This is a genomic window from Ruegeria sp. AP11 (genome assembly GCF_056535865.1).
Map to the genome: position 1 here is coordinate 287804 of NZ_JBQFJB010000002.1, position 114291 is coordinate 402094.

General features: G+C 59.0%; 106 protein-coding genes (2 of these 106 only partly in view). 43 read left to right on the forward strand and 63 right to left on the reverse strand.

All coding sequences use genetic code 11. The annotated features are described in order from the left end of the window. Nucleotides 1-1498, forward strand: the 3' portion of a protein-coding gene (locus ACR3E4_RS19255; RefSeq protein WP_480530715.1) for a thiamine/thiamine pyrophosphate ABC transporter permease ThiP. The gene continues 50 nt to the left of window position 1, outside the view; the window shows 1498 of its 1548 coding nt (coding positions 51-1548); its start codon lies off the left edge, out of view; its stop codon occupies nucleotides 1496-1498. Beyond that, nucleotides 1485-2189 (forward strand): thiamine ABC transporter ATP-binding protein, encoded by a 705-nt coding sequence (locus tag ACR3E4_RS19260; RefSeq protein ID WP_480530717.1) that lies wholly within the window; start codon nucleotides 1485-1487, stop codon nucleotides 2187-2189. The genes ACR3E4_RS19255 and ACR3E4_RS19260 overlap by 14 nt, the downstream gene beginning before the upstream one ends. Nucleotides 2190-2262: 73 nt before the next feature. Here the strand turns inward: ACR3E4_RS19260 and ACR3E4_RS19265 are convergent, their stop codons facing one another. Beyond that, a complete protein-coding gene (locus ACR3E4_RS19265; protein WP_480530719.1) occupies nucleotides 2263-2976 on the reverse strand; it encodes a GntR family transcriptional regulator in 714 nt (237 codons plus the stop codon). Between the two features lie 227 nt (nucleotides 2977-3203). Here ACR3E4_RS19265 and ACR3E4_RS19270 point away from each other — a divergent pair, with 227 nt between their 5' ends. From ACR3E4_RS19270 to ACR3E4_RS19295, 6 genes are all read left to right on the forward strand, one after another. Next, entirely contained in the window at nucleotides 3204-4391 is a 1188-nt protein-coding gene (locus ACR3E4_RS19270; RefSeq protein ID WP_480530721.1) for an ABC transporter substrate-binding protein, read from the forward strand. Between the two features lie 95 nt (nucleotides 4392-4486). Next, nucleotides 4487-5356 carry a branched-chain amino acid ABC transporter permease gene (locus tag ACR3E4_RS19275; protein WP_480530723.1) on the forward strand — a complete coding sequence of 290 codons (870 nt, stop codon included), beginning with the start codon at nucleotides 4487-4489 and terminating at the stop codon, nucleotides 5354-5356. A 19-nt stretch (nucleotides 5357-5375) separates the two neighbouring features. Beyond that, nucleotides 5376-6347: a branched-chain amino acid ABC transporter permease gene (locus ACR3E4_RS19280; protein ID WP_480531409.1), complete on the forward strand. Its 972-nt coding sequence runs from the start codon at nucleotides 5376-5378 to the stop codon at nucleotides 6345-6347. After that, nucleotides 6344-7126 carry an ABC transporter ATP-binding protein gene (locus ACR3E4_RS19285; protein ID WP_480530725.1) on the forward strand — a complete coding sequence of 261 codons (783 nt, stop codon included), beginning with the start codon at nucleotides 6344-6346 and terminating at the stop codon, nucleotides 7124-7126. Before ACR3E4_RS19280 ends, ACR3E4_RS19285 begins: the two co-directional genes overlap by 4 nt. 3 nt (nucleotides 7127-7129) lie before the next feature. After that, nucleotides 7130-7852 carry an ABC transporter ATP-binding protein gene (locus ACR3E4_RS19290; RefSeq protein ID WP_480530727.1) on the forward strand — a complete coding sequence of 241 codons (723 nt, stop codon included), beginning with the start codon at nucleotides 7130-7132 and terminating at the stop codon, nucleotides 7850-7852. 7 nt (nucleotides 7853-7859) lie between these two features. Next, entirely contained in the window at nucleotides 7860-8537 is a 678-nt protein-coding gene (locus ACR3E4_RS19295) for an aspartate/glutamate racemase family protein (RefSeq protein ID WP_480530729.1), read from the forward strand. 319 nt (nucleotides 8538-8856) lie between these two features. Here ACR3E4_RS19295 and ACR3E4_RS19300 read toward each other — a convergent pair whose 3' ends face one another. From ACR3E4_RS19300 to ACR3E4_RS19325, 6 genes are read right to left on the reverse strand one after another with little or no spacing between them, the layout of a single operon-like run. Next, nucleotides 8857-10359 carry an aldehyde dehydrogenase (NADP(+)) gene (locus ACR3E4_RS19300; protein WP_480530731.1) on the reverse strand — a complete coding sequence of 501 codons (1503 nt, stop codon included), beginning with the start codon at nucleotides 10357-10359 and terminating at the stop codon, nucleotides 8857-8859. Between the two features lie 13 nt (nucleotides 10360-10372). Continuing rightward, entirely contained in the window at nucleotides 10373-11485 is a 1113-nt protein-coding gene (locus ACR3E4_RS19305; RefSeq protein WP_480530733.1) for a fumarylacetoacetate hydrolase family protein, read from the reverse strand. Nucleotide 11486: 1 nt separating this feature from the next. Further along, a complete protein-coding gene (locus tag ACR3E4_RS19310) occupies nucleotides 11487-12317 on the reverse strand; it encodes an amidohydrolase family protein (RefSeq protein WP_480530735.1) in 831 nt (276 codons plus the stop codon). Beyond that, a complete protein-coding gene (locus tag ACR3E4_RS19315) occupies nucleotides 12314-12742 on the reverse strand; it encodes an RbsD/FucU family protein (protein ID WP_480530737.1) in 429 nt (142 codons plus the stop codon). Before ACR3E4_RS19315 ends, ACR3E4_RS19310 begins: the two co-directional genes overlap by 4 nt. After that, nucleotides 12732-13784, reverse strand: coding sequence for an aldo/keto reductase (locus ACR3E4_RS19320; RefSeq protein WP_480530739.1), 1053 nt, complete (start codon nucleotides 13782-13784; stop codon nucleotides 12732-12734). Before ACR3E4_RS19320 ends, ACR3E4_RS19315 begins: the two co-directional genes overlap by 11 nt. Further along, on the reverse strand, nucleotides 13781-14518 hold the full coding sequence (locus ACR3E4_RS19325) for a GntR family transcriptional regulator (protein ID WP_480530741.1): 738 nt from the start codon (nucleotides 14516-14518) through the stop codon (nucleotides 13781-13783). Before ACR3E4_RS19325 ends, ACR3E4_RS19320 begins: the two co-directional genes overlap by 4 nt. A gap of 83 nt (nucleotides 14519-14601) precedes the next feature. Here ACR3E4_RS19325 and ACR3E4_RS19330 point away from each other — a divergent pair, with 83 nt between their 5' ends. The 9 genes from ACR3E4_RS19330 to ACR3E4_RS19370 all read left to right on the forward strand — a co-directional run bounded on the left by ACR3E4_RS19330 (nucleotide 14602) and on the right by ACR3E4_RS19370 (nucleotide 25464). Further along, complete coding sequence (locus tag ACR3E4_RS19330; protein ID WP_480531411.1) at nucleotides 14602-16155, forward strand: UxaA family hydrolase; 1554 nt, start codon at nucleotides 14602-14604, stop codon at nucleotides 16153-16155. A 230-nt stretch (nucleotides 16156-16385) separates the two neighbouring features. Further along, nucleotides 16386-17648 carry an ABC transporter substrate-binding protein gene (locus ACR3E4_RS19335; protein WP_480530743.1) on the forward strand — a complete coding sequence of 421 codons (1263 nt, stop codon included), beginning with the start codon at nucleotides 16386-16388 and terminating at the stop codon, nucleotides 17646-17648. After that, the gene (locus tag ACR3E4_RS19340; RefSeq protein ID WP_480530745.1) at nucleotides 17648-18598 is read left to right on the forward strand and encodes a carbohydrate ABC transporter permease; all 951 of its coding nucleotides are present in this window, start codon (nucleotides 17648-17650) and stop codon (nucleotides 18596-18598) included. Before ACR3E4_RS19335 ends, ACR3E4_RS19340 begins: the two co-directional genes overlap by 1 nt. Further along, nucleotides 18595-19416, forward strand: a complete 822-nt coding sequence (locus ACR3E4_RS19345; RefSeq protein WP_480530747.1) for a carbohydrate ABC transporter permease — start codon at nucleotides 18595-18597, stop codon at nucleotides 19414-19416. The genes ACR3E4_RS19340 and ACR3E4_RS19345 overlap by 4 nt, the downstream gene beginning before the upstream one ends. A 23-nt stretch (nucleotides 19417-19439) precedes the next feature. Then, nucleotides 19440-20465 (forward strand): LacI family DNA-binding transcriptional regulator, encoded by a 1026-nt coding sequence (locus tag ACR3E4_RS19350; protein WP_480530749.1) that lies wholly within the window; start codon nucleotides 19440-19442, stop codon nucleotides 20463-20465. Next, the gene (locus tag ACR3E4_RS19355; protein WP_480530751.1) at nucleotides 20462-21352 is read left to right on the forward strand and encodes an endonuclease/exonuclease/phosphatase family protein; all 891 of its coding nucleotides are present in this window, start codon (nucleotides 20462-20464) and stop codon (nucleotides 21350-21352) included. The genes ACR3E4_RS19350 and ACR3E4_RS19355 overlap by 4 nt, the downstream gene beginning before the upstream one ends. Then, nucleotides 21345-22442 (forward strand): ABC transporter ATP-binding protein, encoded by a 1098-nt coding sequence (locus ACR3E4_RS19360; protein WP_480530753.1) that lies wholly within the window; start codon nucleotides 21345-21347, stop codon nucleotides 22440-22442. Before ACR3E4_RS19355 ends, ACR3E4_RS19360 begins: the two co-directional genes overlap by 8 nt. 89 nt (nucleotides 22443-22531) lie before the next feature. Then, nucleotides 22532-24595, forward strand: coding sequence for an alpha-amylase family protein (locus tag ACR3E4_RS19365; RefSeq protein WP_480530755.1), 2064 nt, complete (start codon nucleotides 22532-22534; stop codon nucleotides 24593-24595). 2 nt (nucleotides 24596-24597) lie between these two features. Beyond that, nucleotides 24598-25464, forward strand: a complete 867-nt coding sequence (locus tag ACR3E4_RS19370; RefSeq protein ID WP_480530757.1) for a glycerophosphodiester phosphodiesterase — start codon at nucleotides 24598-24600, stop codon at nucleotides 25462-25464. Nucleotides 25465-25523: 59 nt separating this feature from the next. Here the strand turns inward: ACR3E4_RS19370 and ACR3E4_RS19375 are convergent, their stop codons facing one another. From ACR3E4_RS19375 to ACR3E4_RS19435, 13 genes are all read right to left on the reverse strand, one after another. Further along, on the reverse strand, nucleotides 25524-27077 hold the full coding sequence (locus ACR3E4_RS19375; RefSeq protein WP_480530759.1) for a trimethylamine methyltransferase family protein: 1554 nt from the start codon (nucleotides 27075-27077) through the stop codon (nucleotides 25524-25526). A 178-nt stretch (nucleotides 27078-27255) separates the two neighbouring features. After that, complete coding sequence (locus ACR3E4_RS19380) at nucleotides 27256-28206, reverse strand: GlxA family transcriptional regulator (protein ID WP_480530761.1); 951 nt, start codon at nucleotides 28204-28206, stop codon at nucleotides 27256-27258. Between the two features lie 220 nt (nucleotides 28207-28426). Continuing rightward, nucleotides 28427-29161, reverse strand: a complete 735-nt coding sequence (locus ACR3E4_RS19385; RefSeq protein ID WP_480530763.1) for an SDR family NAD(P)-dependent oxidoreductase — start codon at nucleotides 29159-29161, stop codon at nucleotides 28427-28429. Next, nucleotides 29158-29889, reverse strand: a complete 732-nt coding sequence (locus ACR3E4_RS19390; RefSeq protein WP_480530765.1) for an SDR family NAD(P)-dependent oxidoreductase — start codon at nucleotides 29887-29889, stop codon at nucleotides 29158-29160. The genes ACR3E4_RS19385 and ACR3E4_RS19390 overlap by 4 nt, the downstream gene beginning before the upstream one ends. Before the next feature lie 4 nt (nucleotides 29890-29893). Beyond that, the gene (locus tag ACR3E4_RS19395) at nucleotides 29894-31018 is read right to left on the reverse strand and encodes a mandelate racemase/muconate lactonizing enzyme family protein (RefSeq protein ID WP_480530767.1); all 1125 of its coding nucleotides are present in this window, start codon (nucleotides 31016-31018) and stop codon (nucleotides 29894-29896) included. Continuing rightward, a complete protein-coding gene (locus tag ACR3E4_RS19400) occupies nucleotides 31018-32109 on the reverse strand; it encodes an alcohol dehydrogenase family protein (RefSeq protein ID WP_480530769.1) in 1092 nt (363 codons plus the stop codon). Before ACR3E4_RS19400 ends, ACR3E4_RS19395 begins: the two co-directional genes overlap by 1 nt. Before the next feature lies 1 nt (nucleotide 32110). Next, complete coding sequence (locus tag ACR3E4_RS19405; RefSeq protein ID WP_480530771.1) at nucleotides 32111-33220, reverse strand: mandelate racemase/muconate lactonizing enzyme family protein; 1110 nt, start codon at nucleotides 33218-33220, stop codon at nucleotides 32111-32113. 37 nt (nucleotides 33221-33257) lie between these two features. Beyond that, nucleotides 33258-33809 carry a TetR/AcrR family transcriptional regulator gene (locus ACR3E4_RS19410; protein WP_480530773.1) on the reverse strand — a complete coding sequence of 184 codons (552 nt, stop codon included), beginning with the start codon at nucleotides 33807-33809 and terminating at the stop codon, nucleotides 33258-33260. Between the two features lie 168 nt (nucleotides 33810-33977). After that, a complete protein-coding gene (locus ACR3E4_RS19415) occupies nucleotides 33978-35804 on the reverse strand; it encodes a BCCT family transporter (protein WP_480530775.1) in 1827 nt (608 codons plus the stop codon). A 68-nt stretch (nucleotides 35805-35872) separates the two neighbouring features. Further along, nucleotides 35873-37213, reverse strand: a complete 1341-nt coding sequence (locus ACR3E4_RS19420) for an NAD(P)/FAD-dependent oxidoreductase (RefSeq protein WP_480530777.1) — start codon at nucleotides 37211-37213, stop codon at nucleotides 35873-35875. Continuing rightward, nucleotides 37210-38706 carry an aldehyde dehydrogenase gene (locus ACR3E4_RS19425; protein ID WP_480530779.1) on the reverse strand — a complete coding sequence of 499 codons (1497 nt, stop codon included), beginning with the start codon at nucleotides 38704-38706 and terminating at the stop codon, nucleotides 37210-37212. The genes ACR3E4_RS19420 and ACR3E4_RS19425 overlap by 4 nt, the downstream gene beginning before the upstream one ends. 5 nt (nucleotides 38707-38711) lie before the next feature. Beyond that, nucleotides 38712-39629 (reverse strand): dihydrodipicolinate synthase family protein, encoded by a 918-nt coding sequence (locus tag ACR3E4_RS19430; protein WP_480530781.1) that lies wholly within the window; start codon nucleotides 39627-39629, stop codon nucleotides 38712-38714. Between the two features lie 8 nt (nucleotides 39630-39637). Continuing rightward, nucleotides 39638-40348, reverse strand: coding sequence for a GntR family transcriptional regulator (locus tag ACR3E4_RS19435; protein ID WP_480530782.1), 711 nt, complete (start codon nucleotides 40346-40348; stop codon nucleotides 39638-39640). 152 nt (nucleotides 40349-40500) lie between these two features. On the opposite strand from ACR3E4_RS19435, the gene ACR3E4_RS19440 reads away from it, so the two are divergent. The 3 genes from ACR3E4_RS19440 to proX are packed head-to-tail and all read left to right on the forward strand — an operon-like array spanning nucleotide 40501 to nucleotide 43579. Further along, on the forward strand, nucleotides 40501-41583 hold the full coding sequence (locus ACR3E4_RS19440) for a quaternary amine ABC transporter ATP-binding protein (protein ID WP_480530784.1): 1083 nt from the start codon (nucleotides 40501-40503) through the stop codon (nucleotides 41581-41583). A 9-nt stretch (nucleotides 41584-41592) separates the two neighbouring features. Next, nucleotides 41593-42564, forward strand: a complete 972-nt coding sequence (locus tag ACR3E4_RS19445) for an ABC transporter permease (protein ID WP_480530786.1) — start codon at nucleotides 41593-41595, stop codon at nucleotides 42562-42564. Nucleotides 42565-42586: 22 nt separating this feature from the next. Next, nucleotides 42587-43579, forward strand: a complete 993-nt coding sequence (proX, locus tag ACR3E4_RS19450; RefSeq protein WP_480530788.1) for a glycine betaine/L-proline ABC transporter substrate-binding protein ProX — start codon at nucleotides 42587-42589, stop codon at nucleotides 43577-43579. Between the two features lie 109 nt (nucleotides 43580-43688). On the opposite strand, the gene ACR3E4_RS19455 is transcribed toward proX, so the two are convergent. The 11 genes from ACR3E4_RS19455 to ACR3E4_RS19505 form a co-directional block, all read right to left on the reverse strand. Beyond that, entirely contained in the window at nucleotides 43689-44711 is a 1023-nt protein-coding gene (locus ACR3E4_RS19455) for a sterol desaturase family protein (protein WP_480530790.1), read from the reverse strand. 260 nt (nucleotides 44712-44971) lie between these two features. After that, nucleotides 44972-45598, reverse strand: coding sequence for a LysR substrate-binding domain-containing protein (locus tag ACR3E4_RS19460; RefSeq protein ID WP_480530792.1), 627 nt, complete (start codon nucleotides 45596-45598; stop codon nucleotides 44972-44974). A gap of 93 nt (nucleotides 45599-45691) precedes the next feature. Beyond that, complete coding sequence (locus tag ACR3E4_RS19465) at nucleotides 45692-45898, reverse strand: LysR family transcriptional regulator (protein ID WP_480530794.1); 207 nt, start codon at nucleotides 45896-45898, stop codon at nucleotides 45692-45694. Between the two features lie 318 nt (nucleotides 45899-46216). Continuing rightward, nucleotides 46217-48007, reverse strand: coding sequence for an aminopeptidase P family protein (locus ACR3E4_RS19470; RefSeq protein ID WP_480530796.1), 1791 nt, complete (start codon nucleotides 48005-48007; stop codon nucleotides 46217-46219). After that, nucleotides 48000-48995 carry an ABC transporter ATP-binding protein gene (locus tag ACR3E4_RS19475; protein ID WP_480530798.1) on the reverse strand — a complete coding sequence of 332 codons (996 nt, stop codon included), beginning with the start codon at nucleotides 48993-48995 and terminating at the stop codon, nucleotides 48000-48002. Before ACR3E4_RS19475 ends, ACR3E4_RS19470 begins: the two co-directional genes overlap by 8 nt. Further along, nucleotides 48992-49984 (reverse strand): ABC transporter ATP-binding protein, encoded by a 993-nt coding sequence (locus ACR3E4_RS19480; RefSeq protein ID WP_480530800.1) that lies wholly within the window; start codon nucleotides 49982-49984, stop codon nucleotides 48992-48994. Before ACR3E4_RS19480 ends, ACR3E4_RS19475 begins: the two co-directional genes overlap by 4 nt. Nucleotides 49985-49987: 3 nt before the next feature. After that, entirely contained in the window at nucleotides 49988-50839 is an 852-nt protein-coding gene (locus tag ACR3E4_RS19485) for an ABC transporter permease (protein WP_480530802.1), read from the reverse strand. Continuing rightward, complete coding sequence (locus ACR3E4_RS19490) at nucleotides 50836-51777, reverse strand: ABC transporter permease (RefSeq protein ID WP_480530805.1); 942 nt, start codon at nucleotides 51775-51777, stop codon at nucleotides 50836-50838. The genes ACR3E4_RS19485 and ACR3E4_RS19490 overlap by 4 nt, the downstream gene beginning before the upstream one ends. Nucleotides 51778-51832: 55 nt before the next feature. Beyond that, complete coding sequence (locus ACR3E4_RS19495; RefSeq protein WP_480530807.1) at nucleotides 51833-53416, reverse strand: ABC transporter substrate-binding protein; 1584 nt, start codon at nucleotides 53414-53416, stop codon at nucleotides 51833-51835. A 109-nt stretch (nucleotides 53417-53525) separates the two neighbouring features. Next, nucleotides 53526-54122, reverse strand: a complete 597-nt coding sequence (locus tag ACR3E4_RS19500) for a helix-turn-helix domain-containing protein (protein WP_480530809.1) — start codon at nucleotides 54120-54122, stop codon at nucleotides 53526-53528. 163 nt (nucleotides 54123-54285) lie between these two features. Further along, complete coding sequence (locus tag ACR3E4_RS19505) at nucleotides 54286-55311, reverse strand: trans-3-hydroxy-L-proline dehydratase (RefSeq protein WP_480530811.1); 1026 nt, start codon at nucleotides 55309-55311, stop codon at nucleotides 54286-54288. A gap of 502 nt (nucleotides 55312-55813) precedes the next feature. Here ACR3E4_RS19505 and ACR3E4_RS19510 point away from each other — a divergent pair. Then, a complete protein-coding gene (locus ACR3E4_RS19510; RefSeq protein ID WP_480530813.1) occupies nucleotides 55814-57232 on the forward strand; it encodes an aldehyde dehydrogenase family protein in 1419 nt (472 codons plus the stop codon). Between the two features lie 67 nt (nucleotides 57233-57299). Here the strand turns inward: ACR3E4_RS19510 and ACR3E4_RS19515 are convergent, their stop codons facing one another. From ACR3E4_RS19515 to ACR3E4_RS19555, 9 genes are all read right to left on the reverse strand, one after another. Continuing rightward, nucleotides 57300-58946 carry a choline dehydrogenase gene (locus ACR3E4_RS19515; RefSeq protein WP_480530815.1) on the reverse strand — a complete coding sequence of 549 codons (1647 nt, stop codon included), beginning with the start codon at nucleotides 58944-58946 and terminating at the stop codon, nucleotides 57300-57302. A 38-nt stretch (nucleotides 58947-58984) separates the two neighbouring features. Continuing rightward, complete coding sequence (locus ACR3E4_RS19520) at nucleotides 58985-59674, reverse strand: GntR family transcriptional regulator (RefSeq protein WP_480530817.1); 690 nt, start codon at nucleotides 59672-59674, stop codon at nucleotides 58985-58987. 34 nt (nucleotides 59675-59708) lie between these two features. Continuing rightward, nucleotides 59709-60485 carry an ectoine/hydroxyectoine ABC transporter ATP-binding protein EhuA gene (gene ehuA, locus ACR3E4_RS19525; RefSeq protein WP_480530819.1) on the reverse strand — a complete coding sequence of 259 codons (777 nt, stop codon included), beginning with the start codon at nucleotides 60483-60485 and terminating at the stop codon, nucleotides 59709-59711. After that, nucleotides 60482-61147: an ectoine/hydroxyectoine ABC transporter permease subunit EhuD gene (ehuD, locus tag ACR3E4_RS19530; protein ID WP_480530821.1), complete on the reverse strand. Its 666-nt coding sequence runs from the start codon at nucleotides 61145-61147 to the stop codon at nucleotides 60482-60484. Before ehuD ends, ehuA begins: the two co-directional genes overlap by 4 nt. Before the next feature lie 3 nt (nucleotides 61148-61150). After that, nucleotides 61151-61870 (reverse strand): ectoine/hydroxyectoine ABC transporter permease subunit EhuC, encoded by a 720-nt coding sequence (gene ehuC / locus ACR3E4_RS19535; RefSeq protein WP_480530823.1) that lies wholly within the window; start codon nucleotides 61868-61870, stop codon nucleotides 61151-61153. A 63-nt stretch (nucleotides 61871-61933) separates the two neighbouring features. Further along, the gene (ehuB, locus tag ACR3E4_RS19540; RefSeq protein ID WP_480530826.1) at nucleotides 61934-62782 is read right to left on the reverse strand and encodes an ectoine/hydroxyectoine ABC transporter substrate-binding protein EhuB; all 849 of its coding nucleotides are present in this window, start codon (nucleotides 62780-62782) and stop codon (nucleotides 61934-61936) included. Continuing rightward, nucleotides 62779-63552, reverse strand: coding sequence for a maleate cis-trans isomerase family protein (locus tag ACR3E4_RS19545; RefSeq protein WP_480530828.1), 774 nt, complete (start codon nucleotides 63550-63552; stop codon nucleotides 62779-62781). Before ACR3E4_RS19545 ends, ehuB (ACR3E4_RS19540) begins: the two co-directional genes overlap by 4 nt. Before the next feature lie 80 nt (nucleotides 63553-63632). Continuing rightward, entirely contained in the window at nucleotides 63633-64490 is an 858-nt protein-coding gene (ehuB, locus tag ACR3E4_RS19550) for an ectoine/hydroxyectoine ABC transporter substrate-binding protein EhuB (protein ID WP_480530830.1), read from the reverse strand. Nucleotides 64491-64548: 58 nt separating this feature from the next. Then, nucleotides 64549-65712: a M24 family metallopeptidase gene (locus ACR3E4_RS19555; protein WP_480530832.1), complete on the reverse strand. Its 1164-nt coding sequence runs from the start codon at nucleotides 65710-65712 to the stop codon at nucleotides 64549-64551. A gap of 317 nt (nucleotides 65713-66029) precedes the next feature. Here ACR3E4_RS19555 and ACR3E4_RS19560 point away from each other — a divergent pair, with 317 nt between their 5' ends. From ACR3E4_RS19560 to ACR3E4_RS19575, 4 genes are read left to right on the forward strand one after another with little or no spacing between them, the layout of a single operon-like run. Further along, nucleotides 66030-67214 (forward strand): aminotransferase-like domain-containing protein, encoded by a 1185-nt coding sequence (locus tag ACR3E4_RS19560; protein WP_480530834.1) that lies wholly within the window; start codon nucleotides 66030-66032, stop codon nucleotides 67212-67214. Nucleotides 67215-67230: 16 nt separating this feature from the next. Beyond that, entirely contained in the window at nucleotides 67231-68256 is a 1026-nt protein-coding gene (locus ACR3E4_RS19565) for a succinylglutamate desuccinylase/aspartoacylase family protein (RefSeq protein WP_480530836.1), read from the forward strand. Further along, a complete protein-coding gene (locus ACR3E4_RS19570; RefSeq protein ID WP_480530838.1) occupies nucleotides 68246-69307 on the forward strand; it encodes a GlxA family transcriptional regulator in 1062 nt (353 codons plus the stop codon). Before ACR3E4_RS19565 ends, ACR3E4_RS19570 begins: the two co-directional genes overlap by 11 nt. Continuing rightward, on the forward strand, nucleotides 69307-69846 hold the full coding sequence (locus ACR3E4_RS19575) for a GNAT family N-acetyltransferase (RefSeq protein WP_480530840.1): 540 nt from the start codon (nucleotides 69307-69309) through the stop codon (nucleotides 69844-69846). The genes ACR3E4_RS19570 and ACR3E4_RS19575 overlap by 1 nt, the downstream gene beginning before the upstream one ends. Before the next feature lie 72 nt (nucleotides 69847-69918). Here ACR3E4_RS19575 and ACR3E4_RS19580 read toward each other — a convergent pair whose 3' ends face one another. Then, complete coding sequence (locus tag ACR3E4_RS19580; protein WP_480530842.1) at nucleotides 69919-70800, reverse strand: LysR family transcriptional regulator; 882 nt, start codon at nucleotides 70798-70800, stop codon at nucleotides 69919-69921. A gap of 113 nt (nucleotides 70801-70913) precedes the next feature. Between ACR3E4_RS19580 and acdA the strand changes: the two genes are divergently transcribed. Continuing rightward, nucleotides 70914-72134: a 3-sulfinopropanoyl-CoA desulfinase gene (gene acdA, locus ACR3E4_RS19585; protein ID WP_480530844.1), complete on the forward strand. Its 1221-nt coding sequence runs from the start codon at nucleotides 70914-70916 to the stop codon at nucleotides 72132-72134. 46 nt (nucleotides 72135-72180) lie between these two features. On the opposite strand, the gene ACR3E4_RS19590 is transcribed toward acdA, so the two are convergent. The 6 genes from ACR3E4_RS19590 to ACR3E4_RS19615 form a co-directional block, all read right to left on the reverse strand. Then, nucleotides 72181-73146 (reverse strand): D-cysteine desulfhydrase family protein, encoded by a 966-nt coding sequence (locus ACR3E4_RS19590; RefSeq protein ID WP_480530846.1) that lies wholly within the window; start codon nucleotides 73144-73146, stop codon nucleotides 72181-72183. A 61-nt stretch (nucleotides 73147-73207) separates the two neighbouring features. Beyond that, nucleotides 73208-73930 (reverse strand): TSUP family transporter, encoded by a 723-nt coding sequence (locus tag ACR3E4_RS19595; protein WP_480530848.1) that lies wholly within the window; start codon nucleotides 73928-73930, stop codon nucleotides 73208-73210. Between the two features lie 106 nt (nucleotides 73931-74036). Further along, nucleotides 74037-74777, reverse strand: a complete 741-nt coding sequence (locus ACR3E4_RS19600; protein WP_480530850.1) for an aspartate/glutamate racemase family protein — start codon at nucleotides 74775-74777, stop codon at nucleotides 74037-74039. A gap of 44 nt (nucleotides 74778-74821) precedes the next feature. Next, nucleotides 74822-76060 (reverse strand): NAD(P)/FAD-dependent oxidoreductase, encoded by a 1239-nt coding sequence (locus ACR3E4_RS19605; protein WP_480530852.1) that lies wholly within the window; start codon nucleotides 76058-76060, stop codon nucleotides 74822-74824. Between the two features lie 4 nt (nucleotides 76061-76064). Continuing rightward, nucleotides 76065-78278 (reverse strand): TRAP transporter permease, encoded by a 2214-nt coding sequence (locus ACR3E4_RS19610; protein WP_480530854.1) that lies wholly within the window; start codon nucleotides 78276-78278, stop codon nucleotides 76065-76067. 80 nt (nucleotides 78279-78358) lie between these two features. After that, a complete protein-coding gene (locus tag ACR3E4_RS19615) occupies nucleotides 78359-79366 on the reverse strand; it encodes a TAXI family TRAP transporter solute-binding subunit (protein ID WP_480530856.1) in 1008 nt (335 codons plus the stop codon). Between the two features lie 128 nt (nucleotides 79367-79494). Here ACR3E4_RS19615 and ACR3E4_RS19620 point away from each other — a divergent pair, with 128 nt between their 5' ends. Beyond that, a complete protein-coding gene (locus tag ACR3E4_RS19620; RefSeq protein ID WP_480530858.1) occupies nucleotides 79495-80466 on the forward strand; it encodes a LysR family transcriptional regulator in 972 nt (323 codons plus the stop codon). A 32-nt stretch (nucleotides 80467-80498) separates the two neighbouring features. Here the strand turns inward: ACR3E4_RS19620 and ACR3E4_RS19625 are convergent, their stop codons facing one another. Next, a complete protein-coding gene (locus ACR3E4_RS19625; protein ID WP_480530860.1) occupies nucleotides 80499-81371 on the reverse strand; it encodes a LysR family transcriptional regulator in 873 nt (290 codons plus the stop codon). Nucleotides 81372-81467: 96 nt separating this feature from the next. Between ACR3E4_RS19625 and ACR3E4_RS19630 the strand changes: the two genes are divergently transcribed. The 3 genes from ACR3E4_RS19630 (at nucleotide 81468) to ACR3E4_RS19640 (ending at nucleotide 83555) form a co-directional block, all read left to right on the forward strand. After that, nucleotides 81468-81767, forward strand: a complete 300-nt coding sequence (locus tag ACR3E4_RS19630) for a DUF2218 domain-containing protein (protein ID WP_480530862.1) — start codon at nucleotides 81468-81470, stop codon at nucleotides 81765-81767. A 13-nt stretch (nucleotides 81768-81780) separates the two neighbouring features. After that, nucleotides 81781-82839 carry a DUF3500 domain-containing protein gene (locus ACR3E4_RS19635; RefSeq protein WP_480530864.1) on the forward strand — a complete coding sequence of 353 codons (1059 nt, stop codon included), beginning with the start codon at nucleotides 81781-81783 and terminating at the stop codon, nucleotides 82837-82839. A 173-nt stretch (nucleotides 82840-83012) separates the two neighbouring features. Beyond that, complete coding sequence (locus tag ACR3E4_RS19640) at nucleotides 83013-83555, forward strand: cytochrome b (RefSeq protein WP_480530866.1); 543 nt, start codon at nucleotides 83013-83015, stop codon at nucleotides 83553-83555. Nucleotides 83556-83623: 68 nt separating this feature from the next. Here the strand turns inward: ACR3E4_RS19640 and ACR3E4_RS19645 are convergent, their stop codons facing one another. Continuing rightward, nucleotides 83624-84562 (reverse strand): LysR family transcriptional regulator, encoded by a 939-nt coding sequence (locus ACR3E4_RS19645; RefSeq protein ID WP_480530868.1) that lies wholly within the window; start codon nucleotides 84560-84562, stop codon nucleotides 83624-83626. 65 nt (nucleotides 84563-84627) lie between these two features. Between ACR3E4_RS19645 and ACR3E4_RS19650 the strand changes: the two genes are divergently transcribed. From ACR3E4_RS19650 to ACR3E4_RS19660, 3 genes are read left to right on the forward strand one after another with little or no spacing between them, the layout of a single operon-like run. Then, on the forward strand, nucleotides 84628-84918 hold the full coding sequence (locus ACR3E4_RS19650; protein WP_480530870.1) for a putative quinol monooxygenase: 291 nt from the start codon (nucleotides 84628-84630) through the stop codon (nucleotides 84916-84918). A 34-nt stretch (nucleotides 84919-84952) separates the two neighbouring features. Then, nucleotides 84953-85501 (forward strand): thioredoxin family protein, encoded by a 549-nt coding sequence (locus ACR3E4_RS19655; protein WP_480530872.1) that lies wholly within the window; start codon nucleotides 84953-84955, stop codon nucleotides 85499-85501. Between the two features lie 3 nt (nucleotides 85502-85504). Further along, a complete protein-coding gene (locus tag ACR3E4_RS19660; protein WP_480530874.1) occupies nucleotides 85505-85882 on the forward strand; it encodes a VOC family protein in 378 nt (125 codons plus the stop codon). A 65-nt stretch (nucleotides 85883-85947) separates the two neighbouring features. Here the strand turns inward: ACR3E4_RS19660 and ACR3E4_RS19665 are convergent, their stop codons facing one another. Next, entirely contained in the window at nucleotides 85948-86883 is a 936-nt protein-coding gene (locus ACR3E4_RS19665; protein WP_480530876.1) for a GlxA family transcriptional regulator, read from the reverse strand. A 100-nt stretch (nucleotides 86884-86983) separates the two neighbouring features. Between ACR3E4_RS19665 and ACR3E4_RS19670 the strand changes: the two genes are divergently transcribed. From ACR3E4_RS19670 to ACR3E4_RS19695, 6 genes are all read left to right on the forward strand, one after another. Further along, complete coding sequence (locus ACR3E4_RS19670; protein ID WP_480530878.1) at nucleotides 86984-87535, forward strand: cysteine hydrolase family protein; 552 nt, start codon at nucleotides 86984-86986, stop codon at nucleotides 87533-87535. A gap of 24 nt (nucleotides 87536-87559) precedes the next feature. After that, a complete protein-coding gene (locus tag ACR3E4_RS19675; protein WP_480530880.1) occupies nucleotides 87560-88204 on the forward strand; it encodes a glutathione S-transferase family protein in 645 nt (214 codons plus the stop codon). A gap of 270 nt (nucleotides 88205-88474) precedes the next feature. Further along, nucleotides 88475-90568: a hydantoinase/oxoprolinase family protein gene (locus ACR3E4_RS19680; protein WP_480530882.1), complete on the forward strand. Its 2094-nt coding sequence runs from the start codon at nucleotides 88475-88477 to the stop codon at nucleotides 90566-90568. Beyond that, nucleotides 90568-92220: a hydantoinase B/oxoprolinase family protein gene (locus ACR3E4_RS19685; protein ID WP_480530884.1), complete on the forward strand. Its 1653-nt coding sequence runs from the start codon at nucleotides 90568-90570 to the stop codon at nucleotides 92218-92220. Before ACR3E4_RS19680 ends, ACR3E4_RS19685 begins: the two co-directional genes overlap by 1 nt. Then, nucleotides 92217-93284, forward strand: coding sequence for a pyridoxal phosphate-dependent aminotransferase (locus ACR3E4_RS19690; protein WP_480530886.1), 1068 nt, complete (start codon nucleotides 92217-92219; stop codon nucleotides 93282-93284). Before ACR3E4_RS19685 ends, ACR3E4_RS19690 begins: the two co-directional genes overlap by 4 nt. Beyond that, a complete protein-coding gene (locus tag ACR3E4_RS19695; RefSeq protein ID WP_480530888.1) occupies nucleotides 93281-94021 on the forward strand; it encodes a maleate cis-trans isomerase family protein in 741 nt (246 codons plus the stop codon). The genes ACR3E4_RS19690 and ACR3E4_RS19695 overlap by 4 nt, the downstream gene beginning before the upstream one ends. A 39-nt stretch (nucleotides 94022-94060) precedes the next feature. On the opposite strand, the gene ACR3E4_RS19700 is transcribed toward ACR3E4_RS19695, so the two are convergent. From ACR3E4_RS19700 to ACR3E4_RS19730, 7 genes are read right to left on the reverse strand one after another with little or no spacing between them, the layout of a single operon-like run. Further along, nucleotides 94061-95596 carry a trimethylamine methyltransferase family protein gene (locus ACR3E4_RS19700; protein ID WP_480530890.1) on the reverse strand — a complete coding sequence of 512 codons (1536 nt, stop codon included), beginning with the start codon at nucleotides 95594-95596 and terminating at the stop codon, nucleotides 94061-94063. Nucleotide 95597: 1 nt separating this feature from the next. Continuing rightward, entirely contained in the window at nucleotides 95598-96563 is a 966-nt protein-coding gene (locus ACR3E4_RS19705; RefSeq protein WP_480530892.1) for a D-2-hydroxyacid dehydrogenase, read from the reverse strand. Next, nucleotides 96560-97114: a hypothetical protein gene (locus ACR3E4_RS19710; RefSeq protein WP_480530894.1), complete on the reverse strand. Its 555-nt coding sequence runs from the start codon at nucleotides 97112-97114 to the stop codon at nucleotides 96560-96562. Before ACR3E4_RS19710 ends, ACR3E4_RS19705 begins: the two co-directional genes overlap by 4 nt. Next, nucleotides 97114-99954 carry a 2Fe-2S iron-sulfur cluster-binding protein gene (locus ACR3E4_RS19715; protein ID WP_480530896.1) on the reverse strand — a complete coding sequence of 947 codons (2841 nt, stop codon included), beginning with the start codon at nucleotides 99952-99954 and terminating at the stop codon, nucleotides 97114-97116. The genes ACR3E4_RS19710 and ACR3E4_RS19715 overlap by 1 nt, the downstream gene beginning before the upstream one ends. Next, entirely contained in the window at nucleotides 99951-100211 is a 261-nt protein-coding gene (locus tag ACR3E4_RS19720; RefSeq protein ID WP_480530898.1) for a sarcosine oxidase subunit delta, read from the reverse strand. The genes ACR3E4_RS19715 and ACR3E4_RS19720 overlap by 4 nt, the downstream gene beginning before the upstream one ends. Nucleotide 100212: 1 nt before the next feature. Further along, nucleotides 100213-101454, reverse strand: coding sequence for an FAD-dependent oxidoreductase (locus ACR3E4_RS19725; RefSeq protein WP_480530900.1), 1242 nt, complete (start codon nucleotides 101452-101454; stop codon nucleotides 100213-100215). Nucleotides 101455-101468: 14 nt separating this feature from the next. After that, nucleotides 101469-102824, reverse strand: a complete 1356-nt coding sequence (locus tag ACR3E4_RS19730) for an MmgE/PrpD family protein (protein ID WP_480530902.1) — start codon at nucleotides 102822-102824, stop codon at nucleotides 101469-101471. 225 nt (nucleotides 102825-103049) lie between these two features. Here ACR3E4_RS19730 and ACR3E4_RS19735 point away from each other — a divergent pair, with 225 nt between their 5' ends. The 3 genes from ACR3E4_RS19735 to ACR3E4_RS19745 all read left to right on the forward strand — a co-directional run bounded on the left by ACR3E4_RS19735 (nucleotide 103050) and on the right by ACR3E4_RS19745 (nucleotide 107899). Continuing rightward, entirely contained in the window at nucleotides 103050-103946 is an 897-nt protein-coding gene (locus ACR3E4_RS19735) for a LysR substrate-binding domain-containing protein (RefSeq protein ID WP_480530904.1), read from the forward strand. 237 nt (nucleotides 103947-104183) lie between these two features. Beyond that, complete coding sequence (locus ACR3E4_RS19740; RefSeq protein ID WP_480530906.1) at nucleotides 104184-105434, forward strand: aminotransferase class V-fold PLP-dependent enzyme; 1251 nt, start codon at nucleotides 104184-104186, stop codon at nucleotides 105432-105434. Nucleotides 105435-105454: 20 nt separating this feature from the next. Next, nucleotides 105455-107899 carry a GcvT family protein gene (locus ACR3E4_RS19745; protein WP_480530908.1) on the forward strand — a complete coding sequence of 815 codons (2445 nt, stop codon included), beginning with the start codon at nucleotides 105455-105457 and terminating at the stop codon, nucleotides 107897-107899. A 63-nt stretch (nucleotides 107900-107962) separates the two neighbouring features. On the opposite strand, the gene ACR3E4_RS19750 is transcribed toward ACR3E4_RS19745, so the two are convergent. From ACR3E4_RS19750 to ugpB, 6 genes are all read right to left on the reverse strand, one after another. Continuing rightward, nucleotides 107963-108847 carry an HAD-IIA family hydrolase gene (locus ACR3E4_RS19750; protein WP_480530910.1) on the reverse strand — a complete coding sequence of 295 codons (885 nt, stop codon included), beginning with the start codon at nucleotides 108845-108847 and terminating at the stop codon, nucleotides 107963-107965. A gap of 1 nt (nucleotide 108848) precedes the next feature. Beyond that, complete coding sequence (locus tag ACR3E4_RS19755; protein ID WP_480530912.1) at nucleotides 108849-109799, reverse strand: glycerophosphodiester phosphodiesterase family protein; 951 nt, start codon at nucleotides 109797-109799, stop codon at nucleotides 108849-108851. After that, entirely contained in the window at nucleotides 109799-110854 is a 1056-nt protein-coding gene (locus ACR3E4_RS19760) for a sn-glycerol-3-phosphate import ATP-binding protein UgpC (RefSeq protein WP_480530914.1), read from the reverse strand. The genes ACR3E4_RS19755 and ACR3E4_RS19760 overlap by 1 nt, the downstream gene beginning before the upstream one ends. A gap of 11 nt (nucleotides 110855-110865) precedes the next feature. Then, nucleotides 110866-111717: a sn-glycerol-3-phosphate ABC transporter permease UgpE gene (ugpE, locus tag ACR3E4_RS19765; protein ID WP_480530916.1), complete on the reverse strand. Its 852-nt coding sequence runs from the start codon at nucleotides 111715-111717 to the stop codon at nucleotides 110866-110868. Further along, nucleotides 111717-112598: a sn-glycerol-3-phosphate ABC transporter permease UgpA gene (ugpA, locus tag ACR3E4_RS19770; protein WP_480530918.1), complete on the reverse strand. Its 882-nt coding sequence runs from the start codon at nucleotides 112596-112598 to the stop codon at nucleotides 111717-111719. The genes ugpE and ugpA overlap by 1 nt, the downstream gene beginning before the upstream one ends. 72 nt (nucleotides 112599-112670) lie before the next feature. Beyond that, nucleotides 112671-113975 carry a sn-glycerol-3-phosphate ABC transporter substrate-binding protein UgpB gene (ugpB, locus tag ACR3E4_RS19775; protein WP_480530920.1) on the reverse strand — a complete coding sequence of 435 codons (1305 nt, stop codon included), beginning with the start codon at nucleotides 113973-113975 and terminating at the stop codon, nucleotides 112671-112673. Nucleotides 113976-114114: 139 nt separating this feature from the next. On the opposite strand from ugpB, the gene ACR3E4_RS19780 reads away from it, so the two are divergent. Beyond that, nucleotides 114115-114291, forward strand: the 5' portion of a protein-coding gene (locus ACR3E4_RS19780) for a LysR family transcriptional regulator (protein WP_480530922.1). Its footprint extends 741 nt past the window's final position; 177 of the gene's 918 nt are visible here — the first part of the coding sequence; the start codon lies at nucleotides 114115-114117; its stop codon lies beyond the right edge, outside the window.

Genomic DNA, 114291 nt, shown 5'->3' on the forward strand with positions numbered 1-114291 from the left:
GACTCTGGTCGCTGCACTGATCCTTGGGACTCTGGCCGCTGTTGCGCTGCGGGCTGATGCGGCCGGTGGGTTCGGCCCGGCGGATTGGGCGGCTTTGCGTTTCACGCTTGTGCAGGCGGTATTGTCTGCCCTGTTCAGCGCAGCATTGGCGATACCAGTGGCACGCGCGCTGGCCCGGCGGCGATTTCCGGGGCGACGTGCCCTGATCGCGCTGTTGGGTGCACCGTTTATTCTGCCAGTCATCGTGGCGATCTTTGGGTTGTTGCAGGTCTTTGGCCGCGCGGGGTGGATTTCGGATGTCCTGGGCCTCTTTGGTCTGCCGCCGATACGGATCTACGGGTTGCATGGCGTTGTGTTGGCGCATGTGTTCTTCAATCTGCCGCTGGCCACGCGTCTGGTCTTGCAGGCGTGGCAGGAAATCCCTGCTGAGAGGTTCCGCCTGGCCGCGCAACTGGGCTGTGACGGCAGAACGATGTTCCGCCTGATCGAATTGCCGATGCTCAAGCGGATTCTGCCCGGCGTGCTGGCGGTGATCTTTGCGATTTGCCTGACCAGCTTTGCCGTTGCCCTGACCTTGGGCGGGGGACCGCGCGCGACAACCATCGAACTGGCGATCTATCAGTCCTTTACCTATGATTTCGACTTGGGCCGGGCGGCGCTGTTGTCTGCGCTGCAACTGGCCCTGACAGCCGCTGCTGCCCTTGCCGCGCTGAGGTTTTCGCGCGGCGACGGCTTCGGAAGTGGGCTGGATCGGGCCATTCGCCGCTGGGACGGTGGCGCGCCCCTGTTCGATGGGTTCTGGATCATCGCTGCGACGGCCTTTCTGCTTTTGCCACTGGCGGCTGTAGTGATTTCCGGAGCTTCGGGCATTTTCGAGATGCCAGTTTTGGTTTTCCGTGCGGCACTGATTTCGATCCTTGTCGCCATCGCCAGCACGATGGTCTTGCTGATGCTGGCATTGCCCATGGCCATGGCCGTTGCGGCCGGTCGGTATGGAATTGTCGAAATCAGCGGCATTCTGGGCCTGGCCGCTTCGCCTTTGGTGATCGGCACGGGCCTGTTCATCCTGATCCGTCCGGTGGCCAACCCCACGGCGTTCGCGCTGCCAGTGACGGCGCTGGTGAATGCCGTCATGGCCTTGCCATTTGCTCTGCGCGTTCTGGTGCCCGCAGCGCGCGATGTGGTCTTGCGGCACGGGCGGCTGGCACTGTCGTTGGGCATGAACAGAAGAACCTTTTTCACGCGCATTCTGCTGCCGCGTATGCGTCCGCAAATTGGCTTTGCCGCAGGTCTTGCCGCTGCTTTGTCGATGGGGGATCTGGGCGTAATCGCCCTGTTTGCCGATCCGCAGATTGCAACTTTGCCGTTGCAGATTTACCGCCTGATGGGCGCTTATCAGATGCAGGCCGCAGCGGGTGCAGCACTGTTGCTTTTGGTGCTGTCGATGGGCGCATTCTGGCTTTTGGATCGTGGAGGGCGGGCGCATGCTGAAACTTGACGGTTGCGTCATCAACAATGGCGGTTTTTCGATACAGGCTGATTTTGAGGTCGAGGCCGGTGCCAGCGTTGCCATCATCGGCCCGTCCGGGGCGGGCAAGTCGACGCTGCTTGAGGCGATCGCCGGGTTTCGTGACCTCAGTCAAGGGCAGATCCTGTGGCGGGGTAAACCGATCTCCGATCTTGCGCCGGGCAAGCGTCCGGTGGCGATGCTGTTTCAGGACGGCAACCTGTTCCCGCATCTGACTGTCTCGCAAAATGTTGCGTTGGGTCTGCGTCCGAACGGACGCCTGTCGGAGGAGGAGCAATCGTTGGTCCAAACCGCGCTGGCGCGCGTTGCGCTGTCCGGATTTGGAGCGCGAAAACCGGCCGAGTTGTCGGGTGGGCAGCAAAGCCGCGTGGCATTGGCGCGGGTTCTGGTGCAGCGACGGCAGCTATTGCTGCTGGACGAACCCTTTGCCGCCTTGGGCCCCGCCCTGAAGGCCGAGATGCTTGATCTTGTCGCGGATCTGTTGGCGGAGACGGGAACGACCTTTATGATGGTCAGCCACGACCCGCAGGACGCGCAGCGGATCGCCAGCCAGACTGTTCTGGTCGCGAGTGGCCGTGCGCACCCACCCTCAGAGACATCGCAGCTGTTTAAGAATCCGCCACCAGAACTGCGCGATTATTTGGGCTCATCGGCAGGCTGAACCACTCGCTGGTCCTGATAGGTCAATGTGAGTTTGAAGCGCGCTGTCGGGGCGTTTACGGGTTCGAAGCCAATTACATGCGCCCAGTAAGAATCCTGGCCAGATCAGGTTCGACCTTCTGGGTTTGCTCAAGATCGAGACAGTTTTTGACATGGAGAAGGTGGTGCTGGATGCTGTTTTCCGCAGATTGTGGGTCGCCGCTTACAATAGCCTCAATGATCGACGCGTGCTCATCATCGGGGCAGGACGAGTCTTTATTGGTTCCGAACAGGGCCACGATCAAAGACGAACGGGTCACCAGTTCCCGAACGACGCGGGTAAGCACAGAATTCTTGTGGCATTTGGCCAACTCAACATGAAACTCGCCAGAAAGTTTGATGATTTCAGTCTGGTCATTCCTTGCCCGAGCCTCATCTTCTTTTTTGATATGATCCCGCAACGCATTGACGCCAGCGCTGCTGATCTCTCGGGTCAACTCGCGCACGATGCTGGTTTCGATCATCAGGCGGGCTTCAAAAACCTCGCGGGCCTCGTTGGGACTTGGGCAGGCGACAAAAGCACCGCGATTTGAGCGCAGTTCCACGATTCCCTGACTGCTCAACAGTAACAAGGCCCGGCGAACGCGCATCCGGCCCACGCCAAAGGTCTCACATAAGGTTTGTTCGCTCAGCTTGGTTCTGGGTGCCAGCTTCTGTTCCATGACGGCGGAATAGATCCGATCCACAATCATTTGTTCGTCTGGATCAGTGTGCAAAGTGTCGAGCTTCTGGTCGGTTGCGTTCGTCATCTCGTTCCGCATCGGTGGAAATGGGTTGAAGATTGTTAATAGCCGCAGGGTCTTCTTCTGACAATATATTGCCCGCATGTTAACAATATCAATAGCAACGCAAACGATAAATGTTGACAAAGATTGTTAACAATGCAGAACTGAATGGCATCACCGGGATTCGACCTGTGAATTTTGATTGTTCAAACGCCCGGAAGAGGCGTCGAAACCTCAATAGGGAGGAAAGAATGAAACGCAGAAATCTGATGAAGACATCGGCTGCTCTGGCTTTGGCTATGTCCGTGATGGGATCGGCCGCCTGGGCGGAAAACCCGGTTCTCAAGATCGGCTTTGTCGGTGTGACCTCGGGCCCGGCGGCAGCCTGGGGGATATCCAACCAACGCTCCATGGAGGCGCGCGCTGATTGGATCAACGAAGCCGGTGGCTATCAGATCGGCGACACGACCTATGACATCGAAATCGTGTCGTTTGACGATCAGAAAGACCCCAAACGTGCAATCGCCGGTATGGAAAAGATGGCGCAGGAAGGCATCCATTATGTGGTCGGGCCCAACGTGGATGATGGTGCCGCCGCGGTACGCCCGGTCGCCGAAGCGCAAGGGATCATGTACTTCCCGTATGCTTTCCCGAAAGAGCTTTATACAGCTCCGGCTTCGAACGCTGTTTTGGGTATGGTCGCCAACTATCAGTCCGGGCCCGCGATCTATAAGCACCTGCGGGATGAAAAGGGTGTAAAGACCGTGGCGTTTGTTGCCGCAAACGAATCCGACCCGCTGAGCCAACGGGACGGTGGTGTTGAGGCCGCCAAATCTTTGGGGCTTGAGGTCGTGTCGGACAACGTAACCTATCAGGTGGACACAACGGACTTCACCCCGGTTCTGACGCCTGTCATGCGCACGCAACCTGATCTGCTGGTTCTGTCCGGGGTCTCTCCGGCCAACGCGCCTCAGTTGATCCGATCCGCGCGCGAGCTTGGCTTTCAGGGCATCATCTCGACCGAAACCGCGCAGGATGCGACGGTTCTGCGCGAAGGGGCAGGGGACCTGGCCAATGGCTTCATTTCCGTTGGCGGTGCTTCGACACCCGAGATCGCATCGGATGACATGAAAGAGTTCGTCAAGCGCTATACTGACATGTTCGGTGAATACAACGACGAGTCGAACACCAAAGTCTATGCGCTGGAATACATTCTGGCGACTTTGAACGCCAACCCAGCGGGCCTTGACGACGTGAACGCATTCCAAACCACAATGGATACGTTCGAAGCACCGAACCCCTTCATGAAGGGGGACGCCAAGATGCGCTATGTCGGCACAACATCGTTCGGACAAAAGCGTCAGATCGCAGTCCCGCTGGTGGTGAATGTCTATCAGGATGGGGCGTTTGAAACGCTCTTTGTGGCAGAAGTCGACTGAAGCGACCCCTCCTGGCAAGGTATAAACCTAACGAGCAATCCACTCTCCCGGGCTGATGATCAGCCCGGGAAACCCGAACCTTATGCGGGACTCTCATGGAACAGATACTAGCAAATGGCATCTATCTGGGGGCGCAATATGCGATGATCGCCCTGGGTCTGACGCTGATCTTTGCCCTGATGAACGTACTGAATTTTGCACATGGGCAAATGTATGTTCTCGGCGGTTTTGTCACCTACACCTTCTACGGACAACTCGGCTGGCCATTCGTCATTGCGCTGCTGGCGTCCTGTATCACCCTGGCCGTGCTTGGCGCGTTGATCGAGCGGTTTCTGTTCGCGCCGGTCATCCGACGATCATCCCGCGAAGAAAGCACAATGCTGCTGGCGGCGGGGCTGGCCTTTCTGTTTGACGCGGTCATCCTGCTGGTCTTTGGCGAAAAACAGCGCGGAGTTCCCAAGATCGTCAACGGCGTCTTCAACTGGGATTTCAAGCTGATCATGCCCTATGACCGCATTCTGATCTGCGTTCTGGCCATTCTGTCTATCGTCAGTTTCATCCTGTTCATGCAGTATTCCAAAACCGGTCGCGCCCTGCGCGCGCTGGCACAGGACAGAACGGCCGCGCAACTGATGGGCGTGAATGTTGAGCGGTACTCCATGATCGGGTTTGCGCTGGGGGCAATGCTGGCCGGGTTGGTTGGCGGATTGCTGGTGACGATTACCGGTGTGAACCTTGGCATGGGTGGCCCCACTTCGATCAAAGCCTTCATGATGGTTATGATCGGTGGCGCGGGTGTAATTTCCGGTGCAATTGCAGGCGGGATCATTCTGGGCTTCATGGAAGCCATCGGTCTGGCAGTGCTCTCGCAATATGGCGATATCACCTATCTGCTGATCTTCGTTTCACTGATGATTTTCCTGGCCATCCGCCCGCAGGGCCTGATGGGTAAACCGTGGGGATAGTACAGTGCCGAAGCTCACAATGATCCAATGGGCCGGTTTGATGGTCTTCCTGCTGGCCATCTTCATCGCGGTCCCCGGCTTTATCGCAGCGTCCGGGAGATCTGACCTCTACTACACGTTGACCTCAGTGGCGCTGCTGTCGATTGCAAGCGCTGGCGTCTGGCTGACCTTCTATATCGGGCGCATCAATATCGGCCAAGGTGCCTTTGCCCTGATCGGCGCCTATGTCTCGGCTATTCTGGTGACCAAAGCGGGCATGTCTTTTTGGCTGTCCCTGCCGCTGGCCGGCCTGTTTGCGGCAGGAGTCGCCGTGCTGATCGGCCTGCCGATCCTGCGGCTGCGTGGCGTTTATTTTGCGATGATCTCACTGGTCTTGACGCAGGTCGTCACCCTGACTGCGCTTGCTTTGCCCATCACCAATGGTGCCAAGGGGATCACCTCGATCCCGTTGCCAGGAGGGGTATCGATGCTGGGCATCCGATTGATCCCGGATTTCGCCACGCTCGAGAACCCAAGACTGGCCTTCTACTATACGGCCTGCGTGCTGATGGTGCTGACCTTCGCCGCCATGTATCGGCTGGTAAATTCCCGTCTTGGTCATCTGTGCCGGTCAATGCAGCAGAATGAAGAACTGGCCAGTTCAATCGGCGTGAATATCTCATACATCCGGATCGTCATATTTGCCATCTCGTCCTTTCTGGGCGGTATCGGCGGTGCGATGTTCGGGTCGATCGCGCAATCGGTCTATCCCTCCAGTTTTCAGGTCGCCGACAGCGTGAATTTCATGCTTAACTGCTTCCTGGGTGGCCTGGGTTACGTGTTCGGCCCGATGCTGGGCACGCTGGTTCTGTACTTTGGCTGGGACCTGTTGTTTGAACTCGGCCGCTTCCAACTGCTCGCCTATTCCAGCTTGCTGATCATCCTGATGCTGTTCCTGCCCAACGGGCTGCTCAGCCTGCGGTTGCCGGGCAAGAAAGGAGCGGACAAATGAGCCATCTTTTGGAAGTCCGCCACGTTACCAAGAAATTCGGCGGCTTAACGGCAAACAGCGATATCTCGTTCAACGTAAATGAGAACGAGATCCTTTCGGTGATCGGACCAAACGGGGCGGGCAAGAGCACGCTGTTCAAGATGATCTCGTCCTTCCTGCCAACCACAACGGGTGAGGTTCTGTTCAAAGGAGAGAGGATTTCAAACCTGAAACCGCATGTGGTGGCCCGCAAGGGTGTTGTCCGCACGTTTCAGGAGACGACGATCTTCAAATCTATGACTGTGCGCGAAAGCACTATTGTTGCCCAGCATCTGCGGGCCCGCGCTTCGCTGGCCGGATATTTCTGGGGCACCAGAACGGCCCATGAAGACGTTGAGAGCTTTGGGCAATATGCCGACGATCTGATCGACTTCCTCGGCATGACCGATATCGCCAACGAACAGGCCTCGAACCTTCCGCAGGGCAACCTGCGCGCGCTGGGCATTGCCATTGGTCTGGCCACTGACCCCAAGGTGTTGTTGCTGGACGAACCCTTTGCCGGGATGAACCACGATGAGACCATGAAAATGGTCAATCTGGTACGCAAGGTACGCGATGATCGGGGCGTTACCGTGCTGTTGGTGGAACATGACATGCCCGCGGTGATGAACATCTCGGACCGGATTGTCGTGCTGAATTTTGGTGAGATGATCGCCGAAGGTACCCCCGCAGAAATCCAGAACAACGAAAAGGTCATCGAGGCCTATCTGGGCAGCGCTGATGACGAGATCGGGATCTGAGCCATGACAAAGATGTTGGATTTCAAGGATGTCGAACTCTACTACGATCACGTCTATGCTCTGAAGGGCGTGTCGATTGATCTTGAGCAAGGCGAAACCGTCGCCCTGATCGGCGCCAACGGTGCGGGCAAAAGTTCGATCCTGCGGGCAATTACGGGGCTGGCGAAAATCAAATCCGGCTCGGTCGCGTTTGAGGGCGAAGACATTGCCGGAACAAACCCGGCCGAGATCGTTTCCAAGGGCATCGCCATGGTGCCGGAAGGGCGGCGCGTCTTTCCTTATATGTCGGTAAAAGACAATCTGCTGATGGGGGCGTTTACCCGTTCGGACAAAGCAGATGTTCAGCGCACCCTGGAGTCGGTTCTGGAACGGTTTCCACGTCTGAAAGAGCGCTATGGCCAGTCGGCAGGAACCCTGTCGGGCGGTGAGCAGCAGATGATGGTGATCGGGCGAGCGCTGATGGCAAAGCCGCGCCTGTTGCTGTTGGATGAACCTTCGCTGGGGATCGCACCCAAGCTGGTGCAGGACATTGCCCGCTCGATCGTGGCGATCAATCGCGATGAGGGTGTTTCGGTGCTGTTGGTCGAACAGAACTCCCGCATGGCGCTTTCGATTTCGCACCGGGCTTATGCGCTGACCACTGGAAACGTGGTGATCTCGGGCAATTCAAAAGAGCTTTTGACCGACCCGAGGATCAAGGCCGCCTATTTGGGCGGGGAAGTGTGAGGATGTGATGAAACTGCTTGTCGTAAATCCCAACACCACCATTTCCATGACCCGAAAGATAGCGGCCGCCGCCCGCGCTGTCGCAAGCCCCGATACCGAGATCATAGAGACCAGCTCACAAGACGGCCCCCCAAGTATTCAGGGCTATCTGGACGTTTCAACATGCGTTCCCGGCTTGCTGGACGTCGTCAGGCAGTATCCGGATGTCGATGGCATTGTAGTGGCCTGTTTCGATGACACCGGTGTTGACGCGGTGCGATGTATCACCTCGGCCCCCGTCATCGGTGTAGGAGAAGCCGCCTATCATGCGGCGTCTATGATCAGTCCCAAATTCAGCGTCATCACCACGTTGTCACGCTCATTGGCCGGATTGGAAGCCAACCTGCTGCGTTATGGGTTGGATCGCCGCTGTGTTCGGGTACGTGCCTCAGACGTACCGGTGCTAAAACTGGAAGAGAACGATCCCAATACAATCGACATTATCCGGGGTGAAATTCGCGCGGCCATTGACGAGGACAGAGCTGAGGCCATCGTCTTGGGTTGTGCAGGTATGACCGACCTGATGTCTCAACTGTCCAAGGAATTCGGCCTGCCTGTAGTGGATGGGGTGGCCTGCGCCGTCACGTTTGCCGAGGCCCTGGTGAAAGCAAAGCTGACGACATCCAAGCTCTGCTCCTATGCGTAGTAGGTATATCCGAATTTAGCAGTCCATTCGTTTGTCTGAACGTAAGGACGATCCGAAGGGTGCAATATCGAGATGCATGAAATTCGCTGCGCTCGTCGCAAAACACCGAATGTATTCGCGGGGGCTGATTGTCGTGAGAGGCAACTCGTGCATCTGTCAGCACTGCGATAGCTTCGGATGCCGCTGCTGCGTGATTTGAGGGACGCCGAGTTGCATCAAGTCTTACAAGACCGCATGGACCGATGTCTTTGGCATCGCTCTCTCTAATCAGTTATTTCAACCGTGGCGCGGCCGATACAATGAAGACCGCCGCGCGGCCTTACAATACCTCCGGCAGCAGGTCTGTCGGGATGTCCTGGTAACAAACAGGCCGCAGGAAGCGCCGGATCGAAAGTGTGCCTACGGAGGTCGCGCCGAAGTTGGTCGATGCGGGATAGGGGCCGCCATGTACCATGCTGTCGCAGACCTCGACCCCGGTGGGGAAACTGTTGGCCAGAAGACGCCCCGCCTTACGTTCAAGCAACGGCAGCAAGGCCCGGGCGTCCAAGGTGTCGCTATCATCCAGATGCAGGGTGCAGGTCAACTGACCCTCGATGGCGCGGGCGACTTGCTGCATCTGCCCGATATCTCTTGCTCGGACAACGATGCCGAGCGGGCCGAAAACTTCTTCCTGCAATTTGTGATCAGCCAGCCAATCGTCCCCCGAAACGGTGAACAGGTAAGGGGCGGCATCGCGTGTGTCGCAACTGGTGCCCAGGATCTGAGACACTCCCGTACCAGCGGCGACGCGGGCGACGCCGTCGCGATAGGCATCTGCAATCCCGGGGGTCAGCATGGTTTGGTTGCCGACTGCGGATAGCCCTGCTTCGGCCGCCTCTTGGAACGCATCTGCGTCCGGCCCGTCGATGATCACCGCGATGCCGGGGTTGGTGCAGAACTGACCAACGCCCATGGTCAGCGAACCCGACCAGCCGGTGCCGATCGCGGCGCCGCGCGCCGCTGCAGCGTGCGGCAGAATGAACATCGGGTTGACCGAGCCAAGCTCGCCGAAGAACGGGATCGGTTCGTCGCGTTGGGCGCACAGGTCAAACAACGCGCGCCCGCCAGCCAGACTGCCGGTAAAGCCCACCGCACGGATCAGAGGATGTTGCACCAGACGTGTACCCACATCGCGCTTGCCGCCTTGCACCAGTGAGAACACACCGGGATGCGTGCCTGTTGCCTTGATGGCCGCGTCGATGGCCTGGGCCACGATCTCTCCGGTGCCGGGATGCGCCGAGTGGCCCTTGACGACCACCGGACAACCGGCAGCCAGTGCCGCAGCCGTGTCACCCCCTGCGACCGAGAAGGCCAATGGAAAGTTCGAAGCCCCGAACACCGCGACCGGACCCAGAGGGCGCTGGATCATGCGCAGGTCGGGGCGGGGCAGGGGCGCGCGGTCCGGCATGGCAGGGTCGTGGCGGTGATCCAGATAATCCCCGGCCTCGATATGGTCGGCGAACAGGCGCAACTGGCCAACGGTGCGTCCACGTTCGCCCTGCAGGCGCGCCTCGGGCAGGCCGGTTTCCTGCGTTCCGATTTCCGTAATCGCGTCGCCACGCGCATCAATCTCATCCGCTATTTTACGCAGGAGCGCGGCGCGGTCGGCGCGTGTCGACCAGCCGAATGTGGCGAATGCCTCTTCCGCGGCTTCAACGGCTGCATCCACCAGCGCCGATGTCCCTAAAAAAAAGTCGTGACTTGGGCCATGTGCGGGTTCGGAGGCGAAACTATGCTCCGAGCCAACCCATTCGCCAGCGATCAAGTGTTTTCCGGTCAACATGTTCAGTTCTCTTTCAAATCAGGTCGCGTTGGGCGAGGTTTCGCATCAAATGAGACGCTCCGAAAGTCCATTCCGGACAATCGGTTGACAGGCGCACCGTGTTGGTAAGCGCCCCAAGCTGGTCATTGGCGATGGTGACGATATCACCCAGTTTATGTGTGAAACCACCGCCGGGCGTATCACGATCTTGCGTAGGCGCAAACAACGTTCCAAGAAACAGCATCAATCCGTCGGGATATTGGTGATGGCGACCAATGGTTTGACCTACAAGATCGGCGGGATCGCGGCTGATCCGGGACATAGAGGAGTTGCCGTTCAGGACAAATCCATCCGGCCCCGTTACCGTCAGCGTCAACTCTGCCCGGCGCACATCATCCAATGTGAATTTTTCGTCGAACAGTCGGATCATCGGCCCGATCGCGCATGAGGCGTTGTTGTCCTTGGCCTTGCTCAGCAACAGGGCCGAACGCCCTTCGACATCACGCAGGTTGACGTCATTGCCCAGGGTCGCGCCTTTGGTTTCACCATTGGAGGTCACGGCCAGCACGATTTCGGGTTCAGGATTGTTCCAGGTCGAGATTGGATGGAGGCCGATTTCTGCGCCAAAACCTACTGAGGACAGAACCTGCGCCTTTGAAAACACTTCGGCGTCGGGACCGATGCCGACCTCAAGATACTGGCTCCAGAGGCCTTCGCCGATCAGAGCTTCTTTGACCTGCGCTGCGGCGTCCGATCCCGGTACGATGTTTGACAGGCTGTCGCCGATCCGGTCGCCGATGCGTGACCGGATCGCGTCAGCCTTGGCGGGGTCGCCTGCTGCCTGTTCCTCGATCACGCGTTCCACCATGGACCCGGCGAACGTTACGCCACAAGCCTTGACGGCTTGCAGATCGCAGGGGGCAAGCCATCGATGGTCTGCGTCCAGCGGGCCAACATCCTCGCCTTGGGCTGAACGGACGTAATCCGCCGCATCGTCGCGTTCCAGAACATCCCGAACGGTTGGCGCCGTTTTTGAGGTAATGTCGACGACACGTCCGTTGCGTAGCGTGACAATGCAGGGGCCGATTCCGGCGCGTTCAATACGCCCGAGCCACAGCCCGTTTGGGTCCAATGCAGGTGGTGTCATGTCATTCCCCGAGGTTGTAAGCGCGGGCGGCATTGCCACCCATAATCGCCTGACGTTCCGCGCTGTTCAGCTGTCCAAGCAGTTTGTCGGTGGTTTCAAGCCAGCGCTCGTAGGTGCTGGCCAATGTGCAAACCGGCCAGTCGCTGCCCCAGATCAGGCGCGATGGGCCGAACGTGTTCAGCAAGTGATCGACATAGGGCCGCAGGTCTTCGATCGTCCAATCTGCGTTCGCCTCGGTGACCAAACCAGAGAGCTTGCACCATGCCTTTGTTTCGCTGGCCAGTGCGGCCATATCTCTGGACCATTCTGTTATGAGCGCATCCCGTATCATCGGCTTCGAGCCGTGGTCTATGACAACTCGCATATCGGGGTGACGCTCAAGCAGGCGCCTGAGCGGACCAAGATGCTGGGGCAGGGTCAGGGCGTCGAAGGTCAAAGCGCGCTTTTGCAGTTCTGCAAAGGCTGGCGTCAGGGCATCGCCCAGCATCCAATTCGGATCGGCAATGTCCTGTATCATTGGACGCAGCCCCACCAAAACCGGATGCGCGGCCAGTGCGGCGATCTGTGCGGGCGCATCCGAAGCTTCGAAATCGACCCAGCCAACAACACCTTTGACGAACGCGGACTGATCGGCCAGAGACAGCATGTATTCCGTCTCGGCCACGGTCGGGGCGGCCTGCACCAGAACCGTGCCATCAATCCCGGCGGCCGCGAGCAGGGGGGCCAGATCATCCGGGGTGAAGTCCTGGTAAATCGCGCCCAGATCGGACGTCAACCAGCCATAATCGCCGCGTGCCAGCTTCCAGAAATGCTGATGGGCGTCGATCCTCATCCGATGACGCCTTTTTTCAGAATGATGTTGCCATACAGTCTGCGCTCACCGGTCTGGACGATGGCAAAGGCGTTTGCAGCCCGATCATAGAACGCGAACCGTTCCAGCCCCTGTATTTGGGCCGGATTGTCGGCTGTTGTGTTGATAATGTTCTGAAAGTCCGCAACCGCGTCGGGGATGGCGTCCGGATCGCCAACCACCTGCATGGTCAAGGCCGGGTCGGGCACGAAAGTGTCCAACGGCATGATGGACAGAATGGCCCGCAATACTGCGCTGGCCGAAGAGCCGTCGGCCCGGATACATTCCGGCCCGCTGCTGGAGCCGGGGAAATTCGCATCTGCGATAACGATCTCGTCGCCATGGCCCATGGCACGCAGCGCGTAAAGCAGGTCGGGCGACAGGATCGGGTCGATATTATGTAGCATCGGCAGCCTCGCTTGGCAGGGGCGCGTCAGGTCGGATCAGGCCTTCGGTTCGCAGGTCTGCCCACAATCCCGGCGGAATGTCGCGGTCCAGCAACGCAACGTTGGCCCGCACCTCCGCGGCACTGACCGCGCCCGGAATCACCGTCTTGACGCAAGAGTGGCCCAGAACAAATTGCAATGCGGCGGCGATGAGCGGCGTGTCATGCGCCGCGCAGACAGCCTCGATCTTGCGCACGCGATCTAGGATCTCATCGGGGGCATCGGCGTAGTTGTATTTAGCACCGGGCACCGCTCCGGTGGCCAGAATGCCCGAGTTGTAAGGCCCGCCCAGAATGATCCCCACGTCGCGTTTTTCACAAAGGGGCAGGAAGCTGTCCAGGGCCTCTTGTTCCAGCAATGTGTAACGACCCGCCAGCAGAAACCCGTCGAAATCGCCCAGACCCAAAAGTTTCTCGCAGACTTGCCATTCGTTCACGCCCGCACCAATAGCGGCAATTTCGCCCGCGTCGCGCAATTCAACCAGCGCTTTGTAGCCCCCTTCGTCGAACAATTCGCGCACCTTGGCGTCAGACATTTCCTGACTACCCTGTGAGAACACGCAGACGTCATGCACCAGCAGAATGTCGGCATTTGCCACGCCGATCCGCTGGCGACTGGCCTCGTAGGATCGCATTACCCCGTCATAGGTGTAATCGAATACGATGCGCTTTTGCGGGACGTTGACGAAAGCCTCGGGTGTGACCTCATGCGGCTCGCAATCCAGCAACAGGCGCCCGATCTTGGTCGAAAGCTGGATATTGTCGCGACCAAACCGGGTGATGCCTTCGCCAAAGCGGTACTCGGATCGTCCCAACCCATATTGAGGAGCTGTGTCAAAGAACCGAATGCCCGCGTCAAACGCCGCCTGTAGCGCGGCTTGCGCGTCTTCATCCGTGACATTGCGATACAGGTTTCCAAGCGGCGCGCCGCCAAAGCCCATGCGGGTCAGAGGGACAGGTCGATGCGTTCGATTGTTGAGCAGTTCTGTTTGGGAAACGGTCATTCTGCCTCGCTTGTCGTACTGGGTGTGAGGTTGAACAGGTGGGGCTGCTGGTTTTGCAGCACCTCGATGCGTGGCATCAACTGGCCGAGGTGATGACGCATGGCATCTTGTGCGGTCTGCTCGTCGCGGTCGCAGATCGCTTCGAATATCGCCCGGTGTTCTGCCAGCGTCTCAGAAATGCGACCCGGGGTGGGCAGCAGCAACATCCGGGCGCGACTGACCTGCAGAGATACCGTCTGAGCCACACTTGCGAGGCGGCGATACCCGGTGAACTCCATCAACAAATTGTGGAATTCTTCGTCCGCCTGATAAAACCCGGGAATGTCTTCATCCTCGATCAACAGCTCTTGCAGGCGCATGTTGCGGCTTAATCGCTTGCGCTGATCCTCGGTCAGATCGCGGGCGACCTTGGCGACCGTGGCAAGTTCCAGCGCCCCCCGCAGAAATGTTCCTTCGCGGATTTCCTCCATCGAAAGATAGGAAACGCGGGTTCCTGATTGTGGCACCACATCCACCAGCCCCTCTGCCGCCAGACGCGCAATTGCATCGGCCACTGGTGCGCGCGACACGTTCAGGCGTTCGCAAATAGGGGCTTTGCGCAGGTTGGCCCCTGGTGGAAAATCCAGTGCCAGAATGGCCTGTTTTATCGCGTTGTGAACGCGTTGAGTAAGCGAGCCCTCGGTCGTGGTGATTTCGGGCATAAGCGCGGCATCGATGTCGTGATGTCTGGTCATGGTGCGTTGGTATCATTCTAACATGTTAGTTGACAAGTGCAGATATCAGGCGTAGCAGTTACGGCCAGAAGATTGGGGATATGATGCAAGCTGACAGCGGAACAAGCCAGTGCACCAAAGCGCCGCATGATGTCGTCAGGCTGAATCCTGACGACAATGTCGTAATCGCCCTGCGCGATTTGCAGGCCGGAAAGCAGCCTTCGCTTGTACCGGTTCCTCTGAAGGCGTCGATTTCGCGCGGGCACAAGATTGCTGCATCGTTCATTAAAACCGGCGAAAACGTCATCCGTTATGGTCAGATCATCGGTCAGGCCAAATCAGACATCTCCCCGGGTGAACATGTCCATGTGCACAATTTGGGTATGGGCGCCTATCAACAGGACTATGCCCATGCCAGCGCAAACGCATCCCTGCCCGAACTGAAGGAGCAGCGCAGCTTTCTGGGCTTTCACAGGTCTGACGGCAAGGTGGGTACGCGGAACTACATCGGCATTCTGACAACTGTGAATTGTTCGGGCTCGGTTGCACGGTTCATTGCCGAGGCGGCGGAAAAATCCGGCTTGCTGGATGCTTTCCCAAATGTAGACGGGGTCGTGCCCATCGTGCATGGGACCGGGTGCGGAATGTCGGGCAAGGATGAGGGGTACGACACGCTGTTCCGCACTCTGGCCGGATATGCGCAACATGCAAATTTTGGCGGCATCCTGTTGATCGGACTGGGCTGCGAGGTGATGCAGGTGGCTGATCTGGTAGGCGGGCGACCGATCCGTGCGGATGGTGCTTTGCGGTACATGACCATCCAGACCGAAGGTGGCACCCGACGCACCATCGAGCGTGGGCTCGAAGAGTTACGCGGGATTGCCGAACTGGCCAATCAGGCCGGTCGCGCGCCGGCGCCTGTCAGTGCTCTGACCGTCGGGATGCAATGTGGTGGTTCGGACGGCTATTCCGGGATCACTGCCAATCCGGCGCTGGGATATGCTTCGGACCTTTTGGTGCGGCAGGGCGGGACCACAATCCTGTCTGAAACGTCGGAGATCTATGGGGCCGAGCATCTGCTGACCCGGCGGGCCGAAACCGTGGATATCGGCGAGAAGCTGATCGAGCGCATCCATTGGTGGGAGGAGTATGCCGCCCGTAATGGCGGTGAGATGGACAACAATCCAAGCCCCGGTAACAAGCGCGGCGGACTAACGACCATTCTGGAAAAGTCGCTGGGCGCAGTTGCAAAAGGCGGTACAGCACCTTTGCGGGGCGTCTACAGATTTGCTGAACAGATCGACAAAACCGGCTTTGTTTTTATGGACAGCCCGGGATTTGACCCCTGTTCGGTCACCGGGCAAGTGGCCTCGGGCGCAAATCTGATCGTATTCACGACTGGGCGCGGTTCGGTGTCGGGCTTTCAGCCGACGCCCTGCGTCAAGGTCGCCACAAACTCGGAAATGTATGCCCGCTTGGCCGACGACATGGATCTGAACTGCGGTGATATCATTACTGAAGGTGTCAGCATCGAGGCCAAGGGAGAGGAGCTGTTGGACATGCTGGTCCGCGTCGCATCGGGCGGAAAGACAAAAAGCGAAGAACTGGGGTTCGGAGGCGTGGAATTTGTGCCCTGGCAAATCGGCGCGGTGATGTAATTCACGCCCCAAGCGTCGCGACAAAACGGTATGCACGAGTGCTGCTGCGAGTGTCAAACTGGCCGGTTAGCCCGATTGGCCGGAGTAACTGGTTGCGTTGAGCAAAAATATCGTAACAAGTTGTAATATAAATAAAAAATCAGAGTCCAGGCAGAAAATTATTGACAGGTTCATATTTGTGTCGCACGACTCGATTAAGGAAATGAAACGTTTCATTTTGGGAGGGAACCATGACCTTGAAACTCAAGACCTCAGTACTCGCGATGAGTGCGGCGCTTATCGCAACCAGTGCTTTCGCAGCTGATCGCGAGGTCATCTTGCTGAACTGGCTGGGTGGCACGGAAGCCGAGATGTTCAATGCTCTGGAAGCGGGCTTTGAGGCCGCAAACCCTGATATCGACCTGCGCCAGATCAACCCCGGGGCGGGGGGTGATGATGCCCGCGCCGGTATTCGCACTGCACTGCTGTCGGGTGAGAAATTCGATGTTCTGATCAACACATGGCCATCGCTGGAAAAAGAGATGGTGGACAACGATCTGGTGGTGTCTCTGAATGATGCGTGGGATCAGTATAACTGGTCGGACTCGCTGAGCGACAGCTGGCGCAATCTGTCCACCTATGACGGCGAGACCTATGGAACCTACATCATCGCGGGCAACCGCGCGGGGATGTGGTACCGGGTCGACAATTTGAAAGGTCTGGGACTGGATGCGCCGCAGAACTGGGATGAGTTCCTGGCCTCGTTTGAAACCTTCCGCGCAGCTGACAAGATGCCGGTCTACATGGGTGCGCGCAGCTGGGCCCAGACTGAGTGGTTCGAGAATGCACTGCTCAAGACCGCGGGCACAGATTTTGCCCGCAAACTTGCCAATCATGAGGTGTCGTGGGAGTCGGAAGAGGTAAAGCAGACCCTGCGCAATTTGCGCGCCATGCTCGAGGCCAATTGCTGTGCTGATGCCGACACCATGTTGTCGACCCACTGGTCGGATGGCGCAGATGCGGCACTGAAGGATGGTGATGCCGGATATGTTCTGATTGGCACCTGGCTGAACGCTCGCGCTTCGAACGAATACGGGCTGGAGCCGGGGGTGGACTATAGTTTTGTCAACTTCCCGACCATCGATCCGGCCCATTCGGATGCGCTGAGTGTGGATGGCAAAAATCTTGTCGTCATGAAGAACGGCGACAACCAGGATGACGCAATGCTTTTTCTGGATTATGCCCTGTCGGCGGAAGGCTCGCGCATCATCGCCGAATACAATCAGGCGACCCCCAGCAAGAATGCTGACCCCTCCAACTATGATCCGATCGTCGCCAAGTACGCCGAAGCGCTGCAAAGCTCGGACGTCTTCTTTGTCCTTGACGACCTATTGCCGACAGAATTGTCGGGTGAATTCCGCATCGGGTTGCAGGAATTCCTGCGCGATCCCTCGGATGCCAGCATCGACGCGATCACAGCGCGTTGGGAAGCCAAAGCGGCGGACGTCTACTGATGTCGATGTCGCAGGGGTCCAGTGTTTCCTCCCGGACCTTGTCCGGATCCCGCGTGGGGTCCGGACCGTCCTGGCGTACCCGGTTCAACCGGATTGACTGGGTTGCCTTCGTGCTGTTGGCTCCTGCGCTGGCTTTTTTTGTGGTTGGCGTTCTTTATCCGCTGATTGAAACCTTCCGGATCAGTTTTCTGGACTGGACCGGGCTGAGCAAGCCAACCCCCATTGGAATTCAAAACTATATCGATCTGTTTTCCGATCCGAATTTCCACAACGCGCTGAAGGTCACCTTCACCTGGACCCTTGCCTGTACCAGCATTTCTGTGGCGCTTGGGTTTACCATGGCGCTGCTATGTGGGCTTGCGCCCAAGCAAACCGCGCCGTTCCGGCTGGTGATCTTTGCGGCTTATGGGATTTCCGAGGCAGCGACAGGACTGATCTGGCTGGGTATCCTGCAACCTGATTACGGGCTGTTCAACGGAATTTTGCGCGGCATCGGGCTGGATCATCTGGCCACGCCATGGCTGGGTAATCCCGACACAGCACTATGGGGTGTCACCGCTGCCTATGTCTGGTCGCAGGCCGGGTTGCCGCTGCTGACCTGTTTTGCCGCCGTTCAGGCCATTCCCCGCAGTCAGATCGAAGCGGCTTATGTCGACGGGGCCACCAACTTTCAGATCCTGCGTTATATTCTGGCACCGCTGGCTCTGCCGGGACTGAAGATCGCCGTGTTCATCAATCTGCTGAATTCGCTCAAGGCCTTTGACATGATCCATATCCTGACAACCGGTGGGCCGGTGCGGGCCACGGAAACCGTCGGGTATTTTATGTACAAAGAGGCCGTGGTGTTCTTCAAACAAGGTTACGGCGCGGCCAGTACCATTGTTCTGCTTGTCGCGGTGGTTATCTGCGCCATCCCCCTGATCCTGGACCGGAGCGCCGAGAGCCGATGATACAGAAACCTCCTCGCTGGGCCGTCCTGTCGATGGCCTGCGCCGCACTAGTCTGGCTGGCACCTCTGGCGGGCATCATCCTGATGTCTATCCGCCCCGAGGGTGAGATCACTTCGGGATGGTGGGTGATCACGCCATTCACGTTTACGCTCGAAGCCTGGGTCACGGTCTGGGAAAACTATCCGCTAGGGGCTGCGCTTTACAATTCGTTCTGTGTTGCCGCGCTGGCCACGATCTTCCCGGTGCTCTTTGCGCCCGCTGCGGCCTATGCGTTCCAGTATCTGCATTTTCCGTTCCGGACCGCGTTGCTGCTGATCTTGGTCAATGCCTTCGTGGTCCCGAACCAGATCGTCATCATTCCGCTGTTCCAGCTGTGGCGGGAACTGGGGCTGATCGATACCTATTGGGCAGTGGTGATCCCCTTTACCGGGCTGTCCTTTGCCTGGGCGGTGTTTCTGGTCAAAAGCTTTCTGGCCAACTTTCCCCGCTCGCTGATCGACGCGGCGCAGGTCGACGGGTGCGGCCATCTGCGGACGTATTTCTACATCGTGCTGCCGAACTCTCTGACCTCGATGGCCGCGGTGGCGATCCTGCAATTCATGTGGGTGTGGAACTCGCTGCTGCTGCCCTTGCTGTTCCTGCGCGAAAAACAGACGCTGCCGATGCTGCTGTCGACCATCGCCGGGACCTATGAGCCAAATCTGGATCAGCGGGCGGTGGCCACCATCATCACCTCGATTGTGCCTTTGGTCGTATTCCTTCTGTTCCAGAAGTATTTCTCGGCTGATGGCAAGAACAAGAGCGGGGCCAAGGGCTGAGCCATGAAGAAACGAGGCCGGATATGAGCAGTGACAAGCGACCGACCGTGATCGATGTGGCCCGCGCGGCGGATGTCGCGGTGGGGACAGTGTCGCGCTACCTCAACGGGCAGAACCTGCGCGAAAAGACCCGGGTGCGGCTTGAGGCAGCCATTGACGAACTTGGTTTTCGCGCCGACCCGGTGGCGCGGGCGATGAAATCGTCGCGGACACTGACGCTTGGCTTCGTCACCCCCGCTTTTGACGGTTTCAACGGGGTGATCATGACCGAGATGGTCCGGGCGTTTCGCGATATCGGCTATTCGATGCTGTTTTTCAGCCATGCCTATGAAGACAAGGCGATGCAGGATGCCATTCAATCCGCTGCGGATCGGCGCATTGACGGGCTGGTCTTTTCCGGTAACAGCGCGGCCAAGGATGAGCTGGAACAGTTATCGGCCTCGGGTATCCCGGTGGTCCTTTATAACAACGATGTGCCCGGACTGGTTGCGGACCGGGTGCTGGTCAATGACCGCGCGGCCACCGCCGATGCGGTGACCCGCATGATCGAGCTTGGCCACCGCCGGGTCGGCATCGCCCTGGGAGATCTGGATACGCAGACCGCCCGCAACCGGCATCTGGGCTATCGAGATGCGCTGACGGCTGCCGGCCTGCCGCTGGATCCAGCGCTGGAACATCCTGGCAACTGGGCGCGCGAGGTCGGGGCAGAGGCAACCCGCGCGTTTCTGACGCTCGACGATCCTGCCACTGCGGTTTTCTATTCCAGCGACCGGATCGGGCGTGGCGCGCTCGAGTTCATCTCGACCCATCAGTTGCGACCGGGAATCGATCTGTCGATGGTCTGTTTCGATGATCACGAGGTCTTTCGTCTCTATCCCCCCGGCATTGCCACTATCGAACAGCCCATCGGCGAGATTGCCATTCATGTGGCCAAATGCATGGCGGCACGTCTGGATGGCTCGGAAACCGGACCGCCCCGGGAAATCCTGCTGGATTGTACCCTGCACGAACGGCCGTCCCTTCAAAAAACACAAGGCAGACTCAAGTGAAAATCGTCACCTATAACATCCAATACGGCGTTGGCCGGGACAAGAAACTGGACCTCAAGCGCATTGCAGATGAACTGCAGGGCGCCGATATTATCGGCCTGCAAGAGGTTGACAGGTTCTGGAAGCGCGGCGGCGATGTGGATCAGGCGGAAACGCTGGCCGAGTATCTGGGCGACTATTATTGGGTTTATGCCTCGGGCATGAATGTCGATGCCAGCTATCGCAATGACGAAGGTCGCCTGATCAATCGCAGGCGGCAGCATGGCGACATGATCCTGTCGCGCTATCCGATCCTGTCGACCCGGTCGTGGCCCCTGCCGACCCGTGGCTCGTTCACGCGGCATTGCATGCATTCGATCCTGCTTGAGGCGGTGATCGACGCTCCCGGCGGGCCACTGCGGGTTTACAACGTACATCTGTTCTACTGGTCCCCGGACTATGCACTGGATCAGGCCCGGTTCGTGCGGCAGCGCATTCTCGAGGCTCCGTTGCAGGGTGGCTCGTGGAATGGCGATCCGGCATGGATGGACGATCACTGGACCAATGGCGAGACCCCTCCGCCGATGCCCCAACCGGCCATCCTGCTGGGCGACATGAACAATGCGCCGGGCAGCGCGGTTTATGATGAATTCACCGGCCCCATCGGCATGGAAGGCGGCCGGGTCATGACGCTTGACCGGTTTGTCGACAGCTGGACCTGGCTGGGCCACGCCGAAGGCTCGGGACAGACAAGCCACTTCAGCGACCACCATATCGACCATATCTTTGTCACCCCCGACCTGCGGCACCGGCTGAAGGCGACTCATATCGACGAAGCGGCCGCCGGGTCCGATCACAAACCCGTCTGGCTGGAGCTGGACGAGAACATGGATGGTCAAGATGGCTGAAGTTGTTCTGACAGAAGTTCGCAAGTCCTACGGCAAGCTGGATGTCGTTCATGACATGAACCTGGAAATTCCCGACAAGGAATTCGTGGTTTTTGTCGGTCCTTCGGGCTGTGGCAAATCCACGACGCTGCGGATGATTGCGGGGCTTGAAACGATCAGTGCGGGCACCGTTCAGATCGGTGACAGGGTGGTGAATGAAATCCCGCCGCGCGGGCGTAACATCGCGATGGTGTTTCAGGATTATGCCCTGTATCCGCATATGACGGTCGAGGGTAATCTGGGCTTTGGTCTGAAGGTTCAGGGGATGCCCCGGGCGGAAATCAATCGTCGGGTATCCGAGGCCGCCGAAACGCTGGGCCTGACCGAGCTTTTGCGCCGCAAGCCCGGGCAATTGTCAGGCGGTCAGCGTCAGCGCGTCGCCATGGGCCGCGCAATCGTGCGCGAACCCGAGGTCTATCTATTTGACGAGCCGCTTTCAAATCTGGACGCCAAGCTGCGCACGCAGATGCGGGCCGAGGTCAAACGCCTGCACCAGCGGGTCGGAAATACAATCATTTATGTAACGCATGATCAGGTCGAGGCGATGACGCTGGCCGACCGCATCGTGATCATGCGCGATGGCGTCATCGAACAGGTTGGGACCCCTCGCGACGTGTTCGAGCGCCCCGCCAATTCCTTTGTGGCCACGTTCATCGGCTCTCCGCCAATGAACCTGATCGATGTTGAACTGGACCGCAGCGGGCCTGCGCCGCAGCTGCGGTTTGCCGATGGTCAGACGCTGCCGTTGCATGCGCAATTCATCAAAATGCCGGGTTTGCCGGACCGTCTGTCGCTGGGCGTGCGTCCCGAAGATATCACGCCGGTTGGCCATGGTCTGGAACATAGTGGTGAAACCCGGCAACTGACATTTGGTGTCGATCTTGCCGAAGATCTGGGTTCTGAGGCGATCCTGTCTGTCCGCGTCGGGTCGCAACTGATCCAGTCGACAATGTACCACCCCCTGCCGATCGCGTCGGGCCAGACCCTGAGTTTTGACGTCGCGCTGAACAAGCTGCACCTGTTTGACCCGCACAGCGGCGACCGCATCTGAGGCGACTGCGTAACGCTTTTCGATCCGGCGGCATCTGGTCGCCGGACAGTCACCTTTTGACCGGCATACAATTGAGATGGACGTGACCCATGCACGATAGAGACCCTGACAATTTCCGCTTTCGCCAGATCCATCTGGATTTCCACACCTCAGAACATATCCCCGACGTAGGCGCAGATTTCGATCCGGACCAGTTTGTGCAGGTGCTAAAGGACGGGGCGGTTGATTCCGTCACCCTGTTTGCGCGCTGCCATCACGGCTGGGCGTATTATCCCACGCAGATCGGCAAACCGCATCCGCATTTGCAACGGCCTGATCTGCTGGGCGACATGGTGCGCGCCTGCCGCGCCGCTGATATCGAAACGCCGATCTACATGACCGTGCAATGGGACGAACTGACCGCGCGCGAACATCCCGAATGGCGGGTGATGAGCGCGCTGAACACGCCCGCGCATTATGCCGGAACCGAACCCAGCGCGATGCACCAATTGACCCCGGCCTGGCACACGATCTGCCTGAACCATCCGGGCTATATCGACTATGTCATCGCCCTGACCAAAGAGGTCTGCAACGCCTATGCGCCACCGGCCCTGTTCATGGACATCGTGGGATCGAACCAATGCGTCTGCCCGGCCTGCCTTGAATCGACCGTTGCCATGGGTCAGGATCCGACGACCGAAGCGGGCCGCCGCGCCAATGACAAGGCGCGGATCATGGATTTCTTCGAACGCTTCACGACCGAGATCAACTCGGATTTTCCCGATGTCCGGATCTTTTATAACTCGGGTCATGTGTTCAAAGACAAGGAACGCTATCAGCATTACGGGCAGGTCGAGATCGAAAGTCTGCCAACCGGAGGCTGGGGGTATGATCATTTCCCGGCCTCGGCCCGCTATGCTGACGGGCTCGGCCTGCCGATGCTGGGAATGACCGGCCGGTTTCATACTCATTGGGGAGAGTTCGGAGGGTTCAAACGCCCGGAAGCGCTGATCTTTGAATGCTGTCAGATGTTGGCCATGGGCACGCATTGCTCGATCGGTGACCAACTGCACCCGCGTGGCGCAATGGATCCGGCAATCTACAAGCTGATCCGACCGGCGTATGAGCGTGTGCGCCAGTTGGAACCCTATGCGCGCGGGGCCGAATATCAGGCCGATGTAGCGCTGCTGGTGGTCGAGTCTCAGAACCTCCGCCTGTCGTCTCATACCAATCACCGCATTCCGGCCAGTGATCGGGCCGCTGCGCGCACCTTTCTTGAGATGCAGATTCCCTTCGACGCCATCGATGCCGACGCCGATTTTGCCAAATACCAGTTGATCGTGCTGCCTGACGAGGTGCGGTTGGATAAAGTGCTGCAAGATAAGCTGGCCGACTATGTCGCCCAAGGCGGTGCGGTTCTGTCGACGGGCCAATCGGGGTTGACGCCGGACGGGCAGTGGATGGCGCTGGATATCGGCGCCGATCTGTCGGGTACTGAAATCGCCTTTGATCCGTCCTACGTGTCATTCGACAACGCGTTCGACAGTGATCTGCCCGCGACCCCCTTGGTGATGTATCAGAAGCCGCTGCCCCTGACTGCAACGGACGCCGAGGTTCTGGCGGTGGTCCGCCCCTCGTATTTTAACCGCAACTGGGCGCATTTCTGTTCGCATCTGCATACCCCGGAAAACCCCGGGGCCGATGACCTGGGCCCGGCGATGCTGCGTAAGGGGCGGGTGATGCATTGCGCCTATCCGCTGTTCTCGCTCTATGGCGCAACGGGGCAGGTGCTGTACAAATACATGCTGCGCGGGATGATCGACGCGTTGTATCCGGATCGGCTGCTGTCAACCAACCTGCCCTCAGCCACCCGCATGTCGCTGATGCGCCAGCCGAACGAGGGGCGGGACGTGTTGCACGTCCTCTATGCGCCGACGCAGCTGCGCGGGTCCGGCATGGCGATCACCGATTCCGAGCTGCGGCAGATCGAAGTAATCGAGGACGCCCCCTGGATCAGCGACGGCATCGCCCATATCCGCCGTGATCACGCCCCGGGCCGGGTACGTTGCGCCTATTCCGATGCGGAGTTGGTGTGGGAGTTCGAAGGCGGGTATCTGAGTATCTCTCTGCCGCAGTTCCATATTCACGCTGCCGTCGTGATCGACGATACTTAGCGATGATGGCAATCGCTCCGACGCATCTGTTGGCCGCGGACGGGCGCAAGGTCGCTCTGAAATGGCACAAGCTGAAAACCGCGTCGGAAGATACGCCGTTTCAACGCACAAGATTGGTCGAGGCCATTGAAGCTGGCGCCTCTGTAGAAGTGGATCTGACACCGCATAAGGGTGTCGGATTTGCGGTTTTGCACGACCGGCATCTTTCTTCTAAAACAACAGGCCAGGGTCTGATCCGTGACACTGACCCGGAGGAAATCCGCAAGCTCAGGCTGTTGCGCATGGACGGTTCGCCGGACAAGCAAGCCCCGATGTGTGATACCGACATTGCCGATTTGCTGGCGGATGCCTCAGACAGCAATGTGCAGGTGCAGTTCGATCTCAAAGGTGGGCCTGAAGAAATCACGACAGCCCATCTGGCGCATCTGGGCAAGCTTCTTTCGGCGCATGCCGGGCATATTGTCGTAAGCAGCCCCCATCGTGAGGTGCTGGATCGACTTTACCGCCTGGCACCGGGAATCCCACAAGGCTTTGATCCCACTCAATTGCTGCTGCGTCATCTGCAACAGGATAAGAAAGCAAATCTAAACCGCATGCTTGATGCGTTATCAAGTATCTTGGCACGTCTCGACAATACGCCCTTCGATTACGTCTACATCAATTACAGGCTGGTTCTGTTTTTGAAATCTGAGGGCATTGATCTGCCCGCCTTCTTTTCTGAGTATGGCGCAACAGTTGATGCCTGGACCGTGGATAGCACAACCGAGAATGCGAGCGACGATCTGGCATCCTTGCTTGCCATGCCCATTGATCAGATCGCCACGAATACGGCTGTCTCACTTACCAAACTGAACCCCTCTCAACTTTAGTGCACGCAAACAAAAAAGCCCGCCTGAGAAGGCGGGCCAGTTTGGGGAGGGAAGCGTGCTTAGTACGTCTGGTTCAGCTCGTCTGCGGCAGGAATTTCCCGCTCGCGGCGGGCGATATAGTCCAGCAGCTCTTCGTTCTTGGCTTCATCCAGCTTGGGTTCTTCATATTCACCCAGCAGCTTCTTGGCATGTTTCAGCGCTCGTTCAGTGATCTCGACACTGCCTTCGGCGACCCATTGCTCGATCGAGTTGTTGTCGAACAGGTCGGGCATGAAGAACGCCTGCTGGAAGTTGTCCTGCGTGTGCGGGTGACCCAGATAGTGGCCGCCGGGGCCGACATCCGGAACGGCCGCAACCGCCTGATCGAAATCGTGCCATTTCGGACCCTCGGCCATCCGGTAGGCCATGGCGCATTGTTCCGCGTCCACGATGAACTTGGCGGTCGAGCAGTGCATCCCGGCCTCGTTCCAGCCTGCCGAGTGCCAGATGTAGTTCGCCCCGGCATGCATGACGGCCTGCAATGTGGTGGCGGATTCGTACCCGGCCTGCGCGTCAAAGGTCTTGGCCCCGCCCAGCGTGTTCGAAGTACGCCACGGCACATCATAGAACCGCGCCATCTGGCCGATCATGAAGTTCATCAGGCTGATTTCCGGTGTGCCGGCCATCGGCGCGCCCGATTTCATCGAAACGGTCGACAGGTAGTGGCCCCAGATCGCCGGCGCGCCCTTGCGGATCACCTGCGTATAGGCCAGCGCCGACAGCGCCTCGGCGGTCAGCTGCGCAACGGTGGCGGGCACCGAAGCGGGCGTGTTGGCGCCACCCAGAACGAAGGGCGAGCACAGAACCGGCTGATTGCGGCGGCAGAAGGCGCGCATCGCGCCCAGCATGGTTTCATCCCAGACCAGTGGGCTGTTGCCATTGCAGTTGCCGGTGGTGACGGGGTGGCTGTCGATGAATTCGTCACCAAACAGGATGGCGCACATGTCAATGACATCCTCGGCGTTCTTGGGCGAGGTGGTCATGCCCATGAACATCTTGTCGGAATATTTCATCGACGAATAGGTGATGCGCAGATGGCGCTGGCTGATCGGATGATCGTAGGGCTCGACAATATGGTGCGCCGTGCTGTGCATTGCGGGCATCATATGCGCCAGCTTGTGGAACATCGCCAGATCGTCCAGCGTCGGGTTGCGGCGCACATCGTCCAGATCGCGCAGGAAGGGCGCGCCGGTCATCGGCACGAACACCGCATGTTTGTCACCCAGTTTCAGACTCTTCTGCGGATCGCGCGCGTGATAGGTGAACTGCGCCGGGATGGTTGCGATCAGCTCGCGCACCATGTTGCGGTCCAGATAGACCAGTTCATCGACGACCTTGGCACCGGCTTTCTTCCAGTCCTCCAAAGCAATCGGATCGCGGAACTGGACGCCTACGTTTTCCAGAATGTCCATGGCCGCATTGTCGATCATCTCGACCTGCGCACCATCCATCACCTCGCAATGCGGCAGGTTGTTGGTTAGGCCCGGCAGCATGTCAAACTTTGGTGCGGTACGAATCGCCCGGCGGGCAGAACGACCGCCCGAGCGGGAGCGGGTACGGCTTTCAGTGGTCATCGTGAGTCTCCAGAATTTTCGCCGTATATCGCATCTCTGGCGGGTTCCTGCCTCCAATCTTGCGAAGCAAATTTGATAGATGCGACATATCTTCGGCGCAAATGCGATCACCCGTCCTGTCCGATCTGCAAGGCGCAAATCAGACCGACGATCAAAAACCGTTTCCGGAGTGTGAGGCCTAACTCAATTTGTTCCGCTGCGCCTGCGGAGAGACACCAAAGCGCGCGCGATAAACCTTCGAGAAGTGACCGGGGCTTTCATATCCGCAGGCCATTGAAATATCCGTCACAGAATCTTCGGTCTGCAACAGAAGCTTTCGGGCACGGTCCAGCCTCATTTCGACATAGTATTTCTTTGGTGTGGAATTCAGATATTTACCGAACAGCCGCTCAAGCTGGCGGGTGGAAATTCCAAGATTGGCTGCGATCGAAGAGGGCGGGATCGGGTCGTCAATCTGATCGCGCATGATACGGATGGCCCCGACCAGATGTTTGTTGCGCATACCATTTCTGGACTGCAACGAGACGCGTTGCTCGGCCGTCGCGTTGCGAACAGCGACATAGACCATCTGATCAGCTACATCGAGCGCGAGGTCTTCGCCGTGATCTGCTTCGATCAGATGCAGCATGAGATCCGCGGTCGCTGTACCCCCGGACGCCGTGATGTGTTTTTCATCCGCAACAAAAACGTTGCGTACCAGATTTACATCCGGAAACGCCTCCATGAAGCTGTCGTGATATTCCCAGTGTATCGCTGCTTTGCATCCGTTCAGAAAACCAGCCTCGGCCAATATCCACGCGCCCGAGCAAAGAGCGCCGATTTCAGTTCCCTTGGCCCGTTCCCGTCGCAGCGCAGACAATAGCGGGCGGCTGACATGATTGCGCATGTTGATGCCCGACAATACCAACAGCCTGTGGCATTTGGAAACCGAAGAAAAATCCCCATCCACCAGGGTTTTGGACCCGTTCGAGGATGTGACAGACACTCCATCTTCAGAATGCAGCGACCAGTCGTACAGGTTTTCACCGCTGATCAGATTTGCGATGCGCAATGGTTCCACTGCGCATGAGAATGCGAGGTGAGAAAACTCATCTGTCAGGAAAAATACGAACTTCCGTGTCTGGGACATGATCGTCGCGACTGCCAGTTAACCGACTTGCAAAACTGTGTGAGGTGAAGTTGTGGCTATATTACCGACTATGGGGCGTCAAGCCAGCCTGGGGGATGTATTGCAAACTTAGTGGGTCGATCAATCCCGGTATTTCTTTGGGCGGATAGTCCGGATCAATGTTGCGAAATGGTGCTGCGAAAGCGCGGCGCCGGAACGAATTGGCGCCGCACATTTGCTCTTAGGGCAGGCTGAGCTTTGCCATGCGCCCGCCGTCGACGGTATACACCTGCCCGGTGATAAACCCGCTTTCCTCGGCCGCAAGGAACGCAGCCAACGCGGCCACTTCTTCAGGTTTGCCAGTGCGGGCGACGGGGTGGATTTTTCCGATATCGCGCCGAAAGGCGTCGGGATCGGGCATCGTTTCGATGAAATCGAGGTTCAGCTCGGTATCGATCCAGCCCGGCGCGATCGCATTGCAGCGGATACCCTCGGCCCCATGATCGACCGCAACGGCGCGCGTCAGCCCGTGCAGCCCGGCCTTCGAGGCGCAATAGGCCGCGTGGCCAGGGTTGCTGCCCAGACCTTCGATGGACCCGGTGTTGAGGATACTGCCGCGCGTTTTGCGCAGATGGGGCAGGGCGGCCTGTATCATCAGAAACGGCGCAGTCAGATTGACCGTTAGGTTCTTTTGCCAGTCCGCCAGCGTCATCTCTTCGACCCGGGCCTCCTGCATCATCCCGGCGTTGTTCACCAGAACATCCAGCTGACCTGCGCTCGAAATGACCTCGGCCACGACTTGCGAGGGGCTTTCAGGATCGGTGAAATCCGCCGTGATCCCCTCGAAGCGAGGCTCTGCACCGCGCTGCGCGGTGAAGACGCGTGCGCCCTCGGACGTCAGACGTTCGGCAATGGCCTGCCCGATGCCCGAACGCCCGCCGGTGACCAGCGCCACCTTGTTCTCAAACCGCCTCATGCGACCGGTTTCCCGCCATTCACCTCGACCAGCGTGCCGCACATATAGCGCGCCGCGTCCGAGGCCAGGAACAGGACGACATCGGCGATGTCGTCCGGCTCGGCGATGCGGCCCAGCGGTACGGTCTGGCCCAGCTCGGCCACCGCCTTGTCAGGGTCAAAGCCGCGCTTGGCAAAGCCCGAGCGCAGCATCGGTGTATTCACCTCGTTGGGACAGACCGCGTTGATGCGGATACCCTGATGCGCGTGGTCCATGCCCATGCATTCGGTCAGCGAGGCGATTGCGGCCTTGGTCATGCAATACAGCGCGTGGTTCGGCCCCGGCGCCTTACCGCCCCAGCACGAGGCGGTGTTGACGATGGCCCCACCACCCGTCTCGGCCATCAGCGGGATGGCCGCGCGGCAGATGCGGAACGGGGCCTCGACATTGACGCCCATCGACAGGGACAAGTCAGCGTCCGAGGTCTCGGTCACCGGCCCGCGCGTGATCACGCCCGCGTTGTTGATGACGATGTCCAGCCCGCCCAACGCGTCATGTGCGGCCTGAGGCAGCGCGTCGCAATAGCCTGCCTCCAGCAGGTCGCCGGGCAAATGCGCCTCGGCGGTCAGGGTGTCGGTTGCACGGTCTGCGACTGCCACCCGCGCGCCACTTTGGCGCAGCTTGTCGACAATGGCCTGACCGATGCCGCCCGCAGCGCCGGTGACCAATGCGCGTTTTCCTTCGAACATTTTGTTATAACTCCCAGGTTTCGAGTGGAGTGCCCAGAAGATCGCGGTCTACGGTGACCCCCAATCCCGGTGCGTCGGGTGGCAGAACGCCGCCATCCTGCACCGGGGCGTCAAACGCGCCAATCTGGAATTCAATGATGTCGCGGGTATCAAGCACACAGCGCAGCAGGTTGCTCGGAACGGTGGCTCCCATATGCACGATAGCCGCAAAGGACAGGGTTGATCCTGTGGTGTCCTGAACGCTCATGGTCAGCCCGGCGGCGCGGCAGATGTCACGCTGGCGACGCGAATGGGTCAGGCCACCCGCCTTGGTGATCTTCAGGCCAATTCCGTCTGCCACATCATTGGCCACCAGCAAGGCAACGTCCTCGTCCAGCTGGGTCAGTTCGTCCAGGATGATGGGCACATCGGTTCGGGCGCGCAGCGACATGGTTTCGCGCCAGGTCGAGCACGGCGCTTCCAGTACGAAATCCAGACCCGACGGCAAGGCGCGCAGCATCCGCAGCGCGGTTTCCGGCACCAGCCCGCCATTGGCGTCGACGATGAAGTATTCGCCGGGCTGACGGTCGGCCAGCGAGGCGGCGATGCGTTCCGCATCCAGCGCCGGGCCGCCTTCGGCCTCGGACGCGCCCACCTTGACCGAGTGACCGCGATACCCCTTGGCGCGGTGCGCGGCGACGCGCGCGCGCATATCCTCGGGCGTACCGGCGTAAATCGAACTGATCGTCGGCAGCCGTTGCCCCGTTGCCCCGCCCAGCAGGGTGCAGACCGGCAGACCGACGGATTTGCCGAGCAGGTCCCAGCAGGCGGCGTCTATGGCGGCTTTGGCGTGGTTGTGGCCCAGCAGCGCCTCGTCCATCGCGTCGTTGATCCGGTCGACGTGGCGCGGATCACGCCCGATCAGATGGGGCGCGATCTCGGCAATTCCGGCGCGGGTTCCCATGCCATGCGCCGCGATGTAGTTCGGACCGAACGGCGTGCTTTCGCCCCAGCCTTCGGTGCCGTCATCGGCCGTGACGCAGACGAAAGTGCCGTCAAAGCTGGTGTAGATCCGCCCGCCCGACAGCTCGTAAGCGCCGTGGGCATAGGGCAGGTCCACCTGGAACATTTCGATTCTCTTGATTTTCATCACGACACCTGCGGCGGGATCAGCACCAGCTGACCGGTATGTTTCTTGGCCAAAAAATCCTCCTGAGCGATGGCGATATCGCTCAGCGGATAGGTCTTGGCGACGACGGGGCGGATTTCTCCGGCCTCGATGTATTTCACCAGATTCTCGAACACGACGTCGTCCTGAAAGGTGCAGCCGAACAGGGTCAGGTCCTTGAGGTAGAGCGTGCGGATGTCGATTTCGCAGATCGGCCCGGCGATGGCTCCGGCGGTGGCATAGCGCCCGCCCCGGCGTAGCACGTCCAGCAGGTTGGGCCATTGCGGACCCGCGACCAGATCGACGACGACGTCGATCGAGCCCGCGCCCAATTCCGCCACCAGATCGGCATCGCGGTCCAGAATACGGTCGGCGCCAAGCGCCTTGACCGCCTCGGCCTTCGACGGCGAGCAGATCGCGATCACATGCGCGCCGCGCCGTTTGGCCAGTTGCACGGCGGCCGAGCCGACGCCGCCCGAGGCCCCGGTGATCAGTACCGTTCCCGCGCCGACACCGGCGCGGTGCAGCATGCCTTCGGCGGTGGAATAGGCACAGGGGATCGCAGCCAGTTCGACGTCATCCCAATCGCAATTCACCGCGTGGGTTTCCTGTGACGGGGCAACACAGAACTGGGCAAAACCACCATCGCATTCACTGCCGATGGTCCAGCATTCATAGGGGCGATATTCGACATAGGTGCGAAGCATGTTGCGCACGATCACGCGCGCGCCGATGCGGGCCGGATCGACGCCTTCGCCAACCGCGGCGATATGGCCGCAGACATCGGCACCCTGAATGCGGGGGAATGTCAGCGGCGTGCCGGACCAGCTGGCATCGTCGTCATCGACGCTGTCGAACCCTTCGGCCCCGCCGGTGTTGGTGTCCTCGGTCACTGCCTTGGAGTACCAGCCGATGCGCGTGTTGATGTCGGTATTGTTGACCCCGGCGGCGGCGACGCGGATCAGCACCTCGCCCGCATTCGGTTGCGGCACTGCAACGTCGTCACGATAGGCCAGCTTGTCGATGCCGCCATGGCCGGTCAGTTGTACGGCATGCATGGTTTTGGGGATCATCTCAGCCTCCGAAAGACGCGACCGGCGCGCCGAATTTGGTTTCATCCGGCGTGACACCCAGACCGGGGCCGGTGGGGCGCTGGATATGGCCGCCGACAATCTGGATCCCGTTCTCGGGATCGTAATTGCCCTCGATATAAGGCGCGGCCAGCCAGACGCCTTCGGACAGGGAGGGGCGCACGGTCGCGCCGATCTGGGTACAGGCGGCAGCAATGATATCGCCGCCCCAGTTGTCGTCGCAGGTATGAGGCAGGTTGCGCGCCTCGCAAATGTCGCGGAAGGTCCGCATGTTCTGCAGCCCGCCGATCCGGGTGACTTTCATGCCGAACCCGTCGACCAGCCCGGTGCCCACCGCCGAGATCACCGTGTTCAGATCGACGCTGTTTTCATCCATATAGATGGCATGGGTGACCTGAGGGCGGATTTTCTGAAGATCCTGATAGGTGTTGCAGGGCTGTTCCATGACAAATGGAATATCGGGGCATTCCCGGCTGACCCGCAGGGCGTCGCGGGTGGTCCAGCCACGGTTGGCATCGACGGCCATGCGCATGCCCGAGCCCTTGATCACTTCCCACACCTTGCGCACGGTCTCGATATCCACCTCGACAGGGCGGCCGCCGACCTTGACCTGAAGGCGCGGATAGCCCTCATCCATTTTCTCTTTAGCCAGCCGCGCGATCTCATCCGGTGCGCCAACGCCGGTGGCGTAGTACGAGGGGACACGGTCCATCTGCGCCCCGCCCAGCAGGTCGGCCACGTTCACGCCCAGTTTCTTGCCCAGAAGGTCGTGCGCGGCGATGTCGATAGCGGCCTTGGCATAGTTGTGACCGTTCAGTAGGCTGTTCATCTTGTGATGCAGCGCCATTGGCCAAATCTCGGCCCCAAGCAGCCCCTCGGCCAATACGCCAAGGGCCGCACGGGCACCGGCGGTGTGGCTTTCGGAATAGGTCGCGCCGACCGGGCAGGTCTCGCCCCAGCCGATGGTGCCGTCCTCGGCCACCAGTTTGACCAGCGTGGTATCCAGCGCCCAGACCTCGGCATTAGCCATTGTGTAGGGGCCGTTCTTTACCGGCAGGTCATATGCGTAGATGTGGAGTTCCTTGATCTTCACGTCAGATCCTCTTGTCAATTTGCCGGTTGGTCCGGCTTTAGTGAATATGTGCGGACCCAAGCAGCGCACGGGCGCAGCGCATGGTGGCGTCGGTTGCGGGTTTTGCTCCGATCAGACGGGCGCTTTCGGTCAGCCCCTCGTGCAGGACGAACAACGCTTCGGACAGAGCATCGGCATCGCATTCCGGGCTGACGTGCAACAATCGCGCGCGGAACATGTTTCTGACACGCGTTTTGTGTTCGAGAACCGCCTGTCGGATGGCATCGCTTTCGGGATAGGCGGCCAGAGCATTGCGGAACAGGCAACCCATGTTTGAAATCTCGTACAACCAGTCCGACAGACGAACGATTACGTGCAACACGTGGTCCGCACCCACTTTATCGTCCTGACCTATCCAGTCGGAATAGGTCGCGTCCCGGTGGTTCAATGCGCCGATTACCATCGCCTCGCGGCTGGGGAAATGCTTGTACAGCGTCCTGAGCGAAACATTTGCTCCGGCGCGCAACGCCTCGACCCCTTGGGTGGCAAAGCCCATTTCGGAAAACTGGCGATCAAGATTTTCGGCGATCTGAGTCTGGGTATCAGTCATGAGCGCACAGGTAGAGTGATCGCTCTACCTGTGCGCAGCAGATTGCGACAACATTGTCTTCTGAGCGACAAAAATGAAATCGAACTCACCGGCTGCGTGATGCGTCTGGCGAATATAAAAACGCCGCCCCAAAAGGGACGGCGTTGATCTTTTGGGTGCGCATGGCGCTTATTCGGCGGCTTGCGCCTCGGGAGAGCCGTGCTTGTCGCGCTGGCTGTCGCGGTAAAGCGCCTTGGCCAGAGCCACCATCATCAGGCCCATCACCATGGTGAATGGCAACGCGCCGATGATCATCGCATTCCGCAGCGCGTCCATCGGGTTGTTTTCGCCTGCTGCCAGGATCAGCGCGCCGATCACAGCGGTCAGGATCAGACCCCAGATGATGCGGTGCTTGATGCCGGTTTCCTGGCTGCCGCCCGACATGATCGTGTTCATCACCAGAATTCCCGAGTCCGCCGAGGTCACCAGGAAGGTCATGATCAGGATCACGCACATCACGTTCAGCATCGACAGCAGGCCACCGTCGATCATGTAGGACAGCGTTACGAACAGCTTGTTGGTGTTCGACGCTCCGATGATCGCGCCACCGGCTTCGCCGGCGAGTTCCAGATCAATGGCGGTACCACCCAGAACTGTCATCCATGCAAAGCAGACCAGCGCCGGTGCGAACACACAGCCCAGGATGAACTCACGCACGGTGCGACCCTTGGAGATGCGCGCCAGGAACAGACCCACAAAGGGCGAGAACGCAATCCACCAGGCCCAGTAGAACGTGGTCCAACCAGCCTGCCAACCGAACTGACGACCCTGCTCACCCGCGGCATAGGCTGCGGCCAGCGTTGCTTCGTCCAGCTCTGCAGCTGCGCCTTCCAGACCGCTCTTGAAGCCGTCAAAGCTGCCCCAGGCATTGGTCGCGCCACCCATCAGGGCGTCCGCATGGGCCTGTGCTTCGGCGGGCAGAGCTGCCGCGAAGGATTCAGCCGACAGCGGACCATAGGCGCCAAAGCTCAGCCAGAGGAAGTTCAGGATGTAGTCTACCATTGCCGAACCATAGGTGGTCATGGCGAAGACGAACGAACCGAATACGACAAAGGTACCCAGCAGGATGATCGACAGCACCAGGTTCAGGTTCGACAGGTATTTCACACCCCGTCCAACACCGGAGACCGCCGAGATGATCGAAAGGCCCATGATGACAAGCAGTCCTGCGATCAGGCCCACTTTCGACGGAGTCGGAACATCGCCGCCCAGATTCATCACCCATTCCATGCCGGTGATCGCATAGACACCGTCGATGAACTGGCTGACACCATAGCCGATGGTGACCGAGACACCCAGAATCGTTGCAACAACGCCCAGTACGTCGACCACATGACCCAGAAAGCCATTCAGCAGTTTGCCGAAAAGCGGTGTGAGTGCGGCACGGATAGTCAGGGGCATATCGCGGGTATAGGCATAATAGGCCAGCGACAGGCCGGTCACCACATAGATCGCCCAGGCGTGGAAGCCATAGTGCAGGTAGGTATAGCGATAGGCTGACTGGACCGCTTCGGGTTCATTGCCCGGAACGTCCCCGGCGACGACCACGGGGTTTGATCCCCACAGCCCCAGCGGTTCAGCGGTGGCAAACACCATCAGACCCACACCAAGGCCAGCGCCAAACATCATCGAGAACCACGAGAAGTTCGAAAACTCGGGCTTCTCACCCGGAGTACCCATGACCCGCTTGCCGGTGGCCGGGATGATGGCAACGATCGCAAGGAAGAAGAAAAACAGCCCCACGATGATGACATAAAAGCTGTTGAAGCTTTCCAGCAGCTTTCCATTCAGGCTGCCCAGCGTACCGTTTGCATTGGCCGGAAACACCAGCGCCCAAAGCACAAGCGCGACCATGATGCCCTTACTGATCAGGGCAATCGGTACACTGTTATTCTCATAAAAACCGCTATCCGCCGTTTTTATCTCTAGATCTGTAAATGGTTCTTTTATCGACATTTGATATCTCCCGTGTCGTGTCGAAAGCCATTACCTGGCTTTTTATTTGCTAGATGACTTGTTTAGTTTTACTCGTTTTTAGCGTTCCACTCCTTCCAACGCAGTACGATATTTGCCCCGATTTCCCGAAACGGCTGAGGGGGTAGTCGTTTAGGTTTCGTTTCGGCACTAAAATATTGAGAAATATCAGAGCTTTGGCCGCAAGCAAGCTCGGCCGCCGCGATTCCGGTCAAAGTCCCGCGAGCGGTCCCCAACCCGTTCTGGACGCAGCCGGAATAGACGCCCGTGTCAATCTCACGCGTGACAGAAACGCCGTTGAGACTCAGGCAGAGGTGACCGGCCCATTGATGCTCCATCTGCGTTCCAGCCAGTTGCGGGAAGCGCTGATCGAACTTGCGCTGCATCACGCGCGAAGCCCGACGCAGATCGTTCTGTGTCGCGGTCATCCCGGGTCGCAGGGCTGCGCAAGTGCGCGTAACAATCCGATTGCCACCCTGACCGGTGTCGATACGGCGCATCGTCGTGCCCATGGGATCCGAAGGTGTCACGCCCCAGCGTGACTGACCGCCCAGCTTCGCCAGTGCCTCACTGTCCAGTTCCGGCGTCATTACCGCAAACAGGAACAGCTGCATCAGGCGGTTGCGCTCGATGCCAAAGCTTTCCAGATGGCCATTGACCGTCAACACCAGCTTCGGCGCGGTGACCGAGCCCTTTTCGGTCTGAACCTGCCAGCCCTCGCCGTCGCGGACAAAACTGGTGACGGGGCTGTTTTCGAAGATGCGCACGCCTTGCCCAGCCAGCCCATCCGCCAATCCGCGGATATAGCCCGCGGGCTGCAACATGACTGTGCCCGGCGTATAAAGACCTGAAATATAGTGGCGCGAGCCTGTCAGTTCGAACATCTGCTGTGGGTCCAGCGCCTGACTTTCCTCGCCCAGCGATGTCAGATGTTTCGCATAGCTTTGATTATGCGCTTGTCCGGCCTCGCTGGCCGCACCGTTCACCTTGCCCGCTTGGTCAAAGTAATTGGGGTCGATCTGATATTCCTCGACCGCCGCGCGGGCAAAGCCGATGGCCTGACGGTTCAGATCGATCATCTTGCGATCGTCGCCACTGCCTGCATAGTCGTCCGAGGCCAGATCGTGCGGCAGGTCGATCATGAAACCCGAATTCCGGCCAGCCGCCCCTTCGGCGATGCGACCCGCCTCGATCACGACAACCTTTGCTTCGGGCTCCAATTGTGTGATGCGGCGTGCCGCTGTCAGACCAGCAAACCCGCCGCCGACCACGACAAAGTCGGCGCTCAGATTACCCTCCAATACCGTAGCAGGGGCCTGAGCCCCCAAAATGGCATTCCAGGCTGCCGGTCCGCGTTGGACCGGCAGGGATTTTGCGGTGTACCGCGTCAACTCACGGCCTCGTCGGCGTCATCGGACAGATCAATCCAGATTGTTTTCAACTGGGTGTACTGATCATGGGCATGAACCGAGTTGTCGCGACCACCAAAACCCGACTGTTTGTAGCCACCAAACGGCGTCGAGATGTCGCCTTCGCCGAAACTGTTGACCGTCACGGTACCGGCACGCAGGGCGCGCGCCCCACGAATGGCGCGCTTGGCGTTGGCGGTGAAGATCGACGCGCACAGGCCATATTCGGTGTCGTTGGCCACCTGAATCGCCTCGTCAAAGCCAGAGACTTCGATCACCGACAGCACCGGGCCAAAGATCTCTTCCCGGGCCAGAACCGCGTTGTTATCGGCAACCTCGACCACGGTTGCTTCGACAAAGCCGCTGTCGGCCTTGCCGCCGATGACCACGTTCTCGGCCTGATCCAGATAGCTGCAGACCTTGTTGTAATGGCCTTCGGACACCAGAGCGCCCATTCGGGTTTCCGGGTCCAGCGGATCGCCGATGTTCCACTGTTTGGCGTGATGCGCGATGCGCTCCAGCAGTTCCGCCTTGACCGCCTTGTGCACGATCAGGCGGGACGAGGCCGAGCAGTTCTCGCCCATGTTCCAGAACGCGCCGTTGACCAGATGCTGGGCCACGCGGTCCAGATTCTCGGCGTCGTCCATGACCACGGCAGGGTTCTTGCCGCCCATTTCCAGCACCACTTCCTTGGCGTTGGATTCCGCTGAATAGGTCAGGAATTTCTTGCCGGTCACGGTCGAGCCAGTGAAGGACACCATGTCGATATCCATGTGACGGCCGATGGGTTCGCCCACCTCGCCGCCGCCGCCGGGCAGGATGTTCAGGACACCAGCGGGCACACCGGCCTCCATCGCCAGTTCGGCGACGCGCAGCGCGGTCAGAGTGGTTTCCTTGGCCGGTTTGATCACCAGCGAACAGCCCGCCGCCAGCGCCGGGCCGATCTTCCACGCCAGCATCAGCAGCGGGAAGTTCCACGGCAGCACCAAGCCGACAACGCCGATCGGCTCGCGCACCACCATGGCGATGTGATCGTCGCTGGCGGGGCTGACCTGATCATACAGCTTGTCAATGGCTTCCGCGTGCCATTTCAGGCAGTGGATGGTTTCCGGCACGTCCACGGTTTCGCAATCATAGATGGTCTTGCCACTGTCGAGGCTTTCCATCACCGCCAGCTCGCGCGCGTTGCGGGTCATCAGTTTGCACAGACGGATCAGAACGTCCTTGCGTTCCGACGGGTGCATCTTGGACCAGCGGCCATCGTCAAACGCCTCACGCGCCTTTTCGACCGCAAAATCAACATCCTCGGTGCCACATGCCGCGATCTCGGTCAGCGTCTCGCCAGTGGCCGGGTTGACGGTGGTGAAGGTCTCGCCCGAGGCGGCAGGGCGGAATGTGCCGTCGATGAAGGCCCCGGTGGGCAGGTCCAGACCGGCGGCGATGGATTTGTATTCGTCCTGTGTCAGCAGATCCATGTTTCTTATCCTTCTGCCACGATGTCAGCGATTTTGCGTTTCAACACGCGCGTGACCTGTTCCAGCGCGCGTTTGTCATCCTTGTTCAGACCCCGCAGCGGCGCGCGCATCACGCCCGCGTCAAAGCCGTTCATGGTGACGCCGTGTTTGATGGTCTGGATGAACTTGCCACCCTGTTCCAGCACATGCATCAGCGGCAGCATCGCCGACATGATGCGGCGGCCTTTGTCGAAATTGCCTTCGACCACGCAGGCATTGTACAGCGCCACATGTTCCGCGGGCAGGAAGTTCGACCCGCCACAGACCCAGAACGGTGCGCCCCAGGCGAAGAATTCCAACGCCTGATCGTCCATGCCGCAACCCATCTGGATATGCGGATAGTCGCGCGCCAGCAGGTGCACCCGGTTGATATCGCCCGAGCTTTCCTTGATGCCGCAGAAGTTGCGGCTGCGACCGACTCGGTCCAGGAATTCCGGACCCATCATGGTGCCGGTGCGGTGCGGATAGTTGTACAGCATCACCGGCAGATCAGCGGCCTTGTCGATGGCCAGCGCGTTCAGCGCGTTTTCCCGGTCGGTGGGCACCGAATAGGCGGGGCTGGCCAGCAGGATCGAATCCGCGCCAATCTCGCGCGCGCCCGACGCCAGCGCAATCGAATCCGGCGTCATCATCGCGCCGGTGCCAACCACCAGCGGCAGACGGCCCTTCAGCCGCTCATGGGTGAACTTGGCCAGTTCCAGACGCTCGGCCACGCTCTGGGCATAGTTCTCTCCGGTCGAGCCGCCTGAGATCAGGCCATGCACGCCGTTTTCGATCAGATACTCGATCACATCCGACAGCGCGTTCCAGTTGACGCTGCCATCGTCGTGATAGGGGGTCACCACCGGGGTGTATATCCCTTCGAACTTGAACAGGGGGGTCATTTATATCCTCATGCAGGGGTTTTGCGCGCCGTCGATCCCAGCGGATGGTCAAGCCCGGCGGGCGTGACAAACAGCTCGATCTGGTCGCGGGACAGGTTCCAGTGATCGATGGCGAGCTGCGCAGCCGCCGCCTCATCGCCCGCCTCGATGGCGGCGATGATGGCGTCGTGCTGGGCGCTGGCGACGGACAGGTTTTCGGCCATGGTCGTGTCCTGTGGCCGATAGAAGGTCATGCCGATCCGGGCATGGTCAATCAGCAGCCGCTTGAAAGACGGCAGCAGATAGATGTTGTCGGCCATATCGCCGGTCACTTCATGAAAGCGGTTGTTGGCAAGCGTCCGATCCGACCCCGAGCCAGACCGCAGCGCCGCCTTGAAGGCTTGTTGCGCCTCTTTCAGCTGTTCGATCTGACCCGGTTTGGCGTTCTTGGCGGCCAACTGAAGAATGGCCCCATAGATCATCGGAGCGGCCAAAAAGAAATCACGCAGAGTCGTATAAGACATGCCCGAAACCCGCGCGCCACGGTGCTCGCGAAGCTCAAGATATCCTTCACCGGCCAGTTGACGAAATACCTCGCGTAATGGGGTGCGCGACAACTCGAACTCTTCCGACAGCGTCGCCTCGTCAAGATCCGCCCCCGGGCACAACGATTGCGTCATGACAGACATTTTCAAGTGCTCATAAAGCTGCTGCTTCCGGCGCCGAGACGCATCTTTCATTTCTGACCTCCCATTTGATCACGAGCCCCTTGGGAATAAATGAATCGCAGCTGTGACTCCATCAATATTAGTCGCGCACATTATCAAAATTCAAATTGTGTACAACGAAAAAATATGCAGTATGCAAACCAATCCAAGGTTGGGAGGAACCGGTGAAAGATACTCATGGTGACGCCGTCATCGATTGTCGAAATCTGTGGAAGATCTTCGGAAAGCGTTCCGCAGAGGCGATGAAAGCTGTTCAGGAACAAGGGCTTGGAAAGCTTGAGGTTCGTGACAGGTTTGATTGTGTCGTCGGTGTTCAGGATGCGACATTCACCGTCGGGCGCGGCGAGATTTTCTGCATCATGGGGCTTTCGGGTTCGGGAAAATCGACCTTGATTCGCCACGTGAACCGCCTGATCGAGCCCACATCGGGTCAGCTTTTCATTGAAGGCAATGACGTCAACAAGCTGAACGCGCGTGAATTGCGTGAGGTTCGGGCCGAAAAGATCGGTATGGTGTTCCAGAACATGGCGCTGATGCCGCACCGGACGGTGCTGGACAATGTCTCGTTCAGTCAGGAGGTGCGTGGCCATGATGCCAAAGAGCGGCATGAAAACGCAATGCGCGCTATCGATGCCGTTGATCTGAACGGATGGGACCAGAAGTACCCCGATGAGCTGTCAGGCGGCATGCAACAGCGTGTCGGTCTGGCCCGCGCGATTGCAGCGGACCCGTCCATTCTGTTGATGGACGAGCCGTTCTCGGCCCTCGACCCGCTGATCCGGCGTCAGTTGCAGGACAAATTCATGTCGCTGTCAGCCGAGATGAAAAAGACAACCCTGTTCATCACTCACGATCTGGACGAGGCGATCCGCATCGGCGACCGCATCGCCATCATGAAAGATGGTGCGCTGGTTCAGGTTGGCACGCCCGAGGATATCGTCACCAACCCGGTCGATGACTATGTGGCCGATTTTGTTGCGGGCATTTCCAAGTTGGAACTGATCTCGGCGGGCAAGATCATGGAGCCGGTCGAAGCTTATGAACAACGCAGTGGTCCGGTCGATCATTCCCAATGGCCCGAGGCGCATCCCGATCACTCGCTGGACGATCTGGTCAACCTGTCCATCGCCACCCAGCACCCGGTTGTGGTCAAGGCCGATGGCAAGCCGATTGGCATCGTCACCAAGAATGCCCTGCTGCGCGGCATTCAGGGCGAGGTCGACGACCCCGCAACTATGAAGCACTGAGAGGGTATCATGGCAGACACAGAATTCAGCATTCTCGATCCCTTCTCGTCGGTCGATCTGGGCATCGCCGAAAGCGCCGATGGCGTCAAAGGCTGGGCCATCGCCAACCGGGGTATCATTCAGCCCATCAAGAACTTCTTCAACGAAATGATCGTCGGAATCGACACCGCCCTGAACGCGGTGCCGCCGCTGATCATGCTGATCCTGATGATCTTGATCGCCTGGCAGGCGGCGGGAAGACGGGTCGCCATTCTGGTCGGCGTTCTGATGACTGCGCTCGGGTTTCTGGCGCCCAATGCCTGGGAACTGGCGATGACCACGCTGGCGATTGTGGTCTCAGCAGTGATCCTGAGTTTCATCATCGGCCTTCCGCTTGGCATTCTTGCCGGTAAGAATGACCGGTTCGAGGCGCTGATCCGCCCCGTGCTGGACACCATGCAGACCATTCCGGCCTTCGTCTATCTGGTGCCGGTGGTGATGCTGATCGGCATCGGCAACGTCTCGGGCGTCGTGGTGACCATCATCTTTGCATTGCCGCCGCTGATCCGCCTGACTTCGCTGGGCATCCGGGGGGTGAACCCCTCGGTGGTCGAGGCGGCGCGCGCCTTCGGGGCCAATCCGCGCCAGATTCTGTTCAAGGTCGAACTGCCGCTGGCCACCCCCACGATTCTGGCCGGGGTCAACCAGACCATCATGCTGTCGCTGTCGATGGTTGTGATCGCCTCGATGATCTCGGTCAAAGGGCTGGGCAACGAGGTGCTGCGCGCCATGGGCCGTCTGGATGCGGGCAAGGCGCTGGTCGGTGGTCTGGGCATCGTGATCCTGGCCATCGTGCTGGACCGTATCACGCAGGGCATGGGCCAATCCGGCCGCGAACGCGGGCACCGTCACTGGTACGAAGGCGGCCCGGTTGGCGTTGTTTATCGTTTGTTCAACAAATCCAAAGTTGAGGAAACACCCGAACCACAAAAAGCGAACTAATCTACTGGGAGGACCCTACACAATGTTCGTCAAATCCTCACTGGCCGCGCTTGCCGCCACCACTCTGCTGACCGGCGCGGCCATGGCCGATGGCCACCTGCCGGGCGAAGGCGTGACCGTTCGCCCCGTGATCCAGCCGACGGTCGAAGAATTCTTCCAGGCGCGCATCGTGTTCCGCGCCCTCGAAGACCTGGGCTATGACGTTGCCGAGCCGGAAGAGGTTCTGGCGCAGACCATGCACCTGGCTCTGGGCACCGGCGATGCCGATTTCACCACCGCCTCGTGGAACAAGCTGCACAACAACTTTTTTGAAGAATCCGGCGGCGACGCGGTGCTGGAAAAAGTCGGCACCCTTATCGATGGTGCGCTGCAAGGCTATCTGATCACCAAATCCGCCTATGACGCGGGCATCCAGAATCTGGGTGACCTGAAAGACCCGGAAAACGCCAAGCTGTTCGATGCTGATGGCGACGGTCTGGCTGATCTGGCCGGTTGTGTTCCCGGTTGGGGCTGCGAGCGCGTGATCGAGCATCAACTGACCGAATTCGGTCTGCGTGACACGGTTGTCCACAACCAAGGCGAATACAACGCCATCATCGCGGACACCATCGCTCGCAACGAAGCTGGCGAGAATATCCTGTACTACACCTGGACCCCTTACTGGGTATCGGGCGTTCTGGTCCCGGGCGAGAATGTCGAATTCTTGGCCGTGCCCTATTCGTCGCTGCCCGACGGTGCCACCGCTGAAACCACATTCGAAGGCAAGGATCTGGGCTTTGCAGTGGACAGTATCCGTATCATCGCAACCGATGAGTTCCTGGGCGCGAACCCGGCTGCTGCCAAGCTGTTCGAAGTCGCCTCGATCAATATCAACGACATCTCGGGTCAGAACAAGAAAGTTGCTGACGGCGAAGACAGCTCGGATGATATCGACCGTCACGTCGATGAGTGGATCGAAGCCAACCGCGCAACCTATGATGGCTGGCTTGAAGCGGCGCGCGCTGCTGCGCAATAAGCACTGGCAAACCATTGCCGAAAAAAAGAAACTGTGCGGGGCCTCCCGCACAGTTTATTATTTGAAATCTCCGGGCACCGCTCATCCGCAAGAAGCGGCTTTTTACTCTTTATTTCTTGCGCATCTGTTTGGTTCGTGCGCGGGTGACGGCGGTCGCTTCCTCGGTCCCGTCATGGAAGGTGCCGAACCACTTGTCACAAGGAACCTCGGGCTCCCCATAGTTGCACTCGAAATAGCGGTGGTGCAATTGGTGAAAGAAGTCACCGACCTTCAGACCTGTGTCGCTGCCATCACCGGTTGTAATGGCGTCATAGCCCGCATGAGAACTGACCGCGAGAAGCACCTTCTGCTGCAGTTGAAAGATGAAGTGGATCGGGTGCGAGGCCAGCACCACATGGATCAGCACTGAACTGAGATAGCCGATATGTTCCACCGGATGCATCGACATGCCTGACCACGGGCCGACATTGACGTTGCGGTGATGCAGCGCGTGCACTTTGGTATAAAGCGGGCCCCAGTGCAGCAGGCGGTGAATCCAGTAGAAATGGAACACACCATACATCGGCAGGAACACAAACCACAGTACGAACCAGACCGGGTGGTCCGCGAAGCTGAGCATCGGCATATAGCCATTCGCGTAGGCCCACAGGCCGACAACCTCATAGGCTGTCCAGATCGTCACGCCGCTGGCGATGGACCAGAACACGTTGTCGCGGAACTGGCTGTTAAAGGTAAACAGTGCATTTTTCTTGTGGAACGGACGCGCATCATAGTGCAGGTAATTGCCCTGCCGCTTGAACGTATACAGATACAGATGCATTCCGCCCGCCAACAGAACCATCAGCGCCAGATTGCGCAGATAGACCAGCGCCACCCAGTCGAATGAAAAGCTTCGCGCAGTTTCAAGCGATGGCGATAGATAGAGCCATGTCAGCACCGAAACTGCGACAACGATCAGCCGGTCAGTGATCGGCAGCCACGAGTTGAACAGAACTTTCAACGCATTGATCGGGCCGCGCGACAGGTTGAAGATCGAATTGTCCTGCAGCGGCAGATCCGGATGCCAGTTCCAGGTCTTCTTGCCGGGAAGTGTCACATTCTGCGGGGTATTCGAGGCGTGTTCACCTCTCATTGCATTTGACCTCGGTTTGTCAGTTGGAAGTTGATTGATTTTTTCATGCTGTATCCTTGCAATCCGGCGTCTGGTTCGTGCTGGGAGTTCAAGGGAAGGCATAATTTAAGCCGGAATAGACCCGAAATGAAATAACACGCGACTTAGCATGAGTTTAACGCATTCAAAAAATGCCGTTGATCAGCCGACATGCCAATCGTCGCTTAGAAATGGGTCGACTTGGTGCACCGTTCAGTTCCCGAAGCAGTCGCTGGCAAACGTCAAAGTGTTTCGGCAGGTTGACCGAATTCGGCCATCAACCAATCATGAAACGGCGCAAGATCCCATGCAGGGACTTTGTGGCGCGGATAGGCCAGGTAATACAGATCATCCGTTTCAACCCGATCAGACAACGGAGCTACGAGTTGTCCTGATTGCAGCTGATCCTGCATCATGCGAAGCCAGCCGAGCGCGACGCCTTGCCCGGCGAGGCAGGCCTGAATGACGTGATAGTAGTTGTTGAACGCCAGTTGCTGGCCTCCCGTGGGAACCTCCAGAGAAAAATGTCTCAACCAGCGTCGCCATCCGATCCACGAGGAATGTTGCGCCTGCATATACAGCAAATCGTGCGACAACAGATCCGCAGGCTTTGCGATCGGGCCGTTTTCTTCAAGGTATGACAGGCTGCACACGGGCGTCACGATGTCATTGAACAACGGCACCGATTTCATGCCGGCATGATCCGGCTTTCCATATATCAGGGAAAAATCAATATTTTCAGAAGGATCGACTCCCTGCGGATCCGAGGTCATGACAAATATCTCACCGCCGGGAAAGCAATTGCGCATGTCTTTGACCCTCGGCATAAGCAAAAAGGCGGCGTTCGCGGTCGAGGTGGATAATACCACTTGTCGCTTTGTCTTTTTCCGCAGAACGTCCTCAATTGCATCACCCAGATGCTGAGTAGCGAACGAATAGGCGCGAAAAATTTTCTCTCCGGCTTAGTTTAGTATGACTTGCTTGTGTTGGCGCCGAAACACCTCGCGGCCCAGCTTGATCTCCAGATCCTTAACCTGGCGGCTGATAGCGCTTTGTGTCAGGCCGAGTTCTTCACCGGCCAAGGTAAAACTGCCGTGTCGCGCTGCGGCCTCGAAGGCTGGCATATGCCGTTGGAGACTACGAATGAGGCGGGCAGTTTTCGGGTCCATGATGTCCAACCATTCGCGAAAGATCGCGTTTAACTTACGGACAGTGTACTCGATCTGAAACGCCTCTGGTGGAAGTCGCTAGCATTATTCCAGAGCAAAAGTCGCCCAAGACACGAGGTGCGTCCCTGTTGGTAGGAGATCGATGTCCAAATCAGTCTGCATTCATAAACCGGATGCACAAGACGGAAAAGCATATATCAGTTTCGTATTGCCGCCGGGCCAGAACCTGTCGCCTAAGCAAGGATTTCTATGTCGGGAGATTCTCCGGCTGTACCCGTTTGAACGCGGTAAATCTAAAACATAGTCAGTAAATTCTGATCAGATTTTCTTCGCCCAGGCTAATGCTGCTTTGGACAGATACGGGCCAATTCGTTCCAGCATCTTGGCATGATAGCTGGTTAACCAATCTCGCTCGGTTTCGGTCAATTGGTGCGTCAGCAGCATATCTGTCTGGATGGGTGCCCAAGTCAGGTTGCGGAACTTCATAAACCCGTCTTCTGCCGAAATGATCTCGAACAGGTTTTCTATACGGATGCCGAACCTGTCGGCCAGATAATACCCAGGCTCGATGGACAAGATCATGCCGGGCGCCAGATCGACCGGATTATAGGGCTTGCCGATACGCTGTGGATGTTCGTGCACTGACAGGCGGTGGCCGATGCCATGCCCGGTGCCATGATCGTAATCCAGCCCGATATCCCACAGCGGGCGGCGGCAGATGGCGTCGATATGATGCCCCTGCGTTCCGGGCGGAAAACGCAGCGTGGCAAGGGCGTGGAAGGCCTTGAACACTGCTGTATAGGCGCGGTCATATCCCTCGGGGCGCCGTGGGCCGAATGAAAAACTGCGGGTCGCATCCGTCGTGCCGGTTTCGTACTGCCCACCGGAATCCAGCAGATAAGTGCCGTCGGGCCGGATCGGGACGTCAGTACCGGGGGTGACGGCATAGTGGCACATGGCCGCGTTGCCACCAGCGGCCGAGATCGAGCGAAAGCTCTCGCTAAGGAATCCGGTTTGGGCCCGGCGGAAGGACAGGATTTTTTCTTCGGCCTCATGCTCGCTGACGAAGCGGTTCTGTGCGGCCCGGGCCGGGACCTCGGCGGCCAGCCAGGCGCAAAACTCGGTCCAGGCGACGCCGTCGCGGATGTGGCAATTGCGCAGCCCTTCCAGCTCAGTAGGGTTCTTTCGGGCCTTGGACAGGGTTATCAGGCTTTTGCCGGGCAGTTTCGTTGCGCCTTTTTCCCTCAGCACGAATACCACGGCAGTGGGTGAAAATTCCGGGTCGAACATGACTCCCTGACCGGATTCTACGAGCGCCTGAAGTGTCGGAAGAAAGGAAGGTGCGGAATGTATCTTCACTTCGTCCGGAAGGTGATCGCACACCTCTGGCGTCAGCTTTTGATCTGCTACAAACCAATGCACGCAGCCCGAACTTTCGATAAGAACAAAGGAATGTGGGACCGGGTTGAATGCCACATCCGAGCCCCGGATATTCAACAGCCAGGCAATGTTGTCGGGCTGGGTTTCGACCATCAGCGCCGCGCCTTGCGCCTGCATCCCGGCAACCAAATCAGAGATCTTGTCTGCCGCGCTTTTGCCTGCAAACTGCAGCGGCATGGGCTCGATCAGACCCGAAGGTGGTGCAGGTTGATCGGCCCAGATCGCATCCACCGGATTGCTTTCAGCCGTTACAAGCCGGGCACCGCTTGTTGCCAGCGCATTGGCAAAACGATCATGCCAAGCGGGCGGAATGTGCATGGCATCAAACCCGATCTTCCAGCCGTCCTGCGCCACCGAGGCCAGCCATGTTTCGGGCGGCTCGTCAAACAGATGATGATGCGAAAAGACTGGCCCTGCGCATTGATTGGCGGCTTGCACCACATAGCGCCCGTCGACAAAGATCGCCACCGTTTCAGGCGTGATGATCGCCATACCCGCCGACCCGGTGAAGCCGGTCACATGGGCCAGACGCTCGTCATGCGGGGCGACATATTCGGCCTGATGCGCGTCAAAACGGGGCAGGATGAACGCATCCAGACCCTGCGCCTGCAATTCCTTCCGCAACGCGGATATGACAGGGTGCTGATCGGTATTCGGGGCATCAAGCATGGCTGTTTATCTCTTCTACATGATGGCAGGCGACGTCGCCGCGGTCTTCGAATGACCTGAGGGCCGGGACGGTGGATTTGCAGATGTCGGTGGCGTGCAGGCAGCGGACGTGGAACGGGCAGCCCGAGGGCATGTTCAATGGTGACGGCAGCTCTCCGTCCAGTCGGGTGACTTTGCCCCGGTCATCGGGGTTCAGCGACGGTGCGGCAGAAAGCAACGCCTGGCTGTAGGGATGGGCAGGGGACGAAAACAACGTTTCGCTGTCGCCGATCTCGACAATGCGGCCCAAATAGATCACCGCCACCCGGTTCGACACATGCCGGACCAGACGCAGGTCGTGGGCCACGAACAGGATGGTCAGCCCCAGATCCCGCTGCAGATCCAGCAGCAGATTGACCACCTGCGCCTGAACCGAGACGTCCAGCGCCGAGACAAGCTCGTCCGCGATCAGCACTTCGGGCTCGACCGCCAGCGCCCGGGCGATGGCGATGCGCTGACGCTGGCCGCCTGAAAACTCGTGTGGCAGCTTGTGTTGCGCATCCTGCGGCAGGCGAACCAACTCCAGCAATTCGGCCACCCGTGCGGGAATTTCCGGTTCGGGCCGCATCTGATGTACATTCAGCGCCTCAGACAGGATCTGGCCCGTAGTCATACGGGGATTGAGAGAGGAATAGGGGTCCTGAAACATCATCTGGACGCGGCGGTTATAATCGCGGTCTGCACGGGCATCGCCATCAAACACATCCAGCCCTTCGAAGCGGACCGAGCCTTCGCTTGGGGAATGAAGCCGCACGATACAGCGGGCGAGAGTGGATTTGCCACATCCGGATTCCCCCACAACGCCCAGCGTTTCGCCCCGGATCAGGTCCAGACTGACTCCGTTGAGGGCCTGAACCACTTTTCCGGGGCGACCAGCCATGACATCCGTGAGGCTGCGCCCCAGCGGAAAACGCAGATGCAGGTCGCGAATTTGCATCACGATGCTCATGCGGCGGTTCCCTCGGCTTTGGTGACCGGATTGAAACAGGCGACTTGCCGACCCTCGGCCATCGGGGACAGGTCGGGGCGGTCCTGTTGGCAGGCCGGGGCGCATGCCTCGCAGCGCGGGGCAAAGGCGCAACCCTGCGGCAGCGCCTCAAGACCGGGCGGTGTGCCGGGCACCGAATAAAGCTGCGAGCGCGGCGTCAGGTTTTCCGGCACCGAACGCATCAGACCTGCGGTGTAGGGGTGATGGGGTTGGCGCAGAACATCGCGCACGGTCCCCTGTTCAACGATCCGGCCGGCATACATGACCGCGACGGTATCGCAGGTCTGGGCCACAACGCCCAGATCATGGGTGACCAGAACCACGCCCATGTCCAGCTCATCTGCAAGCCGCAGGATCAGGTCGAGGATCTGCGCCTGAATGGTCACGTCCAGCGCTGTTGTCGGTTCGTCGGCCAGCAACAGCTTGGGGTTGGCGGCCAGCGCGATGGCAATCATAACCCGCTGCCGCATGCCACCCGAGAACTGGTGCGGATAGTCCTTCAGCCTTTGCGCTGCCGATGGGATGCCGACCAGATCCAGCATCTCGACCGCGCGATCCCGGCGCGCGGCGCGCCCCAGATCGGTATGGGCCTGCAGCGTCTCTTCGATCTGTATGCCAACCGTCAGCAGCGGGTTGAGCGAAGTCATGGGCTCCTGAAAGATCATCGCGATTTCGCGGCCCTGAACCTGCCGCAAGTCCCGATCGGGCATCGTCAGCATGTCTCTGCCCTGCCATTTCACCTGACCAGTCACCTCGCCGTAGCGGCGGGCAAGCCCGATGATCGAGCGCAAAGTGACGCTTTTGCCCGAGCCGCTTTCGCCGACCAGTCCCAGAATTTCGCCTCGTGCGACGTCGAAGCTGACATCGCGCAGGGCGGGCAGGGGGGTGCCGTTGCGGTGGAATGTTGTGCAGAGGTCCCTGACCTGAAGGATCGGCGTCGTGTTGTGCATGTCCTATCCCCTTGGTCTCAGCAGGTCGGCCAACCCGTCACCCAGCAGCGAAAAGCCAAGGCCGGTAAGAACGATGGCAAGGCCGGGCATCAGGCTCAGCCACCACGCGGTGGAGATGAAGTTGCGCCCCTCGGCGATCAGTACACCCCATTCCGCCTGCGGCGGCTGCGCACCCAGACCCAGATAGCCCAGTGACGAGCCCAAAAGGATCACCAACGCCATATCCGTCATCCAGTAGACTATGACGGGTGTGATGGCGTTTGGCAGAAGATGGCGAAAGATGATGCGCCGGTCGGAATAGCCCATGACCACCCCGGCGGCGGCGTAGTCGTTGCCCATCTGGGCAATGATCTCGGCCCGCATCAGCCGCGCATAGTAAACCCAGTAGACGACGGATATGGCGATATACATGTTGATCAGCCCCGGCCCCAGCACCGCCACGACGGCAATGACCAGAACGAGGAATGGGAAGGTGATCACCGCGTCGACGATCCGGCCAAAGATCATGTCGGCGATGCCCCGGTAATAGCCGACCAGCGCTCCGATCACGACGCCGAACACCAATGCAAATACTGTGCCGAAGATCGCCATCTGCATGTTGACCTGATACGCCCAGATCACCCGCGACAGGCTGTCCCGTCCCAAAAGGTCGGTGCCGAACGGATGCGCCCAGGACGGCGGCTGCCGGATCGCCAGATAATCGATCGCGTTCGGGTCGTAAGGTGCGAAGGCACCGGGAAAAACGGCCAGAAGCGTCGAAAACCCGATGATCAGCACCCCGGCCAGAAAGCCCGGTTTGCGCAGGGCCATCTGCAGAAAGGATGGTCGACTCTTGGTGATGGCTATGTTGCTCATTGCAGGCGCATCCTTGGGTCAAGGCGGCTCTGGAACAGGTCGGTCATCAGAAACACCAGAGAAACCAGCAGGGCGAAGGTCAGCGTCAGCCCCTGAATCAGTGGATAGTCGCGGGCAAAGATCGCCTCGAGCATGAGACGCCCCATACCGGGAACGGCGAACACGGTTTCAGTCACAAGCGTACCGCTCATCAGGTTGCCGATGGACAGGCCCAGCAGGGTCACCGTTGAAATCAGCGCATTGCGCAGCACATGCCGGCCAAGGATCACGCGCGGTGGCATGCCCTTGGCGCGCGCGAACTGGACATATTCGGCGTCCAAAACTTCGATAACTGCGCTGCGCAGGTTTCGCATGATGATCGCTGAAGTGTAAAGTGCGACAGTGATCGAGGGCAGAAACAGGTGATACAGGCGCTCGCCAAATGTGTCGCCATAGCCGCCAATAGGAAACCACCGCAGATTTGCGGCCAGAAAGGTCAGAAGCACCAGACCGATATAGAAGACCGGCATCGACAGGCCGATCTGAAACACTGTTCGGATCACAATATCCGGCCAGCGCCCACGATTGAGCGCGGCGACAAAGGCCAGTGGCCCGGCAATCAGCAGCGACAGTACCACGGAATACACCGCCAGAAAAACAGTGATCGGCAGCCGGTCGGAGATCACGCTGATCACATCGGTGCGCATCAGGATCGACCGGCCCAGATCGCCCTGAACGGTGTTGCTGAGGAACAGCCAGAATTGCGTCAGGATCGGCTGGGTCAGGCCCAGCCTTTCGCGAATGGCCTGTATATCAGCGTCCGAGGCGCGATCCCCCGCCATCGCAATGGCCGGATCACCTGGTAGCAGACGGACCAGCAGAAAGATGATGACCATGACCAGAAAAAAGGTCGGGATCATCAGCAAAAGCCGTTTCAGTATATAGGACAGGCTGGACACGTTGGCGCTCCGAAAAGGCCCCGCCGCGTGTTGCGGCGGGGCAAGGGGTCAGCTCTTAGCGGCTGACTGTTGCTTCGTCGAAGATGTTATTGCCCAATGGCGTCTGAACATAGCCTCCGACCGAATTGCCGACAGCCACGGCAAATGGGGTCTCATACATGAACAGCAGCGGCGCGGCTTCGGCATAGAGCTCCTGCATCCGGGCAAACTTGGCTTCTCGCGCCTCGGGGTCCATCTCGTTCGCGGCTTCTTCGAACAGCTTGTTGAATTCGGCATTCTCCCATCCGGTGCCCACGGCCTTGGCGGTTGGCGTATAACCCAGCCAGCCGACGACCTGACTGGGGTCGTTTACATCGTTGACCCAGCCATAGGTGTGAATGTCAAACTCGCCCGAGCGGTTCTTAGCCCCGCGTGTGGCGCCGTCGACCTGCTCGACCACCAGTTCGATGCCCAGTTCCGCCCACATCTGTTGTAGCGCGGCAAAGATCGTCGCGTCATCCGCCGACCCGGCCAGCGTGGTCAGCGTGACCTGCGTTCCCGGCGCGATACCGGCCTCGGCGATCAGTGATTTGGCCTTGTCCGGATCGTAGGAATAAAGCGGGCTCAGGTCGGCTGCATATTGCGTCGCCTTCGCCATCAGTGGCGAGCTCATCGGTTGGCCTGCGCCGTGCAGCACCACGCCGATCAGCGCATCCTTGTTGGTGCCATAGTTCAGCGCCTGACGCACACGTGCATCGGCCAACGGGTTCGGCGAGCCATCGGCGCGTGTGTCACGGGTGTTGATCGGCGAATAGATGATCCGCGTGGATGGATATAGCTGCATGTCGATATTCGCGTCTGCGTCCAGCTCAGCCACGCGGCTGAACGGGATGAATTCCGCAACATCGACCTCGCCGGCTTGCAAGCGCAGGATACGGGTGGCGTCATCTGGAACGATCTCGAAATGCACCTTGTCCAGATAGGGCAGGGGTTTGCCATCGGCCCCCATGCGCCAGTAATTTTCATTGGCGCAGAAATCCATCGAAGCGCCTTGTTCAAAGCCGCACAGATAGAACGGGCCGGATCCGACCCCGGGGGCAGTGGCGGCAAAGATGGCGGCGGATTTGTCCTGATCCGTCTCGCCCGCAGCCGCATCAAATGCCGCTTTCGATACGATAGCGGTGTTAAATGTGGCCAGCATCGAAAGGATGGTCGGGTCAGGGTCATTCAGCGCGATCGTGACAGTGTTGCCATCGCTGGAAACCGCGCTGATCGAGCCCAGCAACCCGGCCCAAGGGCTTAGATCAGGATTGCGCGCCCGATCCAGTGAAAACACGACATCGTTGCCTGTCATGGCCGTGCCGTCAGCAAAAACAACACCATCGCGCAGGGTTAGTGTGACGGTTTTCCCATCGTCTGACACCGCATAAGTTTCAGCCAGACCGGGCTCGACCGAGTTTCCGTCGGCGCTGCCGCGGAGCAACGTGTCGAAAAGGCTGCCGACCATCCAGATATCGGGGTTGCGGTCTGCATAGATCGGATCGATCAGCCGTGATCCGTCATATCGGGCGAAATTCAGTGTGCCGCCCCGTTCTTGCGCCGCCACCGGTAACGCCATTGCCGCAGCTACCGTCAGGCCCAGTACCGTTTTCAGTTTCATCCTCATCTCCTCCCGCAAAAGCAAAATTCGCTATGCGAGGGGAGAATAAGTGATTCTTAGCAATACTAAAGACTTTTTTAGTAATAGATCATTTTTTCTTACTATGACCTCACTCTTGAGGTCCTGCCTCGCTGATCGGAGACGTCGTCACCCACAGTTCGACCGCCTCGATTTCTCCCAGCACAACCGAATGATGACGCACCGATGTATCGTGATGAATCACATCGCCGGGGGACATCACAAAGACCTTGTCGCCCAGCGTGTATTCCAACTGCCCCGAAAGCAGATAGCAGAACGCCTCGCCCGCATGGCACATCTTTTCCGAAACATGGCCGGGCGGGCGATGCACGATCTGTGGATGAAACAGTGCACCGGCAAACCCGGGCCCCAGCTTTTCGTAAAACCGCCCACGTGTGCCAAGCGAATAGGTTTGCCGGCTGTCCTTTGCCACGAATTCAGAGAATACTCGTGGCACGCTCAGCAATTGTTCGACGCTGGTTTGCAGCGCCGCCGCTATCGCCATCAGGGATGTCAGGGAAGGCGAGCTGAGCCCCCGTTCCACCTGCGACAGAAACCCCGTCGTCAGGTTTGCAGCCTTGGCAACCTGATCCAGCGTCATGTTCATCGCCTTGCGTCGCCTCCGGATTGCCTGACCCAATTCGGTCGGCTGTCCCTTGGCCTTGGTGCGGGTATTCGGAGCCTGCATGCGGGTTCTCCTGCTGGTCATTCGTCTCGTCTTCATTGAACAGAAGATTGAGCGCGAGATCAAAATTTATTTTAGCCGCACTAAAATAGGGCATTTGGCATGTGTGTTGCTCGCCAAAACCGGTGACCAATCATGCACCCGGGTCCTGTTTGCAGAGCCCGCTTCACACCCCCCAGGTGTCCGACAGGCGATAGCCGCCCGGCCAGGGGTCGTCCGGGTCCAGCATGTGCTGATGAATGCCTGTGATCCAGCCCCGGCCGCTGATTTCGGGAATGATCGCCGCCCGGTCGCCCACTTGTGCGGTGTCGACAATTCGGCCCGTGAAACGCGATCCGATGATCGAGACCGCCTCGAATGTCTGGCCCTTCTGCATCAACCCCTTGGCCGCCATCAGCGCCATCCGCGCAGAAACGGCGGTGCCGGTAGGCGATCGGTCAACCTTGCCGGGCTGAATCGCCACGGCGGATTTGCCGGTCAGCCCGGTATCGGTTTTGTCCAGCGGACCACAGAAGGCGCAGAATGAGATGTGATCCCAATCCGGGTTTTCAGGATGCGTGAACCCAAGCTGCTCATTGGCCGCGTTGGTGATCGTCACGCCCAGCCGGGCAATGTCGCGGGCTTCGTGTTCGACAATCTCGAATCCCAGCGCCTGTGCGTCGATCACTACGAAGCTGTCACCTCCATAGGCGGTATCGACGGTAATTGTCCCCAGCCCCGGCACCTCAAGCGGGACTGACAGCTTGTCGGCGAAACTGGGCAGGTTCTGAACGAAAATGCGTTGTGCTTTGCCGTCCCTGCATTCCGCCCGCACCCGGACAAGCCCGCCCGGGGCTTCTAGTACCATGTGCGTTTCCGGCTCCTGCATCGGAATGATGCCGCCATCCAGCAGCACCGTCGACACGCAGATCGAGTTCGAGCCGGACATAGGCGGCGTGTCCTCGGGTTCCATGATGATAAAAGCGGCATCGGTACCGGGATGTTTGGGTGGCACCAGCAGATTGACATGACGAAAGACGCCGCCGCGCGGTTCGTTCAGCACGAAATTGCGCAGGGTCTGGTCCTGCGCAACAAAGCTGCGCTGCGCCCACAGGGTCTCACCGGGCGGCGGAGCGACTCCTCCGACGATGACATCTCCCACCTCGCCTTCGGCATGGGCCGAGATCACATGAATTGTCTTACCGCTCCGCATCGGCTCTCTCAGCTAAGTCGTGTAATGGTTCGGCCCGGTTGTGACGCCAGGAACAGGACGACCCGAAACCGTCATGTTGTGTTTATGCGGTCCGGCGCGCGCTTCGCAAGGGGCTGATGCTGGGGCTCAGGACCCATTGCTTTCGATCGGGTGTTATGAGTCATGATAGTAAAAAACAAGCGATGACGATGTCTGGTCTTTCGAACGTGGATGGGTCTCTTTAAAAACGTGGATATGATGCGGATTGTTTAAGTGGTGTGATCAGGCGTCCGGCGTTTTGCGATATGCCAGTATCCCCCAGCTAGATCATCGCGTTGATCGTTAGCACTGGTATCCCGCAAATCTGCGCCTCATAACAACATGCCTATCGCGTTCGATGCCAAAGCCGAATCATCTTGCTCATCGTTGGTGGGAATTACATGTGACATGGCGCAGAGATTCATTGAGTTAAAATATATAATATAGTATTTATGCTCCAAATCGTACCGCCCAAGAGGAAAAGATGTTCCACCCAATCATAGATAATAGCCAGGTTCCCGAGGACGGGCGCGAAACCCGCCCTATCCTGAATCCAGCAACTGGAAAGTCTTGTGGCGAGTTTGTCTGCGCCAGCATGGAAGATGCCGATCACGCCGCCGAAGCCGCCGCGCGTGCCTTCAAGGAATGGTCGCAGGTGCCGCCGAAACGCCGTGCGCGGGTGCTGGATGATATTGCCGCGCGGGTGAAGGCCGCGTCGGAAAAGCTGGCCGCACAGATCACGCTGGAGCAGGGCAAACTGCTGGATGAGGCGCGGCTTGAGATGTCCGGTGTGGTCGGCATGTTCGAGCATTTCGCCGAGATGGCCGATACGATGGATTTCTCGTATGAACGCCCCGGTCAGGGCGCGCGACGGACCATCGACATGATCCCGGTCGGGCCGGTGATCGTGATCACCACCTGGAACTTCCCGGTAGAAACTGCAGCCGTGCATATTGCCCCTGCGCTGGCGGCGGGCTGTACGGTTGTGGTGCTGGCCAACAATGACACGCCCTCATCCGTTGCGATGCTGGTCGAGATCATCAATCAGGCTGACCTGCCCAGCGGTTCCGTGAATCTGGTCATGGGCTCGTCGTCGAAACTGTCGGCGCAGCTGATCAAGCACCCGGCGATGCGACACCTGTCCTATACCGGCTCGGTCAATGTGGGTCGTGTGCTGGCCTCGCAATGCGGGGCCGAGATCATGCGCTGCACGCTGGAACTGGGCGGTAACGCGCCTGCCATCGTGCTGCCGGGTTCGGACGTGGAAGAGGTGGCGAATGCGTTGATCTCGAAACGCTTTTGGAATGCCGGGCAGGTCTGCACTGCGCCCAACCGCATCTACGTGAACCGTGATCAGCACGACGCCTTTGCCGAGGCCGCGGGTGCCTATGCCCGCAAGCTGGTGCTGGGTGATGGCGCGGCTGAGGGCACCACAATGGGTCCGCTCGCCAACATGGAGCGCGTCCAGTCGATGGACAAGATCGCCGCCGACGCGCTGGCCAAAGGGGCCACAGCAGTCCTGAACGAACCCGCGCCGCAGAACGAGGGCTTCTTCTCACCGCCCCGCGTGTTCGCCAACGTCCCCGACGATGCCCTGGGCATGGACGAAGAGATTTTCGGCCCCATCGCCTGCATCGCGCCTTATGACGATCTGGAAGATATCATCGCACGGTCAAACGATTGCGACCTTGGCCTGTCCAGCTATGTCTACGGCCCCGAACAGGCCGCTGCCGAGGCGGTTGCCGCACGGCTGCAATCGGGCACCGTTGCCGTCAACCAGCTGACCACCGCTTATATCGACGTCCCCTTCGGCGGCGTGAAAGCCAGCGGTCTGGGCTGCGTCGGTGGCGAAGCTGCGGTACAGGAATATCTGTTCCCGCGCCTGACGGCTGCGAAACCCTGAGTTTACACTCCCCCAAACTGGATAGGGCGGCCAATGGCCGCCCCTTTTTTTCGCCGTGTGAAACCCCTCAGCGTTGCGCGGTTTCCCAGTTCGGGTCCGAGAAATAGGGCAGGTTCGACGGCGGTAGCGGGTCCTTGCTCAGGATCATGTCCGAGGCTTTCTCGCCAATCATCATCGTCGGGCAGTTCAGGTTGGCCGACGGTATGACCGGCATGATCCCCGCATCCGCCACCCGCAGATTGTCGATGCCATGCACCCGGCATTCCGGATCGACCACCGCCATGTCGTCCACGCCCATCTTGCAGGTGCCCGACGGGTGATACGAGGAATGGCAGTTCTCGCGCAGCCAGTTTTCGATATCCGCGTCGCTTTGCACCTGCGTACCGGGGAAGATTTCCTCACCCGTGAAGGCCGCCAGCGATGGTTGCTGTGTCAATTCGCGCGACAGGCGCAGGCCCGCTTTCAGCTCTTCGACATCTTCGGGATGTTCCAGCATGTTGTAGCGGATGCGCGGTGCCGCGAAGGGATCGTTCGACGCCAGTTTGACATAGCCCCGGCTTTGCGGACGCTGGTTGGTGAATTGCAGCTGGAATGCATGTTCCTTGATGAAATCGGCCGAACCTTCGGCCACGGCGATCTGGAACAGCGCGATCTGCATGTTGGGGAAGCGCACGCCCGCCTTGGTGCGGATGAAACAGACCGCGTCAAAGTGGTTGTTGGCCAGCAGCCCCCTGCGGGTCAGCGCCCAGTCGATCACGCCCTTGGCCTGCGCAAACAGGTTCAGGTGTTTGTACAGCGTCACCGGCTGCGTGCATTTCACCTGCAACGAGGTCAGCGGGTGATCCATCAGGTTCTCGCCGACGCCGGGCAGATCGTGGATCACCTCGATCCCGTGTTCGCGCAGTTGTGCCGCCGGGCCGATGCCCGAATGCATCAGGATGGTGGGGCTGTTGAAGGCGCCCGCTGACAGCACCACCTCGCGCCGGGCTGTAGCGGCGATCTCGCGCCCGCCCTGCACATAACGCACGCCTTTGGCGGTCTTGTCCTCGATGATCAGGTTGCGCACGGTACAGCCGGTCTGGATGTCCAGATTGGCGGGCGGGTTGCGCAGGTAACAATAAGCGGTCGAGGACCGGCGGCCATTGGCCACGTTCTTGGGCAGGTACCCGAACCCGTCCTGCTGGCCGCCGTTCACATCGTCGGTGCGGCGATACCCGGCCTCTTCTCCCGCCCGCAGAAACGCCTGCGTCAGCGGGTTGTCCGATCCCATGGTCGAGGCGCGGATCTGCCCTTCGTGCCCCTGATATTCGTCGCCGCCATCGACGCGGGTTTCCAGCCGTTTGAAATAGGGCAGGACATCCGCATAGGACCACCCCTTGGCTCCGCCTTCTGCCCAGCCTTCATAGTCCATCGGGTGGCCGCGCAGATAGAGCTGACCGTTGATCGAACTGGACCCGCCCAGCACCTTGCCGCGCGGCTGCACCAGTACCCGATTGTTCAGATATGGTTCTGGCTCGGTCTCGAAGTTCCAGTTGTATTTCGGCGCGTTATAGGCATAGCGCATGGCGGCCGGCACATGAAACAAGGGGCTGGAATCTTTGGGCCCTGCTTCCAGCAACAGCACCTTGTTCTGGCCGTCCTCTGCCAGTCTGGCGGCAATGATAGCTCCGGCGCTGCCCGAGCCGACAACGATGAAATCATATTCTGTCTGCATTTTGACTTCGTTAAGTGTTGCGCCCTCCGATCCGCGGATCAGCTGGCATTGGTGATGGGCTCATCGCCCTGAGAGTCTTCTGCTTCGCTCAGCTCGTGCGCGGCACGCGTCGTGGCCTGATCGATATGGCTGGTCATTTCTGCAACTGCAGCGGCGATATCGCCTTTTTTGACTGCATCCAGAATCCGGGCATGTTCGCTGTGCAATTTGCCCAGATGATCTTCGTGGGTGATCACGCGGAACTGCGTCAGTCGCGCAATCCCGTCATACTGATCCGAGACGATCTCAAGCGATCGCTGCAACCGCGACGGGCCCAGCAGAGTCAGATGGAAATCCTTGTTCAACTCCACCATCTCCCACGGGTCCTTGACCTTTTCGGATCGGTTCAGAACCTTTTCGCAGGCCTTCAGCGTCTTGGCTGTATGTCGTGGAACCGCGTCCGCCAGAATGATCGGTTCCAGTGCGCCGCGGATCTGGTTCATCTCGACCAGATCGCGTACGTCGATCCGGGCGATGATCGGGCTGCGCCGGGGGCGCAGCTCGATCAGGTTTTCTGAGGCCAGCATCCTTACGGCTTCCCGCAGGGGAACGATGGAGATTTCCATCTCGGACGCCAAAGGCATGATCTTGAGTTCTTCGCCAGGTTGCCTCTCACCCGAGATGATCTGACGTTTCAGAATTTCATAGATTGCCTTCGGGCCGTCGCCGTAATTGATGATGCTTTTCATGTAGTGGCCTGCTCCTTTGCTGCTGTTGTCGCTTTTACCCCGCTTCGAGGACTTTGGACAGGAACTGCTTCAGACGGTCGTGCTGCGGATTGCCGAACAGATCGTCAGGCTTGCCTTGTTCGACCATTTTGCCGCCGTCGAAGAAGCAGACCCGGTCCGACACCTCGCGGGCAAAGCCCATCTGGTGGGTGACCAGCAGCATGGTGTAATCACCCGAGCGCGCCAGTTCGCGGATCACCTCAAGCACCTCGCCGACCATTTCCGGGTCGAGCGCCGAGGTCGGTTCGTCGAACAGCAGAATTTCGGGGTGCATCGCCAATGTGCGCGCGATGGCAACACGCTGTTGCTGACCACCCGACAACTGGCTGGGATAGTGCCCTGCCTTGTCGGCCAGACCCACCATTTCCAGCAGCCGCATGGATTCCTCGGTCGCTTCGGCCTTGGATTTGCCTTGCGTATGCACCGGGCTTTCGTTGCAGTTCTCCAACGCGGTCATATGCGGGAACAGGTTGAAGTTCTGGAACACCATGCCGATCTTGGACCGGATGCGCCGGATATGCGCCCGCGAGGCATCGACGAGTTGACCGTCCATGTTCATCTTGTTCAGCGGCTCGCCATCCACGAACATGGTGCCGCCCTGAATGCCCTCAAGCGTCATCAGAACCCGCAGCACGGTGGTTTTACCCGAACCCGACGGGCCGATGATCGAAACCACCTCACCCTTGTCGACCGAGAAATCAAGATCCTTGAGAACCTGCAAGGCACCATAGGCCTTTAGGACCTTGTCGAATTGAATCATGGGATGGGTCAATGCAGGATGCTCCTCTTGACATAGTTTTCGACGATGCGGATCAGGAAGGCCGCGATCAGGCTCATGACCAGGAAGAAAATCCCGGCGATGGTGATGGCCTCGGTAAAGCGGTAGTATTCCGCCCCGATCAGTTTCGAGACCTGCATGATTTCCGCCACGGCCACGAAGGACAGCAACGGCGTTTCCTTGAAGATCGCTACCAGATAGTTGCCCAATGCGGGCACGATCGGCGGCAGCGATTGCGGGATGATCACATCCCGGAAGGTGCGATAGGGCGACAGGTTCAGCGCGATGCACGCCTCCCACTGGCCTTTCGGCACCGCCTGGAATCCGGCACGGTAAACCTCGGCGCACAGGGCCGAGTTATAGATGCCGATGGCCAGAATGCCCGTGGTCAGCGGTGGCAGGGTCAGGCCAATCTCGGGCAGCAGGAAGAACAGAAAGAAGATCTGCACCAGCAATGGAGTGGCGCGGATGAATTCGATCACTTCCGTCGCAGGCCGGCTCACCCACTTTGAACGATGCGTTTTTAGCAGCATCAGGATCAGGCCGCCGACCAGTGCAAATGCAAAGCTGGCTACGGTTGCCCATACGGTTACGCCTGCGGCTTCCCACATCTTGGGAAGAACGACGTCGAAGGTAAAATCCCATCTCCAGTCCATGGCTTAAACCCTCTTGCTCAGGTGACGGGTGTAATATTCTTCCAGCGCTTCGCCGCCAAAGCGCACGAACTGCGCAAGGACATAGTAAAGCAACATGGTAATCGCGAAGATTTCCACCGTCCGGTAATGCAACTGGTTCTGCTGAACCGCAGCGTAGGTGATATCGACCAGCGTCACCGCCGACACCAGCGCCGTGGCCTTGATCAACTCGATGGTCAGGTTGCTCATGCCGGGGATCATGATCGCGATGGCTTGCGGTAGAACGATCCGCGTCATGCGCTGATAGGGCGTCATGTTCAGGGCGATGGTTGCCTCGGTCTGGCCTTTCGGTACGGCAGAAATGGCGCCGCGCACCACCTCGGCCCCGTAGGCGCCAAAGTTCAGGCCAATGGCCGCAACGCCCGCAAACATCGGTGACAGGGTCACGCCGAATTCAGGCATTACGAAAAACATCCAGAACAGGATAACCAGCAGGGATGTGCCCCGGAACACCTCGATATAGAAGACCGAGGTCCACCGGATTGCCCGGTTGTCTGACAATCTGCCAATGCCCGAGATCACAGACATGAAGAAGAACAGCGCGATCGACAGGATGGAAACCTGAACGGTCACTACGGCACCTTTCAGAATGGCGGGTAGAAACACCCGCATTTCTGAGAACGTGGCGAAGGCCAGGCCAACCAGAAAGGCGATCAGCGCGGATACGATAGCAATGCGATTCATGCGCACTCCCCGCAAGTAATTCGTGTGTCCCGGCCCGGGGATCGGGCCGGGATCAATCTGGCCTTAGCCCTCGCACAGCTCGGCGGTCGAGCTGATCGGCAGTTCATCTGCCGTCATGCCGTGTTTTTCCATGATCGCGATATGTTCGGGCGAACCAATGAAATCGGCCATGGTGGCGTTGAACGCCTTGACGAATTCCGCGTCTTCGGGGCGGAAGGCGAAGGCGCCGTGCGAAACTGCAGGCTGACCGGCGACCTCGGCGAAGACCGGCGTCGCTTCGACACCGCCGGGATCGCTGGCAACGATCTGGCGCACACCCGGGGCCGACACGGCCCAGGCGTCAATACGGCCTGCTTTCAACGCCGCAACACCGGTCGGGTTGTCGGGCAGTTGCGAGATGTTGGCCTCGGCCACACCGGCCAGTTGCGCGTAACCCACCTGCGCGGCACCGGCCACGGCACCCACTTTCAGGCCGTTTTCGGCGATGGATTCATAGTTGCTGACACCCTTGGGATTGCCTGTTTCGACCAGCATCGCCTGCTGGATGCCGAATGTCGGCTCCGAGAACTGCACGGCGGCGCAGCGCTTTGGCGTCACAAACATGCCTGCTGCGACCACGTCGAAACGGTCCGCCTTGAGGCCGGGGATCAATGCACCCCATTCGGTCGAGTTCGCCTCGGCCACCTTGCCACCCATCTTTTCAAGCACTGCGGTCAGAGTTTCCACATCGGTGCCGACCAGATTGTCATCGGCGTCCTTGTAGGCGTAGGGCGCAAAGTTGTAGAACGCCACCCGCAGACCGTCGCCGGTGGCGCGGTCGTTCAGCGTTTCGGCCAGGCTGGCCGTGGCGGTCAGGGCAAGTGTGGCCATCGCCGTTGCAGTGGACAGCACAGCCCTGCGATTGAGTTTCATGTCAGTTCTCCTTGTTGGTCGGTGTTTTTCTGTTTGACGTGATTCAGCAGCTCACCATAGCATTTTTCTTTTGGTGAAATGCCAGAATTTGTCATTATTTTCCATGCCATAGCCTGATTGCTTGATACGGTGGGCAATCCGGTTTTCGCTTCGATTTCGGCCAGCACCTCAAGCGATTGGAAATCGGTGCACGAGACAAAAATCGCATCAACGCGCTGCGTATCCAGTGCAGTCGCAGCCCTTTGGATCGCGTCCGGCGTCACGCGGCTGATATCGGCGGATTCTGTGATGCCGAAATCGAACCGGTTGACGATCTCGAAACCGCGCCCGGCAAAAGTGCGGGCCATCAGATCGGCGACACCGCTTTCATAGGGGGTGACCAGATTCAGCCGTTTCGCCCCGAGATGATCAAAGGCATCGCAGGCCGCATCCACCGGGTTCACCACGGTGGCCTTGGGGCAGGTGGCCTGAATGGCCGCGCGCACATCGTCCGGTCCGATGGCGATCGTGCCCGAGGTGCAGCCGAACACCACCGCATCCAATTCGACCTCAGGGTTCAGCAGTTCCGCCGCGCCTGTCAGGACGGGGGCCATTTTTGCCAGTTGTTCCAGCGTGCAATCGCCGCCAAAGGCAATCCGGGTAGTGAAGGTCAGAATCCCTGGTGGCAGCAGACGCGTCAGATCACGCTCGATCACCTGATCATTGGCAAGAGCGACGACGCCAACCCGGTAATCGCCGGGGCTATCCCCAAAGATGTCCTTAATTTCCATGCGCCGGTACCTTGCAGGCAGATATCCTCATTCCCCGATCGGTTCGGCCAGCGCGTGTGCCCTGGCCGACCGGGTTGTTGTCAGCCTTCACACAGATCGGCTGTGCTGCGCGAGGGCAGTTCGCTTTGCTGCAGGCCATGGGCCTCCATGATCGCGATATGTTCGGGCGTGCCGATGAACGCGGCCAGGGTTTCGTTGAATTTCTTCACGAACTCAGCCTCGGCCGGACGGAAGGCATAGGCGCCATGCGGGCTGGCCGGTTTGCCACCGACTTCGGCGAACGGCTCCAGCATCTCGAACCCTTCACCGCCGTCGCTGCCCACGGCAATCCGTGCGCCCGGTGCGTCGATGGTGAAAGCTGCCGCACGGCCCGCGCGAACTGCGGCCAGACCGGTCGGGTTGTCCGGCACCTGCATGATGTTGGCTTCGTCTACGCCCACGCTTTTTGCCCAGTCAACCTGTGCGGTACCAGCAATCGCTGCAAGCGTCTTGCCGGATTCGGCGATGCTTTCATACGAGCTGCCCAGACCATCGGGGTTGCCTTCGGGCACGATGATGGTGTTCTGGATGCCGAAGGTTGGTTCCGAGAACGCAACCTCGCCACAACGCTTGGGTGTCACGAACATGGCGGCGGCCACGATGTCGAAGCGGTCGGCTTTGAGGCCCGGGATCAGGTTGCCCCATTCGGTGGCGGTTTCGGACTGAACTTTCAGGCCCATTTCACCCAGCACGTGGCGCAGGATCTCGACCTGTTCGCCCACAACATCACCGTCTGCGTTGACATAGCCGAACGGCGCAAAGTTGTAATAGGCCACGCGCAGGCCATCCCCCTGGCCGCGCTCTTCGACTGTTTCAGCCGACGCCATAACCGGCAAGGCCGCCATGGCCAGACCGGCAGTCATTTTCAGAACCGTACGGCGCAGAAAATCGGATTTCATGTTTTTCCTCCCTGTTTGGTAACGTGGGTGCCGCCGGCCCCGGCGACACCCTTTGATATCAGGCCTCGATGACCGGGATGTCCCAGTCCGCGACCGGTGCCGACAACAGATCGGGTTCACCTTCGGTGATGGCCCAGTTGTCTTCGGCGTTGATGAAGCCCAGCTCGTTCGAGAAGTTCGGGTTGCAGGCAAAGACGTTGCCCACTTCGAAGGTGATATCCTCGAACGCCGCCAGCGACGGGTATTCGGTGGTCTCGATGCCGACACCGTGGCCGACGCGGCCAACGCCCATGGTCTTCAGACCGCGGTCATCGAGATATTTGTCGACAACGCGGATGACGTCCGCAGGCTTGTTGCCCGCCGTCAGCTGCATGTTGCAGTCGTGGCGCAGGCGCATCATCCAGTTGTAGAACTCTTTCAGTTCTGCCGACGGCTCGCCCACCGATGCGGTCCGGGCCAGATCCGACCAATAGCCACGATAGCTGACGCCCACGTCAAAACCCAGTGTTTCACCCGGCTGGATCACGCGGTCGGTCGGCAGCAGTACGATACCCTTGTCATTGGCGCCCGACAGCACGCACAGCAGCGAGATTTTCTCGGCGCCGTTGGCGATCAGGTTTTCGCGCAGAATCTGGGCGACCTCGTTTTCGGTCATGCCCGCGCGCACCTGGGTAAAGGTCTTTTTCTGCGCTTCAGCCGAGATGATCGAGGCGCGGCGCAGGTATTCGATCTCCTGCGGCGATTTCACGTTGCGCACTTTCAGGATGATGTCGGCGGCATCGACAAAATCGGCCTCGGGCAGACCATTCATTACTTCCTGCAGACCCAGGTAGGAGATACCCAGATACTGCTCGCGGCCCAGTTCACAGCCGATCTTGGCTTTGGACAGGCCCAGCTCTTTCAGGACGCCGATAATGAACTCGGGGTGGCCCATCAGGCCGCCGGTGGTGCGGATGTCGGTGATGAACGAGGTCTGTTCGACCTGCGCAACCTCGAACGGCATGGTGATCAGCGTCGGATCGCCATCCTTGGGGATGATGACCATGTACGAGCGAATCTTGTCGACCGCGCACTGTTCCGAGCGGTGGCCCGAGTAATACTGATAGTTCAGTCGCTCGGTGATCAGCATCGCATCGAGGTTCTTTTCAGCCATCAGCGCACGCGTTTTCGCGTAGCGCTGTTCGAATTCCTCTTTGGTGAAGTCTGCGTATTGGGGTGCCATGAGAGCCCTGTAATTCTGAGTTGACGTGGGAGTGATACTAGATAATATATTATTTGACGCAAGGCATTTCTTCAGGGAGCCGCAAGATGATTGCTTTTTCGGATGCGCAGATGAAAGACGCCCCTCATTGTGACGGGCTGATTTCGCAAGCGTACAAAGCGGTTTCCATTACTACGTGGCCTGGCGTTCTCGCCGGGCCTGACCCGGATAATAACCACCGATTCGCAGACTGTTTTTTCAATCCCGCGCGGGCTTCCGTCAACGAATCGTCGGCTGCCCGCATGACTGCCTCATCCTGAAACCTGACTGGAAAGAAAATGACTGAGTTCAGATTCGCACGCCGTTCCGCCATCCTTGGCAAATCGGTTTTCGACCACACCCCGGGCACTATCGCGCTCAATTCCGGCGCGGCTTATCCGCCCTGCCTGCCCGACGTGGTGCGCGAGGCGACCGAAGCCGTAGGCCCGCTGCGCGAAGAAGCCATGCAATATGCGCCGCTGATGGGTCTGGATGATCTGCGCGACGAGATTTGCAAATTCGTGGCCGAAGACGGCATCAAGGCGTCCCGCGAAAACGTGCTGGTCACCTACGGATCCAAAAGTGCCTTCGATCTGGCCCTGCGCACCTTCTGCGAGGCGGGCGATGCGGTGATCGTGACCCGCCCCACTTATATGACCGCCGTTCACATCATGCGCACACACAACGTGCGGTTCATCGATATCTGTCAGGACGACGAAGGTTTCTGCGCCGATGAGCTGGAGCGCAAGCTGGAAAACATGGAAAACAACGCCGAGCAGATGCCCAAACTGCTGTTCGACGTGCCGGATTTCCACAATCCGACCGGTGTCACCACCTCGCTGGCGCGCCGCAAGAAGATGCTGGAACTGGCGCAGCGCTTCAACTTCGTGATCTGCGAAGACGATCCCTATCGCCGCATCCGTTTTGAAGGCGAAGTGATCCCGTCGATCAAGTCGATGGACACCACCGGCCATGTGATCAGCCTGGGCACCGTGTCCAAGATTCTGGCTCCCGGCCTGCGTGTGGGCTGGGCCATCGGCGATGCCGGTGTGATCCGTCGCATGGCGATGCAGAAGGCCGATGGCGGCTCGAATGCATTTGCGCAGCGGATCGTTGTGCAGCTGATGCAGTCGAACAAGATGGCGCATCACATTGACGAGATGATCCACCAGATGCGCATCCACCGCGATGCGATGATTGACGCCTTTGCCGAACACATCCCCGAGGCAACCATCCGCGCTCCGCAGGGCGGTTACTTCCTGTGGGCGGAACTGCCCAAGGGTACCGATGCCGAGAAACTGGTTGAACTGGGTGTTGCCGAAGGCGTCGAGGTTTCCTCGGGCCGTCTGAGCTTCCCGACCGAAGATCCGGGCAACTTCATCCGGATGGCCTACAGCTTCATCACCGAAGACCAGATTCGTGAAGGCATCGCCAAGCTGGGCGTCGCCTGGCGCAAACTGCAAACCCAAGCACAAGCGGCATAAGAAGAAGGAAAACCCAATGCCCTGTCCCAAAGTAAGCCTCGCCCCGTCCTGCGAGATCGACCTCGACGCCGAAGGCAAACAGCACGGTTATGTGCGTATTCAGTTCAGCTCGGACCGGTCCGCCTATGGTTGGCTGCCGATGCCGATCATGTCGATCAAGAACGGTGACGGCCCCGTTGCCGTCGTGATCGGCGCCAACCATGGTGACGAATACGAAGGTGTCTCGATCACCAACGGTCTGTATCAGGAGCTTGAAGCCTCTGACATCAAAGGTCAGATCATCTTTCTGCCCGCCGCCAACGCGCCTGCTTTTTATGCCGGACGCCGCACCTCGCCGCTGGACTGGACCGGTGAAGCCAACCTGAACCGGATGTTCCCGGGCAACCAGTATGGCTCGCCCACCGAGATGATCGCCTGGTACATCACCAACCACATCGTTCCACGCGGTGATGCGTTCTTCGACCTGCACTCGGCCGGTAAATCGATCGACCACCATCCGTCGGTGAAAATCCGTCTGATGAATGACGAAGCCAAGGACGCGATGCAGATGAAGTTCCTGGAACTGTTCGGCGCGCCTCTGGGTATCGTCGGCGACCGGGTTCACGAAACCACCCTGTCGGGTGAGATCCTGCCGCTGGACAAGATCTATCTGTCGACCGAGCTGGGTGGCGCGGGCAAGATCCGTCCGTGGATCCGCGATTTCGCCTATAACGGCATGAAGCGCTGCCTGCGTGAACTGGGCGTTCTGCAGACCTCGGAAGAGCTGCCAGAGCCCGAGCACAAGGTGGCCCTGAAGGCGATGCAGACCGGTGATCACTATATCTTCGCCCACAAGGACGGCATGTTCGAGCCGGTCGTGAACCTGGGCGACGTGGTCGAGGACGGCCAGCTGGCGGGTTACATCTGGAACCTAAAAGAGCCGTGGGAAAAGCCGCAGGAGCTGCACTTCAACAAAGGTGGTGTCGTGTTCTGCAAACGCACCCCGGCGCTGTGTGAGATCGGCGATACGCTGTTCTTCACCCTCAGCGATTATGAAGGATAACACCTTCGAAGACCCCAAGGCACGGCTCCTCTCTCCCCTTAAGCCCTGCCTTACCCGGCGCGCAGCATCGCTGCGCGCCACCGATTCCGGCCCGGATGACGGTGCCCAGGACTCTCCGAATACATTCGTTTTTCTTTTGATGCCTAACGCTTCGATGCTGAGCTTCAGTGCAGCTATCGAGCCCCTGCGTGTGGCCAACAAACTGAGCATGCGTACCGTTTACACCTGGCAGACCGTATCGCTGGATGGTGATGCGCTGCAGTTTTCCAATGGTATGAATGTGGCTGTCGACGGCCCGTGCGACAGGATGGGAAAATCAGATTATGCCTTTGTCGTGGCGGGCCCCGATCTGAGCCCGGAACAAGAGAAATCCGCCGCCCGATGGCTCTATGATCGCTATCGCCAGGGCGCGCGGGTCGGTTCGGTTGGGGGCGGTGCCCACATTCTGGCGCGTACAGGTCTGCTCGAAGATCGCGCCTTTACCCTGCATTGGGAAGATCAGCCGGGATTTCGCGAACGCTATCCGCTTCTGGAACCCGAAGATTGTCTGTTCTGCGACGACGCCAATGTCATCACCTGCGGCGGTGGCATGGCAGCGGCCGATTTGATCCTGCATTTGATCTCATCCGATTTCAGCCGTGACTTTGCCGTGTCCATTTCCGAGATGTGCGTCCATTTCAGCCTGCGCCACGGCGAGGAACGGCCGCAAAGCTCGATGTCTATGACGTTGGGCTCTCGCAATCCGCATCTGATTGCGGCAGTGCAAATCATGTCGGCCAATCTGGAAGATGTGCTGCCCATGGACGTGATCGCACGCGAATCGAACGTGTCCCGGCGCCAGCTTGAGCGGTTGTTTAAAACCTATACCGGCACCTCGCCCGCCGGATTTTATCGCGATTTGCGGCTTGAACGAGGTCGCCAGTTGCTGCGCGACACGGATTACAGGATCATCGATATCTCGACGGCTTGCGGTTTCTCGAGCGCGACATCATTTTCACGCAGTTTCCGCAAGAAATTCGGGTTTTGTCCGAACCGAACCAAGAGGTCCTGATGCAGTCTGCAAGCCTGAACTCACCTTTTCGGATCGCGCGTGAACCCGACCTGGCGGATTCAGCAGGTCCACGCCTGATCTTTGCTGAAGAGGGTTTCAGCGACTGGCACAGTCTGCTTGACCTGATGCGTTTGGCGTTTTCTCAGAACACCGGAAAAATCGACCCGCCAAGTACGGTATATGACTGCACAGTGGCTGATCTGGAGACCCGCGCCAAACACGAGCACCTGCTGCTGGTTTATGAGGGCCATGAACTTGTCGGATGCCTGTTCATGCGCGCTGGCAATCGGGAGCTGTTTCTGGGCCGCTTCGCCATTCGCCCCGACATGCAGGGCAGGGGGCTTGCCCGCCGCATGATCTGTCAAGCCGAACAGGTTGCGGTTCAGGCGGGCCTGAAGGTTCTGGCCCTTGAAACGCGTGTTGAGTTGCTGGGCAACCAGAAGAAATTTGCAACGCTTGGGTTCGAAATCGTTGGTGGGCGTGCGCATTCAGGATTTGACCGGATCACAACATTGAAAATGAGAAAAGCTATCCCTTAACCGTCGCTCGAATTCGAGGGTTAGGTCAGCGGCGTTGATGATCTCGAGGTCAGAAGGGTTGATTGAATCTGTTTAATCGACAGCGCTGTCTTCGGTGCGTCCCAGCAAAGATGCCAGTTCGGCGCGGTAGCGGCCCAATGCACTGTCCCGCAACGTGACCAGTACCAGTTTGCGTTGAGTCGGCGCATTGGCATCCATCATCGCCAATTCCGGTGCGCGATACCGTTCGACATCCGGTAAAGGCAGAAGTGTGAAGCCGAGCCCGGCGGAAATGCATTCCATTATGGCTTCCAGGTTATCGAGCACGATGGTTCTGGACTGAGCTGACCGTTGATGATGCACCATGACACGTGCAATCAACTTCCCGATTCCGGTGTCAGGCATGAAGTGAAAGAAATCGCCTTCGGACAACAGTCTGGGCAATCCCTGGCCAAGAAGGTCTTTATGCGCTGCAAATACGAATGGTTCTTGCCGCAAAACTTCCAAGGCCAGTTGGCTTGGAAGACCGTCGGCATCGGTGAGGATTGCTGCGTCCAGCAAGCCGGAGACGACTTTATGCTGCAAATTGGCAGACAGACCGGTCTCGAACTCGAATGAGGCGTGCGGCAATTCGCGGTTGGCGGCCTCAAGAAATCCGGGAAGCAGGCGAACCGCCGCCGTGGTGATAAACCCCAGCCGAAACCGGCCAGCCAGACCGTCTCCTTGCCGACACAGTTCGACAAGGCTGTCTTCGTGCTGAAGCAGGGGAACCGCCTCTTCGATAATGGCGCGTGCGATCGGGGTAAGGCGTGGGGGTCTGACCGAACGGTCGAATAGATCTGCTCCCAGAGCCTCTTCCAGTGATTTCATCTGCATAGACAGCGCAGACAACGTCATTCCAAGCTGGTCCGCCGCATCGCTGAAGGAGTGTACGTGGGAAATCTTGACGAGGCTTCTGAGTGCGCGCGTTTGCATAACTACACAATACTTGAATTAGATATCAATTTTAAGTTTGTTTTCTTGAATAACAAGCTCTGATAAAGCTGGATTATCACGCATTCGTGAGAATCTGCACAGGAGTCGCTTCAATGACTCACCATTTTGTCGAAACAGCCAAAGACCTCGCCCCCGAGTTTGAAGCCCGAGCGGCCCAATGGGACAGAACACGCAGCTATTGCTGGAGCAACGTCAAATCCCTGACGGAAGCCGGGATCATGGGAATGACGATCCCGAAGAAGTTAGGAGGGCAGGGCGCCAGCTTTCTGGATGTCGTCGAGGTGGTCGAAGAAATCGCAAAAGTATGCACCTTGACGGCCCGTATCGTGGTCGAAGCGAATATGGGTGGCATAAGTGCAGTCATGGCCTATGGCACCGAAAAACAAAAAGCGTTCTGTGCCGCCCATGTTCTGGCCGGGGACAAACCTGCGATCTGTATTACTGAACCGGATGCGGGAAGTGCGGCGACGGAAATGCAGACCACAGCCAAAAAGGTGGGTGACACATATGTCATAAACGGGCGGAAACACTGGATCACGGGTGGCGGCGTTTCGAAACTGCACCTTATCTTTGCCCGCGTCATTGATGAAACCGACGATGAGTTGGGCATTGGCAGTTTTATCGTGTTTGCCGACCCGGCCAATGGCCACCTGCCAGACGGGTTCGAGGTAGTTGGCCGCGAGAACACGCTTGGACTGTGCGGCATGCCAGAGGCCGAATTGCGGTTCAATAATCTCAGGGTGCATAAAGACTGGTTTTTGCAGCCCCCGTCCGGGCTGCGGCGCGGATTTTCAGACTTGATGGAGGCTTATAATTCGCAAAGGGTCGGCGCGGGCACGATTGCGATGGGTGTGGCGGCCGGTGCTTTGGAACGCGCCAAGCGGTTTCTGCTGGAACGGCAACAATTCGGTAGGCCATTGGCAGAATTTCAAGGCCTGCAGTGGATGGTGGCCGACATGGATACGCAGGTTCACGCGGCCCGCCTTATGTTGCATGATGCGGCCAGATCACGGCAGCCGGGCGGAGGCGGTTTCCCGGACATGGCAAAGGCAGCCCGCGCCAAGCTTTTTGCGTCGGAAATGGCGATCAAGGTGGTGAACGATGCACTTCAGATGTTCGGCGCACGCGGGTACAGCGACCGGGAACCGCTGGAACGCATGTACCGCGATGTTCGTATGTTCACGATCGGCGGCGGGACCGCTCAGATTCTGCGCAACCAGATTGCCAGCGCCGCTTTGGGCATCAAATGCCCTCAATCGCGGGAGGGTTATCTGAAGCAGGACATCTCGGTGCAAAACTTGGCTGCCGAATGACTCCATGGATGTAACGCGGATTTGGCGCGTCCATTCTTCTGGTCAATTAGCGGGTGCTCAGTTCCCTTTGGTAACCGAACAACGCTGGCAATCCCCCTGTGTGTATCATCACCACCTTCTGTCCGGGCTTGATATGTTGTTGCTCAACCAGATCAAGCAACCCTGCAAAGGTCTTTGCGGTGTAGACAGGATCGAGGAAAATGCCCTCGGTCTGAGCCATCAATTCAAGGGCTGAGTGAGTTTTCGGCCCCATCTTGCCATAACCCGGGGACAGGGCTCCGTCCCAGGTTATCACGTCTTCCGCCGCATTCGCCCGTTCGATGCCCAATAGGTCTGACAGCAATTCAAGGACTGTCACCATCCTTTTGTGTTGCAGCGTGCTGTCTCGACGAACGCAGATACCATAAACGGGGGCGGACACGCCCGAGGTTCGTATGCCCGTCAGCAATCCCCCATGGGTGGCACCGCTGCCCGAGGGGACAACGACCGCGTCAAAATCCTGCATCTGCTGGCAAAGTTCCTGCCCTGCGGCGACATAGCCAAGCGCGCCCAGCGGTGGGTGATGCAGGCCCAGATGAATGACATAAGGGGTGTGCCCCTGCTCCCTCAATTCGTCGGCACGGGCGTGCAAGGCAGCGTCTGCCCCCGCTTCGTCTTCACCGACGGGAAAGCTCATGTGTTCGGCACCAAGTATCTTGGCCAGCAGCACGTTCCCGGATTGATAATATTCCGGTCCCATATCCGGGACACGTTCTTCCAGTTGCAGGACGGATTTCATGCCGAACCGCGCGGCGGCTGCCGCCGCAGACCGTACGAAATTCGACTGAACGGCCCCGGTTATCAGAACACTGTCCGCGTTTTGCGCCAGAGCGTCGCCAAAATAGAACTCAAGCTGTCTGGTCTTGTTGCCGCCAAAGCCAAGCCCGGTCAGGTCATCCCGCTTCAGCCAGAGGTCGATCCCAAGCTTTTCGGACATCCTGTCCAGCCGCTCGATCGGTGTAGTGCCAGACATAAGACTGGCCCTTGGGAATTTGGACAAAAGATCTTTTGACATCATTTTCGACCCATAGAGTTCATGCAACGAAGTAGGCGCGTTGAAAGAGTACATAGCAGGCCACAAGCGAAATTACCCGAATTGCGGACCTGACAAGTGCCTGTGGCAAGTACGATCTGACCATGCGTCCGCAGATGCTCCCGACAGTTGCCACGGCGACAAAGCCCCAGAGCTGTGGTCCAAACGGAATCGACTGCCAGTCAGCAACGCCATGCAGCACGAACGCAGTACCGTATGCGACGAGGGCAATGGGTTGGACCAAGACGGCCACATCCTTGGTGTCGAAACCCTTTGCCATCAACCCAAAAACCATCAATGGGCCGGGTGTTGCGGCCCACACTGTTGCCAGACCAGATAATCCGGAAACCGAGATAAAGGCGGTCGGCCCAATAGCGTTTTGAACAGGAACTATGGTTGTCAGGACACCAATCAGCAGCAGCAAGCCAGTCAACGCCAACACAAAGGCTTCGCTGAGCCACGGATAAACCACCAAGCCCAATACCACGCCGATTAGGCAGCCAAGAATAGCGGTCGTGATTGTGCGTCGTTCAATCGCCACGATGCGTCTGTCCGTGGCGACCGCAGACACGATGGTATTCAGGAACAAAAGCGCGGGAACAGCTGTACTTGTGCCCAGCAGGATCATCATGGGAGGTCCGGCCAGAATACTGAACCCAATGCCAATTCCAACCTGCAGCATTGCACCCAGAAAAACGGCGATCACCAACAGGGACAATTCCAATGACACCTCATACACCTTTTGTCTTAGTCATCCCCGTACTCGAACGTTTACCCTGTGTGGACGCATTACATTTGTAAGCGCAAGGTGCAGGAGCTGCTAGTCAGGATCAAGCCCAAGGCATCATGCCGGAATATGGGGACCGAACTGAAACCGCGTGCGCCATATACGCCAACGTCGTCAGGTCAAACACGGGTAGCCTCAGTTCTTCTTGTATCCGTGCGGCATAGGGCGGCAGATCGGTGCACTCCAGAACCACTGACCGAATTTCAGGCGCTTCGCGTTGCAGATCACGTGCGGCCTGCAGCACTTCGGCCTCGATCAGGTCGGTATCCATGCGGGTGCGGGTATTCCGCAAGATCACCTCAGCGAATTCCTCTGTGTCTTCCAGCCCTTTCACAACGACCGGAACGCCCGCAGCCCCAACACCCTCCAGATGTCTGGGCGTCAAAGCCGAGGCATCCGCAGTCAACACGCCAACAGGGGCTTTGGCGCCAGTCATGTTGAATGCCAACGGCACTTGTATGAGGCTTGAAGCAAAAACCGGGATCGAGACCGCGGCGGCCAGTTCCTTTTGAAACAAGGCAAGGAAACCGCAACTGCCGGTGATCGCCCGCACGCCCTCGGCCTCCAGCCGCTGCGCGCCTTTGATGAACGGGTCCAGCAACTCAGGTTTGGGGTCGTGCAATAGGTCCGGAACGGTCACGCCGTCGATCATTTCATACAATACGGGGAAGGGCAGGCTGGACGGGTTTTTGATATGTCCGGGCGGTTTTGGGAAATAGCTTTCCAGACACAGCACACCGATGGATGCACCGCAGATATTTTGTCCGCCATTATAAACCGGCATGCTTTATTCCTTCCTGTGGCAAGGCTGTGACGCGGGTTTTGCTCCTAGAACCGCGTCAGCGAAAATGGATCCAGATCGATATTGTGCCGCCGACCTGACATAAGATCGGCCACCAGCTCTCCGGTTTTCGGGGCCATCATCAACCCGTAATGAGAATGCCCGAAGGCTGCATAGATCCCCGATTTTCCGTTGACCTGACCGATGGCCGGGAGGCTATCGGGAAAAGACGGCCGCCGCCCCATCCAGAATTGCGCATCCTTCGTGTTCAGGTCTGGCATCATGGCTTGGGCCTGTTGGATCAGGATGGCTTTCTTGCGCGGATCGGCAGGGGCGTCGATGTCGGCAAACTCGGCTGTTCCTGCGACTCTCAGGCCATCCTGCATGGAACTGGCGACGATCTTTGCGTCGACGTCCATGACCGAATGATTGAGGCTATTGCTAGCGTCGGGGAACTCAACATGATATCCGCGCTCGGCAACCAGCGGTACTTTAATACCCATAGGTTTCAACAGATTTGCCGACCAGACCCCGGCGGCCATGACGATATGGTTGGCGCGTATTGTGTCACCAGAGGTTTTCAGCTCCCAGCTTCCCTCAGCGGTTTGAGATATCGCCTTGACCTCGGTTTTTATAATCTCGGCACCCTGAGCCCGCGCTTTCTCAGCCAGAACTGTGCCAACACGGCCCGGAGACAACACGCGCGCTTGTCCCTTTATCAAAACGGCAGCTTTGAATTCCGGGGATAGAGCAGGTTCCAAACGGCGCAGCTCAGCACCGTCCACACGCTCAAGCTGCCCGCCTTTTTCTGCGCGAATTTGATAATCCAGACCTTCAAGGTTTGCGTTCTCGGGGCGACGAAAGGCGTGAACGTAGTAGCTGTCTGTGATCAGGTTTTCATGACCGGTACCGTTCAGGTGTTTCCGATAAAGCTCGATGGAGGGGCGGCACAGCAGCTCCATCGCGTCGGATGTTTTCCGGACTTTGGTCTCATTTGAGTTCCCCAGAAACCGCAGTCCCCAGGGGATCATCTTTGGCCAAAAGGTTGATCGAACCGACAACGCGCTTTTGGGGTTCAGAAGCATTGCGGGCAATTGCTTCCACACTCCGGGCATGGATTGCGGGATGATCGACCACGGCGAGACAACACCGGCGTTCCCGAACGAGGTTTCCTGCCCCGGTTCACCCCGATCGATCAACCGAACCGGAATACCGCGTTCCTGCAGCGACAAGGCGCAGCAAATGCCGACGATCCCCGCGCCTATGATGGTCACTTGTTCTGTCATCGTTTCAGGCCGGTGAGTGACTTCGGTTGCGGGCGATCAGTTGGGTGACAATGACCGGCGAGGCCACCGCCAGCGCGATCAGGTCTGCGGTCAGGCTTGGCGCGACAAAGATCACCCCGGCAATCGCCATCAGGATGCGCGAGAAGATGTTCATCGGTTGCAGCCAGTATCCCACGACCGCCGCCGACAGGGCGATAACCCCGGCGATACAGCTGGTGGCGGTATAGGTGAACTCCCACAGATTGAAGCCGGTCGAGGACACGAACAGCAGCACCGGCGCATAGACAAACGCCATCGGCGCGATCACCTTGCCCAGCCCCAGCGTAAAGGCCGACAGGCCGGTGCGGAACGGGTTGGAATTGGCAATCGCCGCCGCCGCATAGGCCGACGTACAGACCGGTGGCGTGATCTCGGACACCACGCCGTAATACAACACGAACAGGTGGCTGGCGATGGGCGGCACGCCAAGCTGCGCCAGCGCAGGCTGCGCCACCGAAACCAACATGATGTACAGCGCCGTGGTCGGGATGCCCGCGCCCATCAGAATGCAGACAATCGCGATGAAGACCAGCGAGATGAACAGTTGCAGGTCTTCCATGGCAAACAGCTGGAAGCTGCCGAACGAGATCATGTTGTACAGATCCGAGGCCAGATTGCCCGCGCCCTGCGTCACCATGAATCCGATACGGAAGCCGATGCCGGTGGTGTTGATCACGCCCACGACGATGCCAACCGCAGCGGCGGCGGCACCCACGGCCAGCGAGTATTTCACACCCAGTTCCACCGCTTGCAGCATCTCGGGCACTTCGATGCGTTTCTGAGGATTCAGCGTGGCGATCACCGACAATCCGCACAGGATCGCGGTCATGGTCAGATCGAATCCACCGTCCGAGAATTTCCATAGGACAAAGGCCAGAAATGCCGCTGCATAGATCAGCGTTGGCGGTTGCTTGATGCGCGACATGCCCGCGATCACGGCCAGCGAGATGCCGCAGAAGGCTGACATGAACGGTGTGTACCCAGTGAACAGCACCACCAGCAGGCCGATCAGCGGCACGATATTGGCCCAGCCCTCGGCCCAGACGGCCTTGAGTTGCGGCAGTTGTTCCTTGGCCAGACCTTTCAGGTTCAGCTTGCGCGCCATCAGGTGCACCACGGCAAAAACGCCGACATAGTGCAGGATCGCCGGGAAGATCGCAGCGATGACGATGGTGGTGTAAGGCACCTCAAGGAACTCGGCCATGATGAAGGCCGCGGCCCCCATGATGGGCGGCGTGATCTGCCCCCCGGCCGAAGACGCGGCCTCGACCCCGCCTGCAAAATGGCCGGGATAGCCCAGACGCTTCATGTTCGGAATGGTCAGCGCGCCGGTTGACACGGTGTTGGCCACCGAAGACCCCGAGATTGTGCCGAAGAAGGCCGAAGAGACCACCGACACTTTAGCCGGTCCGCCGGTATAGCGGCCCGCAAGAATGGTGGCATTATCGATGAAAAGCTGCCCCAATCCGGTGCGCTGCGCGATGACGCCGAACAGGACAAAGTGGAACACGATGGTCGAAACCACCCACAGCGTGACGCCATAGATGCCTTCCTGCGGGAAATACATCGACGACACGAAGGTTTTGAAATTCACCCCCGGATGCTGCAGCAGGCCGGGGAAATACGGCCCCAGCAGCGCGTATGAGATAAAAACACAGATGATCAGTGGCAGCACCCAGCCCAACGTGCGGCGGGCGATGTCCAACACCAACAGGATGATGATGACGCCAAGGACAACGTCATAGGTGTTGGGGTTGCCCATGCGGAAGGTCTGTTCCTCAATCCCCAGAAACGGAATGCCGCGCCAGGCAAAACCGACATAAAGCGCGGCAACGATGCCAAGCGCCATGAAGACCAGATCGTATAGGGGGATGTTGCCGATGCGGAACCGGCTAACCTTTAGGGCATAGAGGCTTTTGGCCCCGATCACCGGGATGGTCGCATAGACCAGAATGAACAGCAGCGCCAGATAGATGCCCATGTGCCAGTGGTCGGCGGGCAGGCCGAATCCGGCCGTGAAGAATTCATAGAACGCAAAGATCAGGGCAACGACACGCAGCACCTTGCCCGTGGTGGGCGTGACTTGCCGGACGGCGGCGCCCTCGTCGAACTGTTCTTCGATGGCGGCCAGTTCCTCGGCTGTCAGTTCGTAGTCGTCAGGTCTGTGGGTCTCGGACATGATGGCCCCCCGATATCGCGCATTTCAGGAATGCGGTGCCCCGGATGGGGCACCGCCTGCATGTTTTTCGTGTGCTTGGATTATTGAAGAAGCCCGGCTTCTTTATAGAACTTCTCGGCACCCGGATGCAGCGGAACGCCCAGTGCCTCGACACCGTCCAGTGCCGTGTCCGCGGTGATCTGCTTGCCTTTGGCATGGCCATTGTCGAGCAGCTTGCGGGTGTTGTCGTTCCACAGCGCCTTGGTCAGGCCGTAAACCAGATCGTCCGACAGGTCCGAGGACACAACCAGCATGGCGCTGACCGCAGGGGTCTTGGTCTCGGCATCAATGCCCTCATAGACGCCACCTGGAATGGCCGAAGGGATATAGGCCGGGATGATTTCGTTGATCTTGGCCAGATCCTCGTCGCTGAACGAATGCAGGTTCATGCCCTTGGTCGAGGACAGCTGCACCATTGCGGCAACCGGCCAGCCTGCGGCATAGAAATAGGCGTCCAGTTGACCATCGGCCAGACGCTCGGCGCTTTGGCTGTTGTTCAGCTCGGCCTCGTCCATATTGTCGCGGTTGACGCCCCAGGCGTCCAGCATTTGCAGCACGGCCACCTGCGTGCCTGATCCTGCCTGCGCGATACCAACGCGCTTGCCTTCCAGATCACCCAGGTCATTGATCGTCGACCCGGCGGGTAGCACCAGATGCAGGTCCTCAGGGAACAAGTTCGCCACGATGCGCAGCTTGGGGTGCGGCTTGCCTTCGAACTTGCCTTCGCCCAGATACATCGAACGGGTGACGTCGGCTGCGGCCAGTCCGGCCTCAAGCTCACCATTCTGCACGGCGGCGTTGTTGAAGACCGACGCGGTGGTGGATTGCGCGATGGCGATCAGGCCGGGCACGCCGCATTGGCCACCCTCTTCGCAGGGGCGCGAGCCCGGAGGCGCCGAAATACCGTTTGCGATGGTGCCGCCAATGGGGAAATAGGTGCCGCCAGCACCACCGGTGCCAATACGGAAAAAGGTCGGGTCCTGTGCCAGCGCAGGGGCTGCCAGCGCGCCGGCCAAAGCCAGACCAGTCAGGCATTTCACTAGTTTCATCGTCGTCTCCGTTGTTGGTTCGTGGGATTCGGTTTGACCGAACCTCGATCACAAAAGCGTAAAGACAAATTTCATAAATACAAATTTGTTATATTTCACAAAACTAAAGTCTGACTTATAGATTGCTCATGAACCTCACGCAGCTCACCGTATTTCGCGAAGTGATGGAAACCGGCTCCATCTCTCAGACGGCCAGGAAACTGAACCGCACACAGCCAGCGATCAGTCTGGCGTTGAAGAACCTTGAAAGAACTCTTGGCCTTACCTTGTTCGAGCGCAAGGGCAGGCGTCTGGTTCCGGTGCCCGAGGCGCATTACCTTCTGGCCGAGACGACGGGCATTCTGGATCGGCTTGCGGCGATATCCAGTACGATGGAAGGGTTGATCAAGGGACATTCCGGCAGCCTGAACATAGCCACGATGCCGGGTCCGTCGGCTTTTCTGTTTCCGCGTTTCATCAGCCAGTCTGTCGGAGAGAATCCGGATATCCGTATCACGCTGTCCACGCGCAGCTCGCCCCAGATCAAGGAGCTTGCCGGGACACAAAACATCGACTTCGGCTTTGCGGATTTTGAACATTCGGTCGGGAAGCAACCTTCATATTCCGTCGAATTGATCCGGGCCGACTGTTTCTGCGCTGTCGACAGGGAGAACCCGCTTGCCGCGCGTGACGGCATCACGATTTCCGAACTCGATGAGGTCCCGATGGGTGGGCTTCACGCCACACATCCGTTCCAACACAAAATTCGGAGCCGGTTTGAAGAGGTGGCTGCCGGTTATAACCCAGCAGTAACCTGTCAGTATTTTTTGCCGCTCATCCCATTTGTTAGCTCGGGACAATGCTGCACAATTGTGGACCCATTGACGGTTGCGACCGAGCGCGAACTGAAGTCCTCTGGCGGTAAGGTCGTGTTCCTGCCTCTCCTGGACCCACTCAGGTATGAATACGCGATACTTGAACCCGAGCATCGCCCGCCGTCTCAACTGGCTTTGAAGATCAAAGCGGGCTGGAAATCCGAGGTCCTCAAGATGTTGGAAGATGTGGGGGCCAATCCCAGCATCAAAATGATCAGCGAAGAAGAAGGTGATCAAGATTGCTGATTCTGCACTGAGGCGGGTTGTTTGAGCAGGCGTCAGCCAGTCAGAAACTCGACAAATCTTCTTGCAAGGCTTTGACGGCGGGAGGCGCCGGACCATACGGCCTGAATTGCCAACTCCGGCAGGGACCAATCCGGCAGCAGCTGTTGCATTCGCCCGGATTTGAGTTCGTCCGAGACAAGGCTGATGGGCAGGTTGCCGAACCCGACCCCCGCCAATGTTCCGGCCTTGGCCGCAAGGATGCTTTGAACGCTGAGTTGGCTGATCTCCAATGTGACAGTCTGCAGCTCCCGCCCGTTGGTCAGCGAGAACACGTCGCCTGCGCGGCCCATAGACACGAAGGGCAGTCGTTCAAGGTCTGTTGGAGTCGCAACCGAGCCATGGCGAAGCAGGAAATCGGGCGTTGCGACCAGAACATGTTGAACTGATCCAATCCGCTTTCGGGTCAGGCTTGAGGCGGGCAGGTCGCCGATGCGAATGGCCAGATCATACGCTTCTTCGACAATGTCTTTGATGTGGTCGGTATATTCCAATGTCAGTGCAACATTCGGATAGCGCAGAACAAACTCCATCACGCGCGCTTCAAGCCTGGGATCGGGCACAAAGGCGGGCAGGGCGATCCGTAGGGCCCCTGCGATGTGATCCGACCCGGCCTCAATCCGGTCGATGACCCGTTCGATGCCCTCCATCCCGCGCTGTGCGACCTCGAACAATTGCCGCCCATTTTCCGACAATGTCAGTTTTCGCGTGGTTCTGTGGACCAGTGTCTCGCCCAGCTCATCCTCAAGCCGCGAGATATGGTGGCTGATCACCGACGGCGTGACGCCCAACTGTCGGGCAGCTTTGACGAAAGCACCGGTTTGACCTACGGCGACAAAGGCAACGAGGCTTTGAGCATAGCGATACATTCATTCATTATATCGAAGAAAGAAATCGGATAAAATGGGATTATCCGGCAAACGGGCCGCCGCTATGTCCATCTCAGCGCGGAACGGAGATACCGGATGCCCCTGTCATCGAAAGCCACAGTTTCAACCCCGAAGGCCGACGGATACGTCGCGCAGCTTGCCAGGCATTTTGGTCACAAGATCGATGTCGAGCAAAAACCGGACGCGGTCGTGTTCCACTTTTCGGCGGGCACGGTGCAGGCTTGGGCAGAAGCCGAAACGCTGCAGTTGAGCGCAATAGCCGAGACTTTCGAACAATTGCATGAGGTCGAGCAAATACTTGGCTCTCATCTGGAACGGTTTGCGTTTCGCGAGGATCTGCGCGTGATTTGGCCCGAAGCCAGGGGCGACGAATAGAAGGATACCGAAGATGAAAGCTTTGACGACAACCGCCGCACTGTTTTTGGCCACCGCCGTATTCGCGCATGACGCCCCGGTCGATGAACATACTCAGATTGTACCGATCCCAGACTACGCACAGCCCTATGGCCCGGCCTCTGGTGCCGCGGCCCTTGAAGCGGCAGAGGCGTTTTTGGCCAGCGTCGACGCAACCACAAAGGCTCAGTTCATGTTTGACCTGAACGACCCCAACCGGGCGAAATGGTCCAACCTGCCTGCCGGGATTGTCGACCGCACCGGTATCTCGGTGGGTGAACTTTCCGACGAACAGCGCGGATTGCTGTTCGAGTTTCTGGCCTCGTCATTAGGCGAGGAAGGCTATCAAAACGTGGCGGAAGTCATGGCAGCCGAGACGTTCCTGAGCACAGACAAGAATGCCAAGCGACTGAAATGGGCGCCCGAGAACTACTGGTTGTCCTTCTTTGGTACGCCTTTGGCGGATGCCCCCTGGGGGTGGCAGTTCGGCGGTCACCATCTTGGCCTGAACATCGCGATCGAGGGCAACCGGGTCGAGTCCATGTCGCCCACCTTTGTCGGAACCGAACCTGCGATCTTCACCATCAATGGCGTGGATTATGAGGCGGTGCGCGACATGCACTTGTCGGGATACGCGGTGTTTGCCGCGTTGAACACCGAACAGCAGGCCGCAGCAGATGCAGGCGAGATTCCTGAGGATGTGCTTACGGGTCCGGGGCAGGATGGCACTATTCCGCCCGTGATCGGGTTGCGTGCTGCAGAGATGGGCGCCAATCAGCGGGCCCTGTTGCTGAGCGCGATCAAGGAATGGGTTTCGATCCAACCCGATGAAAACGCCGCCCCGCGTATGGCCGAATTGTCCGAAGGGCTGGATGGGATTACGTTTGCCTGGACTGGCACGGATGAGGTCAACACTCCCACCTACATGCGGATTCAAGGCCCGACGCTGATAATCGAGATGCTCTCGACCGGCGGAAATGTGGGTAAAAGCGCCGAGGGCGCGGGACATTATCACACAATCTATCGCAATCCGACCAAAGAGTACGGACAGTAAACCAATGCTCGGCGGGTCTTTTCGGGCCCGCCGATATTAGATTGAGCGCTTTGCGTACCGGTATGCCGCCTGTCGCCGCGCAGTGCGTTCCTGATCAAAAATTATTTTCGCCGGAACCGTTCTGCCGGGCCGTTAAATCCTCATCATATTACACAGCAGCAAAGGATCACGCCATGTCCACCATACCTTTGAGCCGTACAGAAATCTCCCTTCACTGGATCGTCGGGCTGGGTATGATCGCGGTCATCGCAATGGGTCTGTATATGACCCGCGCCGAAAACTTCGCCTTGTATGGAGTTCACAAATCCCTCGGGATCATCCTGTTTGGGTTCATCCTGTGGCGCGCGGTTTTGCGTCTGCGCAAAGGTTGGCCGGATGAAGCAAGCGCGGGCACGCGTATGGAACACGGTGTGGCGCGGGTGATCCATTGGGTGCTGATATTGGGCACAATCGCCATGCCGTTGTCGGGCATGCTTGACGCCTATATGTCCGGTCGTGGTCTGACAGTTTTTGGGCTGGACCTTGTGGCGGCCAACCTTGGTGATACCGGGCGGGCGATTGCCATCAACAAAGACTTGGCTGAAATTGGTGAAATCATCCACATTCTGGCCGCCAAAATCGTGATCGCAGCCATCGTACTGCACGTTGCCGGTGCGTTTAAGCATCACATCATCAACAAAGACGGCACCTTGCGACGCATGTTGGGGGCAAGCTGAGCTGGGTATCGGACTCTGCCGACAAAGTTTTTCAGATGGCGCAGCCGGGGAGCAGGCGTATTCCAGCCTCACTCCGGCTCTTGCACGATGGTCTGACGCACAGTGTTCTCAAGATGATTGGCAAAGGCCTGCACCCGCCTTGGTTGGGTGCGGCCGGGTGGGAACAGCAACTGCAATGGCGTCGGTGGCGGCGCATGGGCTGCCAGGATTTCGACGAGATGCCCGTTGTTGATATCTGCGCTGATATCCAGTTCGGACTTGAGGATAATCCCGTGTCCTTCCAGCCCCCATTGACGGACCAGCGCACCATCATTGGCGACGCGATCACCTCTGACGGTGACGACCTGTTGCGCGGGGCCCTGACCGAAACGCCATTGATTGTCGAGATGCGCGCCAAATCGCATCACAAGACAATTATGAGTGCATAAATCTGCTGGAGTGCCGGGTGTTCCCAGCCGCGCGAGATAGTCCGGCGCGGCACAGATCAACCGCCGGAATTGGCCCAGGCTGCGCCTGCGCAACGTGCTGTCGCCGATCTGGCCAAAGCGCAGGGCGATGTCGATCCCCTCTCCCACGACGTCGACATAACCGTCCGACAGCAACAGTTCGATTGAGATGTCCGGATGCTCTTTCAGAAAGCCCCCGATCGCCGCGGACACAATCGATCGCCCCAGATCGTTGGGCGCGGATACGCGGATGGATCCGCTTAGCGTTTGCGCGCCCATGCGGATACGCGCGTCCAGTTCATCAACGGATTCCAATACGGCGCGCGCGCCATCGACCAGTGTGCGGCCTTCTTCCGTCAGGCGAACGGATCGGGTTGTCCGGTTCAGCAGCACAACGCCGTAATGCGCTTCGAGCGCCGCCAGACGTTCAGACACAGTGGTCGCAGACAAACCTGCCTCGCGCGCGGCGGCGGTAAGCGAGCCTTTTTCGACGATTTGCAGGAACAAGGCGATGTTCTTGAGCAGCATTGTACGGATTGTCCGGATTATATATCCGTTCATTGCCTGTTTATCCGGCAAATGCAACAAACTAAGTATTTCGCCAGCACAAACTAAGGATAAATGACATGGCAAAACTGACCGTCGTGGCCAACATCAAAGCCAACCCGGATCAGATCGAACTGGTGAAGGCCGAATTGATCAAGCTGATCGACATCACCCGCGCCGAAGAAGGGTGCATCAACTACGATTTGCATCAGGACAACGACAACCCCGCCCATTTCATGTTCTACGAAAACTGGGAATCGCGCGAATTGTGGCAGACCCATATGAACAATCAGCACCTGAAGGATTATATGGCCGCCACCGAAGGCGCGGTTGCTGAGTTCACACTGAACGAAATGACCCTCATCTGCTGAGCGCCGTCGGGGATTACTGCAAAGGAAAGAGATCATGCTGCTGGACACTCCGATCTGTGACTTTGGCTGGAAAGCGCCGGATTTCACTCTGAAAACCCCGGACGGCCAACCGATCACCATGTCCGATCATCTGGAAAACGGCCTGCTGATCGCGTTCATTTGCAATCACTGCCCCTACGTCAAAGCCATTGCGACCCGGTTGGCAAACGATGCTGACCTGCTGATGTCCAAGGGCATTGGCGTATTGGCGGTGATGTCCAACAACTATCAGGACTATCCCGAGGATGCGCCGCCCCGGATGCAGGAGTTCGCGCGGCGCAACGGGTTTGCATTTCCTTACCTCGTTGACGAGGATCAGGCGGTGGGCAAGGCCTATAATGCCGTTTGCACGCCAGACTTTTTCGGGCTGAATTCCAGGGGCGAGTTGCAGTATCGCGGCCGCCTTGATGACGCCCATATGGGCGGCAGCGATGATCGCAACCCGGAACTGGTCAACGCGATGCTTCAGATCTCGGAAACCGGTCAAGGACCTCGCGATCAGGTCGCCTCGATGGGGTGTTCGATCAAATGGTCGCGAGGGTAAGTGATGGGCATCGGAGCACTCAATCATGTGAACCTCAGGACGACGCGTCTGGACGAGATGATCGATTGGTACCAACGGGTATTGGGGTTGACGGTTGGTGTCCGCCCGGACTTTCCGTTTCCGGGCGCATGGCTTTATTCGGGCGATACCGCCTACGTGCATCTTGTGGGGGTTGAGGCCGAGGCAGTGGGCTCGGAAACAAACCTGAAGCTCGAACATTTCGCGTTCTCCGCCACGGGGCGCGCGGCGTTCGAGGAAAGGTTCAGGGGACTTGACGTCGCGTATCGGCGCACGGATCTGGTTGCTGCTGATATCATACAACTGAATGTCTGGGACCCCGACGGTAACCACATACATATCGACTTTGCCGCAAGTGAATAAGCACCAGCGTTTCGGATATCGCACGGCTTTGCCGGGCGCTTAACGCCATGCAACCTCCATAGAGGTCAAGATTTCGCCGGAGAGAACCGTTTGCGATACTCACCCGGCGACAAGCCCACCACCTTGTGGAACATGCGCCGGAACGCCGAGATATCAATATACCCCACATCCCGGGCGATGGATTCGATGCTGGCGTGCGACAGTTCCAGCCGTTCACGGGCCTTGGCGATACGCAGCTGTTGCAGATACTCTGACGGGCTGAGATTGGTGGCGGCAAGAAACCGACGCCCGAAGGTGCGTGGCTCGAGGCGCGCGTTGCGGGCCATGTCTGCGACCGAGACCTGATCCGCAAATCGCTTCTGCACCCAATGTTGCGCCCGCAGGATGGCATCGTCGCCATGCGTCAGGTTGGGCGAGAACGAGCTGTAGAAACTCTGCGCCCGTTCGCCGGTGTCGATCAGGAAAAACCGGGCAACCTGAAGCATCACCGCAGGTCCCATGAAGCGGGCAATCAGGCGCAGGCCCAGATCGGTCCAGGCCATCAGCCCGCCAGCAGTGATGATATCGCCATCGTCGATCAACAGCCGTTCGGCCTGCAGTTGTACCTGCGGAAAGCGGGCGGAGAAATCCGGGGCCAGCGCCCAATGGGTGGTCGCCTGCCGCCCGTCCAGCAGACCGGAGGCGGCCAACGGGAAGGCACCGGCACAGATCGAACAGATCAGCGCGCCCCGGCGATGGTGATCCTGCACCCAGTTGACCAGGGTCTGCTCTTTCGCACCGCTGACCCTTGGTCCCAGGGCCGGAGGCAGGATCAGCGCCTCTAACTGGCTGTCATCCTTGGCGAAGTTCCGAATGACTTGTGTTTCAACCGGGCGCGCCTGTTCGGACTGATCCTGCTGAAACCGGCTGGCCACGGCAAACAAGTCTTGTAACCCGTGGATCGCGGCGCTCTGTGACTTAGGATAGGCGGCAATGCCGATGGTCAGGGGGTGATTTATCATTTGTCCGATCTAACGCGATTTATGTCCGATGCGCCAATCAAGTTCCAGCGATCCGTGCCTTAAATCAATGCCGCATACAGACCGAATAACGGAGACCACGATGACCAAATCCGCATTGATCCTGATCGACATCCAGAACGATTACTTCCCCGGCGGCAAATGGGAGCTTCACAAGATCGAAGACAGCGCCGCAAACGCTGCCCGTCTGCTGCAACAAGCCCGCGATGCGGGGCAGATGATTGTGCATGTGCATCACGAATTTCAAATCGATAACCCGCCCTTTTTCGCCCCGAACACACCGGGCGCTGAAATCCACAGCTCGGTCACCCCGCAAGACGGAGAGCACAAGGTGCTGAAGCACTACGTCAACGCCTTCCGCGACACCAACCTGCAGGCGCTGCTGGAAGAAAACGGTGTGACCGACGTCGCCATCGCAGGCGACATGAGCCACATGTGCATCGACGCCGCCGCCCGCAATGCCGCCGATATCGGCCTGAACGTCACCGTGGTCGAAGATGCTTGTTCTTCGCGCGATCTGGAGTTCAACGGTGAGGTGATCGCGGCTGAGCAGGTGCATAAGGCCTATATGTCGGCGCTGTCTTTTGCCTATGCCAAAGTTGTGACCACCTCTGATTATCTGACTGCGGCATAAGCATCTCGTAAGACGGAGATACAGATGACTACCCTCTACCACGCCCCCCTCACTTGCTCACTGGCTGCGCGTTTTGCCGCGGCCGAGGGCGGAGTTGATCTGGATATTGCTCCCCTCAATCTGGCTACCAAGGAACTGGCGGCTGGCGGATCGCTATATGACATTAACCCGCTGGGCCAGGTCTCGGTTCTGGAGCTTGAAGACGGCACAAAGCTGACCGAAACCTCGACGGTGATTGCCTGGATACAGGCGCAATCACAGAACGCGGATTTCCGGATTGATCCTACCAGCCCGGACTATTTCCAGATGCTGCGCTGGCTGGCCTTCTGCGCCACCGAACTGCACAAGGGTCTGTTCCGTGTCGTGTTCTATCAGGAAGCCACCGACGAAGTGAAAGACCGCGTGCGTGCTCTTGCACCGCTGCGGTTCGAGGTGCTGGAGAACCACCTGAACGGGCGCGATTATCTGCTGGGTGACAGGTTTTCGGCAGCGGATGCCTATCTGACATGGTTCTTCGTTCTGTCAGGTTATGCGCAGGTGGATCACGCCACCTATCCCAATATCGAAGCCTATCGTCAGCGTGTCCTGTCCCGCCCGGCGATCAAGGCGCTGATCGAAAGCGACACGCAACTGGATCAGGATCTGAAACAGAACCTGTTCGCGGCCTGACAATTTCGACATTCGTGGCCGCGCCATTGCGCGGTCACGTTGATCCGGCGGCATTCGCAGAGGAACCAAAAAAGTTGTCGCTGGCAGGCTGCTTTGTCGCAAATTTGCTAGTGCCTTTCGCGCGTGCGGGCAACAAATGTGCATGACGTGTCTGATCACTCCCAGTTCTTTGGGTCGCCGTGCGACCGGTTGCGACCTTGTACCGATGTGCAGGTAACCACCCGCAAGGGTGTCCAAGCTACTTACATTCAGAAGAATACGGGATGATACATGAAGACCGCGCTGCGCCTGGCCATTGATATTGGCGGCACTTTTACCGACACAGTTCTGGTTTCCGGGACCGAGACCATATTGGCCTCGACCAAAACACTGACGACACATCAAAACCCCGCCGAAGGAGCCATGGAAGGCGCCGTTCGTGTCATGGCGCAATCCGGCCGGTCTCTGGCTGAGGTTACCGGCTTTATTCATGGAACCACGCTGGCCACCAACGCCCTGATCGAGCGGCGCGGAGCGGTCGTGGCGACCATTTGTACCGACGGATTCCGCGACATCCTCGATATCGGGTACGAGCGCCGGTATTCCCAATACGACATCAACCTGGAAAAGCCCGATCTGCTGGTGCCGCGCGAACGGTCCCTGACCATTCGCGAACGAATGTCCGCTGAAGGTGAGGTGCTGATTCCACTGGATGAGGCGCAGGTTGAGCTCTTGCTGGCTGAGATTGATGCAAGCGGCGCCGAGGCCGTCGCCATCTGTCTGATGCACGCTTATGCCAACCCGGCCCATGAGCGGCGGCTGCGCGACCTCCTGAGCACGCACCGCCCTTATCTGACGATTTCGATTTCGTCCGAGGTCAGTCCCGAAGCGCGTGAGTTTGACAGGCTCTGCACCACCGTCGCCAACGCCTATATTCAGCCGTTGATGGAGAGTTATCTTGCCCGGTTCGCCGATCAGTTCGCAGCTGAAGGCATCAGGTGTCCGATCCTGATGATGACCGCGGGTGGCGGTATGTGCACCATCGAGACGGCGGCCCGGTTTCCGATCCGACTGGTCGAATCCGGCCCGGCGGGCGGGGCCATTCTGGCCGCGCGCATCGCTGCACGTGCCGGTTTGGATGAGGTCTTGTCTTTCGATGTGGGTGGCACCACCGCCAAGCTGTGCCTGATCGACAAGGCGCGCCCTCAGACATCTCGGTCATTCGAAATCGCACGTGCCGCACGGTTTATCAAAGGGTCGGGCATGCCTGTGCGCATTCCGGTGATCGAGATGATTGAGATCGGCGCGGGCGGAGGCTCGATCGCGGGGGTGGATCGTTTGGGCCGCCTGACAGTCGGACCGAAATCTGCCGGGTCCGAGCCTGGGCCGGTGGCGTTCATGCGCGGAGGCACAGATCCCACGGTGACAGACAGCGATATCACCCTTGGTTACATCGTGCCCAATACCTTTGCCGAAGGGCATATCAAGCTTGATCCCGATGGCTCCAGGGCAGCTCTGACCCGCGTGATCGGCGAAAGGCTGGATCTTGATGCAGTCGGGTCGGCTGACGGGGTAAGCCGCATCGTGGATGAAAGCATGGCCAGCGCCGGACGAATGCACGCGGTGGAAAGCGGCAAGGACCTTGGTCCGCGCACGATGATCGCCTTTGGCGGCAACGGTCCCTTGCATGCCAGCCGGGTGGCACGCTCTGCCGGGGTGTCGCGCATCGTGATCCCGCCCAATCCGGGCGTCGGGTCTGCGGTGGGTTTCCTGTTCGCGCCGGTCTCGTTCGAGATTGTCCGCTCGCGCTACTCACTGCTGGACAGCATGGATATGGATGGGGTGAACGGCCTGTTTGACGCCATGATCGCCGAGGCAAAGGAGGTCGTGGCCCAAGGCGCAGGCGATGCGCCGACCGAGACCCAGCGCACCGCCTTCATGCGCTATAACGGGCAGGGGCATGAGATCGAGATCACCCTGCCGGATCGCGCCCTGACGACCGGGGACATTGCCCCGCTGACCGCCGCATTCGAGACGGAATATCGCAAACAGTTCTCGCGCCCGGTGCCGGGGATGGAGATCGAGATTCTGAACTGGGCCGTGCGCGTAGCGACCCCGGACAGCGCCGTGCCGCCAGTGCCGGAAACGCCTGACAGGTCAATGTTCAACGTGACCGAAACGCGCCCGATCACGTGTGACGTCGATGGCAAGGCAAAAGATGCGGCTTTTGTGGCCCGTGCCGACCTGAAGCCTGGCGACCACGTCTCGGGCCCGGCTTTGATCCATGAACCTCAAACCACAACGCTCGTATCCGCCGATTTCTCGGCTCATATGGATGCCATCGGCAACCTTGTCCTCGTTCAAGACCAGAAAGGAGGCGCATGATGAACGCTGAGCTTTCCACCGCCCGCCTGCAAGTGATGTGGAACCGCCTGCTTGCGGTGGTCGAGGAACAGGGTCAGACCCTGATCCGCGCTGCGTTCTCGCCCATTGTGCGCGAATGCGGTGACATTTCCGCCGGTATCTTTGACGTCAACGGCCGGATGCTGGCGCAGGCCGTGACCGGTACTCCGGGGCATATCAACACCATGGCCGAGGCCGTGTTGCATCTGCGCGGTCAATTCTCGCTGCAGGACATGAAACCCGGCGACATCTATATGACCAATGATCCGTGGCTTGCCTCGGGGCATCTGAATGATTTCCTGCTGATGATGCCTGCCTTCAAGGACGGCAAGGTGGTGGGCTTCACCTCTTGCACTTCGCATCTGGTCGATCTGGGCGGTCTGGGCATGGGCCCCGAGGGCTCGGATATCTATGACGAAGGGCTGTTGATCCCACCCTGTAAACTGGTCGAGGCGGGCACGCCCAACGCGCTGCTGATGGACATCATCCGCGCCAACTCGCGCGAGCCGATCGCCAATGAGGGTGACATTTACGCCCTGATCGCCTGTTGCGAGGCCGGGGTGACCCGATTGGTGGCGATGATGGACGAGTTCGGGATCGACGATCTGGACACGTTGGGCAGCTACATCATCGACACGTCCCGCAAGGGTGCGCTCGAGGCTATCTCCGAAGTGCCTGAAGGCGTTTACAAGAATGTCCTTCGCATGGATGGCTACGAAAACGAGCTGGAACTGCACGCCACTCTGACCGTCACCAAGGACGGGATGCATGTGGATTTCACCGGCACATCGGGCTGTTCGAAAAAGGGCATCAACGTGCCGCTGAACTATGCCACCGCTTATACGGTCTTTGCCCTGCGCTGCATCGTCGGGCCGGACATTCCCAACAACGCAGGCTCGCTGGAGCCGTTTACGGTCGATGGCCCCAAAGGCTGCATTCTGAACGCGCAGCGCCCGGTGCCGGTTGCGATGCGCCATACGCTGGGGCAGGTGACCCCGGATCTGGTGTTGGGTTGTCTGCATCAGGCACTGCCGGATCAGGTCCCCGCCGAAGGTGCCTCGTGCATGTTCGACCTGCCCATGCGCCACGCGCCCGAAGTCGCCGCAAACGGCGGACGCGAGTTTGCCATTGAACCCGTGCATAATGGCGGCACCGGTGCGCGGCCCCATGCGGATGGGCTCTCGGCTACGGCGTATCCGTCTGGCGTGTTTGGCTCTCAGGTGGAAATCACCGAAAGCGTGGCCCCCGTAATCATGTGGCGGCGTGAGCTTCTGCCGGATTCAGGCGGTGCTGGTCAATATCGTGGCGGGCTGGGACAGCGGATCGAGATGACCTCGTCCAATGATGCGCCGTTCATCGTGTTCCTGTCAGTGGAGCGGCTGAAGTTCCCGGCGCTTGGTCGTATGGGCGGTCAGCCCGGTGCCCCGGGGCGTATCCGGTTCCGCAATCGCGGCGGCGATATCCCGGGCAAGGGTGAGCTGCGGGTGGAAGGCGATGACTACCTGATCTTCGACACACCCGGTGGTGGAGGCTTTGGTGATCCAGCGAAGCGCGACCCGGACGCTGTGGCGCTGGACCTCAGACGCGGGTTGGTCACGAAAGAAGGCGTGAAAGCCTATGGAGGTGACGCATGATCCGTCCGGTTTCTCATGTCGGTGCCATGGGCGCCTATGCGTTGGCTGATCTGGGTGGCGAAGACACCGTTTCGCTGGCCCAGAATGAAAGCGCGTTTCCGGCAAGTCCCGCCGCCGTGGCCGCGGGGAAAACGGCGCTGGCTGATCTGACACTGTACCCCGATCCCGAATGGCCCGAGATGCGCGCGGCGATTGCCGATGTGCACGGGCTGGACCCGGTGCGGGTGCTGTGTGGGGCCGGGTCGATGGAGTTGATCGGCTGCCTGATCCGCGCTTTTGCAGGGCCGGGCGATCAGGTGCTGGGCACGCAATATGGCTATGCTTTCGTGGCTTCTGCCACTGCACAGGCGCAGGCGGAATACATCGCTGCACCCGAGGTCGATCTGACCGTCTCGGTGGATGCGGTTCTGGCCGCCATCACCCCGGCGACCCGTATCGCGTTCGTCTGTAACCCGGGCAACCCCACCGGAACGCTGTTCCCGAATGCCGACATTCTGCGTCTGCGGGACGCATTGCCTGCCGATGTGTTGCTGGTGGTGGATCAGGCTTATGCCGAGTTTGCCGACCCCACCAATGATCCGGCCGAGATTTTTGCGCTCGCGGATCGGGGGGATACTGTGATCACGCGCACCTTCTCGAAAGCTTACGGCTTGGCCGGAGCACGCGCCGGTTGGGGTTATTTTCCCACCGATATCGCGGCAGAATTGCGCAAACTGCTGAACCCGAACAATATTTCGATCGCTTCGCAGGCGGCTGCAGCAGCGGCGATGCGCGATCAGGCGCATATGCGTGATGTGGTCGCCCGCACGTCGGCCATTCGGGACAAATTCGCGCAAGACTGCCGCGATCTTGGGCTGACCGTGCCCGAAAGCCATACCAATTTCGTGCTGATCCGTTTTGCCGATGCTGAAACGGCGCGGAACGCGGATGCCGCCTTGCGCGCGCAAGGGCTTTTGATGCGCGGAATGGGTGGCTATGGTCTGGGCGATTGCCTGCGCGCCACGATCTGCGAACAGGATATCATGGATCGCTGTCTGGCCGTTCTGAAAGAGGTGACGTCATGACCCATGAAACCCGGACACGGGCCAAGATCGGCGTTTTGGTACCCTTCACCAACACCAATCTCGAAGCAGATATGATGTTGATGCGCAGCCCGGATACGACCGTGCATTTCCAGCGTATGGGCGGTTACGATGTGGATGAGATCCCGGGATCGGATCAGATGGCCGGTCTTGGCGCTTCGGATATCAGTCATGATCTGAGGATGATTTCCGGTGTTCGGCCCGATGTGGTGCTTTATGGCTGCACATCGGCCACCCTGACCCATGGGCCGTCCTTTGACGAACAACTGGCGAAGGACATCAAGGCCGGATCGGGTGCGCTATCGTTTACGGCCGCCGGTGCACTGGTCGATGCGATCAAAACGCTGGGCGTGACCAAGGTGGGATTTTCGTCACCCTACCTTGGTGAGATCAACAGGCAAGCGATGGAGTTTCTGGCACAGAACCAGATCACCACGGTCAAATGCGCCGATATCGGTCGTGAGTTGGGCAATTACGGTCAGGGAGAGCTGACACCGGACGAGGTGTTTGATCTGGCCTGTCAGGCCGACCACCCCGAGGCCGAAGCCATCGTCCTAAGCTGCACCGACATGCGCGCGGTCGAGGCTGTCGACCGCATCGAAGCCGCACTCGGAAAACCGGTTGTGACCTCAAACCAGGCCATGATGTTTGCGCTGATGCGGGCACTGGACCTGCCGCGTCAGGGAAATGTCCCGGGGCGGCTGTTCGACCTGTTATGATCGAGGGTTGGGCGGAGGCACTGCTTCCGCCCTAACCGATTAGGGCTCATCCGATCCGATCTCTTCCTTGCGCTTGGCAATATAGGCATCCAGTTCTTCGCGGATCGCCGGGTCCATGGCGGGTGTTTCATAGTCCCGCAACGCTTGCTGCCAGATTTCGGTGGCTCGGTTCAGGGCAGTTTTTGAACCTGCAGCCTCCCACGCGCCGTAGTTTTGCCAGTCCGACAGCATCGGTGCATAGAATGCAGTCTCATACCGCTCCATCGTGTGCTCGGTGCCGAAGAAATGGCCGCCGGTCGGAACATCCTTGATGGCATCAAAGCCCAGTTCGCTGTCGTCGAATTTCAGCGGCTTCAGAAATTCAATCATATTCTGCAGGATTTCCACATCCATGACGAGCTTCTCATAGGAGGCGGTCAGCCCCCCTTCCAGCCATCCGGCTGCATGATAAACTAGATTGGCCCCGCCCAGAACCGCACCCCAGGTGGCCATCATCGTCTCATAGGCCGCCTGCAAATCAACCACGTTCGAGGCATTGGCGTTCGAGGTCCGGTACGGAATACCGTAACGGCGCGTCAACTGGCCGCTGATCATGTTCGCCTTGGTGTTTTCCGGCGTACCAAAAGCGGGCGCGCCTGAACGCATGTCCACATTCGAAGTAAACGCGCCGTACATCACCGGCGTGCCGGGATTGACCAGTTGCGTCAGGGTCACGCCGAACAAAGCCTCGGCGTTTTGCTGCGCCAGTGCTGCGGGCAGCGTCACCGGTGTCATCGCGCCCATCAGCGTGAAGGGCGTGATCGTCACTGGCTGGCCATGTTCAGCCATGGCAATCAAGCCGTCACCCATGGCATCGTCGAACAGACGGGGCGAGTTGACTGAGATGATGGTGATAAGCCCCGGATCGGCGCGCATTTCTTCCAGCGTCATGCCGCGCGCGATGGCCATCATGTTGATCCCGTCCATCGCCCGGCCCCGGCCAATCGCCGTGGCATGAAAGCTTAGGTCACTATAGGTTAGGTTGGCGTTGTAGGTGTCCAGATGCCGGTTGTTGGCGGGCAATTCCAGTGGCGCTGTGACCTGATTGCCAATCAGATGAATGGCATTGAAGTGATGCGCCAGTTTGATGAAGTTGCAATAATCTTCATAGTTGCCGGGTCGCCGCCCGTTGATGCAGTCATGTACGTTTGGCGGGCCCGCGACGAGGCCGAAATTGACATGATTGCCGCCCATGGTGATCCGCTTATCCGGATTGCGGGCGGTCAGCGTGAAAGTCTTGGGAACGGTTTTCAGCGCCTCGTTAACGATGCTTTCGTCGATACGAATTGTTTTGGTGTCCCGGTCGACAAGCGCGCCGGCCTGTTCGAACAGATCCATCACGTTGTCGCCCATGACCCGAATTCCGGCCTCGGACAGGATACGCATCGAGGTGGCGTGCAACTGATCCAGTTGCTCTTCGCTCAGCAATTCCAGCTTGGGGGAAGCGTTGACCACATTCTGCCAGGGAAGTTGCTGGATGCTTGAGCTGCCACGATCGCTTTTGCCGCGCCGACCGCTGCGTCTTTCACGGGCCATGTCAGTATCCTCGCTCGGGGTTGACTATGTTTTTGAGATCGTCGCCTTTGCGATATCGCCAGAGGTTGTCGGAAAACATCTCAACCGATTTGAGAACCCAACCCTCGTAGACGGACGCGCAATGCGGTGTGATGATGACGTTGTCAAAACCCCAGAGTACGTGATCTGCGGGCAGTGGCTCGACCGTGAAAACATCCAGCGCAGCCCCTTTCAGGGCGCCGGATTCCAATGCAGTGACCAGAGGTTGTTCAACGATCACGCCACCGCGCGAGACATCGATGATCACCGCGACGGGTTTCATCGCGGCAAAGGCATCCGCATCGACCATCCCCCTCGTGCTGTCCAGAAGCGGTACGCAGACGACGATGAAATCCGCGCGCGACCAGAGATCGGCGAGGGCATCCATCCCATGCACTTCATCCACATTCGGAGTGTCCTTGGGTCGCGCCCGTACGCCAATTGTGGACAGGCCCATCGCTTTGGACCGGGCGGCCACCGCCATGCCGGTCTGTCCCAGCCCAAGGATCAACACCGTCTTGCCGTCAATCGGTTCGACCTTGCCCGACACCCATTCATGTCGTGCCTGTGCGGCCCGGAAGCCCGGTAAATCCAGCGAGAAGTGCAGCATCGCCCCCAGCGCATATTGCGCCATCATATCGGCGGCGACGCCGGCGGCATTGGTCACCGTGAAGGTATCCGGGTCCCAGGGGTTCATGTGATCGGTGCCCGACCCACCAACCGAGACCCACTTTACGCTGGGGGCATCAATCAGCGCCTGCCGGGGAAAACCGGGTGTGCCCGCGAAACGGACGGAATAGACCACTTCTGCCTGCGTATCCGCGATCATTGCGGGCAAGGCCTCGTAGCTGTCGCAAGTGTGGATTTCCAGATCCGGGTGCCGCGCGGCCAATACGGTCTTTGCGGCGTCTGGGTTGTCGGTATGAAGGATGGTAACCGGAGATTTCACAGTACAGTCTCTTTGCTGAATTCCTGGGCAGCAGTTTCTATCGCCTTTGCGAAGAATGCGGTGGCCGAGATGTCGAAGAAGACGCAGAAACCGTCCTGCCCCTGATGCTGGGCACGCCATGTAATGGCCTCGACATATCCGACGCGGGTCTGCGCGATCTGGCCTTCGGAAAAGGCTTGTTGCGACAGGTTCACCGGACAGATCTTGGCCATCAGCTCGTCAAGATACGGGCCCGACAGGTGCATCCAGGCCCATGTCTCATCGCGCCAGGCATCATAACCCTTCGGAGCGTCAGAAGAGGACCAGGCGGTGCGCAGATCTTCTGCACCCTCAATCACCACCAGATCCTCGCGCCCCAGTCGCAGGATACCGTCCGCGAACTGGTTCACCTCGGGCAGGGTCCGCCCTTGCGATGCAATCCAGTCGGCAGAACCGCGCCCCTTCAGCCCAAAGCGCGACTGCGCGGTCAGATCGACAAGGCTTACAGGGCCAGAGACTAGCGTCACGCCGTCTGCCGAGCCGCCGGGGTTCAGGGGATAGGTTCGCATCATCAGACCTCCTGCCTCGTGTTGTCGGGGTCAAAAAAGGCGTGTGGGCCGACGGGTACGGTGACGCGTGCCCCGTTTCGGCATTTGACCGTGACGGCCGCGCCGATTTCTGCATCGCGTCCGTCCACATAGGCCAAAGCGATATGTTTGCCCAAGGTAGGCGACCACAGCACTGACGTCACATGGCCGACCGGCACCTCATCGCGCAGCACCAGACAGCTTTCGTCCGGCACATCTCCGCCTTCAAAGGAAAGTCCCACCAACTTGCGCGACAAACCCTTGTTCCGGCGCATCTCGATGGCGCGTTTGCCTATGAAGAACGGCTTGGTCTTGGATATGGCCCAGCCAAAGCCCAGCTCATCCGGCGAGGTCAGCGCATCGGTGTCCTGCCCGATCAGAATGTGCCCCTTTTCCAGACGCAGTATCCGGCTGGCTTCCAGGCCGTAGGGGCGCAAGCCAACCGGCGCACCCGCCGCCAATATCGCATCCCACAGGGACTTGGCATAGCTGGTGGGGCAATGCAGCTCAAAGCTCAGCTCACCGGTAAAGCCGATCCGCATGGCGCGGACCGGAACACCCGCCACCATGCCCGAGCGGCCATCGAGATAGGCAAAGCCGTCGCGTGAGAAATCGATGTCGCTGTCCAGCGCTTCGACCACCTGGCGCGCTTTGGGCCCGGTGATGTTGAAACCGGAAAAGGCGGCAGTGACGTTCAACACATCCACATCCAGCCGCCATTGGGCGTTCCAGAACAGCATATCCGCATAGACCCGTGCCACGGCCCCGGTTGTCGCGGTGACATAGTACATATCCTCGGCCAGACGATAGGCGACGCCGTCGTCGATCACGGTGCCCATCTCATTGGTCATCAGGCAGTACCGGCACCGACCGACAGGTTGTTTCTTGTAGGCCATCGTGTAGATGCGGTTGAGGAATTCGCCCGCATCCGGCCCACGCACCTCCAACCCGCCGAGGGTCGAGACATCCAGCACGCCGACCCCTTCACGCACGGCCTTGACCTCTTCTTCGATCAACCGTTTGGCGTCGGTTTTCGGCCCATAGAAATAGGGGCGCCACCAGGCGCCGACCGGGCGCATATCGGCCTCGAGGCGAATATGTTCCTGATGCAATGCACTGCGCCGTTCGGCAGGGTGGTGATGGCCGGACAGAACACCCAGTGTTTCCGGGGCAAACGGGGGCCGGGCCGTGGTTACGCCGGTCTCCGCTATGCTGCGTCCGGTGGCATCGGCCACAACACGCGCCGTCGCCAGAGCCGAGTGACGGCCCTGCGATGGTCCCATGCCCACCGTAGTGAACCGCTTGATCAATTCCAGCTCGCGATAGCCTTCCTTGGTCGCGTTTTGCAGATCCTTGACCTGAATATCCTCGTCCCTGTCGACGAAATCCTTACCTTTGGGATGAGGGGCGATCTTTGGTTCGTAGTTGGCCAGGGCCGCTTCGGGATCCGCCAGCGGGTCAACGTCATCATGGGGCAGATCCAGCCGGGCCAGAGCCGCATTGGCGGCACTGCGGGCATCGTTCATAACCACGGATGCGCTGACCGGGCCATTGATACTGCCTGCGGTGCCAAGCGGGCCATCGGGCAGGGCCAGTGAGAACCGCGCTGTTGCGTCATCGTAGCTGAGCTTTGCGCCCGCCTGACAGGGCAATTGCCAGCTGGGCGCGGACCCGACCGAGATCACGACCAGATCACAATCGATCCGCTGTCCGTTTGCTGAGACAGCGGTGACGTGGGTCTTGCCATGTGCCTCGCTGATCTCACCCGACACGATGGCCACTCCCTGACGGCGCAGGTTTTCGGACAGACCGTTGCAGGACCCATCAGGGCGTGGATCGACAACGGCGGCAATTTCAACGCCCGCATCCAGCAGGTCCTGCGCCACGCGGTAACCTTCGGGGTTGGCGGCCAGAACCACGGCGCGCGCTCCCGGTTTGACCGCATAGTGCCGCATCAGGCGTTGGACGGCCGAGCCCAACAGGATGCCGGGCAAGTCATTGTTACGGAAAACGGCGGGCTGCTCGATGCAGCCGGTGGCCAGAATGACCTCGCGCGCTCTGGTTTTGAACAGCTTGTTGCCCCGGATCAGCGGCAGCCAGTTGTCCTCGTACCAGCCGTTCACAACGGTGTCCGTCATGATCCGCAGGTTGGGCAGATTGCAGGCGCGCTCCGTCAACTCGGCCAGCAGGTCAGCGCCCTCCCGGCGATAGGTCAGCGCACCGCCCAATTCGGGCTCCATCTCGGCCAGGATCACGTCGGCCCCGGATTGCGCCGCCTCGATCGCTGCGGTCAGACCAGCAAGGCCCCCGCCCACAACCAGCAAATCACAGAACAGGTTGGCTTTCTCGAAATCCTGATGCGCGGCGTTGGTGTCCAGCACGCCCAGACCGGCCTTTTTGCGGATCAGCGGCTCCCAGAGTTTCAGCCAGCTGTTGCGCGTAGGGCCCATGAAGGTACGGTAATAAAACCCGACAGGCATGAAACGACCCAGCTTGTCGAGCACCGCGTCGCGGTCTCGCGCCAGCGAGCCGTTGACGTTCTGCGCGCTTACGGTCAGCCCCTCGGTGATCGCGTGCCTGTCCGCCTGCACGTTGGGATCAGAAGGCAACTGCACCAGCGTGTCCGCCTCGGAACCTGCCATCGACATCAACCCACGTGGGCGGTGGTACTTGAAACTGCGCGACAGCATCCACTGCCCGCTGGCCGCCAGCGCCGATGCGATGACATCGCCCTCGAACCCGGTAAAACTCTGGCCTTCAAAGGTAAAACGCACGGGCATGTCGCGCCGGATGCGCGTACCGTAAGGGGCGGGCAGCCGGGTCATTGGACGGCCTCCGATTCGTCGAAGGTGCGGATCACTTCGTTGGTGGTGACATCGCGTTCGGCCAGGAAGAAATAGTTCGAGGGCAAATGACGCCACCATTCTGTCATGACGCCGGTCCTGTTGTCGGCGCGGAACAGGTGTCGCGCCCAGTCCTGATCCGATGTCGTGGCTGGGTCGGGATCGGCCTTTACCGGGCCGAAACACTGGAATTCGTTGATGTTGCGGGGGCCGTTCATCGGGCAGGTCAGGATCTTCATGTCAGTGGCTCGCAGCGGTTGCGCCCATTTCATTGAGCAGGTCGAACGTGGCAAAACGTTCCATGGTGAAGGGTTCAAGCACCGGGGCGACCTTCTGGTTGGCGATCGTCTGCGCCATGTACTTGCCCGCCACCGGCGTTGCCTTGAAGCCCCATGTGCCCCAACCGCAATCCAGCCACAGGTTCGACAGCGGGCTGGCACCCATGATCGGCGAGTAATCGGGCGTCATGTCGGTGATCCCGGCCCATTGGCGCAGCAGGCACACGCCTTGCAGGAAGGGGAACAGATGCACGGCACCCTCGGCCAGATGTTCCTTCATATCCAGCGTCGAGCGGGTGGAATACAGCTGGTACGGATCCGAACCGCCGCCGATCACGATCTCGCCGCGCGAGGACTGCACCAGATAGGTGTGCAGGCTGACCGAGCTGACGAGCGTGTGCAGCCAGGGTTTCAGCGGCTGGGTGACCATGGCTTGCAAGGGGAAGCAGCGGATCGGCAGTTCGACCCCGGCTTTCAGGGCCATGTCATAGTTCATACCACCGACGGCGATCATCACCTGACCGGCCGAAATGGTTCCTCGATTGGTTCGCACGGCCGTGATTTTGCCGCCGTCGATATCGAAGCCTTCAACTTCGGTTCGCTGATGGATTTCCACGCCCCGACGGCTGGCCTGCGTGGCATAGCCCCACGCCACCGCATCGTGGCGGGCAGTGCCGCCATCGGTGTGCCAGAGACCGCCGATAATCTCCAGTGCGCCACCTTCGTCCATGTTCAGATGGGGGCTGAGTTCCTTGACCGTTTGCGCGTCAACCACTTCGATATTTGTGCCGGCGTGCTTGCCCATCTCGGCCCGAAGGTGAAAGCTGCGCAGGGTCGCTTCGGTATGGGCCAGGGTCAGCTGTCCGCGCTGGCTGAACATCACGTTGAAGTCCAGTTCCTCGCTCATTTCCTCGTAGAGTTGAACGCCTTCCTTGTAGAACGCGATACCTTCTTTGGTGATATAGTTCGAACGGATGGTCGTCGTGTTCCGCGCGGTGTTACCCCCGGCCAGATAGCCCTTTTCCAGAACCGCCACATTGGTGATGCCGTGATATTTGGAAAGGTAGTGCGCGCAGGCCAGCCCATGGCCGCCGCCGCCCACGATCACCACATCATAGCTGGGTTTCAGATCGGGCGTGGCCGGGATGTCGCCGGTCACCGGGTATGTGCCGGACAACCCGTATTTCAACAGTTTCAGGGGCATTTTATTCGTTCCGTTTACGCCCTGTCCGGCGCGTTGTAGATCAGGGCGCCAAGGTCAGAGAACTTTGAGGCCGGATCGGTCAGACCAAGCACTGCATCGCGAATGGCGGTAGCCCGAGATTCACCCAGCGACGGCGTGGCGAATTCCATGAACTTGTCGATCACTTCGGACCGTTCCATCGGGGCCTCGGGGCCGCCGCGGGCGTGGACATCACCCGATTCCAACACGCGCCCGTCACTCAGGGTCAAGCTGACATCGGCGCAGCGGCTTTGGGGGAAACGATCCGAATGGCGCACGTCTTCGGCCACTGAAATACGCTCGACAATCGACGCAACCAGCGGATCGGACAGACCGGCACCGGTGATATGTTCCACCCCGATGCGTCCATAGGCCGCCATCGTGGCAACGGCGAAAGGCAGGGAATACTGCGCTTTCGAGGTGTCATCGGGCATGCCCTGGAACAGGCAGGCGCTTTCGTGGAAGGTATTGACCTGAATGGAGGCGATATCGTTATGGCTCAGGCCATGGTCGCGCATCAGCGCACGGGTGGCATCGATGGCGGCATGGGCCCAGCGGCAGATCGGATAAGGCTTCACATATTGATGCTCCATCTGCCAGAACCGGCCCAGGTCCTGCCAGTGCGGGGCGACGTCTTCGGTTTCGATGGTGATGGCCGGGGCTCCGGTAAAGCCTTTCTCGGCCAGAACAGCCGAAGAAATACCCACCATCGCACCCCAGCCCGAACCATCGTGCAGCATGGTTGGATTGGCAATTTCGCGCATCATCTGGCTGCGCGGGCCGTGATATTCGGCGATGCCCATGGCCTGCCGCATCTGTTCTGCGCTAAGCCCGCGCATACGGGCCGCCACAGCCACCACACCCAAAGCGTTCCAGGCGCCCGAGGTGTGATAATCGCTGACCGTATCATGCAGTGAGATGCCCGCGCGCCCCGCGACCTCGTAGCCGATAGTCACAGCGGCCAGCGCTTCAGGACCCGAGAAATCGGGCACCGTTTCGGCCAAGGCAGCGAGGGCAGGGACTATAACGACACCGATGTGGCCCTTGGTCGGATTATACCCGTCATGCCCGTCCAGATTGTCGGTCTGAGTCGCTGCGGCATAGGCCGCGCCCGCCGCGCTGACCCGCCGCCCGTCGAACAGCATCCGCGCGCCAAGGGAACTGTCGCCTGCACCGTACAACGCCTGCGCGGTTTCCCGCGCGATTGTTCCGGCCTGCATCGGGCCGGACCCGATGGTGATGCCCAAAGTATCCAGCAACATCAGCGCCGCTGCGTTCAGGGTCGAATCGGGAAAATCCACGGCCGTGCTGCCGAGAGTGAAGTCTGCAACTTTCTGAAATGTATCCGCCACGGCCTGCCTGCATGTGTTGAATTTTGGGACACTGCGATCAGAAGGCAAATTAGGTACATTTACCGCGTGCGGCACGAAAACAATCCTAGGGCTATGGCACCGGTTTTTTTGTGACTGTCTGATTTGTTGTGTCGCGAACGGGACAACTCTAAAGTCGCGAATGAACAAGAGACCGCAATTTCCGCGGATTAGTCAACGCGACAACAGCCTCGGGACATGCCCAATATGATGAACCTGCCTCACCTGTCCTTTCTCCGCTCGTTCGAGGCGGCCGCGCGGCATCTGAGCTTTACCAGCGCCGCAGAGGAGCTGAACTGTACCCAATCGGCGGTCAGCAACCATGTGCGGTCACTGGAAGAGTTCATCAAGCGGCCCCTGTTTTTGCGCCATCCAAGATCGCTGTCCCTAACTGATGCGGGTAAGGCGTATCTTCCGTCTGTGCGTCATGCGTTGCAAGAGATCGACACGGCGACGCAATCGATTGTGTCGCGCCCGCATATTCGCAATGTTGTTGTGTCCTGCCCGGTAAGTCTGGCTGAAAATTGGCTGCCCGATGTGGTTCAGGGGTTTTCCGAGGTGCACCCCGATATCGCCCTGACCGTTCATGGCACGATCTGGACGGATGTCGAGCCAAATGTCTCGGATATTTCCATTACGATCAATCATGTAGATGATGTCGCCGATGATCTTACTCGGCTGTGGGTGGACAAACTGACCGTCGTCTGCGCCCCGGGATTTACAGTCGATGGGCGACGCCTGACCGATCCGAAACAGCTGCAGGACGCGCGTCTGATCCATATTCTGGGGCGGCCCGCCTATTGGGAGAAAGTGGCAACCGAGTTTGACCTTGAGGATCTGAACCAGAAAGAGGGTCCGCGCACGAATGCCTCGAACCTCGCATTGGAGCTTGCGGTCAAGTCGTTGGGCTGTGTTGCATTGCCAAAATCTCTGGCGCGGCCTTACGTGGATCGGGGCTTGCTGATCGAGCCCCTGGATTTTGATCTGAAAAGCCCCTGGGCTTATTATGCCAAACTCAAGGGGAAATCCGCATCCTCTGCCGTCCGGCTGTTTCAGGACTGGCTATTGAACGCCGCTGCTGAAACGAATGGCCAAAACGGGTGATCTTCAGCAAAATCGCACGTCCAATTCAGATCGGGACGGCAAGTGTTGTTGCCGGGTTGAAGGGCGCGCCACGCCTGGCGGATGGGTGTCGCAAAAGACACCTCAGAAATGCCGATTTGCCTGCGCAGAATTTTCGACTGCTTTGCCCCGGATTTTTTTGCATGTCTTGTTTCGGGAACCATCTTAGGTTCAGCGAAACTGCCAGCCGTCATAGGCACAATAAACAGGTCGACCACCATGAGCCAAATTTCAGATGTCCTGCTGGATCAGATCCGCAGCCGCTTTGCCCAGATAGATAGCTGCCCGCAGCAGGGTCCGCGTATCTTTTTCGAAAACGCGGGCGGCGCACTGACGCTGAATTCGGTTGTGGACACTTCGCAGACCTATGCCGCGATCCCCGACAATCAGGGCCGCGACAACCCCGGCAGCCATGAACTGGTGCGTGTGATAAACAAGGCCAAAGAAGACATGGCCGTGTTCATGAACGCGCCCGGCGGCCAGTTCTTTGTCGGCGAAAGCGGCACCGAGCTGCTGTTCCGCCTGATCATGAACGCCTGTCTGGGCACCGGTTCTGGGCAGGTTCTGGGCACCACGCTGGAACACCCCGCCACCCGCAGCGCCTGCGCTCGCTGGGCCGGGGTGGCCGGGCAGGATCATGTTCTGGTCGCCCATGACGACGCTACCGGTACCGTCACCGCCGACGCCTATGCCGCTCAGGTGACGCCTCAGACCAAGGTAGCCACCATCGTGCACACCTCGCCGGTGACCGGCATGGGCGTGGATGTCGCCGCCGTGGCTGCCGCCATCCGGGCCGTTGCGCCTGACTGTATTATCATCGTTGATGGCATCCAGCACGCAGCCCATGGCCGGATCGACCTGACCGCTTACGGCGTCGATGGCTATGTGATCTCGCCCTACAAGGTGTTCTCGCGCCATGGCTACGGGGTGGCGTGGATATCCGACCGGTTGACCAAGCTGCCGCATAACTGCCTGATCGATGGCCCCGTGGACAATTGGGAGATGGGCACGCGCGACACCGGGTCCTACGCCACCATGTCCGACGTGGTGAGCTATTTCGAATGGCTGGGCGAGCAGGTCAGCGACGCCTCCGACCGGCGCGCCAAATTCGTCGCAGCGGGCGAGGCGATCCATGCGCAGGAGAAGGCGCTGACCGACGCGATGATCCACGGCACCGGCAACCTGCCCGGACTGGCCGAGATGGAGAAGGTGACCATTCTGGGCGGCGTCGACAACCCGGCGCGCGAGGGGTTGGTTTCGCTGCGGGTCGAGGGCGTGCCTTCGGTCGATGTGGTCAAACAACTGAACGAACAGGGCATCCGCACTCATCTGCGCAGGGCCGATCATTATTCCGGCAACATTCTGAACCCGCTTGGTATGGACAGCTGCGTGCGGGTTTCGATGTGCCATTACAACAGTATCGCCGAAGTGGCCCAGTTTCTGGGCGCCATGAAAAGTATCGCCGCCTGAGGCATTAAGAGGGAAATCCCATGAAAACGCACGCACAAGCGGTTGTGATCGGCGGTGGCCTGGCCGGAACGTCGATCCTGTATCACCTGGCCAAGATGGGCTGGACGGACTCGATCCTGCTGGAACGGGATGAACTGACCAGCGGTTCGACCTGGCACGCGGCGGCCAATATTCACGGGCTGCATGACAACAACAACATCACCCGCATCCAGCACTATACGATGAACCTGTATAAGGAACTGGAGCAGGAGACCGGCCAAAGCTGCGGCGTGTTCCAGCCCGGCTCGCTGTATCTGGCGCAGACCGAGGAGCGTGAGCATCAGCTGCGCCTGCAGGAGGCCAAGGCGAGGTTCTACGGGCTGAACTTCCACGAGGTCAGCCGCGAAGAGGCCAAGGAACTGCACCCGCTGGCGCAGTTCGACGATATCCGCTGTATCATGTACGAACCCGATGGCGGCAACGTGGACCCTTCGGGCGTGCCGCATGCCTATGCCGCCGGTGCGCGCGCCATGGGTGCGACCATCGAACGGTTCTGCCCGGTCACGGCGACGGAACAGCAGCCAGACGGCAGCTGGATTGTGCGCACCCCCAAAGGGGACATTCACACGCAATGGGTGGTGAATGCTGCGGGCCTCTGGGGCCGCGAAGTGGCGGCGATGGCGGGTCTGACGCTGCCGCTGCAACCGACCGAGCATCAGTATTTCGTCACTGAGACCATCGACGAGGTCGCCAATCTGGGCCGTCGTCTGCCCTCGATCGCCGACCGCGACGGCGAATATTACTTCCGGCAGGAAGGCAACGGACTGCTGATCGGCGCCTATGAGAAAGACATGAAATTCTGGGCCGAAGAAGGAACGCCGCTGGATTTCGCCCATGACCTGTTCCCCGACGATCTGGACCGGATCATGGAAAACGTGATCCGCGCCACCGAACGGGTGCCTGCGGCGGCGACGGCAGGGGTCAAGCGGGTGATCAACGGGCCGATGATCTGGTCACCCGACAGCTCGGCCCTGTGGGGGCCTGTGCCGGAACTGAAGAACTATTTCCTGTGCGGCGGCCTGATCCCCGGCTTCTCGCAATCGGGCGGTCTGGGCCTGCTGGCGGCGCAATGGATGATCGAGGGCGAGCCGCAATACGACATGTTCGCCTGGGACCTGGCCCGCTTCGGCGACTGGGCCGACAAGAAATTCACCAAGGCACGGGTCGAGGATTCCTATACCCACCGCTTCAAGATCCACTTCCCGAACGAAGAACGCAGCGCGGGCCGTCCCGCCCGTGTCCGCCCGGCATACGAAATGCAAAAGGGCATGGGCTGCGTCTTTGGCCTGAACTGCGGCTGGGAACATCCGCTTTGGTTCGCTGATCAGCCCGGCGCGCAGGAAACCAACGGCTTCACCCGCCAGAACTGGTGGGACCCGGTGGGCCGCGAGGTGCGGATGTTGCGCGAGAATGTGGGCGTTATCGATATCTCGAACTTCGCCAATTACGTGATCAAGGGGCCGGGTGCGCATGACTGGCTGGACCGTCTGGTCGCCAACCGGGTGCCGACCGAGATCGGTCGTTCCTGCCTGACGCCGCTGATCTCGGTCCGTGGCGGCGTGGCCGGTGATTTCACCATCACTAAGGTGGCGGATGATGAATACATGATGATCGGCTCCGGCATGGCCGAGCGCTATCATCAGCGGTTCTTCAACATGGTCGACCTGCCGGAAGGCACCACATTTGAGGTCGCGACTGATCGCATCGCCGGTTTCAACGTCGCCGGTCCGAAAGCGCGCGACCTGCTGCAGCGCCTGACCAATGCGGACCTGTCGAACGAGGCGTTCCGCTTCATGCGCTCGGCCACCATCGAGGTTGCCGGTGTCACCTGTCTGGCCATCCGCGTCAGCTTTACCGGCGATCTGGGCTGGGAACTGCACTGCCCCGAAGAGGATCAGGTGCGTCTGTACACCGCGCTGCTGGAGGCCGCCAAATCGCTGGAGGGCGGTCCCGTCGGCGGCCGCGCACTGGGGTCGTTGCGGATCGAAAAGGGCTACGGCTCGTGGGGTCGCGAATATTCGCAGGAATACTGGCCGCAAGAGGTCGGGCTGGCCGGTCTGATCAAGCTGGACAAGGATTTCCTGCACAAGGACGCTTATCTGGCCGTCAAGGACAATGCCCCGCGCGAGGTTCTGTCGAGCTTTGAAATTGAAGTGACCGAGGACGCGGATGCAACCGGTGGCGAGCCGATCTTCACCCCGGATGGCACACCTGTAGGGCGCGTGACCTCGGGTGCCTATGGGTATTCGGTCGGCAAGTCGCTGGCTCTCGGATATGTCAATCCGACGGTGGCGGGGCCGGGCGACACGGTCGAGGTGTTCATCCTTGGTAAACCTCACACAGCAACCATCCTCGCCGAAGCACCGTTCGATCCAAAGGGTGACCGGTTGCGTGACGTTAAGCCAATATTGGTGAATTCAGGGTGAGCGCTTAGTTCACATCTTTTGTCTATGGCGCGTTACATGGAACTGTCGAAGTTCACCGTTAGATCAGATCCGGTCAAGGATCCAATTCGGGTGCAGGCCGGATGACTTTATGAAAGGTTTAGCATCATGTCCGGCCATCACCCCATCGCGGGTGACAAGAACCGTTTTCCAGCCCACTGCTGCAGCCCCCAGGATATCGGTCTGCAAAGTATCGCCACACATGACAATTCGGCGTGCTGGGATATCCGGCAGGCTATGCCGGGCTAAATCATAGACATCCGGATAAGGTTTGCCGCAAAAGCGCACGCTTTTCTGGCCCAGATCTACGAGCTGATGACCGAAATATCCCGGTTCCAGTGACAATCCGCACCCCCGCGGGGCGACCAGATCGGCGTTGGCGATGATCACGGGGCGAGGTGCCTGCTGTAACGCTGCGATCAGCATCGATTGTTTGGCCGGGTTCCAATGGGCAGTTGAAAGAAACAGAAACCCTTCGGCATGATCATAGGCGGACGCGTCCATATCCAGCCGCAGGGTTGGGGCTGTGATTTCGGTAAGGGTGTCATCCTCGGCAGCGATCACGCCCCAAACGCGGTCGTCAATAATCTCCAGCGCGATATCCCGACTGGTGATGATTTCGGTCGGTTCCACACGCAGACCTAAGGCGTGAAATTTTTCAATCGCACGAGAATTGTCATAGCTGGCAGCGTTTGAAAGGATACGAATGGCACAGCCTGCGGCACGCAGTTCATCCAGCCGGGCAGCCGCCCCCGGGATCGGTCGGGTGCCGACATTCAGGACGCCGAAAGCGTCAAAGACAAATGCATCAGCCTGATCTTTCAGGTCGAGTAGCGAACGGATTGCGACAGTGTCTGCGCGGGTTTGATTTGAAGGCAACCGGTCCCGCAACTCTTCGTAGCGGGCAAAGACATCCTGGACTGTTTGCATGTCAGCGATCAGCTTGAGGCAACCAGTGTGCGCCGCGTTTGAGCAATTGATGCTGAACTCTGCCGGGATAATCGGTACAGATCGCGTCCACACCAAGATCGATCATGCGTGCAATGTCCTCGGGCTCGTTCACCGTCCAGACCATGGTTGTCAGCCCCAGTTCGCGGGCCGTGGCAAGCGCTTCGGCGGTGATGTCCAGATAATAGGGGCACCAGATCTGACCCGCCGCCGCCTTGACCCTGTGAGGTAGGTCCTGCGTGGTGCAGCCATCAACCGGGTTCACGGCTTTCGATGAATCCTCGCCGATATCTTCTTCGTTTTCTGGCAGTTGTGTCAGGAATGAAGTCGGCATTTCCGGTGCAATCCGCTGGCAATCCCCAAGCAGGCCCCAATCAAAACTGTGCAATACGGTCCGCGATTGCATTCGGGCCTGACGGACATCGTTCACCACCGCTTGGACCAATGACCGACGGGCTGTCAGATCATCCACCAGAACGGGGTCTGATTTGATCTCAAGGAACAGATGAACAGTCTGATATTCAGGCTGTTGCAGCATCTTAAGAAGGTCGGACAGACGGGGAATTCGGATGCCGGTCAAAAAGGCCTGATCCGGGAAGCGTTGCCCGTAGGCGCTGTTGCTATCTAAACCGCCGACATCATAGCCCTGCAACTCGGCGTAGGTCAGGTCTGAAACCTTCGGCTCATCGCCTTGCAACCAACCGCCCTGGGCAGTTCGAACCATGGATCGGGTGAGGTGATGATTATGCGTGATCACGACCACACCATCGCGCGTGGCGGTCACGTCCAGTTCAAGCAGAGCAACGCCTGATCTGAGCGAGAAGGCAAACCCTTCCAGGGTGTTTTCCGGCAGCACACCGCGGGCACCGCGGTGGCCGACCAGCCGGATTACACCGGGTTCGCACGCAAAAGCATCAAGTTGAGGATAATGCATCAAATATCCACGCGCTTGCCCGTCTCCGGGTCGAAAAGGTGTATCAGGTCCGGTGAGATTGAGAACCGGCGCTGGGTACCGATGCCATCACGGGCATGGCCGGGCACACTGGCGACGATGTCATGATCGGTGCCTGCCAGCCGACCGTGCAGCAAGGTGTTGGCGCCGAGCTGTTCCATCATGTCGATCTCGATCTGCACCGGTCCGTTGTCGTCGGCCATCAGGTGTTCGGGTCGCAACCCCAGCGTGGCCGCGCCTTTATGGGCCGAACCTACGGGCAGGGATGCGCCATCGGGCAACGTTACCTGACCATCTTTCACTTCGGTGGGAATAAAGTTCATGGATGGGCTGCCAATGAACCCTGCCACGAACACCGATGCGGGGCGGTCATAGAGCTCGATTGGTGTGCCGAACTGTTCGACATAACCACCGTTCAGCACCATCAGCCGGTCACCCAATGTCATCGCCTCAACCTGATCGTGGGTGACGTAGATCGAGGTCACGCCAAGGCGCTGCTGCAGTTTGCGGATCTCCAGGCGCATCTGCACACGAAGCTTGGCGTCCAGATTCGACAGTGGCTCGTCGAACAGGAACACCTGCGGGTCGCGCACGATGGCGCGGCCCATGGCCACCCTCTGCCGTTGACCGCCGGACAATTGGCGTGGTTTGCGGTCAAGGTATTGCCGGATCTCAAGGATGTCGGCAGCCTCTTCGACGCGGCGATTGATCTCATCCTTGGACAGTTTCCGGATCTTCAGCCCGTAGGCCATGTTCTGGCGCACCGACATATGCGGATACAGGGCATAGTTCTGGAAAACCATGGCGATATCGCGCGCTGAAGGCTCCAGTTCGTTTACCCGTTGGCCGCCGATAGCGATCTCGCCCGAAGTGACGCTTTCCAGTCCTGCGATCATGCGCAGCAGCGTGGATTTACCGCATCCCGAAGGGCCCACGATGACGATGAACTCACCGTCGTTGATGTCGCCCGCAATGTGATGGAGCACCTCGGTCGGGCCGTAGGACTTGATGAGGTCTTTGAGTTGAATATCAGCCATTTTCGGGCGCCTTACTTATCGGTTTCCGTCAAGCCCTGTACAAAGAGCTTTTGCATTGCAATCACCACAAAGATCGGCGGGATCATCGCCAGAAGTGCTGTGGTCATGATGATGTTCCACTGTGGGCTTTGCTCGGCCGCCTCAAGCATCTGCTTGATCGACATCACGATGGTTGTCATCGACGTGTCCGTCGTGATCAGCAAAGGCCAAAGATACTGGTTCCAGCCAAAGATAAACAGGATCACGAAAAGCGCCGCGATATTGGTGCGCGACAGGGGCAGCAGGATGTCGAAGAAGAACCGAAGCGGGCCCGCGCCGTCAATGCGCGCGCTTTCCAACAACTCGTCCGGCACCGTCAGGAACACCTGCCGGAACATGAAGGTTGCGGTTGCAGACGCGATCAGCGGGATCGACAGGCCCCAATAGCTGTTGAGCATTCCCAGATTGGCGACCACTTCGAAGGTTGGCAAAATCCGAACCTCGACCGGTAGCATCAGGGTGATGAAAATCATCCAGAAAAAGCCCATTCTGAAAGGGAACTTGAAGTAGACGATGGCAAAGGCCGACAGCAGCGAGATCACGATTTTGCCGGTTGAAATCATCAGTGCCATGGCCAGTGAATTCAGCAGCATCAGCCAGACCGGTGCCTGTTCGATACCGCTCAGCCCCGAGCCGAACAGGGTCTGTTTGATGTTTATGAAGAACTGGTCGCCGGGCCACAGGGGCAGGGGGGCCTGGCTCATCCGAATTTCATCATGGGTTGCGGCAACGAAGGTGATCCACACGGGTAGGGCGATGGCAAATACGCCAAGGATCAGCACCACATGGGTCAGGAAGGCGGTGAAGGGGCGGTTTTCAACCATCAGTAAGCCACCTTTCTTTCAACAAAACGGAATTGCACGATGGTCATTGCGATGACCAGCGCCATCAACACGACCGACTGCGCGGCTGATCCGCCGAGGTCGAGGCCTACAAAACCATCATTGAACACCTTGTAGACAAGGATTGTCGTCGACGTACCCGGCCCGCCTTGTGTCACCGCATGGATGATGCCGAAGGTTTCAAAGAAGGCGTAGACCATGTTGATCACCAACAAGAAGAACGTGGTCGGAGAGATTAGCGGAAAGATGATCGTCCAGAACCGGCGTGTTGGACCGGCACCATCAATGGCTGCGGCCTCGATGACCGAGTTCGGGATGGACTGCATCGCGGCGAGGTAGAACAGGAAGTTGTAGGCAACCTGTTTCCATGCCGCCGCCAGGATCACCAGGGCCATGGCCTGATTGCCATTCAGATAGTGGTTCCAGGTGATACCGAAGAAGTCGAGGAAAAAGGGAAAGATGCCGAGGGTCGGGTTGAACATGAAGACCCAAAGCGCACCAGCCAGAACAGGTGCAACCGCATAGGGCCAGATCAACAGGGTCCGATAGAACATGGCGCCACGTATGACGCGCTGCGCAAAGCCCGCAAGCACCAGCGCAAATCCCATCGACAGCGCCGCCACCAGCAGCGAGAACACCGCCGTGCGTTTGAAACTGGCCAGATAGAGCGGATCTTTGAACAGCAGTTCAAAATTCTCGAACCAGACGAATTCAGTGCCAAAGCCAAAGGCGTCTTCGATCAGAAATGACTGATACATCGCCTGACTGGCGGGCCAGATGAAAAACACCACCGTAATGATGATCTGCGGTGCCACCAGAAGATAGGGCAAAGCAGAGGTTGGGAAATGCACCCGTTTGAGCATGAGGGACCCCGGTCAGCAAAAAGGCCCTGCCGCCCAGGCTCGGGGCGGCAGGACCGGGTCGTACAGGATGGGTTAGTTGGTCGCTGTGCGCTCGAACTTGCGCAGCAGGTCGTTGCCGCGTTCGACAGCAGCGTCCAGCGCTTGTTGCGCGTCTTTTTCACCGGCCCACAGAGCTTCCATCTCTTCATTGATCACGTCGCGGATCTGAACGAAGTTGCCATAGCGCAGGCCGCGGCTGTTGGCGGTCGGCGTGTTCAGGCTCAGCTGTTTGATCGCGGTGTCAGTTCCCGGGTTGCTGTCATAGAAGCCTTGTTCCTTCGACAGCTCATAGGCAGCGGTGGTGATCGGAACATAACCGGTTTCCTGGTGCCACCACGCCTGAACTTCCGGCGAAGACAGGTAGTTCAGGAACTGAGCGGTGCCCTTGTATTCCTCGTCATCATGACCGGCCAGAACCCACAGGGTCGCGCCACCGATGATCGAGTTCTGCGGAGCATCCGCGACTTTGGTGTCCAGCGGCAACATGGCCTGACCGAATTCGAACTCGGCCTGCGAAGAGATCGAGCCATAGTAGGCGGACGAGTTTATCCACATGCCGCATTCGCCATTGGTGAACATCGGCAGGCTGTCACCACGGCGACCGCCATAGACAAACAGGTTGCCGTCGCTCATCGACGCCACGTCATCCAAACGCTCGGCGACGCTTGCGTTGTTGAAGGTCAGCTCGGTGTCGAACCCGGCAAAGCCGTTCTCCTTGGTGCCGGTCGGCAGGTCGTGCCAGGCCGAGAAGTTCTCGATCATCACCCAGGATTGCCAGCCAAAGGACACGCCGCATTTCATGCCGTTATCGACCAGCTTCTGTGCGGTTTCCTTGACCTCGTCCCAGGTGGTGGGAACATCGGCACCAGCTGCATCCAGCGCGTCTTTGTTATACCACAGAACCGGGGTCGAGCTGTTGAACGGCATCGACAGCAATTCCCCTTCGGGTGTCTCGTAGTAGGACACAACCGCGGGCAAGAACGCGTCACCATCAAATGGCTCGCCTGCATCTGTCATCAGTTGTTCGACCGGATAGATCGCGCCTCTTGCAGCCATCATGGTGGCTGTGCCGACTTCGAAAACCTGCACCAGCTGCGGGTGTTCTTTGGCACGGAAGGCCGCAATCGCCGCTGTCATGGTTTCGGTGTAGTTGCCTTTGTAGACGGGCACGACCGTATAGTCGCTCTGCGTGGCGTTGAAATCGGCCGCGATCTTGTTGACGCGTTCACCATTCGTGCCGCCCATTGCGTGCCACCACTGAATTTCGGTTTGCGCAAAAGCGGTGCTTGCAACTACGGCCAACGCCGCAGAGGCGCAGAGCAAGGATTTAATGGACATCTTAACTTCTCCCAGAGTTGAGCATGGGAGAAGGATGTGCCTGAGCGTCAAAATAATGCAAGCGAAAGTTTTTTGACAATATTCATAACATATTGTTATATTGCTTGGCGATCAACACACTCCTGTCAAGGCTAAGTCATTGAAATTTAAACTCCGTCAGCTTGAAGCGTTTCAAGCTGTTGCCCGCACCGGATCCATCACACGTGCCGCTAAATCCCTTGGCATTTCCCAACCCGCGACCAGCCGCCTGCTGTCGGATTTCTCGAAATCGGTCGAGGTCAATCTGTTCACGCGCCACGACGGGCAACTGATTCCC

What these genes read in the sequence shown, in the direction of transcription:
- ehuB (WP_480530826.1), bottom strand. Translation starts at nt 62,782, where the DNA reads ATGAAACTCAATCGCAGGGCTGTGCTGTCCACTGCAACGGCGATGGCC.
- ACR3E4_RS19745 (WP_480530908.1), top strand. Translation starts at nt 105,455, where the DNA reads ATGAAAACGCACGCACAAGCGGTTGTGATCGGCGGTGGCCTGGCCGGA.
- ACR3E4_RS19380 (WP_480530761.1), bottom strand. Translation starts at nt 28,206, where the DNA reads ATGTCCCAGACACGGAAGTTCGTATTTTTCCTGACAGATGAGTTTTCT.
- ACR3E4_RS19265 (WP_480530719.1), bottom strand. Translation starts at nt 2,976, where the DNA reads ATGACGAACGCAACCGACCAGAAGCTCGACACTTTGCACACTGATCCA.
- ACR3E4_RS19480 (WP_480530800.1), bottom strand. Translation starts at nt 49,984, where the DNA reads ATGCACAACACGACGCCGATCCTTCAGGTCAGGGACCTCTGCACAACA.
- ACR3E4_RS19710 (WP_480530894.1), bottom strand. Translation starts at nt 97,114, where the DNA reads ATGATGCGAACCTATCCCCTGAACCCCGGCGGCTCGGCAGACGGCGTG.
- ACR3E4_RS19395 (WP_480530767.1), bottom strand. Translation starts at nt 31,018, where the DNA reads ATGAAAATCAAGAGAATCGAAATGTTCCAGGTGGACCTGCCCTATGCC.
- ACR3E4_RS19650 (WP_480530870.1), top strand. Translation starts at nt 84,628, where the DNA reads ATGGCAAAACTGACCGTCGTGGCCAACATCAAAGCCAACCCGGATCAG.
- ACR3E4_RS19570 (WP_480530838.1), top strand. Translation starts at nt 68,246, where the DNA reads ATGAAGGATAACACCTTCGAAGACCCCAAGGCACGGCTCCTCTCTCCC.
- ACR3E4_RS19575 (WP_480530840.1), top strand. Translation starts at nt 69,307, where the DNA reads ATGCAGTCTGCAAGCCTGAACTCACCTTTTCGGATCGCGCGTGAACCC.
- ACR3E4_RS19740 (WP_480530906.1), top strand. Translation starts at nt 104,184, where the DNA reads ATGAGCCAAATTTCAGATGTCCTGCTGGATCAGATCCGCAGCCGCTTT.
- proX (WP_480530788.1), top strand. Translation starts at nt 42,587, where the DNA reads ATGTTCGTCAAATCCTCACTGGCCGCGCTTGCCGCCACCACTCTGCTG.
- ACR3E4_RS19590 (WP_480530846.1), bottom strand. Translation starts at nt 73,146, where the DNA reads ATGTCTGGCACTACACCGATCGAGCGGCTGGACAGGATGTCCGAAAAG.
- ACR3E4_RS19315 (WP_480530737.1), bottom strand. Translation starts at nt 12,742, where the DNA reads ATGCTACATAATATCGACCCGATCCTGTCGCCCGACCTGCTTTACGCG.
- ACR3E4_RS19340 (WP_480530745.1), top strand. Translation starts at nt 17,648, where the DNA reads ATGTCGATGTCGCAGGGGTCCAGTGTTTCCTCCCGGACCTTGTCCGGA.
- ACR3E4_RS19290 (WP_480530727.1), top strand. Translation starts at nt 7,130, where the DNA reads ATGACAAAGATGTTGGATTTCAAGGATGTCGAACTCTACTACGATCAC.
- ugpB (WP_480530920.1), bottom strand. Translation starts at nt 113,975, where the DNA reads ATGTCCATTAAATCCTTGCTCTGCGCCTCTGCGGCGTTGGCCGTAGTT.
- ACR3E4_RS19390 (WP_480530765.1), bottom strand. Translation starts at nt 29,889, where the DNA reads ATGTTCGAAGGAAAACGCGCATTGGTCACCGGCGCTGCGGGCGGCATC.
- ACR3E4_RS19475 (WP_480530798.1), bottom strand. Translation starts at nt 48,995, where the DNA reads ATGAGCATCGTGATGCAAATTCGCGACCTGCATCTGCGTTTTCCGCTG.
- ACR3E4_RS19300 (WP_480530731.1), bottom strand. Translation starts at nt 10,359, where the DNA reads ATGTTGACCGGAAAACACTTGATCGCTGGCGAATGGGTTGGCTCGGAG.
- ACR3E4_RS19695 (WP_480530888.1), top strand. Translation starts at nt 93,281, where the DNA reads ATGACCCATGAAACCCGGACACGGGCCAAGATCGGCGTTTTGGTACCC.
- ACR3E4_RS19755 (WP_480530912.1), bottom strand. Translation starts at nt 109,799, where the DNA reads ATGCATTATCCTCAACTTGATGCTTTTGCGTGCGAACCCGGTGTAATC.
- ACR3E4_RS19735 (WP_480530904.1), top strand. Translation starts at nt 103,050, where the DNA reads ATGATGAACCTGCCTCACCTGTCCTTTCTCCGCTCGTTCGAGGCGGCC.
- ACR3E4_RS19310 (WP_480530735.1), bottom strand. Translation starts at nt 12,317, where the DNA reads ATGAGGATCGACGCCCATCAGCATTTCTGGAAGCTGGCACGCGGCGAT.
- ACR3E4_RS19685 (WP_480530884.1), top strand. Translation starts at nt 90,568, where the DNA reads ATGAACGCTGAGCTTTCCACCGCCCGCCTGCAAGTGATGTGGAACCGC.
- ACR3E4_RS19545 (WP_480530828.1), bottom strand. Translation starts at nt 63,552, where the DNA reads ATGGAAATTAAGGACATCTTTGGGGATAGCCCCGGCGATTACCGGGTT.
- ACR3E4_RS19505 (WP_480530811.1), bottom strand. Translation starts at nt 55,311, where the DNA reads ATGCGGAGCGGTAAGACAATTCATGTGATCTCGGCCCATGCCGAAGGC.
- ACR3E4_RS19520 (WP_480530817.1), bottom strand. Translation starts at nt 59,674, where the DNA reads ATGAAAAGCATCATCAATTACGGCGACGGCCCGAAGGCAATCTATGAA.
- ACR3E4_RS19365 (WP_480530755.1), top strand. Translation starts at nt 22,532, where the DNA reads ATGCACGATAGAGACCCTGACAATTTCCGCTTTCGCCAGATCCATCTG.
- ACR3E4_RS19350 (WP_480530749.1), top strand. Translation starts at nt 19,440, where the DNA reads ATGAGCAGTGACAAGCGACCGACCGTGATCGATGTGGCCCGCGCGGCG.
- ACR3E4_RS19630 (WP_480530862.1), top strand. Translation starts at nt 81,468, where the DNA reads ATGCCCCTGTCATCGAAAGCCACAGTTTCAACCCCGAAGGCCGACGGA.
- ACR3E4_RS19375 (WP_480530759.1), bottom strand. Translation starts at nt 27,077, where the DNA reads ATGACCACTGAAAGCCGTACCCGCTCCCGCTCGGGCGGTCGTTCTGCC.
- ACR3E4_RS19600 (WP_480530850.1), bottom strand. Translation starts at nt 74,777, where the DNA reads ATGCCGGTTTATAATGGCGGACAAAATATCTGCGGTGCATCCATCGGT.
- ACR3E4_RS19560 (WP_480530834.1), top strand. Translation starts at nt 66,030, where the DNA reads ATGACTGAGTTCAGATTCGCACGCCGTTCCGCCATCCTTGGCAAATCG.
- ACR3E4_RS19700 (WP_480530890.1), bottom strand. Translation starts at nt 95,596, where the DNA reads ATGGCCCGTGAAAGACGCAGCGGTCGGCGCGGCAAAAGCGATCGTGGC.
- ACR3E4_RS19610 (WP_480530854.1), bottom strand. Translation starts at nt 78,278, where the DNA reads ATGTCCGAGACCCACAGACCTGACGACTACGAACTGACAGCCGAGGAA.
- ACR3E4_RS19625 (WP_480530860.1), bottom strand. Translation starts at nt 81,371, where the DNA reads ATGTATCGCTATGCTCAAAGCCTCGTTGCCTTTGTCGCCGTAGGTCAA.
- ACR3E4_RS19660 (WP_480530874.1), top strand. Translation starts at nt 85,505, where the DNA reads ATGGGCATCGGAGCACTCAATCATGTGAACCTCAGGACGACGCGTCTG.
- ACR3E4_RS19580 (WP_480530842.1), bottom strand. Translation starts at nt 70,800, where the DNA reads ATGCAAACGCGCGCACTCAGAAGCCTCGTCAAGATTTCCCACGTACAC.
- ACR3E4_RS19555 (WP_480530832.1), bottom strand. Translation starts at nt 65,712, where the DNA reads ATGGCACCCCAATACGCAGACTTCACCAAAGAGGAATTCGAACAGCGC.
- ACR3E4_RS19605 (WP_480530852.1), bottom strand. Translation starts at nt 76,060, where the DNA reads ATGACAGAACAAGTGACCATCATAGGCGCGGGGATCGTCGGCATTTGC.
- ACR3E4_RS19655 (WP_480530872.1), top strand. Translation starts at nt 84,953, where the DNA reads ATGCTGCTGGACACTCCGATCTGTGACTTTGGCTGGAAAGCGCCGGAT.
- ehuB (WP_480530830.1), bottom strand. Translation starts at nt 64,490, where the DNA reads ATGAAATCCGATTTTCTGCGCCGTACGGTTCTGAAAATGACTGCCGGT.
- ACR3E4_RS19565 (WP_480530836.1), top strand. Translation starts at nt 67,231, where the DNA reads ATGCCCTGTCCCAAAGTAAGCCTCGCCCCGTCCTGCGAGATCGACCTC.
- ACR3E4_RS19335 (WP_480530743.1), top strand. Translation starts at nt 16,386, where the DNA reads ATGACCTTGAAACTCAAGACCTCAGTACTCGCGATGAGTGCGGCGCTT.
- ACR3E4_RS19320 (WP_480530739.1), bottom strand. Translation starts at nt 13,784, where the DNA reads ATGACCGTTTCCCAAACAGAACTGCTCAACAATCGAACGCATCGACCT.
- ACR3E4_RS19275 (WP_480530723.1), top strand. Translation starts at nt 4,487, where the DNA reads ATGGAACAGATACTAGCAAATGGCATCTATCTGGGGGCGCAATATGCG.
- ACR3E4_RS19410 (WP_480530773.1), bottom strand. Translation starts at nt 33,809, where the DNA reads ATGACTGATACCCAGACTCAGATCGCCGAAAATCTTGATCGCCAGTTT.
- ACR3E4_RS19515 (WP_480530815.1), bottom strand. Translation starts at nt 58,946, where the DNA reads ATGCAGACAGAATATGATTTCATCGTTGTCGGCTCGGGCAGCGCCGGA.
- ACR3E4_RS19680 (WP_480530882.1), top strand. Translation starts at nt 88,475, where the DNA reads ATGAAGACCGCGCTGCGCCTGGCCATTGATATTGGCGGCACTTTTACC.
- ACR3E4_RS19495 (WP_480530807.1), bottom strand. Translation starts at nt 53,416, where the DNA reads ATGAAACTGAAAACGGTACTGGGCCTGACGGTAGCTGCGGCAATGGCG.
- ACR3E4_RS19620 (WP_480530858.1), top strand. Translation starts at nt 79,495, where the DNA reads ATGAACCTCACGCAGCTCACCGTATTTCGCGAAGTGATGGAAACCGGC.
- ACR3E4_RS19370 (WP_480530757.1), top strand. Translation starts at nt 24,598, where the DNA reads ATGATGGCAATCGCTCCGACGCATCTGTTGGCCGCGGACGGGCGCAAG.
- ACR3E4_RS19260 (WP_480530717.1), top strand. Translation starts at nt 1,485, where the DNA reads ATGCTGAAACTTGACGGTTGCGTCATCAACAATGGCGGTTTTTCGATA.
- ACR3E4_RS19760 (WP_480530914.1), bottom strand. Translation starts at nt 110,854, where the DNA reads ATGGCTGATATTCAACTCAAAGACCTCATCAAGTCCTACGGCCCGACC.
- ACR3E4_RS19465 (WP_480530794.1), bottom strand. Translation starts at nt 45,898, where the DNA reads ATGGACCCGAAAACTGCCCGCCTCATTCGTAGTCTCCAACGGCATATG.
- ACR3E4_RS19640 (WP_480530866.1), top strand. Translation starts at nt 83,013, where the DNA reads ATGTCCACCATACCTTTGAGCCGTACAGAAATCTCCCTTCACTGGATC.
- acdA (WP_480530844.1), top strand. Translation starts at nt 70,914, where the DNA reads ATGACTCACCATTTTGTCGAAACAGCCAAAGACCTCGCCCCCGAGTTT.
- ACR3E4_RS19510 (WP_480530813.1), top strand. Translation starts at nt 55,814, where the DNA reads ATGTTCCACCCAATCATAGATAATAGCCAGGTTCCCGAGGACGGGCGC.
- ACR3E4_RS19305 (WP_480530733.1), bottom strand. Translation starts at nt 11,485, where the DNA reads ATGACACCACCTGCATTGGACCCAAACGGGCTGTGGCTCGGGCGTATT.
- ACR3E4_RS19425 (WP_480530779.1), bottom strand. Translation starts at nt 38,706, where the DNA reads ATGGATCTGCTGACACAGGACGAATACAAATCCATCGCCGCCGGTCTG.
- ACR3E4_RS19715 (WP_480530896.1), bottom strand. Translation starts at nt 99,954, where the DNA reads ATGACCCGGCTGCCCGCCCCTTACGGTACGCGCATCCGGCGCGACATG.
- ACR3E4_RS19445 (WP_480530786.1), top strand. Translation starts at nt 41,593, where the DNA reads ATGGCAGACACAGAATTCAGCATTCTCGATCCCTTCTCGTCGGTCGAT.
- ACR3E4_RS19345 (WP_480530747.1), top strand. Translation starts at nt 18,595, where the DNA reads ATGATACAGAAACCTCCTCGCTGGGCCGTCCTGTCGATGGCCTGCGCC.
- ACR3E4_RS19415 (WP_480530775.1), bottom strand. Translation starts at nt 35,804, where the DNA reads ATGTCGATAAAAGAACCATTTACAGATCTAGAGATAAAAACGGCGGAT.
- ACR3E4_RS19485 (WP_480530802.1), bottom strand. Translation starts at nt 50,839, where the DNA reads ATGAGCAACATAGCCATCACCAAGAGTCGACCATCCTTTCTGCAGATG.
- ACR3E4_RS19285 (WP_480530725.1), top strand. Translation starts at nt 6,344, where the DNA reads ATGAGCCATCTTTTGGAAGTCCGCCACGTTACCAAGAAATTCGGCGGC.
- ACR3E4_RS19385 (WP_480530763.1), bottom strand. Translation starts at nt 29,161, where the DNA reads ATGAGGCGGTTTGAGAACAAGGTGGCGCTGGTCACCGGCGGGCGTTCG.
- ACR3E4_RS19325 (WP_480530741.1), bottom strand. Translation starts at nt 14,518, where the DNA reads ATGACCAGACATCACGACATCGATGCCGCGCTTATGCCCGAAATCACC.
- ugpA (WP_480530918.1), bottom strand. Translation starts at nt 112,598, where the DNA reads ATGCTCAAACGGGTGCATTTCCCAACCTCTGCTTTGCCCTATCTTCTG.
- ACR3E4_RS19635 (WP_480530864.1), top strand. Translation starts at nt 81,781, where the DNA reads ATGAAAGCTTTGACGACAACCGCCGCACTGTTTTTGGCCACCGCCGTA.
- ACR3E4_RS19725 (WP_480530900.1), bottom strand. Translation starts at nt 101,454, where the DNA reads ATGCCCCTGAAACTGTTGAAATACGGGTTGTCCGGCACATACCCGGTG.
- ACR3E4_RS19720 (WP_480530898.1), bottom strand. Translation starts at nt 100,211, where the DNA reads ATGAAGATCCTGACCTGCCCGATGAACGGCCCCCGCAACATCAACGAA.
- ACR3E4_RS19435 (WP_480530782.1), bottom strand. Translation starts at nt 40,348, where the DNA reads ATGAAAGATGCGTCTCGGCGCCGGAAGCAGCAGCTTTATGAGCACTTG.
- ehuC (WP_480530823.1), bottom strand. Translation starts at nt 61,870, where the DNA reads ATGAATCGCATTGCTATCGTATCCGCGCTGATCGCCTTTCTGGTTGGC.
- ACR3E4_RS19270 (WP_480530721.1), top strand. Translation starts at nt 3,204, where the DNA reads ATGAAACGCAGAAATCTGATGAAGACATCGGCTGCTCTGGCTTTGGCT.
- ACR3E4_RS19500 (WP_480530809.1), bottom strand. Translation starts at nt 54,122, where the DNA reads ATGCAGGCTCCGAATACCCGCACCAAGGCCAAGGGACAGCCGACCGAA.
- ACR3E4_RS19690 (WP_480530886.1), top strand. Translation starts at nt 92,217, where the DNA reads ATGATCCGTCCGGTTTCTCATGTCGGTGCCATGGGCGCCTATGCGTTG.
- ACR3E4_RS19455 (WP_480530790.1), bottom strand. Translation starts at nt 44,711, where the DNA reads ATGAGAGGTGAACACGCCTCGAATACCCCGCAGAATGTGACACTTCCC.
- ACR3E4_RS19670 (WP_480530878.1), top strand. Translation starts at nt 86,984, where the DNA reads ATGACCAAATCCGCATTGATCCTGATCGACATCCAGAACGATTACTTC.
- ACR3E4_RS19645 (WP_480530868.1), bottom strand. Translation starts at nt 84,562, where the DNA reads ATGAACGGATATATAATCCGGACAATCCGTACAATGCTGCTCAAGAAC.
- ACR3E4_RS19430 (WP_480530781.1), bottom strand. Translation starts at nt 39,629, where the DNA reads ATGACCCCCCTGTTCAAGTTCGAAGGGATATACACCCCGGTGGTGACC.
- ACR3E4_RS19280 (WP_480531409.1), top strand. Translation starts at nt 5,376, where the DNA reads ATGATCCAATGGGCCGGTTTGATGGTCTTCCTGCTGGCCATCTTCATC.
- ACR3E4_RS19400 (WP_480530769.1), bottom strand. Translation starts at nt 32,109, where the DNA reads ATGATCCCCAAAACCATGCATGCCGTACAACTGACCGGCCATGGCGGC.
- ACR3E4_RS19360 (WP_480530753.1), top strand. Translation starts at nt 21,345, where the DNA reads ATGGCTGAAGTTGTTCTGACAGAAGTTCGCAAGTCCTACGGCAAGCTG.
- ehuD (WP_480530821.1), bottom strand. Translation starts at nt 61,147, where the DNA reads ATGGACTGGAGATGGGATTTTACCTTCGACGTCGTTCTTCCCAAGATG.
- ACR3E4_RS19330 (WP_480531411.1), top strand. Translation starts at nt 14,602, where the DNA reads ATGCAAGCTGACAGCGGAACAAGCCAGTGCACCAAAGCGCCGCATGAT.
- ACR3E4_RS19675 (WP_480530880.1), top strand. Translation starts at nt 87,560, where the DNA reads ATGACTACCCTCTACCACGCCCCCCTCACTTGCTCACTGGCTGCGCGT.
- ACR3E4_RS19470 (WP_480530796.1), bottom strand. Translation starts at nt 48,007, where the DNA reads ATGCTTGATGCCCCGAATACCGATCAGCACCCTGTCATATCCGCGTTG.
- ACR3E4_RS19665 (WP_480530876.1), bottom strand. Translation starts at nt 86,883, where the DNA reads ATGATAAATCACCCCCTGACCATCGGCATTGCCGCCTATCCTAAGTCA.
- ugpE (WP_480530916.1), bottom strand. Translation starts at nt 111,717, where the DNA reads ATGGTTGAAAACCGCCCCTTCACCGCCTTCCTGACCCATGTGGTGCTG.
- ACR3E4_RS19750 (WP_480530910.1), bottom strand. Translation starts at nt 108,847, where the DNA reads ATGCAAACAGTCCAGGATGTCTTTGCCCGCTACGAAGAGTTGCGGGAC.
- ACR3E4_RS19615 (WP_480530856.1), bottom strand. Translation starts at nt 79,366, where the DNA reads ATGAAACTAGTGAAATGCCTGACTGGTCTGGCTTTGGCCGGCGCGCTG.
- ACR3E4_RS19295 (WP_480530729.1), top strand. Translation starts at nt 7,860, where the DNA reads ATGAAACTGCTTGTCGTAAATCCCAACACCACCATTTCCATGACCCGA.